The organism is Clostridium oceanicum (genome assembly GCF_039521385.1).
Classification (GTDB): domain Bacteria; phylum Bacillota; class Clostridia; order Clostridiales; family Clostridiaceae; genus Clostridium_F; species Clostridium_F oceanicum.
Genome location: NZ_BAAACG010000003.1, coordinates 57,672 through 173,014, shown reverse-complemented (window position 1 = coordinate 173,014; position 115,343 = coordinate 57,672). Strand labels below are relative to the sequence as shown.

Here is a 115,343-nt window from a genome sequence, read left to right as displayed (position 1 = left end):
GCAAAAGAATGCAAGGTTACTCAAAAAATGTATTGGTCATGGGAAAATGGTAAAAGTTATCCAAGTAATCATAGTCGTAAAGCTATAGCAAAAACTTATCATATGATGGAAGATGATATTTTTGATAAGGAAAATTTTTAGATGTTTTAATGAGTTTGGGTTTAAAAAGAATATAAAATTTATTTGAATTTTAGGGAGGTTTTTGAAGTGCAAGATTATCTATATACGGTTGATGAAGTAGCTAGTATTTTAAAAGTAAATAGAAATGCTGTATATGATTTAATAAGGAGCGGTAACTTAGTAGCTTTAAAATTAGGCAGACTTAAAGTAACTAAACCTATGATTTTAAAGTTTTTAAAAGATTTTAATGGAAAGGATTTAAGTGATTTAGAAAATATAAAAGATTTAACTTTTTAATACATAAAAGAAAGAGGGATACTAATGAGAGGGATAAATTATGATGAACTACCAGTGCTTTTAAAACCTAAAGAATTGGGGGAGGTTTTAAAAATAGATATGAACTTAGTTTATAGAATTATTAAAAGAAGTGATTTCCCAATTTTAAGAATAAGCAAAAGACATGTTAGAATACCAAAGGTTTTATTGATAAAGTGGATAGAGAAGAATAAAGAATATTTAAGAGAACATATAAACTCAAAGGAAATAATCCACAAGAGTGTATAAGTATATCTTCAATTGTTAGTAAATTCTGAAATATTTAGGAGGGATGAAGCTTTGGCTAAATATAGACAACTACATACACAATTTTGGTCAGATGGTTTTGTACTGGATTTAACTCCAGAAGAAAAATATTTTTATTTATATCTTATGAGTAATTCTAAAACTAGCCAATGTGGAGTATATGAGCTTCCTATTAGAATTATAGAAATGGAAACAGGATACAATAGAGAAACAGTAATAAAGCTTTTGAAAAGGTTTGAAGAATATAAAAAAATTAAATACTGTACAGAAACCAAAGAAATTATGATTTTTAATTGGTCTAAATATAATAGTCCTAATAATGCAAATGCTATAAAGTGCGTTAATAAGGAGATTAAAAATATAAAGAATAAGGATTTTATAAAATTGCTTTATATAAAATATTATGATCTTCATTTAGACATAAAAAAAATATTTGAAGGTGTTTTTGTATTTACGGATAAAGCAGAGCCTCTTAAGGGAGGCTCTACTAGTGTTACTGAAAATATAGATATAACAAAGGATGAAGAGGTAACACTTGAGAATGAGAATATAATAAATGATGCAGAATCAGAAGAAATAGTAATAGATAAGAAAATAGAAGATAGTAATACTTGTAAGTTTGAGGATGTAATTACATTTTTTAAAAAGAATATATGTAAGCCTAAACAATATGAGTGCAAAAAGCTGAAAGAATGGAGTGATAATATAGATTATGATGTTATAATCATGGCCATAACAGAAGCTACAAAATATAATGCTAAGAATATAAAGTATATTGAAAATGTTCTTTATAGCTGGGAAGAGAAAGGACTTAAAACTAAAGAGGATGTAGAAGTTTATAAAAAAGGTTGGAAGGGTAATAAGAAATACAATAGTACCGGTAAGGATAGATGGGATATGATAGAGCAGAGGCAGTATGATTTTAAAGAATTGGAGCGGAAACTTTTAGGGTGGGAAGATTAAATTTATAAGATTTAAATAATAGGCTTTAAGTTTAACAGCTTATTATTTTTTTATGAAAATAAGCCCCTTGCAAGGGGTTTATAAGGGACTACTAAGTAAAGAAGTAATAAGTAAGAAGTAAGAAATAATAAGTAAAAAGGAAGAAGTAAGAAAGGTTAGTTTTATAAGATTACTTATTATATATAACATAAATTTAGTATTCATAATAATATGAAAGTTTATAGTCGTATTAAAAAAATTAGATAGAAAGACATAAAAATAGAAGATATTATGTTAAAATAAATACATAAATACAAAAATAAGGAAGTGTTTTACTTGGATATATTTAATTTAGATAAAATGATTTTATTTATAATATTATTTATACCAGGATTTATTTCTGTTAAAGTATGGAAGTTGATGGTGGCATGCGAAAACACTAAATTTAAAGATTATATATTTGAGACAGTAGCTTATAGCTGTATAAATTTTGGAGTAATGTTTTTTTTTATAAGAAAAGCAGCTAACCCTAATTTTCAAAAAAATTATCCAAGTTTATTTTATATTATTGTTTTATTCACATTAGTTATTATGCCTATTATTTGGCCATTAATTTTTAAAAAAATTTTGGGCTTGGAATTTTTTCAAGGGAGAATAATTCAACCTATTCCAAAAGCATGGGACTATTTTTTTAGTAAGGGAGAATGTTGTTATGTATTAATTCATTTGAAAAATTCACAATTAATAGGAGGTTTATATGGAGGAAATTCATTTGTTTCAGCATTTCCATATAAGCAAGATATATATTTAGAAGAAGTGTGGAAAATAGATGAAAATGGTAATTTTTTAAATAAAATAGAATATACAAAAGGGGTGATAATAGATAAAGATTCATTTAATTATATAGAAATTTTTAAACCAGTAAATAATGAGGAGGAATAGAAATGTCAAAGAATCAATCAAATTCGAATGGTGATTATCAAATTATTAAAAAGGGGTATGGTGTTAAATTAGATTCTAATAATCAAAACATAAAACCCCCTAAAGGAGGAACTGGAGAATCTAGTCCTAAGAATAATAATAAATAGTAGTCATTATTTATATCAATTTATTAAAATTTAAGAAGAAATATTATTAGTGTATATTTAAATACAAGATTTATTAAATAACTTTATATCCATAGGCTGTATCTATAATTTTACTATCAAGTGGATATCTAATTAATCCTATAGCCATATATAAATCCCCTATAGATCCTAATAGGTTACATATGAAAACTGTAGAACCTAAAAAACTAGGAAGTAATAGAGAAAGTATAGATATAATTGTAACCGGTGCTAATAGTACAATAGCAAATTGATTTATAGATACCTTTTTATTAGTTACTTCTTCTGTAGCTGCATATACAAATTTAAAACTATATTTAACTTTACCACCAAATAGAGTATAGGATAGACCATGTATTAACTCATGTAGTATTATCATTATGACCATAGAAATAGTAAGAAATATAAAAGATAAGGTGATAGAGTAGTTAAATATGTTTATAGATTCTTTAAAAAAATTAAATAGGATACTATTTAAATAATCATAGAATATTATAGAAAAAACTATAGCTATACCTAATAGTTTTAAATGAATTTTGTTTGTAATTCTAAATTCCATTGAATACACCTCATAATAATTATTATTTTAATTATTCCCAAGAGTTAAACTTATAAACTTGGAGGGTGGGGTGGGAATAGAATCATTTATGGAAAAGCTAAGGAAGGCTTGTCTATAAATACATATTAGAGGACATGTTAGGAATACCATTAAATATGCTTGTTTGTTTTTCTAAACAAATGATTTAGCGAACTCAGACTAGCTCTTTAGAGCTTGTTTTAGTTACGCTAAATCTTCCCTTGTTTAGAGAAGTAGACAAGCATAACTCAAAAGGAATACCAGGATAAAACTTAAGAGGAATACATAAACCTGAAAGGTGGACTTGTCTTGCTGCGAAAGATACATGGACATGGCTTTTTCTTGGAGCTTGTACATGTATCTTAATGCAGGGAGCATGTCCACCTTATTTATATAAGATGGAAAATATATTAATTATATAAATGAAAGTAAATATAAAAAAATAGAAGTGTGTTATCATGTCAACAATGAGAGCAATATTAATAAAAAATATTTACACTAAATTACCTAACAAAATTTCTATAAATTACATTTTGTAATATATTTAAAGTAATAATGATATATGCATGGTAAGAATCTTAAAAAACTGAGAAGGCATTAAATGCCTTTTTTTTAATGGAATAAATTTCTGTAATTTATATATAGTAACTTATAGGTAAAAGTATATGAAAATATTGACACTACTAATTAATATTGAAAAGTAACAAATATCAAGTAGAAACTATATATGTAAATTCAAATAATAAATATATATAAGTTAGTATGTTATGTTAATCATTAAATTTAATTAATAATAAAATTGCATAAAAAATGGTAAAAAAGTATAATGTTCAACGTGGTTAAACAATATATTGCAGGGGAGGAATGTTAAGTGAAACGTATTTTAATAAAAATAAAAAAAAATCTTTTAACTTCCGTAAAAAAAATTTCTATTGCGGACTGGGGAGTCTTAAGAAAATTTTTTTTCAGAGTAAAAGATTTTTTAAAACAGATGATAATTTCATTTTGTTTATTTTGTTTATTATTGTTTGTTTCAAATTATGTTAATATCAATATTAATATGAATATGAATATCAACATTGATACTGGCATACTAATATCATCATTGCTAATAATAGGCAAAAAACGATGATTTACTTAACTATAATTGTTAATCTAATTTTAGTATTAACAATTATAGTCATTATATACATTAGGTATATCAGATTTAATATTAAATTTGATTAATGTAAAACTTAAAACAGCTTTAATTATATATAATATAAAATTAAAATACAAATATATTTTTAGATGATTAAAGTTTTTTTATATAAATTAAAGTTTTATACTTTAATTTAAGGTTTGTTTTTTATGAATTCCTTAGTTTTTATTATAAATTCTATATTATTTAAAATGTATCTACAAGTATATTTGTTTTTTCTATTATAAAAGTTGAAAGGTACTTATATATATGAAGTATAGTTTAAATTAATGAATTTATATAACATTAGATGTATAATATTGGTAATTAAACTTTAAGGCGGTGATACGTTAATGCATGAACTTATCAATAAATATAAGAAGGGCGATAATAAATCTTTAGAAAAAATAATAGATGGATTTGTTCCTCTTATATTAAAAGAAGCTTCAAGGTATAAGATTAAATGTTATAGTTATGAAGATTTAGTTCAGCATGGATATCTATCAGTTATAAAAGCGGCCAATATGTACAAGGGTTCTGGTGAAAGTTTTAAATTTTACTGTATTAAAGCTATAAAACAAAACTATAAAGCTTTATTAAAAGGTGAGATAAAACATCATACAGAAATACCTAATGATAAAGATATATATTCTTATAAATTTACTGTAGAAGATGAAGTTATAGCCTATGAAAAGACAAAGGAAATATATAATGTTTTAGATGAACTAAGCAAAGGGGAAAAGAAGATATTAAAAAGTTTCTATATTGAAGGTAGTACTATTAAAAGTATTGCTAGAGATCATAACAAAAGCTATAACAATATAAGATATAAAAAAGATAAGATAGTAAAGAAACTACAAAATAGATTAAAAAAGCATATATAAAGATAGGTAGAGAAGTATGTATCTCAGATTCATAACTTCATCTGAGTAAGTGCTTCACACCAAATTATAAATTTGGGTTCTCTACTTAAGGTGGTGGGAATATGTATGATGGTTTAATAAAGCTTATCAGTAATTTAGGATTCCCAGTAGCGGTTAGTGTTTATCTTTTAGTTAGAATTGAAAAAAAACTTGATGATTTAATCAAGGCTTTTAACGATTTTAGCAAAAGGTCATAGCTTCTACGGAACACCAAAATGAAGGTCTTAAATTTTAAAATTTAGGACCTTTATTTTTTTACAAATATATAAGTGAATTCATATATATAGGTGAAATACAAAACAAATAAAGAAAGGGGATTTTAAAATGGCAGTAGCAGCACATAAAAATGATTCAGATTTAGTATTAACTTTAGCTGCAGGTTTAGATAAAGATGGAAAAGAGATATTAAGACGTAAAACAATATCAAAAATTAATGTTAATGCTAATGATGAAGATCTATTTACTATAGCAAATGAAGTAGAAAAAGTATTAATGCATGAAGTAAGAGAAATAAACAGAGTAGATAAGAGCGCTTTAGTTCAGGAAGGCTAAGATAAAGTAGATATTAGATAACAATCTTTAATTGAAAAAGAGAGGAGGATTTATAGATGAATAGAACATTAAGCATGAAGTTTATAACAGAGGAAGGTAAGAAAATTTCTTTTTCTATAAGTGATGTTAAAGAAGATTTAACTAAAGAAGATGTATCCGCTTTAATGGATGTTATGGTTGAGAAAAAAGATGCCTTTGCATTTGATTCACCAATCGTTGCAAAAGATTCAGCAGACATTATAGAAAGAACTACAGAAGAAATATATACAGCATAGGCATTTTAAATATAAATAAGCCTCTACTTTTTTTAAAAAGTGGAGGCTTTAATAATATAAAAAATTAAAATAAAGGAGACTTAATTATGTATATTATAAATTCAAATTTAAGATTTAGAGGACTTACCTTTGGCAATAATCCTAGAATGATTATTCTTCATCACGCAGAAAGTTCTAGATGCAGTATAGAAGATGTACATTCATGGCATTTAAATAAAGGATGGAGCGGTTGTGGCTATCATTACTTTGTAAGAAAGAATGGATCTATCTATAAAGGTAGACCGGATAATGCTATAGGTGCACACTGTTTAAGCTATAATAGTGTATCTATTGGAATATGTACAGAAGGTAGATTCAATGTAGAAACTATGGGAGCCTCTCAATATAACTCTTTAAAAGAGTTAATAAGCTATATTAAAAATAAATATAACATTAGTAAAATATACGGCCATAGAGAATTAAATTCAACAGATTGCCCAGGAAAAAACTTTCCGCTAAGTAAAATAAAAAATGAATCCTTAGGTGGAAGTAATTCAGGAAAAAGAAAAAAGATAAGTAGTGCAGGTTATCCAGGATATTTACTTAAATATAATGCTAATAGATTTGATTCCAATGTAAAAACAATTCAAAGAAAACTAAAACAAATAGGATATAGCGTAGGAAGATGTGGAGCAGATGGATACTTTGGAGATGGAACATTACTTGCAGTTAGATGTTTTCAAAGGGATTGTAATCTAATGATAGATGGAATTATAGGTAAGAATACTTGGAAAAGGATTATGAGGGAGTAGAAAATATAATTCTCCATGTATTTTAATTAAAAATCTATATTAAGTATTGATATACAACACTTAATATAGATTTTTAGTGTTTGCGTAAATTGTAGAATATTACGTAAATTAAGTAATATTATGGTATAATAATTACGTTGTTATGCTAAAACATAAATGTATCTTATTCAAACAGTATATTATAAAACTTAAAAAATAGGAGAGATTTAATATGTCGTTATTAATTAAATCTATAAAGTTAGATGGATTTAAAAGTTATGAAAAGGCTACTATTTCATTTAATGAAAAATTCAATGTAATTGTTGGAGAAAATAATATTGGTAAAACTACAATTTTTGAAGCAATGCTACTTTGGAAAAAATGCTATGATTTGAATGTTAAAGCAAATAAAAAAGGGTTTTATAAATCTGGTAATAATTTATATGTAAATTTTGAGGAATTACATTTTATTCGTCTTTCTCAAGATACAGATATTTTTAATGGTACTAAAAAAGAATGCATGATTTATTTACAATTATTTGATGATGAATTACAATCAAATTTTGATTTAGGTTTTACACTAACTAAACCCTACAATATACCAAATGCATATATTAGAATTACGATGATTGATCAAAGTGAATTTAGTGAATTTGAAAAATATTGTAAGTACAAAAATATAAAATTAGATAACATTATGTTTATTCATCAGACTAAACCAGTATCTAATGTATTAAATAAAGAACCGTATATGTACAAAGGGCAAATAATTAAGAAAATTGAAAAAGGTAAATCAAATGAAGTTTTACGAAATAAAATAATTAATAGTATAAATTCTAATAAAGAACGTCTTGAAACTTATATGAAAAAGGTGCTAGGAATAGATTTTTCATTTATAATACCTACCAAAAATAAGAAAGATCAACAAGAATATATAGATTTGAAAGTAAATATAAATAATCAAAAATTAGATATTTTTTTGCAAGGAAGTGGTTTTTTACAAGTAGCTGAAATTTTTTCTACTATTGATACTGTTGATAACGAATTAAACATTTTATTAATAGATGAACCAGATTCTCATATAAGCCCAAGAATTCAAAATAAATTATTACAAGAATTAAAAAAAATTCATAATACACAAATATTTGTTATATCCCATAATGATAATTTTGTTTCAAATTTAGATCCGAACGAAATAATTTTTATAAATTCAGATAATAAATCTAAATCGGATATATATTCTTTAGTACAAAATAGCGATTTGGATGTAATACATCATTCAATGGGTGGGATTATTTCATCATTAACAACACTACAAAATGCTGATAAAATTATTTTTGTAGAAGGAGAAGATGATATAGCGTATATTAAAAAAATTTATAATAGAATGTGTGTGGTTGATATAGCTGATAAAATTTTGAGTGATTCTATTGATTTTGGAGATATTGCTTTTTGGCATATTAGGGGTAAGGATTATTTGAAAATAAAAATTGATAATTATAAGAATATCTTATCACAGTTAGTTGAAAGAAAAAGGTATTCTATTATATTTGATAAAGATTTTTGTACAGTGAAGTTTAATAATATATTTAAAAATGAAATGAAGAATAGATTAGGTAAAAATTCAAAATGTTACACGCATGAAGGTTATTGTTTTGAGTCTGTACTTTTTTCAAATGATGAAATTTTAGCTAATTTTATACATAGACTTTCGAAGGTAGATATAAATATAGTTGAAAAATTTATTGAAGATTACAGAATTTCAATACAAAATGATCTGAAAAATGTATCAACTGATAGATATAACAAAATGAAAAATAAATTTAATGGTCAAAAAAAAGAGTCTAGATTAGAATTAAAGAAAGTTGATTTTGATTGTTTTGCAAAAGAATGTAGTAAAGATTACAAATATGCTATGAATAAATATAATATTACAGAATTTGTGTTGAATTTTGAAAAACGACAAAAGGTTAAATTGTTTGATCGTAACGATGATAATCCTGAAACGTGTGCTTCCTTATTATTAAAATCATATATTGAAACAATTAAATCTATTGATGATGTATATGATAGCTATAAAGAGTTGATTAAATTTATATTTAAAAATGATTAGTTAATTTTATTACATAATAACATACTAAGAAATAATTCATATTTTTATTAAATAAAGTGACATAAATTGAATAAATATATCAATTGTTTATAATCATATACAGAACAATATATAAGCTTATAGCAAAAATAGAGAAACAATGTTTTGGTTTTCTTAATTTATATTAAATTCAATTAATATTTTGAGTCGGTATTAAAATAATCAATAAATACAATAAGAAGAACAAATTCGAATATTTTCAAAATACGTTCTAAAAAAACAAGATTTATTCTATAAATAACCAAATTCGTTCTTTACAATTGATACTATGTATTATAAAATATTATTGAGGTGAAGAATAGTGAAGTATTTTATAGAGATAAGTAAGATAATAGATGGTGCAATTAAATTAGATAAAGTAAAAGTTGAAAATTATATAAGATTATTAATGAAAAAATTAGAAAAAGATGGAGATGATAAAGCTGCAATTAAATTAAAGGGGTTATTAGAAAAAAACAGTAGTAATTCTTTAAATCCCATGGATATCTCTAGTATTTCAAAAACTCCAGTAGATTTTGAATCAAGAATACCAATGGCAGATGTTATTATGCCAGAGTCGAATACAGATACTATTATTTTATCAAATAAAAATGAAATGGAATTAGATGCATTTTTATTAAGTTATAAAAAAAGTGATGAATTATATTCATTAGGTCTAGACTTACCTAATACTCTTATTATGTTCGGCCCACCAGGTTGTGGTAAAACAAAGTGTGCTAGTTATATTGCAAGTAAATTAGAATTGCCTTTGATTGTTGCTAGGCTTGATAGTATGATTTCTTCGTATTTAGGAACAACTGCTAAAAATATTCGAAATTTATTTGAGTATGCTCAAAAAACACCTTGTGTTCTATTCTTAGATGAATTTGATGCTATTGCTAAAGCAAGAGATGACAACAATGAATTAGGTGAATTAAAAAGAGTGGTTAATAGTTTATTACAAAATATTGATTCGTTGGGCAGTAATACTTTACTTGTTGCAGCAACAAATCATGAAGAGTTACTAGATAAGGCTATTTGGAGAAGATTTCATTACAAGATGAATATTGTATTACCAGACTTAGAAGGAAGAAAAAAATTAATAAGACTATTTATTAAAAATATTATTAAAATTACAGATAAAGAGCTTGAAATGGTTGGTTTAGCATGTAAAGGTATGAATGGAGCAGAGATAGAGGAAGTTATAAATAAGGCTATTCAGAAATCAATTATATTTGAGAATGAATTTAATATAAATAGCATATTTAATGAAATATTTACTATTAAAATAAATATAGATAGTAATTTAACTTTAAAACAGATACAAAAATTAAAGATAAAATATTTAAGAGGATTAGATGAAAAGATATTTAGTTATTCTGTTATAAGTAATATATTAAAAATTTCTAAAAGTCAAATTTCAGTTATGTTAAAAGAATAAATAGGCGGGGGTGGTTAAATGGATAAAAAAAATTTACCAGTAAAGATTATATTACAAAGGAAAAATGATTTAGTAGCTAATATCGGAATGGGAAATACTAAATTTTTTTGTGATGTTAATGAAAAATTAAAAAATACTATAATTAAACAGCTGGAAAATACAGTGGATTATTATAAAGATATTTTTAATGTATCGTCAAAGCTTCCACTTATGGGTAAAATAAAAATGAAAAAAGAAGCTATTGCAAAAAGTTATAAACCAGATAGGTTTTGTAAAAATATTCCCATAATTGGTTCTGGAAATCTTGATGAAATTTATTTTAAGTTTACAAAAGATGAAGTTGAAAACACTATAAGTGAAATTCAAAGGTTACCGTCAAAATTATTTAAAGCTAATCTTACTAGTATAGAAAAAATCACTCCTTACTATAGCGATGATAAGATTTCAGATGATTTGAGGAGCAAAGCAAAGTCTAAAAAAGAATTCTTTAAAATAAAGGATAGTATTAAAATAAAGTTATTTGACTTTAAAGACGATTATGATAACGAATTAATCAGACATTATGTTTACAAAAAGCTAAATGATATTGGATTTGATGAAGGTATAAAAAATATAAATTACTATGATAAGGTCAAATATTTGCAAGTTAAAGTTCAAAATTACGATCAAATAATTAAAATATCAAAAATTAATGGTATAAAAACAATTGATTATTTTCATCGATTGTATGCAGTTAATAAAGAAATAGATTATGAGGATAGGAATTTTAAACTTCCAGATAAATTAATAGAAACGGATACTATCATAGGAATAATAGACACAGGAATTAGTGATAGTAATCCTTATTTAAAAAACTATATTTATTCACGAGAACAATATGTTGCTGATGAATATATAAATCCTTCACATGGTACATTTGTTGCTTCTATTATTCAATATGGAGATATATTAAATAATATTAATACGTCAAATAAAAAATTATTTAAATTCCTTGATGTAGTTGCTTTACCTAATAATGATTCTACTCATGGTTTAATAGATGGAATATCTGAAATAGAAATTATGGAAATTATTGATGAAGTTGTAGATAAGTATCATGATAAAGTTAAGATTTGGAATCTATCTTTTGGAAATGACATGAAAACATGTAAAGAAACAATGTCTGATTTAGGGGTTTTTTGCGATGCTATTCAAGAAAAATATAATGTTCAATTTTTTATAGCCAGTGGGAATAAAAGTAGTACTCCCTTACGTCAGTGGCCATCTCAATTGAGTGATGATTCTGATAGGATTATTTCACCAGCGGATTCTGTAAGGGCTATTACTGTTGGTTCAATAGCTCATAGAGAGTCCAATAATTCTTTAGTTAAAATTAATGAACCTTCTCCTTTTAGTAGAAGAGGACCAGGTGCTAACTATATAGTGAAACCAAATGTAGTTGACTATGGAGGTAATTGTACAAAGTCAGGTAATTATAATGAGATAGGTATGTTAGGTTTAGATATTAATGGAAAAATAACAGAAAAAATTGGAACTAGCTTTTCAACTCCTAGAGTTGTAAGAAAATATGCTTCAATTATTGATGAAATGAATGAAACTGATATATTATTATCAAAAGGTATGCTTATTCATTCAGCAAAAATGAATGCTAGAGATTTATTTCATTATAATCAAGACAATATAAAATATTATGGATTTGGAATTCCAGGTGTTGATGTTAATAATATATTGTTATGTAGTGAAAGTGAAGTTACTCTTGTATTTAAACAAAAAATAGTATCAGGTAGTCATCTTGAATTGATGGATTTTCCATATCCAGAATCATTGATTAAAAATGGTAAATATTTTGGACAAATATGTATGACATTAGTTTATAATCCTCCGTTGAATGAAGATTATGGACAAGAATACTGTAGAAGTAATATAGACGTTGGATTTGGACCATATAAAAGAAACTCTGATGGGAAACTTGATTATAAATCTGAAGTACCAATAGAGAAAAGTTGGGAATCAAAATATGAAGCTGATCAAGTGGAACATGGATTTAAATGGAGCCCAATTAAGTCTTATTATAGAGAATTAAAAAGAGGTATAAAAGTTGCTGATGGATGGAAATTAAGAGTTGATACACATAAGAGATATCAAGAAGATCTTATATCTCAAGAATTTGTATTAATACTTACAATAAGAGATAAAAGTGGAACATTAGATATATATAGTGAAGTAATAAATGGATTAAGAACTAATGGTTACATAATGAATGATTTAGAATTAAGAAGCCAAGTAAGGGTAAGAAATTAAATAAAGCATAATTTTTTATTTATTTTAAAATAACATTGATGTTTAAGAGAATTATTTAATTAAGTTATATCTGTGATATTAATTATTTGATGATAAACAATATACATAAGGAGTAGTGAAAGAATTAGAACTTTTAACTACTCCTTATTTGAATTTATTATTATAGATTAGAATTCAAAAACTCTAATTGTTTACAATCTAAAGTATATATATCATCTTTGGGTAATTTATATTTTACTAATAGAAAGTTTTGTATTTCATCCCATAAGATATTTTTAGGGCCTACGGATCTGTTTTTTAGTTTTAGTTGCATATATCTTGATATTTTCACAGAAGAATTTCTGTTTTTTACTAATATATAAACAGCGTGGAAATAATCAGAATCTTGGAGGGTTTTGTTAGAACTATTATTGGGATAATAAATACTAATATTTTCTACACAACCACATTTACAATATTGACCATATATTGACGTTATGAATTTTGTACATGCAGCTATGAATTCAAATACATCTGTTTTTAGATTGGGATTTGGAATGTTGTTTAGGTTATATATGAATTTTTTAGAAATAACACTACAATTAGAAATAGATAAATTATAAAAATCTTTTCTCATATACGGTGTTGAAATTAAAAATTTAGATATAGGAGCACATGTTCCATTTACTGTAATTTGATAATCGTTTTTTATATAATTTGAAACAAGAGTATCTAATATTTGTCCTCTTGAACTAAAGGATCCGCTCGCTAATAGGGAATTACAAAAATTTTTAGTATTTTCACACGTATCAAAACTTAGTTTTATTTTTTTCATAAAAAGACCTCCATAAATTTTATTATACTTAAAATATTATTTAGAGTACTTAAAATAATATTTTAAGTATGTAAATAATATACATCTAAATGAATGTTTTGTCAATAGTGTATCTGAAATATTATTTTGACGGCACACCTGTAAATATTTAGAGTGATTATATCGAAATTTTGTTAAAATAAGTATGTGTTATATGAGGTTAGTTAGTATGTTAAAAATACAAAATAGTGTACTGTACTTAAAGATTGATGGAAATATTATTTAATTATTTAGTAGAAGAACTTCCTACACAAGCAATAAAAAAATAATTAGACTATTACAAAAAGTTGAATTGTAATTTAGGATAAATTTTGATTTTAAATAGAAAATGTACATAGTACTATAGTTGAATATGACATGTATTATATTTAAGTAAAATAATACAAAAACTAGAGTATAATAGAACTGATGGTAAAAAAATTATCTGAAGTTGGTACGACAAGGAAGTATCAAATTAAAATATAAACTCAAAACCAATATTTTATATGTCAAAAATAAAATATTCTTGCGTGAATATTATTATAAGATGTGTAGATAATATGAGATAAATTGGACAAGACTAAAAAGTTACATGTAAAAATTAGTGTGTAACATTTAATCTTGTCCAATTTGTTTTATTACGAACTCAAAAAAGGGTTTAATTAACCCTTTTTTTAAAATAAAAAGTCTTAATTTAGCAACTAGAACTTGAAAATAAACTTAATTGCTATTATAATTATATAAAAGAACGAATGACTAATTAAGGAGAATAGTGTATGGATAAAAAAAAAGAATGGTCGGTTAAAATATTTCTTTTTGATAAGGAATATAATAAATTAGAAAAAATAGCAGATGAGTTAGATTATTCCGTAAAAAAATTAGTGAATAAATCAATTAGATATGCATTAAAAGATTTTGAGAAAAACAAGAAAATAAAAAGATTAGAATATGTGGAATATCATAAAGATGGAGAGTTAAGAATATATAGTTTTAAAATAAAAGAAAAACGTTACATTAGACTTAAAGAGATATCAAAAAATATAGCTATGAGTAAAAAGGAATTAGTTAAATGTATTATCTCATACTATCCTAAGGTAATACAAGAAAAAGAAAATCAAATGTTAGAAAGCACATTTTGATAATTTTATGCAAAGAAAGGAGAGATAAAAATGAAAAGAAATGATATGAAAAAGTTTATATGTGCATTAGAGAGGATAGAAAAAGATTTAATTGATGAAAATGAAGTTACATCAAATATAAAAAAAAGATTAAAAAGAATTATATATGAGGTAGAGTTTTGCATAAGTAATTTTAAAAAAAATAAATACTTTGCAATACAGCAGTTCAGACCATTAATGGACAAAATAGTAAATGTTATCTTATTAAGAGATTATAAAAAAAGGTATTTAAAATATATGGAATGTTTAAAGGAATTTATAGAAATAGAAAGTAAAAGAGAGTATTTGTCAAGATGTAAAATTAAATCAAGATATCTGAAGGATAAAGAGAAATTTATGAAAAGAAAACTTGATAATCTTGAAATATCTATTGAAAATATAAGAAATTATAAATTTGAAAAGTTTCAATATTCAATAGGTTATTTATGCAATGATTCCAGTAGGGTTATACATGATGATAATTCTACATATGATGTTAATTCAGATAATATAAAAAGAACAGTTAAGGAAGTAGAAGAGATAATTTTATTTTTTGTTTCAAATATTTTTATTTCATTATGTGAAAATGAAAAAGATAAAAATTATTTAAGAATTATCCATAAGAATAGTAAAAAAAATTTAAAAAACAATTATTCTATAAAGAAAAAATCATTAAAAAAATTAAAAAAAGAATTAAGAGGAACTTATAATAATTGTGCGTAAAATAACCACTATAAACTATATATAAATCCTATATGTAATACAGTTGGAGTAAATAGGAATTTAAAAGATTATATTTTCAAATTAATAATTTATAATATATTGTTTTGTATAAAAACAGGAATTATTATAATTTAGGAAGAATGACCAATGAAATATAATAGTGATTTAATTTGTGAAAAATGGAGAAAAAAATGCTCAATTAAAGATACAAGGATAGAGTGGTTAAAAGATAAAGAACATAATTGTACAGATATATACATGTGTCATAAACAATGTTCAGAAGGCTATAACTCACCAACAGCAGTGGTAGGAGATATTGACTTGATTTCACCTATAAATAATGAGGATGTAGTTTACAATAAACTAAATAAAATGAAAAAAGTGTATAAGAATTTATCAAATAAAATTGATAAAATTATAGTACGATTATTTAAAACGATATAGTGAAGATACTGTATGTAGAAAATATATAAGTGATACTAGAGTTTTATAGTAAATTATTTATAATAAAGTTTGATAATATTAATATCATAAATATGAAGAGTAGGATAAATTGGACAAGGTTAAAAGTTACCTGTAAAAGTTAGTGTGTAACATTTAATCTTGTCCAATTTTTTATATTTAAATCCCCTTACCCCTTAAAAAGGGGAAGTTTTGGTATTCCTCTTTGGTCTAATAAACCCATGAAGGTAGCTTTGGACAAGCTTATAAATTACTTTTTATTTTGATATTCCTATAGGGTGTAATATATAGCATGTCCAAAGCAAAAATTAAAAAAATAAAAGCTTGTCCAACCTAGTGAATTTTATGCTTAAAAGTAACATTAGTATTGTTAATTTTAACAATAGATTATATATCTTATAGTTTAAATTAATAAAGTATAAGCATGATTATTAGTTTGTATTGTTATTGATAGTGTTACTAGTAGTATAGTCAAAGTAGCATTTTATTTGGGTGCCTTAATCAAGCACCTAAAAAAGCTACATTGTATATATAAGAAAGACTAATTATAGGAGTGTCTGCCATTTCTTTAGCCGCTCCTATAATAAGTCTTTCTAATCAATCCAATTTGTTTTTCAGGTAACCGCTTGGGCACAACTAGGGTAGTGCTTTGGTGGTCTTTTTTTATATGAAATTATATACAAGCCTTACTTGGCTTGCCTATAAAAATTATTCTTCACATCCCACCCACCACCGAATCTATGGTAATTTTAAAGGGTCAAAGAGAGGGTGGACTTGCTCCCTACATAAAGCTATATGCACATGCTCCAAGAAAAAGTCATGTCCATATAGATTTGTAGCAAGACAGTTCCACCCGTTATGTGCATTCCTATTAAGATTCCAACTTAGTTTAATGTGTCTTTAAAGTTTAATCCAACCTTGCAGGTGTACTAGCCCAGGGCTGGTCCATCTTGGACGAGTACTGTCCAAGATTGGGAGAGTATAAAAAATATACTTTATATATTTAAAGTAAGAAAGTATTAACCTATAGTAGTAATGATTTTTTTTAAAAATCATTACTACTATAGGTTGGTTATTTAGTATTATAAAAAAATGGGTGGAAAAATTGAAATTTTCCACCCGTTTTCCACCAATGCATAAATTCAAATAAAATATAGTAAAAAATAATAAGATATAATAAAATATTTGTATTCATATATATAGTTAGTTTTAAAATATAATAAGATATATTAAAATCTGATATAATAGATAAAGATTATTAGTATAAATAAACATCTCATGTAGAAAATGTAGTGCTTTTAACTAAAAAATAGTAAAATTTTAAAATGTGATTAAAAGGATTTTAAGGTAGAAAATCATTTTATTAATATAAAAACACAGTAAAACATAATAATATTATATATAGAGAAGTATATAATAAAAAACTTACGTTATATTTAAAAAAATTTAAAGAGAAATATTAATAATAGCTTTAATTTAAAATACAAAAAAGGTCTTAAAAATAAATATGGTTTGTAAAAAAAGTTTTTATGGTTGGTTACTATAAAAACTTTTTTTATTATAATATCCAATAAAGAAAGATAAATTTTAATAAAAACAATATAAGTATATAACATAATTTGTTTTATAATTTATAAAAGGTTAGGAGTTAGGAAAAATGAGTAATAAATTATTTTCAAAAGAAGAAATTAGAGTTTTATCAAAAAACAAGTATGTGAAAAAAGTTACTAGTAAAGCAATTACTTATACTGACGAATTTAAGCGTATTTTTATAAAACAAAATAAAGAAGGTAAAACATCAAAGGAAATATTTAAAGATAAGGGTTTTGATATTAAAGTTTTAGGAATTCATAGGATTGATTCTTCGGGGAAAAGATGGAGATCAACATATAGAAAAGGTGGTATAAATAATCTAGAAGATGGAAGAAAATATAATGGTGGTAGACAAAAGGTAAATATAAAAAAACAGTATATAAAAGAAAAAGAAATTATGTTGAAGCTTAAATCTATAATTGAAGGTTAATGACAATTTGTTTAAATATCCTTAAATTATTGTATATATAAATTTGATAAAACAATAAAGAAAGTAGATTTCTACTTTCTTTATTGTTTTTTAGGCTTTTTATATAATTAATCTAACTTAAAGGATAGTTACTAACTAAAAAGTGCATTCTATACAGCATAAAATATGAGTGATAATATTGAGACTATAAAATGCTAATAATATAATCAGTTATATTATTTTATAGGAGGTATATATTATGAAAAATATTTTAGTAATTAATGGGCATGAGTATTATCCTTATGCACCAGGAAAATTAAATAAAACATTATTTTCTCAGATTATTGATACATTAAAAGAAAAGTATGAAATTAAGACCACTATAGTACAGCATGGATATGATATAAAAGAGGAACAAGATAAATTTAAGTGGGCAGATGTAGTGATATTTCAAACTCCTATATATTGGATGGGTCTTCCTGCAATATTAAAAAATTATATAGATAAAGTCTTTGAATATAATATATTTTTTAAAGGAGGAGAAAGTTATGGTAAAGGTGGATTGATGACAGATAAAAAATATATGATATCTACTACTTGGAATGCTCCAGAAAGTTCTTTTAATAAAAAGGATGAATTTTTTCAAGGGAAAAGTGTTGATGAAACTTTAGTTCAAATACATAAAACATTAGAGTTTGTTGGTATGAATCCCTTAAAAAGTTTCTCTTGTAATGATGTAGTTATAAATCCTGATATAGATAAGTTTACTAAGGGATTAGATAGTCATTTAAAAGAAGTATTTCATTTATAATATAGAAAATTTAATATTAAAATCCCTTTAGATAATTAGTTTTATTAAGGGATTTTAATTTAAATTTATAAGTCAGAAAAATATTTTTTAGACCATTGTTCTAATAAGTTAAGTGATGTATATAAATCTTTGCCTTTTTCTGTAAGTTCGTATTCTACTCTTGGTGGTACTTCAGGATAGGTAGTTTTAAAAATTATATCGTCTTTTTCTAATTCAGTTAATTTTTCATTTAAAACTTTTTGACTAACTCCTGAGATAATTCTTTGAAGTTTAAGAAATCTTTTAGGACCTCTATAAAGATGACATATTATAACTGCTTTCCATTTTCCTCTTATTAAGTCCATTGCAAGATCTAGATGACATACGTATTTTTTATTGTTGTATTGAAGCATTTGTTCACCTGCTTTTTTATAAATAATCAGAAAAATTATATCATAACTAAAAATTAAAGGCAAAATACCTGGGCATTCAATATAGGAGGTAGGACAAATCTTACTTAAAAGTAAGGTATCTAACAAAAAAGTGCGTACTTGTGTATGAATTTTATATGACTTATACTTTAAAACAAAGTAATTTATATAAAGGGACGAATTTAAATCTTTTATTTAGATTTAAATTCACAATAAAGATAGGGATTAAAATAAAGAAATATAAATAATATATAGGGGTGTTATTATGATAAATATAGTTGCAAAAAACATAGTTAAGGAAGGGAAAATAGAAGAATTTAAAGCATTAGCTTTAAAACTTATAAAAGAGAGTAGAAAAGAAGAAGGATGTATAGAATATAACTTATACGAAGATATAAAAAACTCAAATATCTTAACATTCATAGAAAAATGGAAAGATGAAGAAGCTATAAATCTTCATAATAAATCTGAACATTTTACTAGCATTGTTCCTAAACTAGGAGAATTATTAAAAACTGATAGCGATGTTCATTTATATAAAAGTGTTAGTTAAAATATTTTTTAAAATATAGTTTTGTATAAAATACTTTTTAGATAAATAGAAATATTTTTGAATAAAAATATTATAAATTTAGGAGGAAGATAAAATGAAAGTTGTAGCATTTAATGGAAGTCCACAAAAAGAGGGAAATACATATCACGGAATAAAAGTAGTAACAGATGAACTTGAAAAAGAAGGTATAGAAACTGAAATCATCCATGTAGGAAATAAAGCTATTAGAGGATGTATTGCATGTGGTCAGTGTTTTAAAAACAAAAATGAAAGATGTGTTTTGCCAGATGATGGCGTTAATGAATGGATTCAAAAAATGAAAGAGGCTGATGGAATTATTTTAGGATCACCAGTTCATTATTCAGCTATAGGAGCAACTATGAAATCATTTTTAGATAGAGCTTTTTATGTTAGTGGTGCTAACGGAAATCTTTTTAGACATAAAGTGGGAGCTTCTGTTGTAGCTGTAAGACGTTCAGGTGGAATGCCTACTTTTGAACAATTAAATAACTATATTAATTACTCTGAAATGTTAATGCCAACAGGAAATTATTGGAGTGTTATCCATGGTACTAAACCAGGAGAAGCAATGGAAGATAAAGAAGGAGTTCAATTAATGAGAACTCTTGGAAAAAATATGGCTTGGCTTATGAAGCTTGTGGAAAATGGTAAAGGCGTTATAGAAGAACCAAAAGCAGAAAAGAAAATATATACTAATTTTATTAGATAAAACTAACAATTATTTAATTAATTCTATTTAATATATAGACAAGAAATTTAAAAAATTATAAAAGAGTATTGACAAAAATTTCTTATGGGTATATTATATATAAAAATAATCATTTAAATAAATTCTGTGAAGAGAAAAAGTATGTAATTATTTTGTTCTAAAGAGAGTTGACATTTTGCTGAGAGTCAATGCTCAAAATATTATTGAAAATCATCTCTGAGAAGTAAAACTGAAACTAGTACCAGTAAGTTTTACCGGAGTCTTTCACCGTTAAAAGACAAGCGTATTGTTTGATACGTAACTAAGAGCTGTAAAATACTTATAATATATTTTGCAGAACTAGGGTGGTAACGCGATTTAACTCGTCCCTTATTTTAGGGATGAGTTTTTTATTTTTTTATAGCTATTATTTTACATAAAATAGGTGGCTATAGCTAGAATTTTATTTTTTGTTTATGTAATTATTTTACTTAAATGTAAATTGTTTAAAGAAGTATAGGAGGCGATTATGTGGATATTGAGATTGGTATTATAGATTTTTAAAAAGATAAAATTATACAGTTATTAGGGGGCTTTTAAAATGAATAAAACTAAATTATCAAACAAAGACTTATTACTTGTAGGACTAATGCTTTTCTCATTATTCTTTGGAGCTGGAAATTTAATATTTCCTCCATTTTTAGGACAATCAGCAGGAGCAAAAACATGGGTAGCTATGGGGGCGTTTTTTATAACAGCAGTTGGATTCCCAATACTTGGAGTAGTTGCAGTTGCTAAATCAGGTGGATTAAGCAATTTAGCAAAAAGAGTAAATCCAGTATTTGCAATGGTATTTACTGTTTTAATATATTTATCAATAGGACCTTGTTTAGGAATACCAAGAGCAGGAAGTTTACCTTTTGAAATGGTAGTTGCACCTTATCTACCACAAAGTGTATCAAAAACTTTAGCATTATTTTTATTTACACTTGTATTTTTTACAGTAGCTTATTGGCTTTCATTATCACCAAATAAATTAGTAGATCGTATGGGTAAAGTATTAACACCTACTTTATTACTTTTAATATCTGTTATGTTTGTTGGAGCTTTAGTTAAACCAGTAGGAAACTATGGAGCTGCAACTGGTGAATATATGACTTCTCCTTTTGTTAAAGGATTTTTAGAAGGATATTTAACAATGGATACAATAGCAGCTTTAAATTTTGGAATAGTTATAGCATTAGCAATAAAATCTAAAGGAGTAAAAGAAGAAAAAGCAGTAGTTTCAACAGCTATAAAGGCAGGAATAATTGCAGGAACTTTACTAGTACTTATATATTCAGTTCTTGCACATTTAGGAGCAACTAGTGGAGGAAGATTTGGAGCCACTCAAAATGGAGCTCAAACACTAACAAATGTTACAACTTACATATATGGAAAACCAGGAGCAGTATTATTAGCAGTTATATTTACATTAGCATGTTTAACAACTAGTGTGGGACTTATAACTTCATGTAGTCAATATTTTTCAACATTAAGTCATAAAGTATCTTATAAAAATTGGGTTAGAATATTATGTTTATCTAGTATGACTCTTGCCAATATGGGATTAACAAAAATACTTGCAGTATCAGTTCCAGTATTAAATGCCATATATCCTATAGCATTAATGCTTATAGTTCTTGCAATGTTAGATTCATTATTTAAAGAAAGTAGGGTTATATATGGATTAACAATATTATTTGCAGGTTTTGTAAGTATAGTTGATTCATTAGGACAAGTAGGGATAAAATTAGGATTTGTTACTAATTTGTGCAGTGGATTACCTCTTTATAATCAAGGATTAGGATGGGTAGTTCCAGCCTTTATGGGAATGTTTTTAGGGGTAGTGATAAAAGTTTTAAGAGAAAAATTAATAGCTGACCAAAGATTAAGAAAAGTTAATTAGAATGATTAATAAAATTAGAAAAGAGATCATAGAGTGTTTTAAATTATTAATAAGAAAAATTTCTTTTTTAAAAAACTGATTTAATTAAGGTATTAAAAAAAAGGTCTATCTTAAACTAACAAGATAGACCTTTTTAACATAAATTTTAAGGAGTAGGCAAATCAGATAGTTTGAATAAAGATATAGATGCTGTTGTTGTTAAATTACCAAGTTGAGTAGTTGCAGCTCCATCTACTACTAAATTTTGATTATCTACATTTCTGAGCCTTAGAATATCACCAGGATTTAAATCAACATCAGCCTGACCAACAATTTCACCTGAATTTTTGGTATAAGCAGAAGCTGTTACAGGAGTATCAGTAATGCCATCATCAACAAATAATTGAGGAATTCCTTGACCAGTACCAGATTCTATTATATATATTGCTCTAAATCTTCCACTAACGTTTGAAATTATAGATTCACTATTAGTTCCACCAACATTAAATGACCCAGAAGGAATATCTGTTTCTAAACCGCCATTAAATTCAACTGCACCTCCAGGACTTCCACCAGGAATACTTTGGGGGGTAATGGAGTTCCTATAAGCAAATGCAGAAACAATTGGACCCATTACTCCAGTAGGGCCAGTAAGACCAGTAGGGCCAGTAGGACCAGTAGGGCCAGTAGGACCAGTAAGACCAGTAGGACCAGTAGGGCCAGTAGGACCAGTAGGACCAGTAGGACCAGTAGGACCAGTAGGGCCAGTAAGACCAGTAGGGCCAGTAGGACCAGTAGGACCAGTAGCGCCAGTAGGACCAGTAGGACCAGTAGGACCAGTAGGACCAGTAGGACCAGTAGGACCAGTAGGACCAGTAGGACCAGTAAGACCAGTAGGACCAGTAAGACCGGTTGGGCCAGTAAGACCAGTAGGGCCAGTAGGACCAGTAGGGCCAGTAGCGCCAGTAGGCCCAGGTGGACAAGTGCATTTACCACAACTTGGTATACAAATTATTGTTTTTTTTCGTTTACAATCCAAATTTAATCACCTTCCAGATAACAATTCAAGGTTAATTAGTTATTTTAATAAATATAAACTATGATTTTATATTTAATTCAGTATATGAAAGGTATATGTATAATGATTATAAATTGTTTGAGTTTATAGCCATGTGGTATGAAAATTTAAATTCACAAATTTTCTTTTTTATATGATTTTAAATATATATTACTATAGAAATTTTATTTACACTTGTATTTTTTACAGTAGTTTATTGGCTTTCATTATCGCCAAATAAATTAGTAGATCGTATGGGTAAAGTTTTAACACCTACTTTATTACTTTTAATATCTGTTATGTTTGTTGGAGCTTTAGTTAAACCAGTAGGAAACTATGCAGACGCAACTGGTGAATATATGACTTCTCCTTTTGTTAAAGGATTTTTAGAAGGATATTTAATTAGATTAATTATTAAAAGAAAGTAGGGTTATATATGGACTAATAATATTATTTACAGGTTTTGTAAGTATAGTTGATTCATTAGGACAAGTAGAAATAAAATTAGGATTTGTTACTAATTTGTGTAGTGGATTACCTCTTTATAACCAAGGATTAGGATGGGTAGTTCCAGCCTTTATGGGAATGTTTTTAGGGGTAGTGATAAAAGTTTCAAGAGAAAAATTAATGAGTAAGGAGGTAGAAATAAAGTTAAAATAATTTATTTTTAAACTTAATATATTTCATAGATTTTTACTATTGTTTTTTCAAAACTAATGCAATTTAATAGCATGATTTTTATCAATAAATAAGCTGTAGACTATAATAGTTGTCTACAGCTTATTTATTAAATATAGTGATTAGATATTTTAGCTTAATCTCATAATAGCTATAGAAGCTGCTACATTATTTTCATTTAAGAATGTTGCTGCTCTTTGAACTCTAAAATCATTGTTGGTATCAACATTTCTTAAGGTAATAACTTGACCAGGGTCTATAAGTGTATCTACAATACCTATAACTTCATTATTACCTGGGGCAGTATAAGTTGAACCCGGTACTGGATTACCATCTAAATAAATTTGAAGAGCACCGTTATTAGTACCTTTTTCTGCAGTATATATTATTCTATATAAACCTTCTACATTGACAGTAATCTCAGAACTTGGTGGTGTAAAAGTAAAAGAAGTTGGAGGATTTATTTCACCTGCCATATTAAAAGATACTTCATCATTCAGATCGAGATTTTGATCTGCGTCAATGTTGTAATAAACATATAAAGAATCTATTGCTAAAGTTCCAGTAGCGCCGGTAGCTCCAGTAGCCCCAGTAGCGCCAGTAGCGCCAGTGGCTCCAGTGGCCCCAGTAGCGCCCGTAGCGCCAGTAGCGCCAGTAGCGCCAGTAGCTCCAGTGGCCCCAGTAGCGCCAGTAGCGCCAGTAGCGCCAGTAGCGCCAGTAGCGCCAGTAGCTCCAGTAGCACCCGTAGCGCCAGTGGCCCCAGTAGCGCCAGTAGCGCCCGTAGCGCCAGTAGCACCCGTAGCGCCAGTAGCTCCAGTAGCACCCGTAGCGCCAGTAGCACCCGTAGCGCCAGTAGCCCCAGTAGCGCCCGTAGCGCCAGTAGCTCCAGTAGCACCCGTAGCGCCAGTAGCGCCAGTAGCGCCAGTAGCCCCCGTAGCGCCGGCAGCACCCGTAGCGCCCGTAGCGCCAGTAGCGCCGGTAGCGCCCGTAGCGCCGGTAGCCCCCGTAGCGCCAGTAGTGCCGGTAGCACCAGTAGGTCCTGTTGGGCCAGGTGGACAAGTACACTTACCACAACTTGGTATACAAATTATTGTTTTTTTTCGTTTACAATCCAAATTTAATCACCTTCCATATAATAATCTAATGTTAGTTGGTTTATTTTACAAATATAATCATAGACCTAATGTAGTATATGAAATATTGATAAAATATGTTTTTAAATTAATAATAGTTAACTTAAATATTTAGAATAAACAAATATAAAGATAAGAATTTCTACAAAATGAATATTGAAAAAGAGTAAAAAATATAGTTTTATATTATAGTTAAATTTTATATATTTAAAACTACATTCTTTATTAAGTTACATTCTATGAAATTAGTCTAAGATAGATATTTAAATGATTGATTATTTTTAAAATTTAGATTTGAGATCTAGATTTTCAAAATATTTTTTGTTTTCAAGTAAAATTTTGTTGTTGGGAGAATAATTTAAAGCTTTTTAATTATGTTTAAATGCTAAGCCTTTTTTTACTTTGTTTATCATAACATACACAAAGTTGAATATGAGGGAGCCAAGTCCAATAAGCATCATTATAAAATCCCCAACCATTAACTGTTTTTTAGGGTGGTAGTTAGCTGGTATGAAAATATTGCATTTTCTAAGTTGTTTTTATCATGAAAGTAATTGCCTATTTTAAAAGTAAATTCTGCTCTAGGTTTATGGTAAAGAAAAGATTTAAAACAATATTCAAGTGTTTCTAATGATTCTTTTATAGGTGTGTCATATTCAACAGATTTGTTACAGGCAGAAATTTTATCCTTCTTTTGCATTGAACTCATGTTTCTTATATAATTTTCTTGTATATGTTAAATTTTCTATTAGGGTCATTAACTAAGTGAAATTTATTTTTAATAAAACAAAGATAATGATGAATAGAATTATACTATATTCATCATTATCTTATAAAATTTAAAGTTAAGGTGTTATTTATCTATCCTATTTTTATTATTTGTAAAGATGCTGTATTTTCTCCTGCAACAGATGCTGGTATAGTAGCACCAGTTTGAGTAATATTATTAATAGTTAGGACTTCACCAGCCATAGCTGTAAAAATAGCATGACCTGTTACTTGTGATTTTTGGTTCGTATTAAGTCCCATGTCAATAGTATTACCATAGATTGTATTTACTAACACCCCACTCAGACTTAATAGAGGTTCAAATATAGGTTTAATACCACTCGGGTCATTAGGCGTTGATGTTACTGTGAAAATTAATTCATATTTTCCATCTTGAAGTATCTGAAGCTCTGCAGGTGTTATTTGGTTAAAAAAAGTCATGTCGATATAGTTAATAGAAGTAAAATCTATAGTATCATCAACATTAATAAGAGGTTGAGCAGTAGGATCACTCCTTGAAACATATACAGCTCCTAATGATTGAGGGCCAGTAGGGCCAGTAGGACCAGTAGGGCCAGTAGGACCAGTAGGGCCAGTAGGACCAGTAGGGCCAGTAGGACCAGTAAGACCAGTAGGGCCAGTAGGACCAGTAGGGCCAGTAGGACCAGTAAGACCAGTAGGACCAGTAGGGCCAGTAGGGCCAGTAGGACCAGTAAGACCAGTAGGACCAGTAGGGCCAGTAGGGCCAGTAGGACCAGTAGGACCAGTAAGACCAGTAAGACCAGTAGGACCAGTAGGGCCAGTAGGGCCAGTTGCCCCAGTAGGGCCAGTAGCGCCAGTAGGTCCAGTTGACCCAGTAGCGCCTGTAGCGCCTGTAGCTCCCGTAGCACCAGTAGGTCCTGTTGGGCCAGGTGGACAAGTACACTTACCACAACTTGGTACACATACTATTGTTTTTTTGTGTTTGCAATTCAAGTTAAATCACCTTCCACATAATAATTTAATGTTAGTTACTTTATTTTTTATAAATAGAATTGTAAGCATAATGTAGTATATGAAATATGCATCAAATATGTCTTTAAAATAGTAAAAGGTAATTTAAATATATATGAAATTAACAATTTTTTAGAAATAATTATTGAAAAATAAAGAATGTAGTTTTAGAGTATATTTGATTTATATATATTTAAAACTACATTCCTTATTAACTTATATTTTATAATATTATCTAAAATATATATTTATATACTTAAGTAACTTAAAATAACAATTAGAAAAGTTGGTTTTTAAAACTTAGATTTAAAACCTAGGTTTTCATAATATTTTTTATTCTGAAGTAAGATTTTGTTGTTTGGAGAATAGCTTAGAGCTTTTTCATTATGTTTAAATGCTAAGTCTTTTTTACCTTGTTTATCATAGCATACACAAAGTTGCACATGAGGAAGCCAAGTCCAATAAGCATCATTATAAAATCCCCAACCATTAACTGGTTTTTTTAGGGTGGTAGTTAGTTGGTACCAAAATATTGCAATTTCCAAATTATTTTTATCATGAAAGTAATTGCCTATTTTAAAAGCGAATTCTGCTCTGGGTTTATCGTAAAGAAAAGATCTAAAACAATATTTAAGTGCTTCTAATGGTTTCTTTATAGATGTGTAATATTCAACAAGTTTGTTACAGGCAGAAATTTTATCTTCGTACCAAGCACTATCCATATCTAATAATTTAGTATATTGTGTTATAGCTTTATCAAACATTTTATGATCATATAATTCATTACCATAGTAAAAAACTTCTCTTGCATTGAACTCGTGATTTTCTTCTATCATTTTCTTATATATGTTCAAATTTCTATTGGGTTCATTGACTTTTATTTTTTTATGAGTTATAGCTACATCACTGTTAATAATATTTCCACCTACTAATATATAATCATGAACTCTACCATACCATCTAAAATTATTTAATCGTTTAACAAGTCTATTTCTTCGATAGCTTAGAGCAGGAACACCATCTTCATTAATGCCTAAATTATATAGCATAGTTACTGAATCAGTAGAATTATTTAAAATATTTTTTAAAGTTTTGAATTTTTTTTGACTTTCTTCTGAAATTATATCATCAGCATCTAACCATAATATATATTCTTTAGTAGCCTTACTAAAAGAATAATTTCTTGCTGCTGCAAAGTCTTGTATCCATTCAAAGTAATAAACTTTATCTGTAAATTTTTTAGCTATTTCTACTGTTTTATCTTTAGATCCTGTATCTACTATTATAATTTCATCTACTAAATCTTTTGCACAATTTAAACATCTTTCTAAAGTTAATTCTTCATCTTTTACAATCATACATAAACTTATAGTTATCATTAAATCACTCCATATAAAATATTAAAAAGAAAGTTAATATATATATTTGTAATATATTATTTTTAGGATAGTATTAATGAATTTTATAAATTAGGTATATTAATTTACTAATAACTAATAGGCTAAAAATATACTTTCTAAGATACTGTATGCAAATTAATTAGATTAGTCACAAATTTAATTTAAAATATGTATATAAATGTTTTAAATTATGAAAGTTATTTAATTTAAATTTAATTTTTATAAAAAAAGAAATGATAAATAAAGTTATATTTATCATTTCTTATTAAATTTAAAGTTATGGGACAGTTGGTCTTATTATTATTAGTTGTACAGATGCAGTATAACATCTACAAAAGATCCAGTAGAATCAGCTGAATAAGTACACTTACCACAACTTGCTACACATATTATTGTTTTTTTATTTTTGAAATTTAAATTAAAGCACCTGCTATATAATAATTTAAGGTTAATTGCTTTATTTTTATAAATAAAATTGTAAGCTGTATGAGATATACATCAAATATATCTTTTAAATATTAAAAGTTAATTTAAATATATATGAATTAAGAATTTTTTTTAGAAATAACTATTGAAAAATAAAGAATGTAGTTTTAGAGTACATTTAATTTCCCATATATTTAAAACTACATTCCTTATTAACTTTTCCTTATCTTGTACTTATATCAATTTAAACTTTTGAGTTTATATTAATTTAGAATTAGAAAAATCCTAAAAACTTACGTTACACACTCATCAGTTAACCTTACAATTGATGCTGTTCTATTAACTTCGTTAATATTAGAGTCAGTTGGAGATGTTTCTATTCCAGGACCAGTGGCGCGAGTAGTAATAATACAAATCCTTACAGGTACAACAGGGACACATATAATAACATCACCGTTTATTACTCCACCTTCAACTGGTGTAACTCCACCATTTGTTGAGTTTATTTCGAAAGATTGCACGATGGTTCCATCTACATCTAATCCCAATGCTACAAAAGCTTGACCTGTTGAGATAAACTTAAGATAAAAACGAATTAAATAATTTCCTGGCGCAAGTATTTCAACTTGATCATTTCCTATTGGTGCATATATATTGCTATCTTGGATAGATATACTATCAAATGGAATACAGTTACCAACAACTAAAGGTACTCCTGAACTTGTTGGGTCATCTGATCCAATAGCATAAAATGGACTATTTAGTACTCCTGGGCCAGTAGGACCAGTAGGGCCAGTAGGGCCAGTAGGACCAGTAGGACCAGTAGGGCCAGTAGGGCCAGTAGGACCAGTAGGGCCAGTAGGACCAGTAGGGCCAGTAGGACCAGTAGGGCCAGTAGGACCAGTAGGGCCAGTAGGACCAGTAGGGCCAGTAGGACCAGTAGGACCAGTAGGGCCAGTAGGACCAGTAGGGCCAGTAGGACCAGTAGGGCCAGTAGGGCCAGTAGGACCAGTAGGGCCAGTAGGGCCAGTAGGACCAGTAGGGCCAGTAGGACCAGTAGGGCCAGTAGGGCCAGTAGGACCAGTAGGACCAGTAGGACCAGTAGGGCCAGTAGGACCAGTAATACCTCTAATTCCTGTTACACCAGTAGGGCCACGTTCCCCCTGGTCACCTTGAGGACCAGTAGGACCCGCAGGGCCAGTAGGTCCAGGTGGACAAGTGCATTTACCACAACCTGGTACACATATTATTGTTTTTTTACGTGTACAGTTCAAATTAATCACCTCTATTAAGTTTTATACATAATTTTCATATTAATTAAGTCTATATTCTAGACTTAATATATGTTATGCAAATCTTTAAAAATATGAGAATATCATTTTATGATTATTAGATTGTAATTGTGAAATAGCATTTAACATATACAAATCATATAATATAGTGACATAAAATAGTCTTATTTAAATATATGAAGATGTTTTTTTGAAAGGATGTTGAGATTATATGTTATCTTGTAAAGATAAAAAAATATTGCAGAATAAATTAGAAAATTTCTATTGTAAGCAATGTGATATATGTATATGTAATTTTGTATGTTGTAAAGATGCTGCTACCAATATTTGTGACTGTTGTGTAAAACCCTTGGAAGATATATTACAACAATTAAAAAATATTTTGCCTAGTAATACTCAGCTTGACATAAGGTTTACAAATTCTAGTGGAGTTGAAGTTGTTATAGCTGATATAGTATCAATAAATGATGGGATAATTAATGTAAATAATACTGATTTTATATCTATTTGTAATATTTCAAGAATTGCTTGGTCAGGTGAAGAAGGAATAGATCAGATTAAATTATTACCACCAGTATGTACTTGTGGAGAATGTGATTGTTGTGAAAGACCTTTAAGAGAAATTTTGACTAAAATACCATCCGGTACTGATATATCTATAAAATATATAGGGCAACAAGATTCTGAGATTTCTAGAAAAACAACTTTGATTAAAACTGGATTTGGAATATTATTAGCAGAAGATACAGATAGAAAAGAACCAGAAGTATATTCAATTTGTAAATTATTAAAAGTTGATACTGTAGTGTGATTTATGAGTATTTTAAAATATAAAAATAATAATGTATTTAAAGATATTATAACTTGTGTATAAAAATAAAAACTCTTTGTAATTTAAAGATCAAAGAGTTTTTTATTATTAATTATAATTGATTGTGAATTTAAAACTAAAATATACAATGATATAACATTTAATATGGATAACTCATATAATATAGTGACATAAAACAGCTTTATTTAAATATATAGATGTTTTTTGAAAGGATGCTGAGATTATATGTTATGTTGTAAAGATAAAAAGAAATTACAAAAATGTTTAAATGATTTATACTGTGACAAGTGTGATATAGGTGTATGTGGATGTTGTAAAGATGTTGCTACAAATGTTTGTGATTGCTGTGTAGATCCTATGGAAAATTTAATAAAACAATTGCAAAATATTTTACCGCAACAAGCTACAATATTAATAACTTTTACAAATGGAAGTCAAGATTCTTTTATGGTACAAGATATAGTATCAATAAAAGACAGTATTATAAATTTATTAAATATTCAATTTATATCAATTTGTGATATATCAAGAGTTAGATGGAGAAATACAAGTACAATAGATCAAATTGAGCTGTTACCACCAGTATGTACTTGCGGAGAATGCGATTGTTGTGAAAGACCTTTAAGAGAACAGTTAAGTAAGCAAATAGGAAATAATATAGCATTAGAATTTTTAGGAGAAAAAGATCCTGAAAGTTCTGCAAGTGGAGAAGAAATAACCCTTAGAAAAGTTGGTCTTGGAATAATAGTAGGAGAAAATTTAAATGACGGTGCTCCTGATGCTTATTCAATTTGTAAAATGTTAAGGATAGGTACTTTATTAAGATAGTTTTTATAATAAAAATATAAAAATTTTTAACAGTAGGTTATTTAAAAATTATTTTTAAATAGCCTATTATTATGAAATTTTTATTAGTATGTATAATTACATAACAATTAATATACATAAATCATATAATGTATTGATAAGAAATAATTTGAAATTACACTCTTTATTTTGAAAGGATGTTGAGAATAGATGTTATGTAATAGAGATAAAAGAAAACTACAAAGATGTTTAGAAGATTTGTATTGTAATCAATGTGATGTATGTATATGTGGTTGTGGATGCTGTAAAGATATTGCTACAAATGTTTGCGATTGTTGTGTGGATCCTATGGAAGATTTTTTAAAGAAAGCACTTGATATATTAAGTGATCAAGGAACACTTACTGTATTTTTAACTAGTGGTCAGAGTGCAACAGGTTTAAAACCAGATATAACTACACTAGAAGATGGAATAATAGGAGGTACTGATATAAATGGAGTAGTTAGATCTATTCCAATCTGTCAGATTTCAAGAGTAGTTGCACATGAGCCAGGACAATCATTAAATCCAAATGCTATTACTTTATTACCTGCAGTATGTACTTGTGGAGAATGTGATTGTTGTGAAAGACCTACTAGGGAAAAATTATCAACTTTCCCACAGGGTAAACAAGTACAATTTTTCTATGTAGGTCTTGAGAGTGGAGTTCCACCAACATTGGATATTTTTGAAAAAGTAGGATTAGGAATAGCATTGACAAGCAATCTTGGTGACTTGATAGGATATTCTAATTGTAAGATAACAGCTATTACTGAACCTTAAATGTAAATTTTAATAAATTAGTAAGTTTAACTAAGTAATTTTTTATGTTGATTATATGTATTTTTAAAATATAATATATAAATATTTTTAGATAATAAAAAAACTCCTTGCATAAAATTTAATGCAAGGGGTTTTTTAGGATTATTTATAAGGTTTTCCTAAGATTCTTTCTATGAAACTTTTACTTTTAGAATTTTCAAGTTGCTCTTTTATTAAAGAGTTTTCTGATCTTAATTGTTCTAAGGAACTTTCTAATTGTTTTGTATAATCTGCTATATAGTCAAAACTTTTCTTTTTTTGATCAAGTTGTTTTTTTATACTGGAGGATTCTATATCGTATTTATTTTTTAATTCTAAAAGAATATTATTTTTAGATTCTTCTAGTTTTTGCTCCATATTATTATTTTCTAATTTTAAATCTTCAATGCTTTTTTCGAGATTTTTATTTTTCTCAAGTAAAGTTTTAAACTGGTTTTCTTTTTCTTGTAATTGTTTTTTTATGTTTTCTATTTGAATGTTATATTTATTTTCCAAAGATTTATTTGTTCCATTAGTGTTATTTTTTAGTTCAGTTATTATATCATTCAATTCTTTAGTTTTATTATTAAATTTATTATTTAAAGAATTAATTTCTTCTGATTTTTCATTGAATTTTACCTTTAAGTTATTACTTTCATCTATTTTTTCTTTAAGTCTAATTTTTAATAATTCTATTTTTTCAGATTTTTTATTGATACTTTCTTTAAAATCTTGAGTTTGTATTTTTAGTTTATTATTTAGCTGTAGTGTAGATTTGTATTTATTTTCAATATTAGATTTTTGTATAGATATTTTATTTATATTTTCACTTAAATTGTTAACACGAATATTTTTTTCTCTTAATTTTTCTGTAAGTAGTAAAGATTTGTTTTTGAGATCATAATTAATAGTTTTTTTCTCTGATATTTCTTGAAGTAGTTTTCTTATTGTTCCTTCTGCATCACATTTATTGTTTTTGTTGTTGTAAGTTTTAGTCCTTTGAGGTAAGAAAATATTAATATTATTAGAGATAGATGCAAATACATTTTTCCCTTTTATAGAGTCATCCAATGGACTTTCTTCATATATATATCTATACATATATATATCATTATAAGATTCAGTATTTATAGTTGAAGGAGAAGACCATTTAATGTTATTAAAGGAAGAATACATTAATTGATTGTTTTCTGACCATACACAGTATAGTATATTGTTGAATATATTAAATGTGGCAGTATCTATTGTACCCTTTGTTTTGTAAATGGGTATATTTTTAATATTATTTTTACTATCTACTTTTACATGTTCTAATGTAGATATTTTATTTTCATTTGATAAATTTAAAATATTAAATTCGTTATTTTTTTCTAAAGTAGAAAAACTAATATTGTTACCATTTAGTCTATATAATTTTTTAGGATTAGTCCAAGAATCCTTTGTTGAGTATTTACATGAACTCATAACATTAGAATCTTTTTCTTTTGTTATGTAAAACATGTTAATAGTTTCATCTATTGTTTCTAAATAATAATGTTTTTTTAATCCATCAATAATATTTATAGTTGATACTAGGTTTGTTTTAAACTTATCTCCATTCCATACATAATGAAGAATATTTGCATAAGAGTCTAATTTGTTTTCATAGAACATAAAGAATATATGAAGTTTATTTTTTTTAGAAAATAAAGTTACTTCATCTATACTACTATTATCAGATTTTAATTTATAAAGAGTTTGAGTAGACCATTTTTTATCAAGTTTACAGTATTTAATAAACCCATCAAGAGTTATACATACTATTTCTATTATTCCTAAGTAAGTTACATTTATATTGAATTTTGAAACATTTTCTAGTATTTTTGTTTCCTCAGAAAATTTATTACACATTAAGTCATTATCTTTATTAATGTAGAATTCATACATAGTACCATATATATTTTTAAAAATATATGATTTATTAGATTTCAAAATACTCACCTACCTTTATAAAATTATATTAATGATAAGTTTTATATATTCTTTTTTAATTAAATATATTACTAAAATTTAAGTATATTTAATTAAAATATACATGTATAAAATATAGCTTTACTAATCACACTTATTTTTTTATATGCATACTATATATTGAGATAAAACAATGTTTCTTCTATATGAAAAAGGAGGATATTTTATATGGCTATTAATTCAAAAGATTTTATTCCACGTCCAGGTTTTGTAAATAAACAAGGATGTTTACCAGATCCAGAGGAGATATGTTGCATTCAAGTTCCTAAAGTATTTGACCAATGCTTAAAAAAAGAATGCTTAAAACCATCAGATGATTGTGAGCAGTTATGTAAGCAAATAGAAGGAATCACAGATCCATCAGAGGTTAGATGCGTAGGATGCTGCAAAAATTTAAAAGTAGTTGTTAATTCTGTTACTAAATGTCCCTCTTCAGGATGTAAACCTGGATATAAAAAAGTAACTATTAATTACACAATTACTTTTGACGTAGATGTAGAAATAGAAGTAAAAAAAGTTAAAGAGCCAAGAACATTACACTATTCAGTAAATAAGACTATAACAGTTCCAAAATTGTATTGTCCAGATGCTATAGCTAAAACTATAATAGGTAAAGAATGTCAATCTGCACAAGAAGAAATGGATCAACAATTTATAAAACTTGAAGTAGTAGGTGATTGTTTAAGTACTGATATTTCAAAAATAGATTGTTGTGGTTGTAGCTGTGGTTGCAGTTGCAAAGATGATGGAAAAGATTCAGACAAAAAAGTATTTTTATGTGTTACATTAGGTTTGTTTATAATAATTAAATGTGAAATAATAGTTCAATTATTAATTCCAGCTTATGGATATTGCCCAGTTCCAGAAGAATGTCAATGTTCAGATGATCCTTGTAAAGAATTTATGAAAAGAGAGATTCCAGAATTTTATCCACCACAAAAGATGAAGGACTTATTTGATGATGAAGAAGTTATTGAAGAAGAAAATATAGTAAGTAGCAATTCATCTATAAACTAAAATTAAAATATAAAGATATTTTTAAGGATTTATCTTATTAATTAATCTAAGTATTTTTAATTTTTATACTATATTTTATTATTAAAGTGTTGACAATAATAGTAAGATAACTTATCATAATAATTAAACTAAAATACAAATTAATATTGTAATTCTAAGAAAAGGAATAGTAGAGATGTATGCTTTTTACAGAAAAGGATGTTAGATGAGAAATTCCTGAAAGCTAAGTTTTAAACCAGCCTTTGAGATCTGTACTGAAATTATAGTAGGATACAGCGGGTATATTTTGCCGTTATCAAAAAGAGTGAACATATGTATAAGAGATTTATGTATGTTAACAAGGGTGGTACCGCCGATATCATGACTTCGGTCCCTGTATAGGGATTCGGAGTCTTTTTATATCTAAATTTATAATAATCAAATATTTTAGGAGGAATATATATGGGAAAAGAAAAGAAGTTTGTAAGAGACATTACTCCAATGGATCAAGACTTTGCTCAGTGGTATACAGACATAGTAAAAAAAGCAGAATTAACAGATTATTCTAGTGTTAGAGGATGTATGATAATTCGTCCTTATGGTTATGCAATGTGGGAAAGAATACAAAAGGATTTAGATGAAAAATTTAAAGCTACTGGACATGAAAATGTGTATATGCCATTATTTATACCAGAAAGTTTACTAAATAAAGAAAAAGAACATATAGAAGGATTTGCTCCAGAAGTTGCTTGGGTAACTCATGGTGGAGATGAAGAATTAACAGAAAAGTTATGTGTACGTCCTACATCAGAAACATTATTCTGTGAACATTATGCTAAAATAGTTCAATCTTATAAAGATCTACCTAAACTTTATAACCAATGGTGTTCTGTTGTTAGATGGGAAAAAACAACAAGACCATTTTTAAGAACAACTGAATTTTTATGGCAAGAAGGTCATACAATTCATGCTACAGAAGAAGAAGCAAGAAAAGAAACTAGACAAATGTTAGATATATATGCAGATCATGTAGAAAACATGCTTGCTATTCCAGTTATAAAAGGAAAGAAAACAGAATCAGAAAAATTTGCAGGTGGTGTAGATACATATACTATAGAAAGTTTAATGCATGATGGTAAAGCTCTACAAACAGGAACATCTCACTATTTAGGAACTAACTTTGCCAAAGGATTTGGAATGCAATATTCTGATAGAGAAGGCAAATTACAATATGTTCATCAAACATCTTGGGGTGTTACAACAAGAATGCTTGGTGCAATTATAATGGTTCATGGTGATGACAGTGGACTTGTAGTTCCTCCAAGAATAGCACCAATTCAAGTAGTTATTGTTCCTATAGCTCAGCATAAAGAAGGAGTACTAGAAAAAGCTAATGAATTAAAAGAATTAGTAAGTAAAGTTTCTAGAGTTAAATTAGACGATTCTGACAAAATGCCAGGATGGAAATTTAATGAATATGAAATGAAAGGTGTACCAATTCGTTTAGAAGTTGGACCAAAAGATATAGAAAAAAATCAAGTTGTATTAGTTAGAAGAGATACTAGAGAAAAAACAATAGTTCCAATGGATCAATTAGAAACTGCTATTCCAAAATTATTAGATGACATACATAATTCTATGTATGAAAGAGCTAAAACTAGAATGGAAGAAAAAACTAGTATAGCTAAGAATATGGATGAATTTAAAGATGCTGTTGATAATAAAACAGGTTTTGTAAAAGCTATGTGGTGCGGCGATGAAGAATGTGAAAGTAAAATAAAAGAAGTGACAGGAGCTAGTTCAAGATGTATACCATTTGAAGAAGGTAATGTTTCAGATGAAGATACTTGTGTGTGTTGTGGTAAAAAAGCTAAACATCTTGTTTACTGGGGTAAAGCATATTAATTTATTTTCATATAAATTGTAAAAGCATATAGTTATGTAATAAATAAACCTCTCATTTATTTGAGAGGTTTATTTCTATAAGAAATTATAAATTTTTTATAGAAATATATATTTTTGTTTTGATTGAATAGTATTTTTATTTGAAATTTTCATATACATTCATTGTAAAATATAGATAGATAATACTATAATAGTCATAGGGGTAATAATTATTTTGAAAGAAGGGGACATCATGAAAATAAACAATATTATAGACAGTTTAAAAGATGACATGATAAAATCAACTCAAGAATTAGTAAAGATAAAAAGTGTTGAAGGTGAACCTAAAGAAGGTAAACCTTATGGAGAAGGTCCATACAAAGCATTGGACAAGGCCTTAAATATATGTAAAGACTTGGGATTTAAAACAAAAAATTTAGATGGATATATAGGATATGCAGAGTATGGTGAAGGAGAAGATTATGTAGCAGTATTAGGCCATTTAGATGTAGTTCCAACAGGAGATGGTTGGAAGTATGATCCTTATGCTGGAGAAATACATGATGGAAAAATTCACGGAAGAGGAACTATGGATGATAAAGGACCAACTTTAGCAGCTTTATATGGATTAAAAGCTATAAAAGAAGCTAAAATTCCTTTATCTAAAAGAGTTAGAATAATATTTGGAACAAATGAAGAAACTGGATCAAATGAATTACCACATTATTTAGAAAAAGAAAAGCCACCTATTTATGGATTTACTCCTGATGCAGAATATCCTATAATATTTGCAGAAAAAGGAATACTTCAATGTAATCTTGTTAAAAAATTAGAAGTAAAAGGAAAAAGAGACACAACTATAGAGTATATAAAAGGTGGAGATAGACCTAATATAGTTTGTGATTATTGTGAGGCAGGCATAAAAACTTTTGATTATGATATTATAGAAAGATCTGTAAAGTTTTTTAGAGATAAAACTGGATATGATTTGAGTTTAGAAGAAAAAAACGGATTAATAATAGTTAAATCAAAAGGTAAAGCAGCTCATGGTAGTACTCCAGAATTAGGAGAAAATGCTATAACACATCTTTTTAAATTTTTAGGAGAACTACCAGTAGGTTATTCTGATATATTGAGTTTTATAAGATTTTTTAATAAGAATATAGGAGAAGAAACAAATGGAGAATCATTTGGATTAAAGCTATCTGATAAGGAATCAGGAGATTTAAGTTTCAATGTAGGAAGTATATCTATGGATAAAGATAAAGTTTCTATGGCAATTGATATTAGATTTCCTGTTACATACACTTTAGATTATGTAAGAGAACTTTTAAATAAAAAAATAGAAGATGTAGGGATAGAAATAGAAAACCCAAGTACTGAAAATCCTTTATATTTTAATAAAGACCATAAATTAATAAAATCATTACAAAAGGTATATAGAGAGCAAACAGGCAAAAAAGCAGAATTATTAGCTATAGGTGGAGGTACTTATGCAAAAGGAATGCCGAATATTGTTGCATTTGGACCAATATTTCCAGGAGAACCGGATTTAATTCATAAGCCTAATGAATATATAAAAATAGATGAGTTAGTCCTTAATTCTAAGATATATGCCCATGCTATATGTGAATTGGCAAAATAAAATAGTGTAATTAATAGAAGACTATCTTTTTATTAATAAAAGGTGGTCTTTTATTTAGTTAAATACTTTAACAAATGTTAACATAATATTTTATATTTGTAAAAACTATTGTCATACTTATTTTGTTGAAACTATGATAAAATATAGTATGTGTTTAAAATATGATTATATTATTAATTACTTATAAATTATGTGGAGGAAGGATATATGAAAAACAATAAGTTTAATAAAAATAAGATAAAGTATTTTATTTATTATGCTATTGCCGTTGCTATAATAATTTTTATGGTTAATGATTACATACAAAATGTAAAATCAGAGCATATAAAATATAGTGAATTTATAAAATATCTAAATCAAAATAAAATACAAGAAGTTCAAATAACTAGAGATAAGTTAGTTATACAGCCTAAATTAGCTGAAGGTGAAAAGAAAAAGATCATGTATACAGAACCGCTTCCAGATCAAGATTTAATTAAGAGGTTAAATGATGCAAATGTAAAATATAGTGGTATACCTCAACAGAATTCAATGATAAAGAATTTTATAGTAACTTGGGTTTTCCCACTTATGATATTTATGTTTTTAGGAAAAATATTATTTAGTAAATTAGATAAAAAAATGGGCGGCGGTGTTATGTCCTTTGGCAAAAATACTGCTAAAATATATGCAGAGAATGAAACAGGGGTTACTTTTAAAGATGTAGCAGGGCAAGATGAAGCAAAAGAATCCTTGCTTGAAATAGTAGATTTTTTGCATAAACCTGAAAGATTTACAAAGATAGGTGCAAAACTACCAAAGGGTGCTCTTTTAGTAGGACCTCCAGGAACCGGTAAAACTTTACTTGCAAAAGCAGTAGCAGGAGAAGCTAATGTACCCTTCTTTTCTATATCTGGATCTAGTTTTGTAGAAATGTTTGTAGGTATGGGTGCATCTAGGGTTAGAGATTTATTTGAGCAAGCTCAACAAAAAGCTCCTTGTATAGTGTTTATAGATGAAATAGATGCTATTGGAAAAAGTAGAGATAGTAGTATGGGAAATAACGATGAAAGAGAGCAAACTTTAAATCAACTCTTAGCAGAAATGGATGGATTTGATTCTTCTAAAGGTGTTGTAATGCTTGCAGCTACAAATAGACCAGAAGTTTTAGATAAAGCACTTTTAAGACCAGGAAGATTTGATAGAAGAGTAATTGTAGATAGACCAGATTTAAAAGGAAGAGAAAAAATACTTGAAGTTCATGCTAAAGGAGTTACAATGTCATCTAAAGTAGATTTAAATGCTATTGCAAAAGGGACTCCAGGAGCTGTTGGATCTGATTTAGCTAATATTATAAATGAATCAGCCCTTAGAGCTGTTAAAAATGGAAGAGAAGAAGTTATACAAGAAGATTTAGAAGATGCAGTAGAAGTTGTTATTGCAGGTAAAGAGAAAAAAGATAGAATAATGTCTGCTGATGAGAAAAAGCAGGTTGCATTTCACGAAGTTGGTCATGCACTTGTAGCAGCTCTTTTACCAAATACAGATCCTGTTCACAAAATAACTATAGTTCCAAGAACTATGGGAGCCTTAGGATATACTATGCAGCTTCCTACAGAAGAGAAATATTTAGTTAACAAGAAAGAAATGTTAGATAAAATTACAGTTATGCTAGGTGGACGTTCAGCAGAGGAGATAAAATTTAATTCTATATCTACAGGAGCTTCAAATGATATAGAAAGGGCAACTCAAACTGCAAGAAGTATGGTTACTATTTATGGTATGACTGAAAAATTTGATATGATGGCATTAGAGTCTATTCAAAACAAATATTTAGATGGAAGACCAGTTCAAAATTGTAGCCAGGAAACTTCAACTATGATAGATGAAGAAACACTAAAATTAATTAAAAAGTGTCATGGCAAAGCAATAAGTATTTTAGATGAGAATAAAGATTTACTTAATAAAATAGCAAATAGACTTTTAGAAAAAGAAACACTTATGGGAAATGAATTTATGGCTATGGTAAAAGGTGAAGATATAGAAATTGATGAAGATTGTAGTAAAGAGGAAATTTCTAAAAAAGAAGATATTTGTGAAAAAGATTTTAAGGAAGAAAAAGAATTTGATAATAAAGAAGAAAATAGTATAGGTGAAGCAGAAAATAATGAAGAAAAAAATAATTTAGATAAAAAATAAATATGATAATTATCAATAATACAGCTGTAGATAGTAATTTAAATAAAAAAGTGGTAATAATTTAAATAGCTATTAATAAAAACTTATATTATATGATAGTAAATAATAAAACTTATAATAAATGAAATGGAGAGTTACATTATGGATGTAAATGAGAAAAATGATAATCTTTATAATCAAATAGAATTAGCTATGGAAAAGGAACATTTAGATTTTGTTATAAGTGAAATAAGAAAAGGTGTATTAAATCACGTAGAAAAAAGAAAAGAATTAATAAACTATATATTAGAACATAGAAAAAAGAATATAGAAGAATATAGAGATGATGAAGATGAAGTAGCAGAATATTTTGATCATGATATATATTTAAAAGAGAAATTATATAACTATATAGAAGCTAAATTAAGAGAGCTAACTATACTTGAAAAAGATGGGTACTTTGGGAAAGTTGTTTTTGAAGATGAAAAAGTAGAAGATAATATATACATTGGAAGATTTGGATTTTCAAAAGAAGGAGATTATAAACCTTTAGTAGTTGATTGGAGAGCGCCTATATGTAAGATATTTTATGAAGGCAGATTAGGTAATATTGAATATTCTTCTCCAGATGGTGAAATTGAGCTAAATGTTAAATCTAAGCGTCAATATGTAATAAAAAATGGTAAGTTAGAAGGAATGTTTGACTCAGATTTAGATGTAAAAGATGAACTGCTTAAAGAAGTTTTAAGTAAGAATGCTACAGATAAATTAAAAGATATAGTTATGACCATACAAAAAGAACAGGATGAGATAATTAGGCAACCGAGAGATAAAACTGTTGTAGTAAATGGAGTAGCTGGAAGTGGTAAAACTACAGTGGCTCTTCATAGGGTAGCTTATTTACTTTATAATTATAGAAAAGAAATACAAGATAATATCTTAATATTAGGTCCTAACAATGTTTTTATAGATTATATATCTAATATATTACCTAGTTTAGGAGAAAATGGAGTAAAACAAACAACATTTTTAGATTTTGTATCAAAGCTTGTTAATATACCAGATATTTTAAGCTCTAGTGATTATATGGAGAAGATTGTATCTAATAATATTGAGTTTATAAATAAAGCTATACATAAGCAATCAGAAGAATATATAAGAGAACTTGATAAACTCGTAGAAAGATTAGATTTAAATTATTTTTCTTTAAATGATATAGAGTTTATGGGAGAGATAGTTGTAGACAAAAAAGAATTAAAAGAAATGTTTTATAACTATTTTAAGTATATGCCACTTTTTAGAAGAAGTAAAAAAATAAAGAGAATAATTTTTTCTAAACTAAAAGATGTAAGAGATAAAAAAGTATTTGAAATAGAAAAAAAATATAAAGATAAAATTAATAATATGACAGAAGAAGAAATAAAACTAGAAGGAAATAATCTTGAGTTTTCTAGAAAAAATGATATAAGAGATATAATAAAAAAATTAGTAGAAACTAAAAATAGTTTGAAATGGTTAGATGGAGAAAAAGTAGAGGATATATATATAAAATTTAATAATGATAAATTAACAGTAGATGATATAGCACCGATACTTTATTTAAAAATAAAATTAGAAGGACTAAGACTTAACAAATCTATAAAACATATAGTTATTGATGAAGCTCAAGAGTATTCTTTATTACAATTTATTGTACTTAAAGAAATTACAAATTGTAAGTTCTTTACTGTAGTAGGAGATTCTAATCAAAGAATATTAGAATCAGATAAAAATCCAGCTATGTTAAAAATCGATAAAATATTGGACAAAGTAGATACTAAATATTATTATTTACAAAAAAGTTATAGATCTACTAAACAAATAATGGAATATGCTAATAAATTTTTAAAAACTAATACTATAGTTCCTTTAGTTAGAGAAGGAAATAATGTAGTTATTGAAAATATAAATGATGAAAAAAGTTTAAAAGAAAATATTTTCTATCATATAGATAGATTTAAACAAAAAGGGTATGAAAATATAGCCATTGTTTGTGAAGATTTTAAGGATACTCAGTCTTTAGGAGAGTTATTAAAAAACAGTAGATATATAAATCTAATAGATAAAGAAGATATAATATATTCCGGTGGTAATATAATAATTCCATCTTTTTTGACAAAAGGTTTAGAATTTGATTGCGTTATTGGAGTAAACAATATAGAATATAAAAGTATGCATAATAACTTGAACTATGTAATGGCTACAAGAGCATTACACGAACTTGTTGTTATCAACAAGGGTATAAAATAGTTATCAACAATGTGGATAACTTTAAAGCTATAACTGTTAATAAAAATAAAAACCCGTATAATAGCGGGTTTTTTTATTTGTTTGAAATTTTTGAAATTAAAATAAATTTAGTTATTAGAACAATTAGCATAGCTTAATAACCTTTTTATTAAATTATCAACAACTTTGTCTACCTTAGTAAAATCTATATTTTTTACATAATAGTTTTCTAACTCATCATGAAGGAGTTTTTCCTCATTAAGAATGGACAAAGCTTTATCTATTAATTTATAGAATAATTCCTTATCTTCTTCAATTTTTTCTTTATTAGCAGCTAATCTAGATGTTTCTAATAAATTATCCATATATATTTGTTGTCCTACAAAAGACATTCTGTTAATTTCATTAGAAGTTAATATAGCTAAATCTAAATCAGGTATTAATACATGCTCTATTCTAGAAGGTGTAAGTGGATCATGATATATTTCTACGTAATAGCCTTTTTTATATATTTTATCGGATATATTTTTTAGTATACTTGTTTTACCTGTACCTGGACCTCCATTTAATACGTATATATTATTGTAAGGCTTATATAATGTGTTTATATGAGTTATTATTCCTTGAGGAGTAAATGCAGTAGCAAAAAGGTGTCTTTTATATCCTAATTTACAAGTAGTTTTTACAGGGGAAATAATAGTTTTTTCTAAATCATTTTGTAGATTATTAAATTTTAATAAATCTATAAAACTATTATTTAAAAAGCTCCAATCATCATGTATGCATCTAGCTGACTTAAGGTATTTATAACATCTTTTAAAAGTATTACTAATTTCTTTACTTGTACATAATATTTCTTCTTTATGTTTTAAAAGTTCCTCGTCATCTAGATAAGTTCCAAGATTAATTATTTCATCTATAATACCTGGAAATTTAGGATCAATAATATGAGGTGCAGTACCATCTACTAAGCATACTTTAATTTTAGGTATAACTATAGAATCTAAAGATTCACTATCAGATGAACAATGAAAATATTCTACATCAAAATTTTTATCTTCAAAAATTTTACCTATTTTTTTCATTAATGAAGATTTACCAGTACCAGGTCCACCTTTTAAACATATTATTCTTTGAGCTTTATCAGACTTTATTATATAGTCAAATAAAGAGAAAAAACCTTCAGAAGTGTTACTGCCAGGAAAAGCATGCTTCGAAAGATTTGACAACATAATCATCTCCTTGAATTAAATCACTATATATAATATGCTTAAAAGTTTAAATTTGTACATTAACTCATAAAGTCTTTGTCAATTGTTATAACTGCAGTATATTCAGGATGCTTTTCTTTTAGGTATGAATTTATATCATCTTTTATTTTTTTTGTATTTTCAGCATTATCAACGAAAGTATAATCTACAACGATATCAAATATTAAATTCTTATAGTCTCCTTTTCCAACTACTCTAAAATCGTGCATAGATTTTATCATAGGAAATTTCATTAAGAGCAAAACTATTTCCCTTCTTGCATATTCAACTTCCTCATCATCAGTATTTACAGGATCCATATGAATTACTAGTAAAATATCTAATTTTTCACTTACATATTTTTCAGCGTCATCAATTACTTCATGTATTTTCATTATAGATTCATTAGCAGGAACTTCAGCGTGAATTGAGGCCATCCATTTGTTAGGGCCATAATTATGTATGATTAAATCGTGGACTCCCATAATTAAATCATATTCCATAACTTTATCAATAATTTCATTTACAAGCTTCGGTTCAGGAGCTTCTCCAAGTAATGGATTCAATGTTTCTTTTATTAAACTTATTCCAGAATATATTATAAATAATGAAATTATAACTCCAAAGTATCCATCTATAGGGAAAGATATCCATCTACTTAAGAGTAGAGATAAGGCTACAAAAGAAGATGCTATAACATCACTTAATGCATCAAAAGAAGAAGCTTTTAGTGCATTGGAGTTTATTTTATTTCCTATAGATTTATTAAATGAACTTAACCATAATTTTGTAAGGATAGATAGTATAAGTATAAGAAATGGTATATATTCAAATTTAACTAAAGATGGGTGAATTATTTTATTGAAAGAAGATTTTATAAATTCTACACCAACTAATAAAACCATAAAAGATACTATAAATCCAGATAAATATTCTATTCTTCCGTGTCCAAAAGGATGCTCTTTATCTGCTGGTTTTGAAGCAAGTTTAAATCCTAAAAATGTAATTATAGAAGAAGCTGCATCAGATAAGTTATTAAATGCATCAGCTATGACAGCTATACTATTTGAAATTAGTCCTATAAATAATTTTGCCATAAATAATAATACATTACATAAAATACCTACAACACTTGCTAAATAACCATAAGAATCTCTTACTTTTTTGTTGTTAATTTGATCATGATTTTTAATGAACTTTGATATTAAAAAATTAGTAAACATAAAAACACCTACCAAGCTTATTATAATGAATTCTATTAGAATTTATAATGTATTATAACATATAAATCTTTCCTTATTTTAGATTTTTTATCATTTTAATATTTATATTTAATATTTTACTAACATTATTATTAGATTAATCATAGTATATATATTGGTGAAATATTGTATAGAGAAGTTAGGATGTGGTTTTTTGAAAAAGGTATTATTTATTGCATATCATTATCCACCAATAGGATGGTCAGGAACTCAAAGAAGTTTAAAGTTTACAAAATATTTGCCAGAATTTAATTGGGAACCGATAGTTGTAACTGTAAAAGATACATCATTATATATGAATGATGACAGTTTAAAAGAAGATATACCTGAAAACTTGAAAGTAGTTAGAATGGAAGAAATAAATCAACAAGATTATTTAGCTGATATAGTAAATAAAATGAGTGAAAAATTTAGTCCAGTTTTAGATATGCTAAGTGAAGGGTATAAAAAGCATTTTACTGATTCATTTAAAAATTATGTAATGCGATCAAAGTCGTTGTTACAAGTTCCTGATATGCAAACATTTTGGGCAGTAAATGTTTTAGAAAATATAGAAAAACAAGTTGATTTTAATGACATAGATTTAATATATTCTACATGTGGGCCTTTTTCTTGTCATTTGATAGCAAGGAAGTTAAAGCATAAGTATAATATTCCGTGGGTTGCAGATTTTAGAGATGAATGGACAAATAATCCTTATCAGACTTTTGATAGAAATAATATTATAGTAAGAATACAAGAGGATTTGGAAAAATGTGTTTTAGGTGAAAGTGATAAGATTATTACTATTTCTGATATAGCTAAAAATAATTATATAAATAAATTTGGAATAGATGATTCAAAAATACAAGTTATAACAAATGGATATGATGAGGATGATTTTAAAGGATTAAATAATTTATCCGATGATAAAGAAAAATTTACTATAGTTTATAGTGGAAGTTTATATATGGAAAGGATGCCATATACAGTTTTACAAGCAATGAATGAACTAATAGATGAAGGATTAATAGATAAAGATAAAGTGTGGATTAAATTTATAGGAACATGTGATCAAAATATATATAATAATATATTTAAATATAATAAGCATAATATAATAAAATATTTAGGATATTTGAAGCATGATCAAAGTCTTTCATATGTAGTTAACGCAAATTTATTATTATTATTAGTAGGGGTAAATCCTAAAGTGAAGTCAGTATATACAGGAAAGATATTTGAATATTTAAGAAGTGCGAATCCAATTTTATCTATATCTCCTAAAGAAAGTCTAGTTGAAAAACTTTTAGATGAAACTAGTTGTGGAAAAAATGTTCAATATAGTGATGTTGAAGGAATTAAAAAATTTATATATGAACAATATAAACATTGGGAAAATGGTACAGAGGCTATAATGCCTAACGAAAATGAAATTTATAAGTATGATAGAGAATATTTAACTGAACAGTTAGGTAAGATTTTTGATAAGCTATTAGAATTAAAAGTAGATAGTTAAATTTAATACATTATTAACTCTATTCTTGAATTAATAATAGTAGATACATTGCTAAAACATTATATAAAAAGATACTTTAGAAATTTATTTGTAGTTTAATTCTTATCTTTAAAGAATATAACATGTAGTTGTTAATAAGTCAGGATGTGATTTTTTGAAAAAAGTATTATTTATTGCATATCATTATCCACCAGTAGGAGGGGCTGGAACTCAAAGAAGTTTGAAATTTACTAAATATTTGAAAAAATTTAATTGGGATCCAGTAGTTGTAACGGTTGAACATACATCATCATATATGAATGATATTACTTTAAATGATGATATACCTAAAGATTTAAAAATAATTAGATTTGAAAATACAAAACCAGAATCTTATTTAGAGAATATATCAAATGAAATAAGTAAAGATTTTGATTTAGTTATAGATGCGCTAGAGGAAGAAGGTAAACGATATTTTAAAGATTTATTTAAGAATAGTTTAATAAAAATGAAAGCATCCTTAAATATTCCAGATACACAAACATTTTGGGCAATTAATACTTTGAAAGATATAGAGAAATATATTGATTTTGATAATATAGATCTAATATATTCTACACTTAGTCCATTATCTTCTCACCTAATAGCTAGAAAGTTAAAGAAGAAATATAATATTCCATGGGTTACAGATTTTAGAGACGAGTGGACCAATAATCCATATGACAATGTAAACAAAAATAATATTATATTTAAAATACAAGAGAATTTAGAAAGATGTGTTTTAGACAAAAGTGATAAAATTATTACTATTTCTACTGAAGCTAAAAATAATTATATTAAGAATTTCGGAATAGAAGAATCAAAAATAAAAGTTATCACAAATGGATATGATGAAGATGATTTTAAAAAATTTAATAGTTCACCTAAAAACAAAGAAAAATTTACTATAGTTTATAATGGGACTTTATATTTACAAAGATTACCGTATACAGTTTTAGAAGCAATGAATGAGTTGATAGATAAAGGTTTAATAGATAAAGATAAGGTGTGGATTAAATTTATAGGAACATGTACTCAAGATATATATAATAATATATTTAAATATAATAAACATAAAATAATAAAATATTTAGGTTACTTACATCATAGTAAAAGTGTAGAATATATTGTTAGTTCAAATTTACTATTATTGCTAGTAGGAATAAATCCTAAAGTTAAATCAGTATATACAGGAAAAGTATTTGAATATTTAAGGTGTAAGAGTCCAATTTTATCTATATCTCCTAAGGGAAGTTTAGTTGAAAAACTTTTAGATGAAACTAGCTGTGGAAAAAATTTTGAATATAGTGATGTTGAAGGAATTAAAAAATTTATATATGAACAATATAAAAATTGGGAAAATAGTAAAAATACAATAGTTTACAATGAAAAAGAAATTCGTAAGTATGATAGAAAATATTTAACTCAAGAGCTAAGTAAGACTTTTGATGAATTGTTACAATTAAAAGTAGATAATTAAAAGATTAAATTTGTTAATTACATCAATGGTATTTAAAAATTTTAAAGGAGAAATAATAATGGAAATGAGAAAAAAATTAGTATTTTTTATTATACCTGGTGGAGATGCTTTTATTGATGATATAATTAATAATTTATCTAATGAATATGAGACAAAAAAAGTTATAGTTAAAACTTATGAACAAATTAATAAGTGGATGAAATGGGCAGATATTTGTTGGTTTGAATGGTGTGATTGGATAGTTATACATGGAAGTAAGCAAGAAATTGCTAAAGAGAAAAAAATTATATGTAGAATACATGGATATGAAGTATATACTAACAATATATTAAGAACTAAGTGGGAGAATGTAGACCAATTAATAATAGTAGCTCCTCATGTAAGACGTATATTTGAAGAAAAAACTAAGAATCTATATAAAGGAAATTTAAAAATAGAAACAGTATTTTGTGGAATAAATACTACTTTATATCCTTTTAAAAAAAGAAAAAAAGGTTTTAATATAGGATATCTAGGATTTATGGATTTTAAAAAAAATATTCCATTAACATTAGATATATTTAAAAAATTACATGATATGGATTCAAGATATAAGTTACATTTAGCAGGAAAATTTAAAGATGGTAGAACTTATGAATATTATAAATATTTTATAAAATACAATAAATTAGAAAAAGATGTATTGTTTTATGGTTGGAGGAATTTTCATCAAAAAATAGAATGGTTAAAAAAAATACAATATATTTTAATATCTAGTATAGACGAAGGATTATGTTTTGCAGCAGCGGAATCGATGTGTAGTGGAATAAAGCCAATTATTCACAATTGTGAAGGATTAAAGGATCATTATAATGAGAAATATATATTTGATAATATAGATGAAGCAGTAAAAATGATAACTTCTGATGAATATAATTCTAATGAATATAGAAAGTTTATAGAAGATAACTACTCATCAGCCAGAGAAAAACAAGAAATACTTAAATTACTAAAAAACCTAATAAAAAAACCAGAGAAGCATTCTGAAAAAAATCCATTAGTTACTGTAGGAATAACAAATTATAACTATATAAATTTTTTAGATGAATGTCTAAACTCGGTATTAAATCAAGATTATAATAATATAGAAATATTGATAGTAGATGATTGTTCTACAGATGGTTCTATAGAAAAAATAAAAGAATATGAACAAAAATATAAAAATATTAAAGCAATATATCATTCTAAGAATAGTGGAAATCCTAATTTATCTATGAAAGAAATTATAGAAATAGCAAAAGGGGAATATTTTTTTATTTTGTCAACAGATGATTTTTTATATGACAACAATGTAATAAGTAAACATGTATATAGTTTCCTTAATGATAAGACGTTAGATTGTGTTTATGGAAATACTCAAACAGTAGATTGTAAATCAAATAAAAAAGCAGTGTGGAGAAGTATACAATTTAATAATGATGAGGTGATATGTAAAACATTTCAAAAAATGGGATCTGGAGTAATACCGTTTTGTAGAGCTATGTTTAAGAAGGATTTTTTTATAAAAAATAAATTGAAATTTATTTATGATCCCGATAATGTAGTAGGATTAGATACATTAAATACATTAGTATATGTTAAATATGGATTTAAAAGGAATATTATAAATTGTAATACAACTTGCTATAGATTACATGAAAATAATCTAACTTATAATATTAAGGGAAGAATAAAATCAATAATTTCAGCTATGGAGTATATAGTTAATAATTTTGATGAAAAAATATATATACCTGAAATTCAATGGGATAAATATGATACAAATAAAAGAAAATCTATAAAAATGTATAAAATAGGAAAACATTATTTTAATACAGCTATGGTATATTACAATAAAAATATTAGACTTTTGAACAGGTGTATATGTTTAGAACAAGAACAAATAAAAGAGTATATACAACCTTTAATACTTTTATCACAAAAGTATTTAGATAAAAGTATTACTGAATCTGAAATGTATACTAAAGAAATAAAAATTCTTAAAGCACAAATAGATTCAATGAAAATCTATTAATTATCTATTTTAAAAGAGAAAAAATATATTTATAAGCATATAATTATTCAAAGATTTATCATGTAAGTTTATTTATAAAAATATTAATATAGATTAAAAAATAAATTGTATAGACAAATAAATTCATATTTAAAGGAGTTTATGGAATGAAGGGCATTATTTTAGCTGGAGGATCTGGAACTAGATTATATCCTGTAACAAAGTCAATATCAAAACAGATAGCTCCAATATATGATAAACCTATGATTTATTATCCTATGTCTGTACTTATGCTTGCGGATATAAGAGATATATTAATAATATCCACACAAAGAGATCTTCCTGTATTTAAAAGTTTATTTAAAGATGGATCAAATTTAGGATTAAATATAAAATATGAGGTTCAAGAAAGTCCGAATGGGTTAGCCGAGGCTTTTATTATAGGAGAAAAATTTATAGGTAATGATAATGTTGCTATGATTCTAGGAGATAATATATTTTATGGTCAAAGTTTTAGTAATCACTTAAAAAGAGCAGCTAAATTAGAAAAAGGAGCATGTATATTTGGATATTATGTTCATAATCCAAAAGCTTTTGGAGTAGTTGAATTTGATAATGACGGCAAAGTATTATCTTTGGAGGAAAAACCCCAATTTCCAAAGTCAAAATATGCTGTTCCTGGATTATATTTTTACGATAACTCAGTAATTGAAAAAGCAAAGACTTTGAAACCTTCTAATAGAGGAGAATTAGAAATAATGGATTTAAATAAACTTTATATGAAAGAAGGTACACTAAAAGTTGATGTTTTAGGAAGAGGGATGGCTTGGATTGATACAGGAACCCATGAATCTATGCTTAAAGCTTCAAACTTTATAGAAGCAGTTGAAAGTATGCAAGGCACATATATTGCATGCTTAGAAGAAATTGCTTATAAAAAAGGATGGATAGACTATGAAAAAGTTGTAAAATTGGCGAAACCTTTGTTAAAAACAGGATATGGAAAGTATTTAATGGATATAGTAGAAGAAATTTAAGTAAAATGATATAAAAGTAAGTATTTATAAAGGAAGTATATTATGGGAAAGTTTAATTTTATAAAAACAAAATTAGAAGATGTGTATATAATAGAGTCCAAAATGTTTAAAGATAACAGAGGTTATTTTATGGAAACCTATAATAAAAAAGATTTCTTTGATGAAGGGCTTACTATGAATTTTGTTCAAGATAACGAGTCTAAATCTACAAAAGGTGTACTTAGAGGATTACACTTTCAAACAAAACATACTCAAGGGAAATTGGTAAGAGTTACAAAAGGTAAAGTATTTGATGTTGCTGTAGATCTAAGGAAAGGATCACCCAGTTTTGGAAAATGGCAGGGGGTTTTGTTAACAGAGTGTAATAAAAAACAATTTTATATACCAGAAGGTTTTGCTCATGGTTTTTTAGTGTTATCAGAAAATGCAATTTTCAATTATAAATGCACAGATTTTTATGCTCCTCAGTATGATAGTGGAGTTCTTTGGAATGATGAAGATATTGGTATAAAATGGCCATTAAAAGAAATAAAGAATGTAATTTTATCTGAAAAAGATAAAAAACAAAAGCCTTTAAATAAAGTAAATATCCCTTTTAAATATAAAAAATAGGGGGAAGATATATGGTTATTTTGATCACAGGAGCAAAAGGACAACTAGGAAATGAAATAAAATTAATATTAGAAAATAAAAGAGCTGACATTGGAGAAATATCAAAAGAAATTATAAGTTCTAAATTTATATTTATGGATTCTTCTAGATTAGATATATCTAATTTAGAAAAAGTCAATAAAGTTTTAACACGTATTACTCCAGATGTAGTTATAAATTGTGCAGCTTTTACAAATGTGGATAGATGTGAGGAAAATAAAGAGTTAGCATTTAAAGCTAACTCTTTTGGCCCTAGAAATTTAGCTATTGTGTGTGAAAAAATAAAAGCTAAACTAGTTCAAATTTCTACAGATTATGTTTTTTCATCAAAAGGAAAAGACCCATTAAGAGAATATGATGAAACTAAACCATGTAATACTTATGGAAAAACAAAACTTATGGGTGAAAATTTTGTAAGAGATTTTTGCTCAAGATATTTTATAATAAGAACTTCATGGTTATACGGACATGTGGGCAAAAACTTTGTTTATACAATAATGAAATTAGCTAAAGAAAAAGAAAATTTAAAGGTAGTTAACGACCAAGAAGGCAATCCAACTAATGCTAATGATTTGGCATATCATATTTTAAAAATTATATCTACAGAAAATTATGGAATTTATAATTGTACAGGTAAAGGAGAGGTTACTAGGTATGATTTTGCTAAGGAAATAATAAGACTAAGTAAAATTGATTGTAAAATAACTCCATGTACTTCAGATGAATTTAAGACTAAGGCTAAAAGACCAAATTATTCATGTTTAGATAACATGATGCTAAGCTGTACTATTGGAGATAAAATGAGATTTTGGAAAGAAGCTTTAAATAGTTTTATTAATGATATTAATAAATAAAATTATATAGGGGGAAAAATGAACACATATTTAATTACTGGTGGTGCAGGTTTTATTGGATCTAATTTTATTATATTTATGCTTAAAAAGTATACTAATATAAGAATAATAAATTTAGATAAATTAACGTATGCGGGGAATTTACAAAATTTAAAAGTTATAGAAAATGACAAAAGATATAAATTTATTCAGGGAGATGTATGTGATAAAGAATTAGTTTTAGAGTTATTTAAAAAAAATGATATAAATTATGTAGTGCATTTCGCAGCAGAATCACATGTAGACAGAAGTATAAAAAACCCAGAAATATTTATAAAGACTAACATTATGGGTACAGTAAATTTGCTAAATTGTTCAAAAAATGCATGGCTAAAGGAAAACAAATGGAAAATAGGAGTAAAATATATTCAAATTTCAACAGATGAAGTTTATGGATCTTTAGGTAGAGAAGGTTATTTTACGGAAAAAACGCCATTAAACCCTCATAGTCCATATTCATCAAGTAAGGCAGGAGCGGACCTATTGGTTAAATCTTACTTTGATACGTATAATATGCCAGTTAATATAACAAGGTGTTCTAATAATTATGGTCCTCACCAATTTCTAGAAAAACTGATACCACTTACAATAAATAATTGTTTAAATCATAAATGTATACCTATATATGGAGATGGACTAAATGTAAGAGATTGGCTTTATGTTGAAGATCATTGTAAAGCAATAGATAAAGTTGTAAACAATGGAAAAGAAGGAGAGATATATAATATTGGAGGTCACAATGAAAAATTTAATATAGATATAGTAAAAAAAATTATAAGTTATATAAATGAAAACGTAGATAAGGATGTGACAGAAAAATTAATAAGATATGTAAAAGATAGAAAAGGTCATGATAAAAGGTATGGTATAGATGCTAAAAAAATAAAAAAAGAATTAAGCTGGTATCCTGAAGTCTCTTTTGAAATTGGAATAAAGGAAACAATTAAGTGGTATTTAGATAATAAATAAAAATATGTAGACTTCAAAATAAAGACAAATAATAAATCTATCTAATTTTGTATTAAAAAATATAACAATATATTATTTAATATGAATATATTTAACATGGAGGAAATAAATTATGAAGGAAGAGAGAGCTTTATATTATAATTCAGTGTACACTGCAGGTGGAGCCAATAAATCATATCATAAACATTATTCTAAAAGTCAGTACATTGAAATTTGGAATAAGGCGTTAGAACTTATAAAAGGAATAAAAAACTGTAGTATATTAGATGTTGGATGTGGACCAGGACAGTTTGCTAATTTACTTTTTGATAACAATATAAATAATTATATGGGATTGGATTTTAGTACTGTAGCTATAGATTTAGCCAAAAAGATTAATCCTAGATATAAAGAAAAATTTTTATGTGATGATATATATACTTCTAATGTTTACAAAAAGGGATATAATGTAATAATAATGTTGGAAGTATTGGAACATCTTCAAGAAGATATGAAAGTATTAAAAAATATAGAAAAAGAAAGTAATGTTATATTTTCTGTTCCTAATTTTATATGTAAAGGACATGTTAGATGTTTTAAAAATAAATTTGAAATAGTAAATAGATATAAAGATATAATTGATATAAAACAGATATTTGAATATAAATTAAGTTCAACAGGTAAAATATATTTAGTAGATAGTATTAAAATTTAATTTGTATATAATTAAAAATTTTAATTATAAAAGCAAAGAATTAAAAATTAATTAATATGAATAAAATGACTAAATTTAATATAATATTGTAAATTTAGTTATTTTATTTGTTCTAATACTGTTATTATGTATTAGTATAAGTTTTATAGGATTGATAGTTATAATTTTTTTTGCATCAAATCAAACATTATTTATATAATATGCTGTAATATCATTCATAAATTCAGTTCTTTTGTTATAATTAAATTATAATATTGACAGGTGGTGTTTTTATGAATGATTACTTAAAAGTATCTGATAACCTTATAAACTTTATATATGATAGTCCTTCGCCTTTTCATGTTGTAGAAAATATTAAATATATTCTTGATTCAAATGATTTTGAAGAACTTAAAGAATGTGAAAGATGGGATCTTGTAAAAGGTGGGAAGTACTATGTTACAAAAAACGATTCTGCTATAATAGCTTTTAGTATAGGAGATAAAGATATTGAAAATAGTGGATTTAGAATAGTAGGAGCTCATACAGATTCACCTACATTTAAGATAAAACCAAATCCACATATATTTTCTAAAGGAGATTATGTAAAATTAAATACAGAGGTGTATGGGGGACCAATATTAAATACTTGGATGGATAGACCTTTATCTTTAGCAGGTAGAGTTACAGTTAAAGGCAAAAATCCATTTAATCCTGAAACGAAATTAATTAATGTAAAAAAACCAATAATTATAATACCTAATTTAGCTATTCATATGAACAGAGAGGTAAATAAAGGTTATGAATTAAATAGACAAAAAGATATGTTACCTATACTTGGAATGATAAATGAAAAGTTAGAAAAAAAAGACTATTTAACAAATATATTGTGTAGAGAGTTAAATATAAAAAAATCTGATATATTAGATTTTGAATTATTTTTATATGAGTTTGAAAAAGGCTGTGTAATGGGAATGGATAATGAATTTATATCTTCTCCTAAATTAGATGATTTAACTATGGTTCATGCAGGACTAAAAGCTTTAGTAGAAACAGATATAGAAAATTCAAGTAAAATGCTAGTTTGTTTTGATAATGAAGAAGTAGGAAGTTCTACAAAACAAGGGGCAGATTCTCCTCTTCTTTCAAATGTAATAGAAAGAATAGTTTTAGCTTTAGGAAAAGATAGAGAAGATTATTTTAGAACTCTTTCTAAATCATTTATTATATCTTGTGATTCTGCTCATGCAGTTCATCCAAATAGAGAAGAAAAAGCGGATCCAACTAATAAACCTATAATAAATCAAGGTCCAGTTATAAAAATTAATGCTAATCAAAGTTATACATCAGATTCATATTCTACATCAGTATATGAAGAAATATGCAATGTAGCTAAAGTACCTGTTCAAAAATTTGTTAATAGATCTGACGAAAGAGGTGGGTCTACAATAGGGCCTATATCTTCAACACATGTTAATATTAATTCTGTAGATGTTGGAACTCCTCTTTTAGCTATGCATTCTATTAGAGAACTAGGTGGAGTAAAAGATCAAGTCTATATGATAGAATCATTAAAGAAGTTTTATACTTTAAAATAATAAATTTAACATAAAAATTGTTGATTTATATTAAAATCTATGTTAAACTAATAAAAATTTAAAAAAACGAATAATTATGTTACTTATGGAGAGGCGCCAGAATTATTAGTATCTATTTTGAACCGGCAGGTTATGATAAATAGAGAAAGGAATTGTGGCCGAAGGAAATAAATTTGGCAAAGTTTTTTCCTGGATTTACACATAATATGTGTAAAGCTGTCACGTTTTAGTGGAGAGCTACATAGGTACACTAGGGTTGTATTAATATATTATTATATAGATAGTATAAGTGCAGCAAAGGTGTTCCTTTGTTGCACTTTAATTTTATATTAAAAAAGGGGGATTAACATGTCTATAGTTGTTCAAAAATATGGTGGGAGTTCTGTTGGAACTATTGAAAAAATAAAAAAAGTTGCTGAATCTGTTATCAGCAAAAAAAAGCAAGGGCATGATGTAGTAGTAGTAGTTTCAGCTATGGGCGATACTACAGATAATTTAATATGTTTAGCAAAAGAAGTAACTTGTAATCCAGATAAAAGAGAGCTTGATGCTTTGATATCTACTGGGGAAATGATGTCATCTTCTCTACTTGCCATGACTATAAAAAGTTTAGGATTTGAATCTATAAGTTATACCGCTTATCAAGTAGGAGTAAAGGCTAATGGTATGCATGGAAAATCATTTATAGATGATATAGATGACAGTAAAATTAAAGAAAGTTTAAAAATGGGAAGAATAGTTGTGATAGCTGGTTTTCAGGGGATAAACCAAGAAGGAAATATAACTACTTTAGGAAGAGGTGGATCAGACACTTCAGCAGTAGCTATTGCAGCAAAATTAAAAGGAAGCTGTGAGATATACACAGATGTAGATGGTATATATAGCATAGATCCTAGAGTATATAAAGATGCTAAAAAATTAGATTATATAGAGTATGAAGAAATGTTAGAGTTATCTAGTTTAGGAGCTCAAGTTATGCATTCTAGAGCGGTAGAACTTGGTCAAAAATATGATATACCTATATATGTTGGATTAAGTAACGGAAATGAAAGAGGAACTATTATAAAGGGGATGAATAATATGAATATGGAAATGAAAGCTATAACAGGGCTAGCAACAAGTGATGATGATGTGTCAATAACAATTGAAGATGTATCAAACAATATAAATATAATATCAGATATATTTAATAAAGTAGCTGAAAGACATATAAATATAGATATGATAAGTCAAACTGCACCTATAAATAATACAGTTAATTTATCTTTTACTATACCAAAAGAAGATGTAGAAGAATGTATGGGAATTATAGAAGAATACAGTAGCAGAGATAAGATTCATATAGATGAAAATATAACAAAATTCTCTGTGGTAGGTATAGGAATGAAAACTACTTCAGGGGTTACTGCTAGAATATTTAAATTATTTAGCGAAAATCATATAGAAGTTAAGATGATAACTACTTCTGAAATAAGAATAACATGTGCTATAAAAAGAGAAGACAAATTTAATGCAGTAAATATAGTAGCAAAAGAATTTAATTTATAGGAAATAGATAGAGGTTATTTACCATAGGAGGAAATTTTATGAATTTGTTTGGAAGTATGAATGTTAGAGATAATGCTCTATATATAGGGGAAATAAGTGCTAAAAGTTTAGCAGAAAACTTTGGTACTCCTTTATATGTTATGGATGAAGAGCTTATGAGACAAAGCTGTAAAAGTTACATCGAAAATTTTAAAGTAAAAGAATCAGGAAATAAAGTTGCTTACGCAGGAAAAGCTTTTTTAACTAAAGCTATGTGTAATCTTATAAATGAAGAAGGAATGTGCTTAGATGTAGTATCTGGTGGAGAATTATATACAGCTTATAAGAGCGGTTTTCCTATGAACAAAATCTATTTTCATGGTAATAATAAAACAAAAGATGAGATAGAGATGGGTATAAAACTTGGAGTAGGTAAATTTGTAGCGGATAATTTTTATGAATTAGAACTTATAAGTAGTATAGCTAAAAAGCTTAATAAAACTCAAGAAGTTTTATTAAGAGTAACTCCAGGAATAGAAGCTCATACTCATAGTTATATAAAAACAGGACAATTAGATTCAAAATTTGGTTTTACTGTATTAGATAATATAGTTTTAAAAGCAGTTAAAACTTGTAGCGATTTAGATAATATTGAATTTATGGGCTTCCATTGTCATATAGGCTCACAAATTTTTGAAACAAAGCCTTATGAAGAAGAAGTTGATATATTATTTGAATTAGCAAATAATGTACAGAAGGAACTAGGTATAGAAGTAAAAGAAATAGATTTAGGTGGAGGATTCGGTATATATTATAAAGAAGGTGATGAACCTAAATCTGCTAAAACATTCTGTACTTCTATATTAAATCAAGCTGAAAAAGTTTGTGAAAAGCTTAATATGAAAATGCCTATATTAGTTATAGAACCAGGAAGATCAATTGTAGGAAATGCTGGTACAACTTTATATTCTGTTGGATCTATAAAAGAAATTCCATCTGTAAGAAAATATGTTTCTGTAGATGGAGGAATGACTGATAATATACGACCAGCACTATATAATTCAGAATATGAGTGTATGGTATGTAATAATATAAAAAGTGAAGTCAGTAATGAAGTTAGATTGGTAGGGAAATGCTGTGAATCTGGAGATGTACTTATAAATAATATAAGTATAACAGAGCCTAAAACAGGAGATATATTAGCAGTATTAAATACAGGAGCATATGGATATTCTATGTCTAGTAATTATAATAAAATACCAAGGGCAGCAGTTGTTTTAGTTAATAAAGATAAAGCTAAAGTAATTTGTAAAAGACAAACTTATGATGAATTAATTTCAAATGAATTGGATTTATAAAATATACTAGCATACTGGCTTATTTATTTTTTTAATGTGCCTTAGTTAATTAATAATTAGATAATATAGAGTTATCTAATATTTTATAAAAAGGGAATGTTTAAATAGAAGATGATTTTATTTAAATATTCTCTTTGTTGTTATTAAGGATATAGTGAAAACACACTCTATAGATTACAGCATATTATAAATATTGTAATTAGATGAAAGGAATGAACAATATGTATATGTGTAATCCTTATAGAATGTGTGTATGTCCTTATTGGATGTGTATGCCAAATCCTATGTATAATTTTTATAATAAAGGCCAGATGCCTTATTATTCTCCACAAAAATGCTCAATTAAATTAAAAGATTATGGTCCTAATCCTTTTGTAGTAAATATTGAAGAGGCTACTAAGAAAAATAATACTTATCGCACTGCTCTATGGACAGGAGATCATTTACAACTTACATTAATGAGTATAGGTGTTGGAGAAGATATTGGATTAGAAACTCACCCTAACCTTGATCAATTTATACGTATTGAAGAAGGCGAAGGAATTGTTAAAATGGGAGATAGTAAAGGTAATTTAAATTTTCAAAGAAAAGTTTATGACGATTATGCAATCTTTATACCAGCAGGAAAATGGCATAATTTAATAAATACTGGTGATAAGCCTATAAAATTATATTCTATTTATGCACCACCAGAGCATCCACGTGGTACAGTTCATGAAACAAAAGCTATTGCAGAAGCTGCTGAAGAAAATTATTAGTACTCATATAATCTTTAATTTATTATTTATTTTAATATATTTAAGTAGATATTTTTAAATACAATATATAAATAAAAAGAGAAGTAAAATTAAATATTTTACTTCTTTTTTTTTAGGATAATTATTAGTTAATATACTAATTTTTTTTAAAATGGAAGATTAAAATAGTTTCATTTTATATATTTTAAGGTAAGGATATTTAAAAAATAAATAAATTAAAATAATATTTTGAAAAGTAAATGGCAATAATATTGTAAGTATAACTTTTCATTTAGGAAGGATGGATAAGATGGTTAGATATTTAGCAATAATATTGATTATAACTACAGTTATTTTAATTTATTCATTATATAAAAATTATTTATGCAGTAAGGAAAATTATAGTGATGAAATTATAGATGATATGAATAATATATATTCAAATTTAACTTTAGATAATGAAAAGTTAAAAGAATATGCTAAAGAAATTTCAGAGAATTATTCTACAACTTCAAATAGAAAATGTAGAAGATTTATATTAAAAAATTTAGATAAAAGTTATAAAAAAATAATAAAAAATTATACGAATATAGGTAATTTAAATGAAAATGGAGTCTTGAATGTACCAGCTGGAGAGTGGCTTTTAGATAATGTATACCTTATAGAAAAAGAATATAAAGATATAAAAAGAAATATGCCATCTTCTTATTATATGAAACTTCCTGTTATAGATAAAGGAAATATGAAGTGTTTTCCTAGGATATATAAAATTGCTTTAGAAATAATATCTAAAACAGATGGAAAAATAAATGGAGATATTATAATAGATTTTATAACCTCTTATCAAAAAAATAGTATTTTAAGTAGTGGAGAAATATGGGCACTTCCAATAATGCTTAGAATAGCATTAATACAGAAAATTTCTTTAATATCAGATGAAATAATATATATACAAAATGAAAGAAAAAAAGGAGAAGAATTAGCAGATCATGTTATAGATTATAATGATAGACAAAAATTAGATAAAGTTATAGAAGAACTTAAAGAAAAATCAATAGATTTTACACCATATTTTACTGAAAAATTTGTAAACATTATAAAAGACAATGGAGTAAACAATATAGAGTTATATGATTTAATAAATGAAAATTTACAAAGGCAAGAAACTTATTTAGAAAATATAATAAATTTTGGACATAGAAAGCAATCTAAGCAACAGATGATTATAGGAAATTGTATAACAGCAATGAGAACTATAGAAGCAATAGATTGGAGAAATGTTTTTGAAAGAACTAGTATTGTTGAAAAAATACTATTAAAAGATCCTTCAGGAATATATGGCAAAATGGATTTTCCATCTAAAGATAACTACAGACATACCATAGAAAAAATGTCTAAAAAAATAAAGTTACCAGAAACATATATAGCTCAAAAAGCTATAGAGTGTGCTGAAAATATTAAAGAATCTGAGGACCAGTATAAATCTCATGTTGGCTTTTATATAGTAAAAGAAGAAGGAAGAAATAAGTTAGAAGAAAAAATAAATTATAGAAAAAAAATTAAAGATAAATTTAAAATATTTTTATCAAAACATAAAGTATCTCATTATATAAGCTTTTTAAGCTTAGGTACTATAATTTTTGATTTATTAGTATTATTTTCAATTTATTATACAGAAACTAATTTCAATATATATTCAGTAATTTTTCAATTTTTAATTTTACTAATTCCTTGTAGTGAAATTATATTTTCCATAGTTAATTGGACTTTGAATAATTTAATGGAACCAGATTATATTCCTAAACTAGAATTCAAAAATGGTATACCAGAGGAAAGTTCTACTGTAGTAGTAATTCCTACATTAATAAATAACAAAAAAAGAGTAAATGAGCTTATGGATGAAATGGAAGTATACTATTTAGCAAATAAAGAAAAAAATATTTATTTTGCTCTTCTTTCTGATTTTAAAGATAGTAATAAAAAAGAGAATAAAGAAGATAAAGGAATAATTGATGAAGCACTTAAAAAAGTAAAATTATTAAATGATAAGTATTCAAAAGAGGGAGAAAATATATTTTTCTTTTTCAGTAGATATAGAAAATTTAATAAAAAAGAAAACTTATGGATGGGCTGGGAAAGAAAAAGAGGTAAACTAGTAGAATTTAATAAAATGATAAGAGGAGATAAAAATACTAGTTACGATGTGTTTAGTAGTGATATTTCTCCACTAAAAAAGGTTAAGTATGTAATAACTCTAGATGCGGATACAAAACTACCAAGAGATAGTGCTAAAAAATTAATAGGAGCAATGGAACATATATTAAATAGACCTGTAATAGATAAAAAAAATAAAAGAGTTGTTTTTGGATATGGATTAATGCAACCTAGAATAAGTGTTAGTATAGAAAGTGCAAATAAGACTACTTTTTCTAGTATTTTTTCAGGAGAAGTAGGGATAGATATGTATACTACAGCTATTTCAGATACATATCAGGATTTATTTAATGAAGGAATTTATACAGGAAAAGGAATATATAATTTAGACGTTTTTAACTATATGTTATCTGATGAAATACCTGAAGATACTGTTTTAAGTCATGATTTATTAGAAGGATCTTATGTTAGAGCAGGCCTTGTTACAGATATTGAACTTATAGATGGATACCCAGCATACTATATTTCTAATGCTAAAAGAATACATAGATGGGTTAGAGGAGATTGGCAATTACTTCCTTGGATAAAAAGCAAATCTATTAATAGACTGTCAAAGTGGAAGATTATTGATAATTTAAGAAGAAGTTTATTATCTGTATCTATAGTATTTTTAATAATTTTATCATTAATTTTTCCTTTTGGAACGGAAACTATGATAACTATAGGTTTTATCTCTGTTGTTGCACCTATATTATTTAATGTTTCAGATACTGTTGTATCTCCAATTGTAGGATTAAGTTTATCTGGAAAGATTGATGGAATAAAGAGAATATGTAGTCAATTTTTCTTAATATTTACTTTTATACCTCACAAAGCTTATTTAATGGTGGATGCTATAATAAGAACTCTTTATAGAATTAGTATAAGTAAGAAAAACTTATTACAGTGGCAAACAGCAGAAGATGCAGAAAGATTATCAGGAAAAAATTTAAAAAACTATATATCTAATATGTGGATAGCAAGTTTTCTTTCTATTGTTATAGGGTATTTTGCTTATATAAAGTCTTTAAGTATATTTTTATTTGTTATTCCTACATGTATAATATGGTTTTTTAGTCCCTATATTGCTTACTTTGTAAGTAAAGATAAAAAGAAAAAAATAAGACTTAATGAAGAAGATGAATTTTTACTTAGAAATTTAAGCTTAAGAACTTGGACATATTTTAAAGATTATGTATGTGAAAATACAAATTGGTTAAGTCCAGATAATTATCAAGAAGAGCCATATAAAGGTATTGCTTATAGAACATCACCTACTAATATAGGTATGGGTATAACTTCAAATATAGCTGCCTATGATTTAGGGTTTATAGGAACAACAGAATGTTTACAAAGGATAAAAAATACTTTAGATAACATGGATAAATTAGATAAATATAAAGGACATTTTTATAATTGGTATAACATCAAAACTATGAAACCTTTAAATCCTAGGTATATTTCAGCAGTTGATAGTGGTAATTTAGTAGGATATTTGTGGGTAACTAGTAAGGCTATAGAAGGATTTTTAAATAAGCCTTTAATAAGAGAAGAACAAGTAAAAGGATTAGATTCCTTAGTTCACTTAGCAAATGATGAACTGAAAGATAACGAAGATGAGGAAGATTTTTATAATAAAGAAATATTTTTACTCCAAAATTTAAAATTAAATATTGTATCTTGGAGTAATATATTAAATAAAATAAATACAAGATCTAAAGAATTGATCAATTTAAATATAAATAAAAAAGAATTATATTGGAATTTAAAACTTCAAAAAGCAGTAGATAGTTTACTTATAGAGTTAGAAAATATTTTTCCTTGGAAAAATCAAGAATATAATGATAACAATTTACTAAAAACTTTAGATAAAGATGTGATAAAAGGATATACAGAAGGGTCTATTAAAGACTTAAAAGAATCTTTAGTAAAATCTAAAAAGTATTTACAAGATGATAAAGAAAATGAAAATAATTTTATAGATGCTATAGAAATTGCTATAACTAACATAGAGAATTTAAAAAATAATATTTATGATTTAATAAATAGATTAAATATATTATCAGATGAAACGGATTTTTCAATTTTGTATGATAAAGAGAGAAATTTATTTTCTATAGGATATAATTTTGATTGTGGTAAACTAGAAAAATGTTATTATGATTTGTTAGCTTCAGAAGCTAGGCAAGCCAGCTTTGTAGCTATAGCTAAAGGCGATATTCCAAAAGATAACTGGGTTACTTTAGGAAGATCTTTATCTAAAATGGCAAGGCATAAAGGATTGGCTTCTTGGAGTGGAACTATGTTTGAATATTTTATGCCACTTTTAATAATGAAAAATTATCCTAATACATTATTAGATCAAACATATAAAGCAGTAATTGAAGCGCAAAAAAATTATGGAGAAACAAGAAATATACCTTGGGGTATATCAGAATCTGCATATTATAGTTTTGATCCAGATTTAAACTATCAATATAGAGCTTTTGGTGTTCCAGGTATTGGAATAAAAAGAGGATTAGAAAAAGATTTAGTTGTATCACCTTATTCTACAGTATTAGCATTACAAGGAAATTTGAAAGATAGTATTGAAAATATTAAAAGATTAACTTCATTAAACGCTATTGGAAGACATGGGTTTTATGAGGCCATAGATTATACTAAAGATAGATTAAGTAAAGATAAAGAAAAATTGATTGTAAAATCTTTTATGGTACATCACCAGGGTATGAGTTTAATGGCTTTAGATAATGTTATAAATAATAATATATTTCAAAATAGATTTCACTCTATACCTGAAGTTAAAGCTACGGAACTATTGTTACAAGAAAAAGTATCAAAACGAGTTGTCTTTGAAAGAAAGAAAAATAAGTATGATCAAAATATAGAAAATAAAGAAGTTAATATTTATAGTAGAGTGTATAATACTCATAAAAGCAATATACCAAGAGTTAATATGCTATCTAATGGTAACTATTCTTCTATTATTAGTAATAAAGGTAGTGGATATAGTAAAGCAGGAGATATATCAATATACAGATGGAGAGAAGATGTAACTTTAGATTCTAGTGGAATGTTTTTTTATATAAAAAACATAAACTCTAATGAATTTTGGTCTGCTACCTATGAGCCATGTAAAAATGAAGGAGAGGAACATAAAATTATATTTTTCCCAGATAAAGCTGAGTTTTCAAGAAAAGATGGGAATATAATGACAAAAACAGAAATTATAGTTTCTCAAGAAGAAGATGCAGAAATAAGAAATATATCTATAACCAATACTGGAAATCATAGCAGAATTATTGAAGTAACTAGTTACTTAGAATCAACTTTAGCAAATTTTAATGCAGATTTAGTTCATCCTGCTTTTAGCAATTTATTTATGAAAACAGAATATTTAAATGATCCATTTTGTATAGCTGCAAACAGAAGACGTAGAAGTAAAAAGGATAAGTCTTTATGGCTTATGCAAACAGTAGCAGTTAATGGAGAAAAAATTGGAGATTTTGAATATGAAACTAGTAGAATAAATTTTATAGGAAGAGGAAGAAACTTAGCTTCTCCAAGAGCTTTAGATAGTGATTTTACATTAAAAGGAACTATAGGAGCGGTGTTAGATCCTATAATAAGCATAAGAGTAAGGATAAAAATACCTAAAGGAGAAACTTGTAATGTAGCATATACAACAGCAGTTTCTAATTCTAAAGATAGAATAATTAATATTGCTAAAAAATATAGAGATATAAACAATGTGGTGAGAGCTTTTGATTTGGCTTGGACCCAAAGTAAACTTCAAATGAAGTATTTAGATATAAAGTCATCTCAAGCTAATATATATCAATATTTAGCATCAAATATATTGTTTATAAATGATAATTTAAAACATAGAGAAAAATATATAAAAAATATAAAAGGTAGTCAAAAAGATTTGTGGGCCTATGGAATATCAGGAGATACTCCTATAATGCTTATTACTATAAATAGTGAAAAAAATATAGATAGTATAAGAAGAATACTTACTATGTATAAGTATTGGCAGATCAAGGGACTACAAGTAGATACAGTTATAGTTAATACTAAAGAAAGTTCATATATTACACCGGTAGAAAATTCAATTTTAGATTTAATAAATAGTTTAGGATTAACAGAGAAAAGAAATAAGCCTGGTGGAATATTTGTGTATAGTACTTCTACAATGGATGAAAAAGATTTTAAACTATTAAAAGGTATTTCTAGAATATATATAGACTGCGAAAAAGGAGAATTAATTAAGCAGATAGATGTATGTAATGAATTAAAAGATGATAACTCAAATTTATTAGTTAAAAAAGATATGAATTTTAAGATTAAACCATATAGTTTTGAAATCCCAAAACTTAAATATTTTAATAATATAGGTGGTTTTGATGTAGAAAACAGTGAATATACAATGGTGTTAAAAGATTATAACAATACTCCACTACCTTGGATAAATGTTATATCAAATAAAAATTTTGGATTCCATATATCAGAAAGTGGATCTTCATATAGTTGGTATAAAAATAGTAGAGAAAATAAAATAACAAATTGGTCTAATGATCCAATTATAGATGGAGAAAGCGAAGAAATTTATATAAGAGATAATGAAACTCTAGAAGCTTTTAGTATTTCACCTAAACCTATTAGAGATAAAGGAGAATATATAATAAGCCATGGCTTTGGATATTCAAAATTCAAGCATTATGCTAAGGGTATAATAGGAGAAATGACAACTTATTGTCCTAAAGAAGATACTTGTAAAATTTCTATTATAAAACTTACAAATAATACTAATGTTCAAAGAAAACTTTCTATAATGTATTATGCCGAGATGGTACTTGGAGTTTCTAAGCAGCTTACTTCTCAATATATATCAACTTACTATGATAAAGAGGATAAATTTATTTATTCTAATAATGCTTATAGTAGTGATTTTAAACATTCTTTAGCTTATCTTAAAATTATTGGAGGAAATAATTCTAGTTTTACAGGAGATAGAACTGAGTTTATTGGTGCAGAGGGAAGTATAGAAAAACCTAAAGCATTAGGTAAGATTAACCTAAATAATAAAGTTGGAGCAGGAGTAGATCCTTGTTTGGCAGAAAGTGTAGAGATTAGTATTAAACCTTCAGAAGAAAAATATATTATAGCTATATTAGGTGCAGAAGATAGTAAAAATAAGATAAAAGATACAATAATAAAATATAAAGATATTGATAATTGTTTTAATGAATTAGAAAAAGTAAAAGTATTTTGGAAAGATTTATTAGGAAATATACAAGTTAAAACTCCTGATGAGAGTATGAACATAATGCTTAATGGATGGTTACTATATCAAGTAATAACTTGTAGACTATGGTCTAGAACAGCATTTTATCAATCCGGAGGAGCCTATGGATTTAGAGATCAACTTCAAGATGTAATGTCTGTTTCTTATGTAAAACCAGAAATGACAAGAAAACAGATAATATATAGTGCATCAAGACAATTTAAGGAAGGGGATGTTCAACATTGGTGGCATCCTATTGTAGATAGTGGAATTAGAACTAGATTTTCTGATGATCTTTTATGGTTACCTTATGTTACTATAGATTATATAAAAAATACTGGAGACTATAGTATCTTAGATGAAGAAGTTAATTATTTAGAAGATTCTCCTTTAAGGGAAGGAGAAGATGAAAGATATACTATTTCTTCTAAATCTTCATATAAAGATAGAATATATGATCATTGTATAAAGGCTATAGACAAAGCTTTAAAGTTTGGTGATCATAATATACCTTTAATGGGATCAGGCGATTGGAATGACGGCATGAGTACCATAGGCAATGGAGGAAAAGGAGAAAGTGTATGGCTTGGTTGGTTTTTATATAGTATATTAACTTCTTTCGTAAAATTATGTAAGTATAAAAATGATGATGAACTAGTTTCAAAATATGATAAGTATATAAAATTTATTAAAGAAAATCAAGAAAAGAATGCTTGGGATGGAAGTTGGTATAGAAGAGCTTATTTTGATGATGGTACTCCACTTGGATCTATACAAAATGAAGAATGTAAGATAGATTCTCTATCTCAATCATGGTCTGTTTTATCTGGAGCAGGAAAAAAGAAAAGAGTAGAAGAAGCTATGGAAGCTGTAGAAAAAAATCTTGTAAGAAAAGAAAAAGGCATGATAGCATTACTTACTCCACCTTTTGATAAATCAAAACTAGAACCAGGTTATATAAAAGGATATTTGCCAGGTGTTAGAGAAAATGGAGGACAATATACTCATGCAGCAATATGGACTGTTTTAGCTTTTGCAAAACTTAAAAGAGAAGATAAGGCATGGAAACTGTTTAATATGATTAATCCTATAAACCATTCAAAATCTTACCTAAATTGTAGCATATACAAGGTAGAACCTTATGTTATGACAGCAGATATATATGATAGAGAGCCTCACATAGGTAGAGGAGGATGGAGTTGGTATACTGGAGCGGCTTCATGGATGTATAGAACTGGAATAGAAGGTATACTAGGATTAAAATTTAAAGAGAATAAAGGATTTTATATAGATCCTTGTGTTCCAAAAGAATGGGAAAGCTACGAAATAGACTATAACAGAGGAGAAAGTAGTTACCATATAAATGTAGTGAGAGAAGAAGAAAAAGGAGTATGGGTTAATAATAAACTTATGGAAGATGGTTTAGTTCCTTTTTATGACAAAGGAAAATATAAAGTTAAAGTATCTATATAAACTTAATTATGAGTAAATATAAAATGAAAATATTTATATAGATTTTAATAATTTAATAGACAAAAGAATATAATATAAGGAACATTAAATAAAGTAAAATATAAAAAAATATAATATAAAAAGCAAAAACTAGTGTTAACTATTGACATTTAGTTTATAATATAATATATATAGTATATTATAATTAATAATAGTGAATATAAAAATTTCATTGAAAAGAACAAGTAAGCTTAAATACAGATTTTAAGAGAACTACAGATGGTGAAATTGTAGTAATTATGCTTAAGCCCAATGGATCTTGGAGAAGTTAAAGTGAAAAATTAGTAGCTTTAAACGTTAATCTTTACGTTACAAAGATAGTACTATGAGGAGAAATTTTAAAATTTCTTGAATATAGGTGGTACCGCGTTAATTATACGCCCTATAACTTTTAAGTTATAGGGCGTTTTTTATAATTTCTTACTTAAGAGAGTAGTTTTTTTAAAATATATAGGTAAATTTATATGAAGTTTAAATTATAAAGTTAACATTTTATGGAGGTGTAAATATGGAAGAAAAAAAGAAAGTAATATTTAGTGGAATTCAACCATCTGGTAATTTAACATTAGGAAATTATTTAGGGGCACTAAAAAACTGGGTTAAATTACAAGATGAATATGATTGTTATTATTGTGTAGTAGATTTACATGCTATAACAGTAAAACAAGAACCAAAAGATTTAAGAAGAAGAACATTAGAAGTACTTGCTATATATTTAGCAGCAGGAATAGATCCAGAAAAAAATACTATATTTATTCAATCACATGTTTCTACACACTCAGAAGCTTCATGGCTTTTAAATTGTAATACATACATAGGAGAACTTTTTAGAATGACTCAATATAAAGATAAATCTAAACGTTATGGAGAGTCAGTAAGTGCAGGATTATTAAATTATCCAGTTTTAATGGCAGCAGATATATTATTATATAATGCAGATTTAGTTCCAGTAGGTGGAGACCAAAAGCAGCATTTAGAATTAACTAGAGATATAGCTCAAAGATTTAATAACACATATAGCCCTACTTTTACTATTCCAGAACCTTATATACCAAAATCAGGAGCAAAAATAATGAGTCTTCAAGAACCAACTAAAAAGATGTCTAAGTCTTCTGATAACCCTAATTCATATATTTTAATAATGGATCCACCAAATGTTATAAGAAAGAAAATAAATAGATCTGTAACAGATAGTTTAGGAACAGTTAAATATACTGATGATCAACCAGGTATAAAAAACTTAATGACTATATTAGGAAATATTAAAGGTATGACTATGGAAGAAATAGAGAAAAAATATGAAGGCCAAGGATATGCTAATTTTAAAAAAGATGTAGCTGAAGCTATAGTTGAAGAATTAGAACCAATACAAAATAAAGTTAATGAATATTTAGGAGATAAATCATATTTAGAAGATATATACAAAAAAGGAGCTGAAAAAGCTTATAAAGTATCTTATAAAGTTTTAAGAAAAATGCAAAAGAAAATAGGATTTATTCCTAGATAAAGAATTAAATAATATAAAAAATTAGAGAAAGAGTGTAGAATAAACTTTCTCTAATTTTTTATATAGTATTATATTATTTTATTGAGTTTATACAGAGTATTCCATCTTAATTTTATGTAACTTAAAGATTTTAAAAAATATCATAAAGTATAGAATTTATAATATTTTTCATATATTATAATGTTTTTAATATAAATTTATTTATAACGTGAGCTACTCCGTTTTCTTCATTAGTTTTAGTTGTATAATTTGCTATTTTCTTTAGTTCAGGAAAGGCATTACCCATAGCTACTCCAAGTCCTGCATATTTTACCATATGTATATCGTTTCCTGCATCTCCTATGGAGATTATTTCTTCACTTTTTACTCCAAGTTCTTCTGATAAGTGTTTTAAGCCAGAGCCTTTATTTACCTTATCATTTGAGAATTCTAAGTATATAGGTGCACTTCTCATAATTGTATATTTTTTCTTGAAGTTTTCAGGCATTTTTTCAACAGCAGCATCTATTTTTTCTTTATCTCCAACAAACATAAGCTTAATTATTGATGGGTCATCAGAATTAGCATTAAAATCGAATACTTCTAGTTCTGTATTATTAAGCTTTGCATCTACTTTACTATATTCTGTGATTTTAGGTGTTAAACATTTATTAGATGTAAAAGCAATTAAATCTAAATCAAGTTTTTTACTTAATTCATATAAAGGGCATACATCTTCTTTTAATTTCATGTAGTTTTTAAATATAATTCTTGTACTAGTAGTATTTTGAACCATACCGCCATTAAATGATACTAAGAAATTTTTATCATCAATTAAGTTTAAATCATTAAGATAGTTTTCTACTCCTTTTAAAGATCTACCAGTAGCTAGTACTACGTGGATACCTTTCTTCTTAGCTTCATTTACAGCTTTTATATTTTCTTTAGATATTGTTTTACTATTATTAAGTAGTGTTCCATCCATATCTAAAGCTATCATTTTATACATATAGTAACCTCCAATATTAAAACTTTAAATTCGGTTTTATTATATCATTATGCAATTGTTTTCAGTCAATGAGCAATTATTTACTGTTTAAATGTGTCCTAAGGTTTTAAATAATTTAATTAAAAATGTTAAAAATAAAAAACTATATAGAAAGATTATAAAAGGCCTTAGAAGTATATAATTGAAAATAAGAATAGTAAATGATATAATTTATATGGTTTTGTATAAAATAAATATATAAACAGTTATTATTGATACTTAGAGCTTATAAGAGGATGTACACAATATTTTGCATCCTTTTTTTATTTAAAACTTAACGGTTGACAAGGGAGAGTGAAATATACATATGGCTGATTTAATGAAACAGATAAAGAAAAGAAGAACTTTTGCCATAATATCTCATCCAGATGCAGGTAAGACTACATTAACAGAGAAACTATTGTTATATGGAGGCGCTATCAGGCTAGCAGGTTCAGTAAAATCAAGAAAAACAGCTAGACACGCTACGTCAGATTGGATGGAGATAGAAAAAAAGAGAGGAATATCAGTAACATCATCTGTAATGCAATTTAATTATGATGACCATTGCATTAACATATTAGATACACCAGGACATCAAGATTTTAGTGAAGATACATATAGAACATTAATGGCAGCAGATAGTGCTGTTATGGTTATTGATGGAGCAAAGGGTGTAGAGGCTCAAACAAAGAAATTATTTCACGTTTGTAGCTTAAGAGGCATACCAATATTTACTTTTATAAATAAAATGGATAGAGAAAGTAAAGATCCATTTGAATTATTAGAAGATATAGAAAATGTACTGGGAATAAAATCTTATCCTGTTAATTGGCCAATAGGTTCAGGTAAAGATTTTAAAGGAATATATGACAGAAGTTCAAATTCTATAGAGGTTTTTAATGCTGGAAATCATGGTCAAACAGCAGTAGAATCTAAAAAAGGTAATATAGAAGATGAAACTTTTAAAGAACTTATAGGAGAAGACTTACATTCAAAATTAGAAGAAGACATAGAATTATTGGATGTAGCTGGAGATGAATTTAATTTAGAACAAGTAAAAAAAGGAGAACTTACTCCTGTTTTCTTTGGAAGTGCTTTAACTAATTTTGGAGTGGAACCTTTCTTAAAAGAATTCTTAAATTTAACATCTCCGCCTTTAGCTAGAGAATCAGATAAAGGTGAGATAGATGCCTTTAGTGAAGATTTTTCTGCCTTTGTATTTAAGATACAAGCAAATATGAATCCAGCCCATAGAGATAGAATAGCATTTATGAGAATATGTTCAGGAAAATTTGAAAAAGGTATGGAAGTATACCATATGCAAGGAAATAGTAAAATAAAGCTTGCACAACCACAACAATTTTTAGCTCAAGATAGAGAAATTGTAAATGAAGCTTTTGCAGGAGATATAATAGGTGTATTTGATCCAGGAATATTTAGAATAGGAGATACAATATGTACTCCAAGAAATAAATTTAAATTTGAAGGTATACCTACATTTGCACCAGAACATTTTGCTAAAGTTAGAACTATAGATACTATGAAAAGAAAACAATTTATAAAAGGAATAACACAAATATCACAAGAAGGTGCTATACAAGTCTTTAAAGAAATTAATATAGGAATAGAAGAGCTTATAGTAGGAGTAGTTGGTGTACTTCAATTTGAAATTTTAGAATATAGAATGAAAAATGAATATAATGTTGACATTAAATTAGAAAAAATACCATATAGACATGTACGTTGGATAGAAAATGGTGGAGAAAAGGCTGAACACTTAACACTTACAAGTGATACAAAAATAATTAAAGATTTAAAAGATAGAAACTTATTATTATTCCAAAATGATTGGTCAATAAGTTGGGCACTAGAACATAATGATGGATTAGTATTATCTGATGTAGGTAAAAACTAATAAAGTAATAATATAATATATAAGTCTTTTAACTAATAAGTAAAGTAAGAGCTGTTTTAAAAAACTAAAAGTTTTTAAAACAGCTCTTTTATATATAGATTAAAAATATTTTTTAGTTAATCATATAAACCACTTGTAGAACCAGTTAGTGTATTTTTTAAACAGATGGTTTTTGGGCTACTATAATAACTGTTGTTTAATAGATTCATTAAGAATTTTTTTCCGTACTTTAGTATAAAATCAACTAATTTAACTGTAACAAAAGCTAGAAGCATTCCAGCAAACACATCGATAATCCAATGTATTTCTAGATACATTGTAGAGTATATTACAGAAATACAGAAAAATGACCATATAAATTTGAAAATTTTATCTTTTTCATATAAAACAACTAAAAACATTGCAAATGCTATAGATGTATGCATTGAAGGAAAGCAATTAAGGGTTACCCCAGCTGCTGCATTAGGACTTAAATTCCTAGCTAGTCCATCAGCATGACCGTTAACATACCATACTTCTTGTAGATGAAATGTTAAGTAGAATGGAGTAATTAAAAAAACTTGTACTACATGAGCAGATAAAGCATATCTTATCATTTTTTTAAAGTCTCTTGAAATTGCTGCTCTGTAGATTGGTATTAGAGCAGGAAGAACGAAACCATTGTTATATACTAATCTAAAAAACCAAGTTAGAGTTTCAGTTTTAAATATTCTAGCAAAACCGGCATCATTAAAAGGTATATCCTTAAATAAAGGGTTTAAATCTACAACTATATCTTTACTCATTTGCCAACTTAGCATTTTTCCCCAAAATGAGTAGCCATGTTTATTTATATACATTATAAATAACAAAAAGGGAATAGCTAATATGAGAAAAGGGAGCAATTTTACATCTCTTCTAATTTCTTTATATACTGTTAATGAAGCTATTGCTAATAATATCAAGTAAAATTTTCCGTTTTGAGTCCCAGTTTTTAAAATGGATAATCTTATAAACTCAAATAAAAAACATCCACCAATAATAATGAAATAATAATTTTTTATGAAATTTAATACGTTATCATATAAGGGCTTGTACTTATTTAAATTAGAAAATTTATTCTTATACAAATTAGTAGTCCTCCTTTTTAAGTGACATATAGTGCACAATTTTGTAAAAATAAATACATGATTGTGTCAAAAATATATTTAAAATTAAATTCATTAATAAATTATATAATATAATTATATAAAAGTACATAAAAAAAATATGGATTTAATATATAAGCAATGGAATTTATAGTAGAGATAATATAATAAATTGATGTTATATGTAGAGTTTTAAGATAAAAATGAAGTAATTTGTAATAACTTAGGTATAAATAAAAATATATCTAAGTTATTACAAATTTGTACTTATTGAGAAATTTATATATTTTTAATAAGCTTACTAAATTAAAAATAAATAGACTTAATAAATAAGAAATTTACATAAAACTGTATTAATTAAGATTATAATTTTTCGTGAAATGTGAAAAATTTCTACTAATATACATATTTGTTTTTAAAATTTTATTTTTTTATGATAAGATATAAAATTAAATATAAACATTATAAAAGACACTATTATAAGTGTATTAACAAATAAACCAGTAGATTTAAACGAGGCGAAAATTATTAATACTGTTATAGCTACGCTAATTAAAAACCTTATTATATTCATTATAAAGAATACCTCCATGGATTTAATGATTAAAATTCTATAAATATTTTTTCATATAATATTGGATTTATTTTATTAAACAAATTTAGAGCTTTTTATATAAATTATTTACTAGTTAGATAATTTATATACTATTTATAGATAAATTTTGTTGTTTTTTAGGGTGTAAAAATATTCCTCAATGTTTTATAGGGATTTTCATTGCAAATGTTGTATCGGTACATTTTCAAAAAAAACAATAAAATAATATAATAAAATCAAATAAGATATATTGCTTTAAGGAGGTATTGAGTGACTTGTATGAAAAAAATGTTGGTAATAGTACAAATATATTAAGTATTGCTCAAATAGCTGTAATGTCTGCTATAATATGTGTAGCTACTTTTACAATAAAGATTCCTACTTATACTGGATATGTTCATATAGGTGATAGCATGGTTTTGTTATCTGTTGTATTATTAGGAAGAAAAAAATCAATTGTTGCGTCAGCAATAGGAATGGGTTTAACTGATATATTATCAGGATATATAGCATGGGCTCCATTTACAATAATAATAAAAGCAATAATGGCATATATTGCAGGAAAGATAATATATAGAAAAAATATAAATGAAAATAGAATTAGAGTTAAATTAATAGGATTTATATTAGCAGGAATATGGATGGTTATAGGATATTATTTTGCAGGAATAATTATTAGTAAATTTATTTTATTTGAAAATGTTACTTTAAATCAAGCATTTTTAATATCTTTAAAAGAAATTCCTTCTAATATGGTGCAAGCTATAGTAGGTATAGCTATTGCAATTCCTGTAAGTGAACTTTTAAAAAAATCTAAATTGATAAAGGCCTAAAAAATAAAAGTGTTTATTATGTTTTTAGTAGTAAAAGCGTAGTAAACACTTTTGTTATATTATAAATTTTATTTTTACAATTTAATTGAAATAATGTATTATATAAGTAAAATATGATTATATAAATTATAAATGATTAATATAAAGGAGACATCTTAATATGAAAAAGAAACACATAATAGTAACACTAGGTATAGTAGCATGTATAGCAATAGGTGTCGGTGGAAAATATTATTTAAAAAAAACAGATATGCAATCTAAAGCGATAGGAAGAGAAGAGATTAAATCTAGTTTAAAAGAAGAATTTAATCTTAAAAAAGGATTAGAAAACTTAACTATAACTTTAAATGTAAATAATAGTAAATCTCAACAGGGTTTAGAGGTTGCAATAAAGAACCCTAAGGGTCATATAGTTGATACATTTGAAGTTAACAAAAGTAATAAAAAAAATTATAAGAAAAAATTTGCTGCTAATGAAGGTAAATGGACAGTTGATTTTATAGGAGAAAAAGAAAAGGTTAATTATAATTATAACTTAGATTGGTATGGGGACAATAAGTAAAACTAGAATTAATTATAGAGTGTAGTAAAAAATTATAAATGCACAATTAATATTTAATAATATTTAGAGTACTATAGTAAAAAGCTATAGTATTTTTATTTAGAAATATATAATTTTTTTATTTAAAATAAATTTTTCCTGTATATATTTTTTTGAGAATTATTAATATTAATGCTTAAATTATAATTATTTTTTATATATTTAATAGTAAGGAATATATATGGGATTATTTATACTAAATATAAATAATATATTTAATAATTAATTTAGCTTAATTGATATATAATTAATATAAGGCACATTCAAATAAATAACTAGTTATATACTAGTTATTTATTTTCATAGGCCTAAAGTCTAATTATTATTAGGAGTATAATTATGAATCAAAAAAAATTAGAAAACTTAATAAAAAAAAATGAAGGACCCAAATTAGATTTTAAGCAGATTATAGAATTAGATATGGAAAGCAGTAAAAAAGAACTTGCTAAAGATGTGTGCGCAATTGGAAACTCTAAGGGCGGCAGAGGATATATAATTATAGGAATAGAAGATAAGACTAAAAAAATATTAGGATTAAATAATATAAATTTTACAGAAGAACAAATACAACAAATAATAACTTCAAGAATAGATCCACCAATACCTGTATCTTTAGAGATTTTAAAATATAAACAGAAAAAATTAGCAATTATAAATATATATAATGGAGATCAAAAACCTTACCAGGTTAGAGAAAGAGGAGCTTTTTATATAAGAAGGGGTTCTACTACAGATACTATGAGAAAGCAAGAAATAATATCTTCTCTTCAAGATAACTTTAGCTTAAATGTTGAGTTATGTCCTATAATAAGAAGTAATAAAAGAAATATAAGTAAAGAAATTGTAGACAAATATTTTGAATCTATGGGCGTTTCAATAAATGAAGAAAATAGAATGTTTTTAATGGAAAATGCATCTATTATTCATCACGATAGAGAAAGTAATAAATATAATGCATCTTTAGGAGGACTACTTATATTTTGTAAAAATAATAATATTTTTTTACCTCACAATATTATAAAAATAATAAATAACGTAAATAAAGAATTTCCTAAAGTTATTATAGTAAAAGGTGATTTACTATCTATGGTTTATAAAGTTAAAAGTATACTTTCAAAGATATTTCCATATATATATCCTACAGAAGCAATTTATGAAGCAGTTAATAATGCTGTTATACACAGAGATTATACTATGTTTTATAAAGAAATAGAGGTAATAATAAATTTTAATAATGTAATTGTTGTAAGTCCAGGATGTTTATTAAAAGGTAGCAATGTTAGATCTTTAAATACAGTAAGAAGGAATATGTGGATTTATGAAAAACTAATGGCTCTAGACAAAAATAATATATTTACCAATTCAGGTAATGGTTTTAAGAAAATGAGAAAAAAATTTAAAAGAAAAGGGAAAGTAGTCTTTATAAATTCATTGAAAGAAAATTGTTTTAAGGTAATTTTTCCTGGAATTAATAAATTTAAGGAGTAGTTAATAATATTTACAATATTTAGAATATTATTGAAAAGGTGATTTGAATAGGGTATAATTTAATTAAGGACTTCACCTAAATATTATTGAAGGGGTGGTAAAAATGATACAGGTATTTTGCGACCAGAGAGGTTCAGGAAAAACTAAAGAATTAATAAGAATGGCTAATGATAACTGCAAAAGGAATAAGGGTAATATTGTCTATATTGATGATGACAATAGGGTTATGTTTGAATTAGATAACAAGATTAGATTTATTAATGCGACTGATTTTAAAATTGATAATTATGATAGTTTTTATGGTTTTTTGTGTGGTATTTTATCAGAAGATTATGATATTGAAGAGATCTATATAGATGGACTTTCTAATATTATAAAGCAAAATCTTCAAAATGCTGCACATTTATTTTATTGGTTTGAAATGATTAGTGAAAAGCATGATGTAGATTTTTATATTAATATAAATCGTGATACTGAAGTTCCAGAATTTATACTGAAGTACGTAGCTTAATTTTAATAGGAAAACAATTGAAATTTTATATAAATAATTTAGCTGGCTTGTTTATAAGTCAGCTTTTTATGGTACTATATATAATATATGCCTGATTTAGATTGCTATTTATTGATTAATAATAGTTTTAAATATATACTAAAAAAGGTACAAAAACATTTTAGGAGGTATAATCATTGAGCAATAATGTTTATGATATTTTAAAAGAACGTGGATATATAAAACAAATGACCCATGAAGAAGAAATAAAAGAACTTTTAGGAAAAGAAAAAATAACTTTTTATATAGGATTTGACCCAACAGCAGATAGCTTACATGTTGGTCACTTTATTGCTATGATGTTTATGGCGCATATGCAAAAAGCAGGACATAGACCTATAGCTTTAGTAGGAGGGGGAACAGCTATGGTTGGGGACCCTTCTGGAAAAACAGATATGAGAAAAATGATGTCCAAAGAAACTATTGCACATAATGTTTCATGTATAAAAAAACAATTATCAAGATTAATAGACTTTAGCGATGACAAAGCATTACTTGTAAATAATGCAGATTGGCTTTTAAATCTTAATTACATAGATTTTTTAAGAGACATAGGAACACATTTTTCAGTTAATAGAATGCTTACAGCAGAATGCTTTAAACAAAGACTTGAAAAAGGACTTTCATTTTTAGAATTCAACTATATGCTTATGCAAGGATATGATTTTTATGAATTAAATCAAAAATATGATTGTGTAATGCAGCTTGGTGGAGATGACCAATGGTCTAATATGATAGCTGGAATGGAACTTGTAAGAAGAAAAGAAGGAAAACAAGCATATGCTATGACATGTAATTTACTTACAAATAGTGAAGGAAAGAAAATGGGTAAAACAGTTAATGGTGCCCTATGGCTTGATCCTGAAAAGACAACTCCTTATGAATTCTATCAATATTGGAGAAATGTAAATGATGCTGATGTTTATAAATGTCTTTCACTTTTAACTTTTATACCAATGGATGAAGTAAAAAGACTTTCATCATTAGAAGGATCTAAAATAAATGAAGCTAAATCAGTATTAGCTTATGAAGTAACAAAACTTATACATGGTGAAGAAGAAGCTAAAAAAGCTAAAGAAGCTACAGAAGCATTATTTGGAAATAAACAAAATTTAAATAATGTACCTACTATATCTATAACAAGTGATAAAATAGATACACTTTTAGTAGAAGTTTTAGTAGAAGAGGGAATATTACCATCTAAAAGTGAAGCTAGAAGATTAATAAAACAAGGTGGACTTTCAGTAAATGATGAAAAAGTTAATGATATAAATATAAAAATTACAAAAGAATGTTTTACTGATGGAAGTATGATGGTAAGAAGAGGAAAGAAAAAATTTAATAGAATAGTATTAGAAGATTAGTTATAAATTTAAATAAGGATATAAGTAGCAATATTTATATCCTTATTTTTATAAACACAGGTTTTAACATATTTACTATTTGGTTTTTTATAAAAGACTATTAATTAAAGCTATTAATTAGATTTATTTTTCTAATTAATAGCTTTAACTACTTAAAAATTAAGTTAGTATAAATTTTTATTTATAACTTAAGATTAAATATCTTTTTTCCACATTATTATGGCATCTTCTTTGTTGTCAGCATAGTATCCTTTTCTAATTCCACTATCTTTAAATCCATATTTATGGTATAAGTTTATAGCTACATTATTAGATGCTCTAACTTCTAGTGTCATACTAGTTATATTAAAGTTTTTACATATTTTTATTAATTCATCTAGTAGCATTTTAGATATGCCTATTCCTCTATATTCAGGATGAACTGCTATATTAATTAGATGGCCTTCATCAACTATAAGCCAAAGGGCAGCATATCCTAAAATTTGTCCATTTTTTGTAGCTACTATATATTTAGCAGACTTATTTTGAAGTTCTTTTTTATAATAATCTAAACTTGCTGGTAAAGAAAAGCTTAGTTTATCTATTGCCATTATTCCATCTATATGATCATTTGAAAAAGAAACTATGGATATATTTTCTTTAGTCATTTTTAAGTTTCTCCATTTTCTTTTCATATTCTCTTTCTGCTTGACATTTCCTTATGTAAAGAGGAGAGAAGGTATATATATCATCTTCTATTCCTTCTTTTAATAGAGAAAGTCCAAGTTCTCCTAAAGAAGATGATTTACTTAAATTAAGATGGTTAGGAGCGAATTTTACATTAGATATTTTATCTGAAAGTTCTTCTTTAAATTTATAAACTCCATCACCTATAAATGTTACAGGTTCGTTTTTAGATTTTAATAAAGTTATCAAATCTTCTACAGATATTACAGTGTAGTCAGTTAATTTTTTTAGTTTAGTTCCTTCGAATTTATATAAAGCAGTATAAACATTTCCTCTTAAAGCATCTAATATAGGGCAAATTATATTAGAAGTATAAGCCATATTATAAGCTAAAGAATCTAAAGAAGATACTGAAACAAAAGGTTTAGATGTTCCTTGTGCTAGTCCTTTTATAGTAGCCGCACCAATTCTTAAACCTGTAAAAGATCCAGGGCCTTTAGATACAACAAAGCCATCTATGGAAGAAATAGAAGATTTCATACTTTTAAGTAAAGTGTCTATTTGAGTCATAAGTATTGTTGAATGTTGTTTTTTATAATTAAATGTAATTTCTCCATATACTTTATTTTCATCTAATATAGAACAAGTAGCTGATTCTGTAGATGAATCTAAACTTAATATCTTCATAGCTTTATCTCCTTTATGTATTTATATTTATCATTTTCCAATGGATATTTAATTTCTATTTTTCTATAGTTGTCTCCTTTTTTAGGTAGTTTATTTATTATTATGTCTATATGATCTTTAGGGATTAGTTCTTTTATGTAGTTTGACCATTCAATAATACTAACACCATCTCCGAAGATGTATTCATCAAAACCAATAGCTTCTATTTCATCAGGATCATTTACTCTATATACATCAAAATGATATAGTTTTAAATTTCCATTGTATTCATTGACTATGTTGAAAGTAGGGCTAGTAATATTATCTTTTATGTTAAGACCTTTTGCTATACCTTTAGTAAGGTGAGTTTTACCGGCACCTAAGTCACCATTTAGACAGATTATGTCTCCACTATAGCAATGAGCACCAATTATTTCACCAAGTTTTAAGGTATCATTTATGTTTTCAACAATAAATTCCATTATATTCACCTCTTGATACTTATAACACAAATATAATCAAAAGGCAACTAAAGGGTTGCCTTTACTTACTTACAATTTGTAATAAATTTTTAAGATTTATTTAAATAATTATTAAAGCATAAACTAATTTATTTTATTATAATTTATATAAGGTATATTTTAGATCTTTAACAGATTTACTACATATTAATCCTTCTAAAACCATTTTATCTAATATAGAGAAGGCTTCTTCGTTTTTTAACCCTTTTCTGTAAGGTCTATCTTCTGTTAAAGCTTGGTATATATCACATACTGCTAGTATTCTAGATTCTCTTGATAAATCCTTACCAGTTAATTTTAAAGGATATCCGCTACCATTGAGTTTTTCATGGTGGTTAGAAGCCCAATTACCTATATCTTTTAAATTAGCAATTTTTTTTAATATTACTCCAGTGTAGTAGGCATGAGATTTGATTATTGAAAATTCTGAATCGTTTAGGGGACCATCTTTATCTAATATGCTAGTAGGCACAGCTAATTTTCCTGTATCATGAAGTAGTCCAGCTATTTTCATTTTAGTGCAAGTTTTTTCATCATAGTTTAAAATTTTACATAAGCTATAACTTAATTTAGAGATTTCTATTGAATGATTTGCAGTAAACTTACTTTTACTATCAATTATATTTGAAAAAATATAAGCTATATTAGTAAGACTATTTAAATCAAGTTTATAGTTTCCTACAGGACTTATATCAGCTAATATATAAGACATATAGGTTGTATTTTCAATATTTAGCCAAAAACTATCTTTTGAGGAAGCTTTTAAAAATCCTTTTATTAATTTTGGAGAGAATATTTTATCCTTTTTTTCTAGTATCCATTTAGTTATAAATTCTTTTTGTATATAATAAGGAATATTTTCTTTATAGAGTAGTTCTATTATATCAGCCATCCTTATTATTTGGCTTTCTAAGGGGATGGCAGAATTTTTAATATTTAAAGCACCAGATCCATCCCAGTTTTCGTGGTGATATAATATTATTTTTCCTATATTTTTAAATATAGGAAATGATTTAACTATTTTAGCACCAGTTTCACAGTGACCTTTTATAAATAGTTCATTAGAGCAAGTGTTAGATAAAAAATTAGCAGCACCAATATCATGAAGAAGTGAAGAAACATAAATATATTCTAATCTAGAGCCCTCTATATTCATAGCTTTAGCTAAGGAATAAGCTATATAGCTTGTCCTTTCAGAATGATGGAGGAAAAAATGGCTAGAATAATTTATATTAGTTATATTTTCTATTATATTATTATCTTTATTTATAGAACTCATTTCAGATAAATCTAGAGCAGCTGATATTGATCTTAATATATTATCCATATAAATATCCATTAACTAAGACTCCTTAACAAATTTGTTATATAATAGTTGTATGCATTATATATTATATGTTTATGATGCTAATAAGTATAATAATTCTTTGGAATTTTTAAATTTGCAATATAAAATTTGATTTTGTAAAATATAATTTATATGTGTTATTAATTATTTATGTTTTATATAAAATAGAGGTGAACTTATGAAAAAAATTATTTCATTTTTTTTTGTAATTTTAATAAGTATAAATATTACAGGCTGTAGCAAAAATACTGCTGCAGAATATGGTAGTGAAGAAGGTTTAGCATTAAAAGAAGAAAAATATTTAGACATAATGACAACAGACAAAAATTTATATAATATAGTAAAAAGAATAGTTGGAGATAAACATTATGTAGATTACATGTTTAGTAACAGAAAAGAAACTATAGATTTTAAGTTTTCAAAAGATAGCTTGAATAATATTTCTAAAAAAGATTTATTTCTATATGTAGGAGTTGATTTTGAACCTTGGATAGATAGTTTTTTAAATGGGTTAAACAAAAATAAAGTTGCAGTTGTAAATTCTTCTAGAGGGGTTAGAACAATAGCTTATGATAGAAAAGTAAAATATAATGATAAAGTTTTAAAAAATAACCCTTATTATTTTTTGAATTTAAACAATTACAAAATTGTTTTATCTAATATAAAGAATTCTATACAAGATAAGGATCCAGGAAATAGAGGGTTTTATGAAAAGAATTTTTCTGAGATATTAAAAGATGTTAGTGAATATGATGATAAGTTTAAAAAAATAGGCAGTGATTTAAAAAAATATAATTTTATTATAGATGAAGATAATTTGGATTATTTTTTAGATTATTTAGGTTTAAATGTAACAAAAATTATTAGAGATGACAAAGGTAAAATAACTAATTCTACTGATATAAATAATTTGTTAAACTCTTCTAATAAAAAAACAGTATTTTTATATAGTGAAGATAAACAATACAAAGATAATAAAAAACTTATAGAGGATAATAAGTTAAAAAGTTCTAAGCTTAAAGTATATAATAGTAATATTACCTATAAAGATATAATGAAATATAACTTAGATATTTTGAATAATATTATAAAAAAATAAAGACAAAATAAGATTTATTAGATGCAAAATTACTATATAATAATAAAAATTTGGATAAATTGTGGAATTATAAGCATAAAAGTATTGCAATTTTAAAGAGAGTGTTGTATAATAAATCGTGTCTTAGGGGTATAGCTCAATTGGTAGAGTAGCGGTCTCCAAAACCGTTGGTTCCGGGTTCAAGTCCTCGTGCCCCTGCCAGAGGAAACCAGTAATCATATGATTACTGGTTTTTATTTTGCTTTTATTTAAAAGATTATAAATTTTTCTACTAATATAATCTATAGTTTAAATGATAAATTTATATCTGTATGATAAAATAATATTGTGTTTTAAATAGATAATTGTATATAAATTTATATGCTGTTTGGAAAAGAATTTTAACTTGGAGGGGTTGCAATGAAAAAATATGACATTGTTATAGTTGGAGGAGGTCCAGCAGGTCTTGCAGCAGCTATTTCAGCTAAACAGCAAGGAATAGAGAATATATTAATACTAGAAAGAGAAGAAGAACTAGGCGGAATAATAAATCAATGTATACATACAGGATTTGGTATTCATGTTTTTAAAGAAAATATAACTGGTCCAGAATATGCTCAAAGATTAATAGATAAAGTTTTGAGTATGAATATAGATATTAAATTAAATACTACGGTTTTAGAAGTTAATAATAATAAAGAAATAACATCTATAAATCCAAAAGAAGGTATATTTACTATATACACTAGATCAATAATATTAGCTACAGGTTCAAAGGAAAGACCAAGAGGAACTATAAATATACCAGGAAGTAGGTATGCAGGTATTTATACAGCAGGTACAGTACAAAAATTTATAAATTTTGAAGGGTATATGCCAGGTAAAAATGTTGTAGTTTTAGGAACAGGAGATATAGCTTTAATAATGGCTAGAAGAATGTGTATAGAAGGAGCAAAGGTAAAGGCGGTAGTAGAAACTAGACCTTATTGTTATGGAAAAGAAGAAAATGTTTTAGAGTGTATAGATGAATTTAAGATACCTTTAAAACTTAAACATACAGTTCTTAGTATAAAAGGTAAGGATAGAGTTGAAGGTGTAACGATTGCTAAAGTAGATGAAAATAAGAAGCCTTTAAAGGATACAGAAACATATATTCCTTGTGATAGCTTAATAATATCTGTAGGATTATGCTCAGAAAGTGATTTGATAAAAAAAACAAAAATAAATTTACATGAGGTTACTTTAGCACCAGAAGTTAATGAAAATTTAGAAACTCCAATTGAAGGAATATTTGCTTGTGGTAATATGATTCATATGTATAATACTGCAGATAAAGTTACTATAGAAGGAAGGGAGCTTGGAATAAGAGCTTCTCAGTATATAAAGAAAAAAATAAGTGCTTAAATATAATAAAAACTTATTCTAAAATTAATTTATAAAAATATCTTTAAAAGATTAGTTTAATTTTAGAATAAGTTTTATTTATTTTTTAAAATAGTTTTTTTAAACAATTTTTACAAAGGATTATAGTTTTATTATTAGCAGTGACAGCTTCAGAAGGTTTTAATAGTGTTCCACAAAATTCACATTTTAGTTTATTACATTCTTTAGCTTTACATTTATTGTTAGATAAATATTTAGAAGAAGATTTTTTATTAGGAGGAAGAGAATATTCTATAGGGGTATCTAAAACCTCTTTTTTTACTATATCGTATTTAACTTTATAAGAACTTTCTCCAAATAGTTCTAATTCAAATCTAGGATTTATTTTATCATAGTATTCTTCAACTACTATCCTTCTTATTTGAGCATCATTTATAATTAAGCCACTTTTTTCAATTCCATCAAATATACTTTTGGTTATATTACTGGTATCAGGATGCCTTTTGCTACTTTTATAATATACCTTTAATATAGCTATTAATGATTCAGATAAAACTACTTTAGGATTTTGAAGCCTAGCTTCATAAGCTATTTCTTCTTCATACACAGCATACCTATCATGATATTTTCCAGAATTATAAGGTAGTATAGCTCGTCCTTTAGAATTTGATAGTTTAAAATTTGATTTAGATATTGGAGAACCTTTAACTATAACTTTAGCGTAATTTTTTTGCATTTTGGTATTACTCCCTTAGTATTTTAATAATTTTCATATACAAATTGCTGTTTTTTATCTTTATATGTTTAATACTAATTATATCATATTAATTTTTTATGCTAATGGTTAATAATATAGTATATACAGTATTCTAAAACTTGATGGAGCCTTTAATTTTGTGTATTATAAGGTATGGAAAGTTTAAAATTTATTCACTAAAAGAAAGAGGTAGTTTTATGAATAAAGATATAAAAATACTATCAATAGAAAGTAGTTGTGATGAAACTTCAGCAGCGGTAGTAGTTAATGGTAGAAATGTTTTATCAAATATAATAGCATCACAAATAGATATACATAAAAAGTTTGGTGGAGTAGTTCCAGAAGTTGCGTCAAGAAAACATATAGAGGCTATAAGTGTAGTTGTAAAAGAAGCATTAGAAGAAGCTAATGTTAAATTAAATGATATAGATGCAGTAGGGGTAACCTATGGACCAGGGCTTGTTGGAGCATTATTAGTTGGACTTCAATATGCTAAAGGACTATCTTATGCCATAGATAAACCACTTATAGGAGTTAATCATATAGAAGGACATATAAGTGCTAATTTTATTCAATATAAAGATTTAAAACCTCCTTTTGTGTGTTTGGTAGTATCAGGAGGACATACTTTTATTGTTCATATGAAAGATTATGGAGAATTTGAAGTTATGGGAGAAACTAGAGACGATGCAGCAGGAGAAGCTTTTGATAAAGTTGCAAGAGCTATTGGACTTGGATATCCTGGTGGACCTAAAATAGATAAAATATCTAAAAAAGGTAATGAAGATGCTATAAAATTTCCAAGGGCTAATTTTCATGATGATTCTTTAGATTTTTCATTTAGTGGTGTTAAATCTTCAGTATTAAACTATTTAAATAAAAAGCAAATGAAAAATGAAGAAATAAATAAGGAAGATGTAGCTGCATCTTTTCAAAAAGCTGTAGTTGGAGTTTTAGTTGATAATGTTATAAAAGCTTGTAAAATTAAAGGAGTAGATAAAATAGCTGTTGCTGGAGGTGTAGCTTCTAATTCTTGTCTTAGAGAAACTCTAAAAAAAGAATGCAAAAAAATTGGAGTGGATGTTTTAATACCAGAACCAATTTTATGTACAGATAATGCAGCTATGATAGGTAGTGCAGCTTATTTTGAATATATTAATGGAAGAATAGTTAAAGAAGATATAAATGCTATACCAAATTTAAAATTAGGTGAAAGATAGATAGAGATAACCTGATTTTATAGTATGTTTTATAAAATTTGTTTAATAAAGAATTTAATACTTATTAATTTGGAATACTTATAAATGTTAACATTTATAAGTATTTTTTTTGATATATAATATTTTAACAAATTGAAAAAAATATCATTAAATTTTAAATGCTTTTAAAATAGAACCTAAAGAAGTGTAAATCGTTTACCATTTTTGTCGAACATGATAAAATATTCTCAAATCAAGTTGGAGGTGTTTTAGATGGGTAAAAGAATTGTAGCAGTTACAGCATGTGCTGCTGGAATAGCTCATACTTATATGGCTGCAGAATCTTTAGAAGTGGCAGCAAAAGAAGAAGGCTATGATATTAAAGTAGAAACTCAAGGTTCTATTGGAGCAGAAAATGTTTTAACAGAAGAAGACATAGAAAAGGCTGATGTTGTAATTATAGCAGCAGACATAAATATTGATTTAGTTAGATTTTCAGGTAAAAAGCTTTTAAAAGTAAGATCAGTAGAAGCAATACAAGATTCTAAAAAATTAATAGAAAAAGCTTTTAATGAAGCACAAATATTTGGTAAAAAAGGTACTAAAGTTGGAAACGTTACATTAGGAAAAACAAAAGAAAATAGTTTCTTTAAACACATAATGAGTGGTATTTCATACATGATACCAATGGTAATTGGAGCAGGGTTATTACTTGCTGTAGCAAATATATTTGCATTCCAAAAGGATGATTTAGGAAGAATTGTAAAATGGGGATTTGATACATCAACAGGTGTAGGAATACTTATGCAAAGATTATTTACAGTAGGTCAAGTTGGATTTAAATTAATGATTCCACTCTTTGCTGGATTTGTAGCTAACTCAATAGCAGATAAACCTGCAATAGCACCAGCTATGATAGGAGCTTATATAGCAAATGATGCAGAACTTTTAGGAGCAAAAACTGGAGGCGGATTTATAGCAGCGATTATTGTTGCATTTATAGTAGGATATCTTGTAAAAGCACTTAAAAAGATTAAATGGCCTAAAATTTTACAACCATTAGTTCCAATAATGATAATACCATTAATAAGTATATTCCTTATATCAATGATAGTATTTTATGTTATCGGTGGACCAATAAGCGGAATGATGAACTCATTATATAATTCATTAACTTACTTAAATAATACTTATACTTCAGCACCTATAATTATGGGAGCAATAATAGGAGCTATGATTGGATTCGATTTAGGCGGTCCTATAAATAAAACAGCACTTATATTTGGTACAGCAATTTTTACAGATACAGTAGCAAAATTTGGTATACAAAATGCTAACTTTGTTCCTCAAACAGCATCACAAGCAGCAATATCAGTAGCACCATTAGGAGTATGGCTTGCATCTATATTATTTAAAAATAAATTTACTAAAAATGAAAAAATATCAGCAAATGCAGCTTTTGGTATGGGAATTGTAGGAGTTACAGAAGGAGCAATACCTTTTGCAGCATCAGATCCTGTAAGAATGATAATTGCAAATGTAGCAGGTTCAGCAGTAGCTGGTGGATTAGTTGCAGCATTTGGAGTTAAATTCTATGGAGGTATAGGATCACCATTAGGAGCTATTATAGGATATATTGAACAACCAATACCAATAATTACATGGGTATTCTCAGTTATGGCAGGAGTACTTGTAACTGCATTAATCATAGGTTTTACAAAGAGAAAAGGAGTAGAATAATATGAATAATGAAGTTTTTAAGATTGAAAATATATTAATTGATGAAAATTCTAAAACACAAGAAGAAGCATTTAAAACTATTGCAAAATTAGCTTATACTCAAGGCTATGTTAAATCTGAAGAAGAGTATTTAAAGGGATTATGGGAAAGAGAAAAAGAAGTTACTACTGGATTTAAAGGTGGTATAGCTATTCCCCATAGCAAAAATAAAACAGTAATTACACCAGGAGTATTTTTGATAAAATTCACTAATCCTATAGAATGGAATTCCTTAGATGGAAGTGCAGTAAAAGTAGCATTTGGATTAGCTATTCCAGTTGAAGGAGCAGAGGAGCACTTAAAGATATTAAGTAAGATAGCTAGAAAACTTATAAATAAAGAATTTACAGAGAAATTACTTGATGAAATGAATACTGATGAATTATATAAAATTGTGTGTGAGATCGAACTATAGAAAAAAATATGCTTAGTTTATGGAGGGTAATGTGAAAAATATAGTACATGTAATACCACATACTCATTGGGATTATGAATGGTATTTTACAGTAAATGAATCTTTAATTCAATTAGTTTATCATATGGATGAAGTTTTAGATTCTTTGGAAAATAATATTATAGATAGTTACTTATTAGATGGGCAACTATCTATAATAGAAGATTATTTAAGAGTTTGTCCGGAAAATAAAGATAGAGTAGAAAAATTAATATCTAGTGGAAAACTTTTAGTAGGTCCTTGGTATACTCAAACAGATGAAATGATTATAAGAGGAGAGTCTGTTGTTAGAAATTTAAATTTAGGTATGGATATAGGTGAAAAACTAGGAGAAGTAATGAAAATCGGATATTTGCCAGATTCTTTTGGACAAGGAATAGATATGCCTAAAATTTATAATGGAATGGGAATATACAAATCTGTATTTTGGAGAGGTCTTAGTAAAGATAAATGCTCAGATAGAATATTTAATTGGTCAAGTGAAGATGGTAGTAAAGTTAAAGTAGTTAATATAAAAGATGGATATTTTTCCGGTGTTGAACTAGTTGAAGGAAGCACTATGGAAAATAAAGAATCTGCTTATGAATTTACTAAAATAATAGCTAAAGATAATAACTCAACACATGTTGCATTACCAGTTGGCGGAGATCAAAGATATGTTGATTTAAATTTAAAAGACAGAATACAAAAGGCTAATGAATTATTAGAAGATAAAGGCTATTTATTTAAAGAAAGTAATTACAATAAATACTTTAATGACCTTGAAAATGAAAATTGTGAATTAAAAGAAATAAAAGGAGAACTTCTTTGTAGTGAAGTTTCAAAAATTCATAGATCTATATATTCTTCAAGATACGACCATAAATTATTTAATGATAAGATTGAAAGAAGACTAATTTATGAAATAGAACCACTATTAGTAATGGCAGAACAATTTGGAATGAAATATAAAAAGAATTTAGTAGATGAAGTTTGGAAAATTATTATAAAAAATCATGCTCATGATAGTGCTGGTGGATGTAATAGTGATAAGACAAATAAAATAATATTAGACAGATTTGAGAAAGCTAATGAACTATCATATACAATAATTGATTATGTTACTAGAAAAATAAGTGAATCTATTAAAGGAATTGAAAAAAATGATGTAGTTCTGTTCAATACATTACCTTTTAGTAGAAATAAAGCAGTAGATATTAATATATCCACTAAATCTAAATATTTTAAAATTTTCTGTGATGGTAAAGAATTAGAATACCAAACAAATAGCGTTACAAAAGAATATTTAGGACAAATAAAAAGAACTAAAGAAGAATATGAAAAAGATAAATATTATTATGTTACTAATGTATCTTTTCAAACTAAAATGGATCCTTGTTCCTATAAATTAATAAAGGTTATAGAATCGGAAGATATAGAAACAAATAATAAAGCAAAAGAAGAAAGCTTTATAGAAAATGAAAAATATTTAATAACTTTAGAAAATGGGAAAATATCCATAAAAGATAAAGAAAGTGGAGAAATATATGAAGATTGTATAGCTATTGAAGATGGTGGAGATGAAGGGGATACTTATGATTATTCACCAGCTTACAATAATAAGATATATAATCTAAATTTTAAAGATAGTGTAGCCCTTTGTAATAAAGGAAAATATAAGAGTACATTAACAGTAGAGGGAAGCTATAAATTGCCTTATTCTTTAAAGGAAAGAGAAAAAGGTGAAGCTTTAACAAAACTAAAATATAAGTTGGATTTAGTTTTAAGAAAAGAATCAAAAACAATTGAATTTAATATGGAAGTTCTTAATAATGTTTTAGACCACAGAATGAGATTTATTTTTAATAGCAAAATTAAAAGCAAATATTCTTATTCAGATACACCTTTTGGATATATTAAAAGAGAAACTTTTGATGAAAATATTAATACATGGAAAGAAAAAGGATGGAAAGAAGAACCTACACCTATTTATCCTATGCTTTCTTGGGTAAACCTTCATAATGAAGATAAAAGTGTAACACTATATTCAAAAGGAATTAAGGAATATGAAATAGTTGGAGAAGATTATGACAAAATTGCTATAACATTATTTAGAAGTGTAGGGTATTTAGGAAGACCAGATTTAATAAGAAGACCTGGAGTGGCTTCAGGAAATCAGTTTAAATATATTGAAACTCCAGATAGTCAGTTACTAGGAAAGCTAAGTTTTAATTTTGGAATTGAAATAAGCAGTAATTTTGAAGAAGCTAATATTAATAAAAACTATCAAAAATACGCTACAGCTCTATCTTATTATCAAATTCAAGATTTAAATAAATTTACTAGTACTATAAAATATTTTGTTAGTAATTCTTTATCAAAAGATATATCCTTTGATGGATCAATTATAAGTTTAGATAAGTGCAAGGACATAGTATTTAGTTGTCTTAAAAAATCAAAAGACCACAAAGGATATATATTAAGAGTTTATAATTCAAAAGATTCTTATATAAAGGATTCAGGAGAAGTAATCCTAACTAAAAAATTAGACTCTTTAAAATTAGTTAATTTAAAAGAAGATACAATAAAAGATTTAGATACTAAAGAATTTATTTTAGGAGAATTTAAACCTAAAGAAATAAAAACATTTAAATTTAATTTTAAATAATTATTATTAAATTCTAGTTTTAACATATGCTAAAAATATCAGCTTTTATATCTTATAATAAATATAAGGTGTAAAAGCTGATAGTTATTAATTTTATTTGTGTAAGGAGCTGAAAATGTATAGAGATTTATTTTTAGTAATTAAAAGTTATAGATTTAAATTTACTAATGTTGAAAAACTTATAGCTGATTATTTTTTAAAGAAAAAAGAACCATTAACTATTGATGAGCTAGCTAAAAAATTATTTATTTCACCAGCGTCTATTACAAGATTTTGCAAAAAACTAGGATTTAATAATTATAAAGAATTTATATATTTATATAAGGAAAAACTGAATTCAATAGAAATTGAATCAGCTACTTTTAATAATATACAACAAGGTTATTTAAATATACTAAAAGATGTTGATGAAAACTTTGATAGAGAAGTTTTGATTAATGTTTGTGAAGCAATTCATAAAAAGAAGATAATACATTTGTTTGGACTGGGATCAAGTGGTCTTGCAGCAGATGATTTTAAATTTAGATTTAGTAGAATAGGAAAATTTATTGAAGTTATAAAAGATTATAATTCTGTAAGAATGTTAATGCCTATTTTAAATAAAAGTAGTTTAATATTTATCCTTTCTTTAAGAGGAAAAAGCGAAGATGCTATTTTAGCAGCAAAAAATGCTAAAGCTAAGGGAGCTACAGTTATTTCAATAACATCAAATCATAAGTCAGAGCTTATCAAGTATTCAGACCATACCATATATACAGCTAAATTAGATAAAGTAGATGCTATGGGAAATATATCTGGACAAATTCCTTTAGTAATATCTATAGATTTAATATATTCTCTTTATGTGGATAAATATAAAAATGCAGTTAAAAAATGGTTTAATACAGAAAAAGCAATTAATAAAAGTAAATAAAGGAGTTTTATTATGAAATATAGATTTCCTGATAATTTTTTATGGGGTGCAGCAGCATCAGCACCTCAAACAGAGGGAGCAGCACTTATAGATGGAAAATCAAAAACTATATGGGATTATTGGTACGAAATAGAACCAGAAAGATTTCATAATGGAGTTGGGCCTAAGGATACATCAAATTTTTATTTTAATTATAAAGAAGATATAAAAAACATGAAAAATATAAATTTTAATTCTTTTAGAACATCTATATCTTGGGCAAGACTATTACCAGATGGAATTAATGTAAATGATAAAGCAGTAGAATTTTATAATAATGTTTTAGATGAAATGAATAAGAACAATATAAAACCTATAATGAATCTTTTCCATTTTGACATGCCTCTTATTATGCAAGAAAAAGGAGGATGGGAAAATAGGGAAGTTGTTGAAGGGTTTAAATATTATGCTAAAACAGCCTTTAGATTGTTTAAAGATAAAGTTAGTTTTTGGACTACTTTTAATGAACCTATAGTTCCAGTAGAATGTGGTTATTTAGCAGATTTTCATTATCCTTGTGTTAAAGATATGAAAAGAGCTGTAGAGGTTGCCTATAATACAATGCTTGCATCTAGTAAAGCTATAAAAGAGTTTAAGGATATGAAATGTGAAGGAAAGATTGGAGTAATATTAAATCTTACACCATCTTATCCAAGAAGTAATGATAAAGAAGATGTTAAAGCAGCAAATTTAGCAGATCTTTTGTTTAATAGGAGCTTTTTAGATCCATCAGTTTTAGGTGAGTATCCAAAAGAATTGTTAGATTTTATAAAAGAAAATAAATTAACTCCTTATTTTGAAGAAGAAGATTTAAATATAATAAAAGAAAATACAGTAGACTTTTTAGGAGTTAATTATTATCAACCTAGAAGAATAAAGAAAAAGGAATCAGAGATAAAAGATACTGATATTTTAATGCCAGAGAGTTTCTTTGATTATTATATATGGGCGGATAGAAAAATGAATCCTCATAGGGGATGGGAGATATACGAAAAAGGTATATACGATATTTCTATAAATATAAAAGAAAATTATAATAATATACCATGGTATGTAGCAGAAAATGGTATGGGTGTAGAAAATGAAAAGCGATTTATAGATGATAAAGGTATGGTTATTGATGATTATAGAATAGATTTTATAAAAGAACATTTAAAATGGCTTCACAAAGGAATAGAGGAAGGTTCTAATTGCTTTGGATATCATTTATGGACTTTTATGGATAACTGGTCTTGGCTTAATGCTTATAAAAATAGATATGGATTTTATAGAGTAGACTTAGAAAATAATTTAAATCGCTCTTTAAAGAAAAGTGGAGAATGGTTTAAAGAAGTATCTAAACAAAATGGTTTTAATTAGTTAGGTGGTGTAAGTATGAAAAAATATATGGCTTTTGATATAGGAGGATATAGTGTAAAGTACGCAGTTTTAGATGAAGCAGCAAAGATACTCGAAAAAGGTGATTTTAGAACCCCGAAAAGTTTGTTTGAATTATTAGATAGTATATCAAATGTTACTAAGAAATATGAAAATAGTTATGGGTTTGAAGGAATCGCTATAAGCTCTCCAGGTGCAGTAGATAACAAATTAGGAATTATAAAAGGATCTAGTGCAGTGCCATATATACATGGTCCTAATATAAGAGAGCTAATAGAAGAAAAAACAGGATATAAAGTTGGAATAGAAAATGATGCAAATTGTGCAGCTTTATCAGAAGTATGGAAGGGTGCTGCAAAAAACTATAACGATATAGCCTTTATTGTTTGTGGTACTGGTATTGGTGGAGCAATAATAAAAAATAGAAAACTACATCTAGGTAAAAACTTACATGGTGGAGAATTTGGCTATTTTATAATGGAAAAAGATTTTAAAAAGGGTGAATTCTTAAATTGGAGTGAAGTAGGGTCTATAAATGCTACCACTAAATATGTTGCTACTAAAAAGAATATAGATATAGAAAAAATAAATGGTAAAAAAGTTTTTGAATTAGCTGAAGAGGGAGATAAAGACTCTATAGAAGCTGTTGAGAGATATTATGAAACAATGGCTATAGGTATATTTAATTTGCAATATTTCTATGATCCAGAAGTTATAGTATTAGGTGGAGCAGTAACTCAAAGAGCTGATTTATTAGATAGAATAAATGAAAAGTTAGATATATTAATGGATAATATATCAATAGCTAAAATTCGTCCTATAATTAAGAAATGTGAATTTTTAAATGATTCGAATTTAGTAGGAGCTGTATATAATTTTATAAATACATTTGATGGTATGTAAAAATTAGCTTTATGGAGAAATAAAGCTTTGAAACCTACTATTTATAGTGAAGCTTATAATCCTTATAAAATATGGCAAAGAGGTGGTAGGATTGGAATATATAATAGGTGTAGATGCAGGGGGAACTAAAACAGAAGCAGTAGCATATGATTTTAAGGGAAAAGAATTAGAAACTGCTTATTCAGGTTTTGGTAATATGGTTATAGATAGAGATGTAGCCATAAAAAACATTTTAAAAGCTATAGATATGTGCATTAAAAATTTAAAGGAGCATACTTTAAAAGCTATATATTTAGGCGTGGCAGCAGTGGAAGTAGGAGAAAATAAAGACATTATTTTTAATGCTGTTTATGATAAATTTAAAACAAAGGTAAAAGTATATAATGATGGTGAATTAGCTTTATATTCTTTATTAAAAGGAAAAGAAGGAATTTTAACTATAGCAGGTACTGGATCTATTTGTTTTGGAATACTTGATAGTAAAAAAGTAGTAACCGGTGGCTGGGGACACATTTTAGGAGATGAAGGTAGCGGGTATTATATAGCTATTAAGGCTTTAAAAAAAATAATTGAAGAAGAAGAGAGTAATTTACCTAAAAGTGAATTTAGAAACCGTATATTAAATAAATTTAATATTACTGATATAAATGAATTTAAAGATTTAGTTTATAATTCTAGTAAAGACAAAGTAGCATCTATTATGCCTTTGATTTGTGAAATGGCAGAGGAAAATGAACAATATTCTAATAAAATTTTAAAGGAAGCAGGAAAAGATCTTGGAAGAACTACAGAATTTGCATGGAAAAAACTTGGATCACCTTCTAGTATAAGTATAGGGATAAAAGGTAGTGTAATTACTAAGGCTAGTATAGTAAAAAATGCTTTTAAAGATTACATAAATTCTAAGATAGAAAATGTAAATATTATAGAAGACGAAGTATCTTCCTGTAAAGGGGCGTATTATTTGTCATCAAAGTAATTCATATTTTTTATTTATCACTGTATAGCTTATATTTTAAAGAATTTAATATATATTATTTTAAAATACTTATAAATTTAATTATTTATAAGTATTTATTTTATTTATTTATTAATTTAAAGGCAAAAATATAGTATAATTATACTATGGCATATTAATAAATTATTTATAATATGTAATTTTTGAGCAAATTTTTGAAAGTTGTATTACCATAAAAATTCAATTGAAAAAATTTTGAGAATTATATATAATAATAGAATAAATAATTTAGTAATATATGGTTGAATGATTATGCAATATTTACTGGAAAAGGGGATGAAATTTAGAGATGAAGAAATTCAAAAGAGTCTTAGTTGCTAATAGAGGAGAAATTGCAATAAGAGTATTTAGAGCCTGTAATGAATTAGGTATAAGAACTGTTGCAATATATTCTGAAGAAGACAAATTTTCTCTATTTAGAACTAAAGCAGATGAGGCATATTTAATAGGAAAAAATAAAGGACCTATAGAAGCTTATTTAAACATTGATGAAATAATAAGTCTTGCGGTAAACAAAGGTGTAGATGCTATACATCCAGGCTATGGTTTTTTATCAGAAAACTCTGAGTTTGCAAGAAAATGTGTAGAAGCAGGATTAGAATTTATAGGACCAACTTCAGAAATGATGGATCAATTAGGGGATAAAATTAAATCTAAACTTATAGCTGAGAAAGTAAAAGTTCCTACTATACCAGGAGTACAAAAAGCTATAACTTCAGAAAAAGAAGCTTTAGAAATAGCAAACAAGTGCGGATATCCAGTAATGCTTAAAGCAGCAGCTGGTGGCGGCGGAAGAGGAATGAGAATAGTAAGAGAAGAAAAAGATTTAATATCTTCTTTTAATAGCGCTAAAAATGAAGCTAGAAAAGCTTTTGGAATTGATGATATATTTATAGAAAAATATTTAGAAAATCCAAAACACATAGAAGTTCAAATATTAGGAGATAAACATGGTGATATAGTTCACTTATATGAAAGAGATTGTTCTATACAAAGAAGACATCAAAAGGTAATAGAGTTTACACCATCTTTATATCTTTCAGAAGAAAAAAGAAAAGAAATATGTAAAGATGCTTTAAAGATAGCTAAAGCAGTTGATTATTGTAATGCAGGTACTTTAGAATTCCTTGTAGATACAAAAGGAGATCATTATTTTATAGAAATGAATCCTAGAATTCAAGTTGAGCATACTGTTTCAGAAATGGTTACAGGTATAGATATAGTACAAAGCCAAATTTTAATTGCAGAAGGATATAAATTAAATTCAGATGAAATTGGAATTAAATCTCAAGAAGATATAAAAACAAGAGGATATGCTATACAATGTAGAATAACTACAGAAGATCCATCTAATAATTTTGCACCAGATACAGGTAAGATAGAAGATTATAGAACAGGTTCTGGTTTTGGAATAAGATTAGATGGTGGAAATGGATTTACAGGGTCTGTAATAAGTCCTTATTATGATAGTTTATTAGTTAAAACTACAGCTTGGTCAAGGACTTTTGAAGATGCTATAAGAAAATCAAAAAGATCTATAAAAGAACTTAAAATATCTGGAATAAAAACTAATATAGGATTTTTGATTAATGTGTTAAACCATGAAACATTTGCAGAAGGTAAATGTGATACTAACTTTATAGAAAATAATCCTGAATTGTTTGATATAAAAGCAAGAAAAAATAGAGAATTAAAATTATTAAAATTCATAGGAGAAAAAGTAGTAAATGAAACTCATGGTATAAAAAAACAATTTGATGTTCCTAAAATTCCTATTATAGATGAAAGTATAAGTTTAGATGGTACTAAAAATATATTAGATGAAAAAGGAACAGAAGGATTAATAAAGTGGATTAAATCACAGAAAAAACTACTTTTAACAGATACAAGTATGAGAGATGCTCATCAATCTCTTATGGCAACAAGAATGAGAACTATAGATATGCTTAAAATAGCTAAAGCTCAATCAGCCCTTGGAAAAGACTTGTTTTCTATGGAAATGTGGGGAGGAGCAACATTTGATGTTGCCTATAGATTCTTAAAAGAATCTCCTTGGGATAGATTAAAAGAGCTTAGAAAATTAATTCCTAATGTATTATTCCAAATGCTTATAAGAGGATCTAATGGTGTTGGTTACAAAAACTATCCTGACAATGTTATAAGAAAATTCATAAAAGAATCAGCAGACTCTGGCATAGATGTATTTAGAATATTTGATTCTTTAAACTGGTTAAAAGGTATGGAAGTATCTATAGATGAAGTTTTAAATCAAGGTAAAGTAGCAGAAGCTTGTATGTGTTATACAGGAGATATATTAGATGAGAAAAAAGATAAATATAGCATAAAATATTATGTAGATTTAGCTAAAAATATAGAAAAAACAGGAGCACATATTTTAGGAATAAAAGATATGTCAGGACTTTTAAAACCCTATGCAGCAGAAAAGCTTATAAAAGCATTAAAAAATGAAATATCTATTCCAATACATCTTCATACACATGATACTACAGGTAATGGAGTAGCTACAGTGCTTATGGCAGCACATGCAGGTGTAGATATAGTAGATACTGCTTTTAATGGAATGTCAGGACTTACAAGTCAGCCAGCATTAAATTCAGTAGTTGCAGCTCTTTCTAATACTGAAAGAGACACAAAATTTGATTTAGATGAAATACAAAAACTCTCAAATTATTGGACAGCAGTAAGACCTGTGTATACTCAATTTGAATCAGGATTAAAATCTGGATCTACAGAAATATATAAATATGAAATACCAGGAGGGCAGTATTCAAATCTTAAACCACAAGTTGAAAGTTTTGGATTAGGACACAAATTTGATGAAGTTAAGGAAATGTATAAGAAAGTTAATCAAATGCTAGGAGATATAATAAAAGTTACTCCATCTTCTAAAGTAGTAGGAGATATGGCTATATTTATGGTGCAAAATGAATTAACACCAGAAAATATATATGAAAAAGGAAAGAATATGGCTTTCCCAGATTCAATAGTTTCATATTTTAAAGGAATGATGGGGCAACCTATAGGTGGTTTCCCAGAAAAACTACAAAAACTAGTTTTAAAAGGAGAAAAGCCTATAACTTGTAGACCAGGAGAACTTCTTCCTGAAGAAGATTTTGAAAAGATAAAAGAGCATTTAAAAGAAAAATATAAAATTGATCCTACAGAAAAGGATGCTATAAGTTATGCTTTATACCCAGGAGTATACGAAGGGTACTTAGATTTCTTAAAGGAATATGGAGATTTAAGTAAAATGGGAAGTGATATATTCTTCCATGGTTTATATGAAGGTGAAACTTGTGAAATTGAAATAGAAGAAGGTAAGACATTAATTATTCAATTATCACAAATAGGTAAAGTAGATAGCAAAGGTAATAGAACTATAGTTTTTGAGATAAATGGTAATAGAAGAGAGATTAAAATCAAAGACAAATCAAGTTTAATGGTTAGTAACAATACAGAAGATAATGTTAAGTTAGCAGATAGTTCTAATAAAAAGCATATAGGAGCTAGTATACCAGGAAGTGTTATAAAAGTTCTAGTTAATAAAGGAGACGAGATAAAAGAAGGCGACAGTCTACTAGTTATAGAAGCAATGAAAATGGAAACTAATGTAGTTTCAAGTTTAGATGGAGTTATTAAGAATATACTAGTAAAAGAAGGAGAACAAGTAGAATCCGGTCAACTTCTAATAGAATTAGAATAATAAAATAAAAAGCATATATGAGTGAAAGTTTTTATATCTTTTACTCATTGTATGCTTTTTTTATGTATTTAAATAAGATTTATAAATTTACTAACTTCAAAATAACTAGTTTATAAGTAATAGTTTTATGTTAATTGTATCTTTTTAATTTATGATAAAAAAAATGCACTGTTTACGAAAAAGTAAACGGTGCTTTTCACTATGGGAAGTTTATAATGGATTTTACTAGATTGTCTGTTTATAGGTATATTATATAGCAGTATAAATGATTTGTCAAAACATTAACAAGAAGAAATGTAAAAAAATGATAAAAAATATTAAGTTTTAAGGCTTTTTTCCCTATTAGTCTAAAAAAATTAATATAAATTATTGGTATATTTTCTTTAAATGAGATTTATTTGTTAATTATATAATTATGTTATTATAATTGTTTTTTTATTATATGGTATAATTATTATCACTATATGAAAATAATACATATATATGAAAAAAATTGTGAAAGGGGAAGTTAATATTTATGAAATTAGAGATAGGTAAGATATATAGCGGTTTTAAGCTTTTAAACCAAGAAGAAATCAAAGAAGTAAATTCAGTAGCACAAATATTTATTCACGAAAAAAGTGGAGCTAAGTTGCTATTTTTAGATAATAATGACGATAATAAAGTTTTTTCTATAAGCTTTAAAACTCCTCCAAAAGATAGTACAGGGGTAGCACATATATTAGAACACTCAGTACTTTGTGGTTCAAGAAAATTTCCAGTTAAAGAACCCTTTGTAGAACTTATAAAAGGCTCTTTAAATACTTTTTTAAATGCTATGACTTTTCCAGATAAGACTATGTATCCTATAGCAAGTAAGAATGATAAAGATTTTGTTAATCTTATGGATGTTTATTTGGATGCAGTTTTCTATCCTAATATATATAAATCACCTGAAATAATGATGCAGGAAGGATGGCATTATGAAATTGAGAATAAAGAAGATGATTTACAGTATAAAGGTGTAGTTTATAATGAAATGAAAGGAGCTTTTTCTTCACCAGATTCTATATTGTTTAGAAAAATACAAGAATCCTTGTATCCAGACAATTCTTATGGAGTAGAATCAGGAGGAGACCCAGATTCTATACCAGATCTTACTCAAGAAGCTTTTTTAAATTTTCATAAAAAATATTATCATCCTTCTAATAGTTACATATATTTGTATGGTAACATGGATATTTTAGATAAATTACAATTTATAAATGAAAATTATTTAGATGGATTTAATAAAATAGATGTAGATTCAAAAATAGATTTTCAAGAACCTTTTGACAATATGAAATACTTAGATTATGAATATCCAATATCAAACAGTGAAGAAGAAAAAGACAAAACATATTTAAGTTTAAATTATTCAGTAGGAAAATCTAAAGATACAGAATTATATTTAGCCTTAGAAATATTAGAATATTTATTATTAGAAACTTCTTCTTCTCCTTTAAAGAAAGCATTAATAGATTCTAAAATTGGAAAAGATGTTTTTGGAATGTATGATAATAGTGTTTTACAACCTACATTTAGTGTTATTGCTAAAAATTCTAATGAAGATAAAAAAGAAGAATTTAAAGATATAATATTAAAAACTTTAGAAAGATTAGTAGAAGAGGGAATAGATAAAAAGCTAATAGAATCTGCTATAAATATAAAAGAATTTAATTTAAGAGAAGCAGACTATCAAGGGTATCCAAAGGGTCTTATATATAATATAAAATGCATGGACAGTTGGCTTTATGGTGAGAATCCATATATGCATTTAGAGTATGAACATATATTAAAAAAAATAAAAGAATCTGTAGATAATAGATACTTTGAAAATTTAATAAAAAAATATTTAATCCAAAATAAACATTGTTCTATTGTTACTATAAAACCTAAAAAAGGATTAGAAGGAAAAAGAAAAGAGAAAATAAAAGAAAAATTAGCAAACTATAAAAATAGTTTATCAAATTCTGAGATAGAAAAATTAATAGAAAATACTAAAAAGCTACAAAAAAGACAGACTACAAAAGATTCAGAAGAAGATTTAAACAAAATACCTTTACTTTCTATTGATGATATAGATAAGAATTCAAAAAAATTAGCATTAGAAGAAAAGAGTATAGAAAAGATAAAAACATTACATCATAAGATTTTTACAAATAAAATATCTTATGTAAATTTATATTTTAATACTACCTGTGTACAGCAAGAAGATATACCATATATAGCATTGCTATCATCTATATTAGGAAGAGTTAGTACAGAAAAATACAACTATGATGAGCTTTCTAATGAGATTAATATAAATACTGGTGGAATAAAATATACTACTGAAACTTTTAGTGAAAAGGGTAATGCAGATAGATATAATCCTATGTTAGCTGTTAAAGCTAAATGCTTATCAACAAAATTAAATCATTTAATTGAATTAATAGGTGAAGTAATATGTAATAGTAAATTTACAGAAAAAGATAAGATAAGAGAAGTTATACAGGAATTAAAATCTAGATTAGAAATGGTAATGCTAGATAGAGGTCACAGCGTTGCTGTTAAAAGATTATTCTCATATTTTTCTGATTCAGGAAAATATGAAGAAATGTTATCAGGTATAGGTTTTTACAAATTTATATGCGATATAGATAAAAATTTTGATAGTCAGTTTGAAAATATAAGATATGTATTAGCAGATATATATAATAAAATATTTAACAAAAATAATCTACTTATTAGTATAACTTGTGAAGATAGTGAGTATAGTGGATTTGAAAAAGAAATTAAACCATTAATAGATAGACTAAATGAAGAAAATTTAAAATACAATAAATATAAATTTAAGTTTAATAAAAATGAAGGTTTTACTACATCCTCAAAGGTTCAATATGTAGCTAAAGGATATAATTTTATAAAATTAGGTTATGAATATAGTGGTTCACTACAGGTTCTTAGAAGTTTAATAAATTATGATTATTTATGGAATAAGATTAGAGTACAAGGAGGAGCCTATGGAAGTTTTAGTGGATTTATAAGAAATGGAAATATGTTCTTTGCTTCATATAGAGATCCAAACTTAAAAGAAACATTAGATGCATACGATGGTATTTCTACACATTTAAAAGATGTCAATGTAAATGATAGAGAAATGACTAAGTATATAATAGGAACTATATCTGATGTTGATATGCCTTTAACTCCATCTCAAGAAGGACAAAAGGCAACAGAAAATTATATGAGAAAAGTGTCTTATGAAGATATTCAAAATGAAAGAAGAGCTATTTTAAGTACAAATAAAAATACTTTAAAAGCTTTTACACCAATGCTTAAAGATACTATGAAAGATGGATATATATGTGTACTTGGAAATGAAGATAAAATAGAAGATAACAAAGATCAGTTTGACTATATAGTTAACTTATTTGATTAACATATAGTTATATAAGATAGACTTAAATTAAAGGTATTAGGTGACTTAACAAAGAAATTCACCTAATACCTTATTATTAGTAAAATATAAGTTTTAATTAAATTATTAGTTTACAAATAAGTAATTTTAATGTACAGAAAGTTATCCCTTTTTTTTCTAAACTTCTTCTATAAATTTTTCATACCATATGATGAAAGTAATTAATACCCATAGTTTTCTGCTATAATCAATTTTACCGTTTTTATGTTTATTAAGTAATTCTATTACTTTTTCTTTATTAATATATTCATCTGCTTTACTATTTTTTATTATATTTAAAGCCCAATCATACATTTCTTTTTTTAACCATTTACGTATAGGAACAGGATAACCTAATTTTTTTCTTGATACAGTATCTTCAGGCAATATGTCTTTAAAACTTTCCCTTAAAAGATATTTTGTTGTTTTTTCATTTATTTTTTCATCTAAAGTAAGAGTAGAAGCTACTTTAAATACTTCTTTATCTAAAAAGGGAACTCTAAGTTCTAAGCTATTTGCCATAGACATTCTATCTGATTTAACAAGAATATCACCTTTTAACCATGTATTAATATCTATGTATTGCATTTTTGTTACATCATTATAATTTTTGCATTTATCATATAATGGTTTTGTAACTAAATCATAGGTATAATTTTTATTATAAGATTTTAAATAAGGTTTTTTTTCATGGTCTTTAAATATTTTTGCATTTCCTAAATAACGCTTCTCAATAGGAGTAGTACCTCTTTCTAGAAAACTCTTACCTTTCATTCCTTCAGGAAATATAGTGGATATATATTTTAAAATTTTACATAAAGGTGTAGGAAGGTGTTTAAAAAGTTTTAGGGAATTAGGTTCTCTATAAATATTATATCCTCCAAAGAGCTCGTCAGAACCTTCTCCAGATAACATAACTGTTACATGTTTTCTTGCTTCTTTACAAATATAATATATAGGAATTACAGAAGGATCAGCTACAGGCCCATCTAAATGCCAGATAACTTTTGGAACGGCTTCCATATACTCTTCAGGCGAGATTGTAATATTTATATTTTCTACCCCAAGATTTTCAGCAGTTTTTTTAGCAAGTTCAATTTCGCTATAACCTTCATCTTTAAATCCTATAGTAAATGTTTTTATATTAGGATTTATTTTGGCTGATAGAGCTGTTATTATTGTAGAATCTATACCACCAGATAAGAAACATCCTACAGGAACATCACTTCTCATATGTAATTTAACAGACTCCTCTAAAGCTTTTTTTATGTCTTTAATTTTTTCAGCTTGAGGTTTTAAGATAGGGTCAAATTTACAAGTCCAGTAAGCTTCAAATTTAGTTTTTTGGTTAATTTTTTTTTCTAATATATGTCCCGGTTTTAAAAGTTTTATATTTTCAAACATGGTATTATGTTCTGGAACAAATTGAAATGTTAAATAATCATGTAATGATTTGCTATTTATTTCTTTTTTGTATATTTCTTTATTTTTAGTGAAACTTTTTAATTCTGATCCAAAGTATAGGCCCCTAGAAGATTCTGAGTAGTAAAATGGTTTAATTCCAAAAGGATCTCTTGCTCCAATTATTTTATTATTTATTTTATCCCATATTACAAAAGAAAACATACCTCTTAGCTTTGATACAAAACTTTTACCATAATGTTTGTAATAGGCTAAAATGACTTCTCCTTCTGCATCAGTAGAAAAGGTTATATTTTTATCTTTAATTATTTGTTCTCTAAGTTCTATGTAATTATAAATTTCACCATTAAATATTAGTTTGTAATTATTATTGTCATAACTGAAAGGTTGTTTACCTGAATCTAATGCTATTATGCTAAGTCTTCTAAAGCATAAAATTATATTGTCATCTATATATTCACCACATTCATCAGGACCTCTGTGGTTTATGATAGAGCTCATATTAGTTAAGTTATTTTTATTTTCAGAGTTAATATTAGTATTACTTAAAAATCCTATAAATCCACACAAATTGGAATACCCCCTTAAATTTATATATTTATAGTACGTTACTAACATATAAGAGGTAAGGTAAAGTTGTATTGAAAAAGTAAAAAAAGAACTATATACTAGTTCTTTTTTTACATGTAAAGTTATTTAATTTATAATCTGTATAATTATTGTATTTTTAAGTGATTATATTTTATGCAGCTTTTTGTTCGTTACTTTTAGAACTTATTTTATTTGATTTACTTAAGAAGAATCCAAAAATTATTAAAGCAGCAGCTATACCAATTGGATATCCTATTGATGTACTAAGCTTAAATCCTTCTGGTGCAACTAAAATATAAGTTACTGAAACAGCTGTCATAAATGTAGCTGGTATACTTGCCATTAAGTGTGATTGATGTTTATAGCAAAGATAAACAGCAGCAGTCCATAGTACTATAGTAGCTAAAGATTGATTAGACCAAGCGAAATATCTCCATATTACATCAAAATTAATTTTAGTTAGTACAAATCCTATTAAGAATAAAGGAACGCTTATAGCTAGTCTATTTTTTATAGGTCCTTGCTCATATTTTAAAAGATCTGCAACTATAAGTCTAGAACTTCTAAAGGCAGTATCACCAGATGTTATAGGGCAAGCTACAACTCCAAGTATGGCCATTATTCCTCCTACTTTTCCAAGTAGAGAATTAGAAATTTCATTAACTACCCATGCTTGTCCACCATGAGCTGCCATTTGAGTACCAAGTTCTGCTGTTCCTCCAAAGAAAGTCATTGCAGCAGCAGCCCATATTAATGCTAATATACCTTCAGCTATCATAGCTCCATAGAAAATTTGTCTTCCTTGTTTTTCGTTAGTTATACATCTAGCCATTAAAGGAGATTGAGTTGAGTGAAAACCAGATATAGCACCGCAGGCTATAGTTACAAACATTAATGGCCATATAGGTAATTTTTTAGGATGCAAGTTTGTAAGAGCTACTTCTGGAATATGATAGCCATTAACGATTAAACTTGTACCTACACCTATAGCCATAACAAGTAAACAAATACCAAATAGAGGATAAATTTTACCAATTAGTTTATCTATTGGAAGCATAGTTGCAATTAGATAGTAAGCAAATATTGCGTATATCCATACAACTTTATTTGTTCCAGTTAAAGTGTTTAATAAACCAGCAGGTCCCATTATGAAAACTACACCTGTAAGAATTAAAAGTAGTACAGAAAAGGCTCTCATAAATTGTTTGAATCCGTTTCCAAGATATTTACCAACTACTTCAGGGATACTAGCACCATCGTGTCTTACTGAAAGCATTCCTGAAAAGTAATCGTGTACACCGCCGGCAAATATTGAACCAAATACAATCCATATAAATGCTACAGGTCCCCATAAAGCACCAGCTATAGCACCAAATATAGGGCCTAATCCAGCTATGTTTAAAAATTGAATCATAAATATTTTCCAAGCAGGTAATGCTACAAAATCAACTCCATCTTCTAATCTTACTGCAGGAGTTTCTTTTGTTTCATCTGCTCCGAATACGTTTTCTACTATTTTACCATAAACAAAATAGCCAATTACTAAAGCTATTAATGAAATAAAAAATGATATCATGTTAAAATACCTCCCTAGCAAATTTTGTTAAATCGATTACATGTGCGATAACACATAAATAAAATATTATTAGTTCAGCTTTATAATATTACATATTTATATTTTAATTAATAGAATTCTAATGAAATGTACAAAAATATCATTAATGTGTAAAAAAAATAAGTTGTTTGACAAATAACAGTAGTTAAATGTATTTTTATTGTGTATTTTGTTGTATAATCTATTAATGTAATAAAAGTTATTTATATAAATTATGTTAGGTTAGGGAGAGGTTTATGCTATATATCCAATTATTAGAAAGTATGTCGCTTATAGGCTTATCAGCTTATTTATATAGCCAAACTAAAACATTTAAAAATCTAATAAAATATAAGTTTGATAAAAAAAATAAAATTATAATGATAGTATTTTTTAGTTTATTGTCTATTATTGGTACTTATACAGGAGTAGATGTGCAAAGTTCTGCATTAGCTAATACTAGACCTATAGGAAGTATAGTTGCAGGATATATAGGAGGACCTGTTATAGGAGTAATTGTAGGGGCTATAGCTGGAACTCATAGATATCTTATGGGAGGATATACTGCAGTAGCTTGTGCTGTATCTACTATAGGAGAAGGATTTATAGGTGGTATTTTTGGATTGAAACACAAAAATAATGATTTTAGCATTATTAGAGGTATTATAGCAGGAGTTGTTGCAGAGCTATTTCAAATGATTATAATACTTGGGTTATCTACCCCATATAAAGATGCTTTAAGATTAGAACAAATTATAGCGTTACCTATGATTATTATTAATTCTATTGGAGTAGGTATATTTATAAATATAATAAAAAATACTAAAAAACAATATGAATTAAATGAATTAGCTAAAGAAGCATCAAAAGCTGAAATAAAAGCTTTAAGAGCTCAAATCCACCCTCACTTCTTATTTAACGCATTAAATACTATAGCTTCTTTTTGTAGAATTAATCCATCAAAAGCTAGAGAACTTATATTGAATCTTTCAAATTATTTCAGACAGACATTAAATAGGCAAGAAGATTTTATAGGATTAAAAGATGAAATAGAATTTTTGAAATCATATTTAGCTATAGAAAAGGCAAGATTTGAAGAGAGACTAAGAATACATATAGACATAGAAGATAATATGATGAATATAAAAATGCCTGTTTTTATATTACAACCTTTAATAGAGAATTCTATAAAACATGGAATATTAGAAAAAGAATCTGGTGGAGATGTTTTTATACGTGTGTTAGATAGGAAAGAAAAGGTTTTATTTGAAGTAGAGGACAATGGAGTAGGTATGACTAAAGAAAGATTGATGTTTGTTTTGAAAAATTGGCCAGGAATAGGGTTATCAAATGTTAATAAAAGGCTAAAACTATTATATGGAGAAGAATGTGAATTTCAAATAAGTAGCAGAGTAAATAAAGGTACTATTATAAAATTCACTATACCTAAGGAGGTGTTTTAATGGATAAAATAGGTGTTATTATAGCAGAAGATGAAAAGCCAGCTGTGGAAGAACTTAAATTTATATTGTCTAGATATGATTTCATAAATATAATTGATACAGCAAATAATGGGAAAAAAGCTTATGATATGACAATAGAGTATGATCCACAGGTAGTTTTTTTAGATATAAATATGCCTTTAGAAAATGGATTGGATGTTTCAAGAAAAATAAAAAAATATAATAAAGATATAGAAATAATATTTATAACTGCATATGAAGAATATGCTGTTAATGCTTTTGAAGTAGAAGCTTTAGATTATATTCTTAAGCCCTTTGATGATAAAAGAATAGATATGACTATAAATAGATTAAAAGAAAAAATAGAAAGTAAAAATCAATCTATAGAAAAAGTACCAGAAGTTTTAAATGAAATATTGTATAAATTAGAAAAAGAGAAAGAAGCCTTTAAAAAAATACCCTGTGAACATAATGGAAAAATAATATTAATAGATACAAATGATATATTTTATTGTTATACAATGGGGGATAAAACTTATGTTAAGACTAATTGTGAAGAATATATTACTCATAATACTTTAAAGGAAATAGAAAGTAAGACTGATTTTTTTAGAACTCATAGAAGTTATATAGTTAATATTGATAATATAATGGAATTATATTCATGGTTTAATGGGACTTATAAGATAATAATGAAAAATAATGAAAGATCAGAAATACCTATAAGTAGGAATAATGTAAAAAAGATAAAGAAAGTTCTTCATATATAATTTTGAAGCAATTTAAGGGGAAGAGAAATATTTTAAATTTTAATATTTATGCTACTAATATATATAAGTAGGTAGGTTTACAATTTTTATTATAAAAAAGTAATGTGAATTTAGATTTTGTATAATGAAAATACTATTAATATTATAGAAATTAATAATATTAATAGTATTTTTATATGCTTTAAAAAATAATTTTTTACATATATTCTTCCCATTTTGAATAAGATTCTTCTAATAAATTTTGTTTTTCTAATATTTCTTTATTTATTTTTTCACTTTTATCAGGATTTGAATATACTTCTTCTAAGCAAAGCTGCTGTTGTAAACTTTCTATATCACTTTCTAAATTTTCTATATCACTTTCTAAATTTTTGATTTTTAATTTTTTTTCTTTTTCTTGTTTTTTTAGTTCTCTTTTCTTTTTCTTTTCATGCTGAATTTGAGTTTTAGTTTTTCTACAAGAAGAGTCATCTTCTATTGTTTCACATTCAAATCTATTAGGATTATTTTTTTTATGAATGTAGTAATCGTAATTACCTAAAAATTGATTTATACCATCTATATTTAATTCATATATTTTATTTATAACTTTATTTAAAAAATATCTATCATGAGATATTACAAGTACTGTACCGTTATAGTTTAATATAGCAGATTCAAGAGCTTCACGAGACATAATATCTAAATGATTAGTAGGTTCATCTAATAATAGAAAATTAGATTTTGATAACATAAGTTTTAGTAGATTTATTTTACATTTTTCTCCACCGCTTAAAGAGTGTATTTTTTTAAATACATCATCTCCAGTGAAAAGAAAAGCTGCTAGAGCATTTCTGATTTCTGTTGTAGTCATTTTAGGGAAAGAATCCCATACTTCGTCTATAATAGTTTTATTTTCATCTAAGTCAGATTGTTCTTGGTCATAATACCCTATAAATACATTTTTACCAACAACTTTTATTCCAGAGTCTTTAGGTAAATTATCCATAATTATCTTAAAAAGAGTTGTTTTACCTCTACCGTTTTCACCGATTAAAGCGATTTTTTCACTTCTTTTAATATCAATATCTATATTTTCAAATAATAATTTTTCTCCATATCTTTTAGAAAGATTTTCTATATGCAGTACATCATTTCCGCTTCTAATTTGAGTTTCGAATTTAAGATTTACAGAGTCTGGTTCTTTATCTGGAGAATCTAGTTTTTCCATTTTATCTAAACTCTTTTGTCTGCTTTCAGCAGCTTTTACACTTTTTTCTCTATTAAAAGATTTATATTTTTCAATTATTTTTTCTTGTCTTTTAATTTCTGCTTGTTGAATATTATAAGCTTTTAATTCAGCTTCATATTCTTTTTTTCTAAGTTCTATGAATTTAGAATAGTTTCCATTATAAGTATGCAAATGCTTATTTATAATCTCAAAAGTTGTATTTGTAGTTTTATCAAGGAAATATCTATCGTGAGATATTACTAATACAGTTCCTCTATAGGCAGTTATATATTCTTCAAGCCAACTTATAGCATCTAAGTCTAGATGATTGGTAGGTTCATCTAAAAGTAGCACATCAGGATTTCTTAATAGTAGTTTACATAAAGCAACTCTAGTTTTTTGACCACCACTTAGTATACTTATTTTTTTATCAAAATCTTTTTCTGAAAAGCCAAGACCTGTTAAAACACGATTTATTTCTCCTTTATAAGTATAACCACCTCTATTTACATATAAATCTGTATATGTTGTATAATCTTTTATTATTTTTTCATGATAATCTTTTTTAGATTCATCATAAGGTTCATTCATTAAATTTTCTAGTTCAGATATTTTATTTTCAAGCTTAATTAATTTATTAAATACTGTTAAAGTTTCTTCATATATAGAATTATTAGAGTCTAAAGATAAATGCTGAGCTAGATATCCTACAGTTTTACTTTTGTCTAGAAAAATTTCACCACTATCTTGAGTCATATTATTTGTTAATATTTTAAATAGAGTGGATTTACCAGCTCCATTTGGACCTATAAGACCAACTTTATCTCCTTCATTTATATTAAAACTTATTTTATCTAAAATTAAATCAATACCAAACATTTTAGTTAAATTTTTACAGCTTAATATTATCATCAGTTTCACCTTCCTTAACAAATATTATTTTACTATGGAATAGAAGTATTGTGTAGTATTAAACTTTTATATTTGATTTTTTTGATATAAATAATATAATATATAAGTAAGGTATTTTGAAGTATTAATGTATAATTATAAAATATATGGTACAATATATATAAGAGAAACTGTAAAGGATGATATTAAGGGGTGTAGTAATGGAAAAGAAAAAGAATATTTCAATGGCAGTTATCAGAAGGTTACCTAAATATCATAGATATTTACAAGAGCTTTTAAACAATGATGTGGATAGAATATCATCAAAAGAGCTTAGTGAAAAAATTGGTTTTACAGCATCACAAATAAGACAAGATTTAAATTGCTTTGGCGATTTTGGCCAACAAGGATACGGATATAATGTTAGCGAATTATATCGTCAAATAAGTAATATATTAGGATTGTCAGATTCATATAATATTGTGATAATTGGAGCAGGTAACATAGGACAGGCGTTAGCTAACTATACTAGATTTGAAAAGTTAGGATTTAATTTAAAGGCTTTATTTGATGCAAATCCTAAACTTACAGGACTTAAGATAAGAGAAATAGAGATACATGATATTGATTATTTATCAGAATACCTACAAGAAAATTCTATAGACATAGGAATAATAAGTGTTCCTAGTACAAATGCACAAAAAGTATGTGACATTTTTGTTAAAAATGGAGTAAAAGGTATTTGGAACTTTGCACCAGTTGATTTATCGGTACCGGATAACGTTGTAGTGGAAAACGTACACTTAAGCGATAGTTTATTAACATTAACTTGTTTAATAAATAAAAACTAAAAAGTATATCTTAGTTCTTTATCGTTATAGTATTAACAATTGAAAAAACTTAAAAAAACTCTCTTTAATAATTTAAAGGGAGTTTTTTGCATATTACTATGGAATATTTTAAAATATTATGAAATATATCTAGAAAATACAAAATATAAATAATTTTTAAAAAATTTTTCGTATTTTGTGTTATAATTTAATTGTTATAAAATTATTTTATTCACGGGGGAATAAGGGTATGTACAAAATTTTAGAAAAACAAGAAGTCGCTCCTAACATATATCTTATGAAGATAGAAGCTGTTAGAGTAGCAAAAGCTGCAAAACCAGGACAATTTATAATTGTAAAAATGGATGAAAAAGGAGAAAGAATACCGCTAACTATTTGTGACTATGACAAAGAAGAAGGATCAGTTACTATAGTATTCCAAACATTAGGTGCATCTACAAATAAGATGGCTACATATAATGTTGGAGATTATTTTGCGGATTTTGTTGGACCACTAGGACAACCTTCTGAATTTGTTCATGAAGATCTTGAAGAATTAAAGAAGAAAAAAATTATTTTCATCGCAGGAGGAGTTGGTACTGCACCAGTTTATCCTCAAGTAAAATGGTTAGATGAGCATGGTATAAAAGCCGATGTAATTATAGGATGTAAGTCTAAAGAAAACTTAATATTAGAAGATGAAATGAAAAAAGTATCCGGTAATGTATATGTTGCAACTGATGATGGATCATATGGATACAAAGGTTTAGTAACAAATTTATTAGAAGATTTAATACAAAAAGAAAATAAGAAATATGATGAAGTTATCTCTATAGGACCTATGATCATGATGAAATTTGTAACTAAGCTTACAAAAAAATATGATATAAAAACAGTAGTTAGTTTAAATACATTAATGGTAGATGGTACAGGAATGTGTGGAGCATGCAGAGTTACTGTTGGTGGAGAAACTAAATTTGCTTGTGTTGATGGCCCAGAATTTGATGGACATTTAGTAGACTTTGATGAAGCTATGAGAAGACAAACAATGTATAAGACAGAAGAAGGTAAAAAAGCTTTAGAAGAGCAAGAAAGAAAAGAAGGACATGTATGTCATATTGGATTGGATGGTGATCATTAATGGATAGAATGAAAAGAATACCAATATCAGAACAAGCTCCTGATGTAAGAAATAAAAACTTTAAAGAAGTTTGTTTAGGTTATACAGAAGAAGAGGCTGTTAAAGAAGCTAGCAGATGTTTAAATTGTAAAAATCCTATGTGTGTAAGTAAATGTCCAGTATCTATAAACATACCTGGATTCATAAAACACGTAAAGGATGGAGAATTTGAAAAAGCAGCTCAAGTTATAGCAGAAGATAGTGCTCTTCCAGCTGTATGTGGTAGAGTATGTCCTCAAGAAAGCCAATGTGAAGGTAAATGTGTTCTTGGAATAAAAGGTGAGCCAGTAGCTATAGGAAAATTAGAAAGATTTGTAGCTGATTGGTCTAGAGAACATGATATAGATTTATCAAAAACTGAACCAAAGAAAAATAAAAAAGTAGCTGTAATCGGTAGTGGTCCTGCTGGACTTACTTGTGCTGGTGATTTAGCTAAAAAAGGATACGATGTAACTATCTTTGAAGCTTTACATGAGCCTGGTGGAGTTTTAGTTTATGGTATACCAGAATTTAGATTACCAAAAGATACAGTTGTAAAACATGAAATAGAAAATGTTAAAAAATTAGGCGTAAAGATAGAAACTAATGTAATTATAGGTAGAACAGTAACATTACAAGAATTAGTAGATGAAGAAAACTTTGAAGCTATTTTTGTAGGTTCAGGAGCTGGATTACCTAAATTTATGGGTATAGATGGAGAAAATTTAAATGGAGTTTTCTCAGCAAATGAATTTTTAACTAGAACAAACTTAATGAAAGCATTTAGAAGTGACTATGATACACCTATAAAAGTAGGAAAAAAAGTAGCTGTAGTAGGTGGAGGA

General features: G+C 26.4%; 89 protein-coding genes, 1 tRNA gene, 3 pseudogenes, 1 riboswitch and 3 other annotated features (2 of these 97 cut by a window edge). Of the genes and pseudogenes, 70 read left to right on the top strand and 23 right to left on the bottom strand.

Annotated elements, in window-relative coordinates:
- From ABDZ71_RS02495 to ABDZ71_RS02470, 6 genes are all read left to right on the top strand, one after another.
- On the top strand, positions 1-141 hold the 3' portion of the coding sequence (locus ABDZ71_RS02495) for a helix-turn-helix transcriptional regulator (RefSeq protein WP_343758516.1). It extends 90 nt beyond the left edge of the window; the window shows 141 of its 231 coding nt (coding positions 91-231); the start codon falls outside the window, past its left edge; the stop codon is at positions 139-141.
- 66 nt (positions 142-207) lie between these two features.
- The gene (locus ABDZ71_RS02490; RefSeq protein ID WP_343758514.1) at positions 208-417 is read left to right on the top strand and encodes a helix-turn-helix domain-containing protein; all 210 of its coding nucleotides are present in this window, start codon (positions 208-210) and stop codon (positions 415-417) included.
- A gap of 24 nt (positions 418-441) precedes the next feature.
- Positions 442-684, top strand: a complete 243-nt coding sequence (locus ABDZ71_RS02485) for a helix-turn-helix domain-containing protein (RefSeq protein WP_343758512.1) — start codon at positions 442-444, stop codon at positions 682-684.
- Positions 685-735: 51 nt separating this feature from the next.
- Positions 736-1,665 (top strand): DnaD domain-containing protein, encoded by a 930-nt coding sequence (locus tag ABDZ71_RS02480; protein WP_343758510.1) that lies wholly within the window; start codon positions 736-738, stop codon positions 1,663-1,665.
- A 315-nt stretch (positions 1,666-1,980) separates the two neighbouring features.
- Positions 1,981-2,586 (top strand): DUF6338 family protein, encoded by a 606-nt coding sequence (locus ABDZ71_RS02475; protein WP_343758508.1) that lies wholly within the window; start codon positions 1,981-1,983, stop codon positions 2,584-2,586.
- A 2-nt stretch (positions 2,587-2,588) separates the two neighbouring features.
- Positions 2,589-2,732, top strand: coding sequence for a hypothetical protein (locus ABDZ71_RS02470; protein WP_343758504.1), 144 nt, complete (start codon positions 2,589-2,591; stop codon positions 2,730-2,732).
- Between the two features lie 73 nt (positions 2,733-2,805).
- Here the strand turns inward: ABDZ71_RS02470 and ABDZ71_RS02465 are convergent, their stop codons facing one another.
- On the bottom strand, positions 2,806-3,309 hold the full coding sequence (locus ABDZ71_RS02465; RefSeq protein WP_343758503.1) for a DUF3267 domain-containing protein: 504 nt from the start codon (positions 3,307-3,309) through the stop codon (positions 2,806-2,808).
- A 1,551-nt stretch (positions 3,310-4,860) separates the two neighbouring features.
- Here ABDZ71_RS02465 and ABDZ71_RS02460 point away from each other — a divergent pair.
- The 8 genes from ABDZ71_RS02460 to ABDZ71_RS02425 all read left to right on the top strand — a co-directional run bounded on the left by ABDZ71_RS02460 (position 4,861) and on the right by ABDZ71_RS02425 (position 12,900).
- Entirely contained in the window at positions 4,861-5,391 is a 531-nt protein-coding gene (locus ABDZ71_RS02460; RefSeq protein ID WP_343758501.1) for a sigma-70 family RNA polymerase sigma factor, read from the top strand.
- Between the two features lie 101 nt (positions 5,392-5,492).
- Entirely contained in the window at positions 5,493-5,627 is a 135-nt protein-coding gene (locus ABDZ71_RS02455) for a YvrJ family protein (protein WP_425544682.1), read from the top strand.
- A gap of 127 nt (positions 5,628-5,754) precedes the next feature.
- Entirely contained in the window at positions 5,755-5,982 is a 228-nt protein-coding gene (locus ABDZ71_RS02450) for a DUF1659 domain-containing protein (protein ID WP_343758500.1), read from the top strand.
- A 56-nt stretch (positions 5,983-6,038) separates the two neighbouring features.
- The gene (locus ABDZ71_RS02445) at positions 6,039-6,257 is read left to right on the top strand and encodes a DUF2922 domain-containing protein (protein ID WP_343758499.1); all 219 of its coding nucleotides are present in this window, start codon (positions 6,039-6,041) and stop codon (positions 6,255-6,257) included.
- An 86-nt stretch (positions 6,258-6,343) separates the two neighbouring features.
- The gene (locus tag ABDZ71_RS02440) at positions 6,344-7,048 is read left to right on the top strand and encodes a peptidoglycan recognition protein family protein (RefSeq protein ID WP_343758498.1); all 705 of its coding nucleotides are present in this window, start codon (positions 6,344-6,346) and stop codon (positions 7,046-7,048) included.
- A 211-nt stretch (positions 7,049-7,259) separates the two neighbouring features.
- Positions 7,260-9,140: an ATP-dependent nuclease gene (locus ABDZ71_RS02435; protein ID WP_343758496.1), complete on the top strand. Its 1,881-nt coding sequence runs from the start codon at positions 7,260-7,262 to the stop codon at positions 9,138-9,140.
- A 340-nt stretch (positions 9,141-9,480) separates the two neighbouring features.
- The gene (locus ABDZ71_RS02430; RefSeq protein WP_343758494.1) at positions 9,481-10,599 is read left to right on the top strand and encodes an AAA family ATPase; all 1,119 of its coding nucleotides are present in this window, start codon (positions 9,481-9,483) and stop codon (positions 10,597-10,599) included.
- 18 nt (positions 10,600-10,617) lie between these two features.
- A complete protein-coding gene (locus ABDZ71_RS02425) occupies positions 10,618-12,900 on the top strand; it encodes a S8 family peptidase (RefSeq protein WP_343758492.1) in 2,283 nt (760 codons plus the stop codon).
- A 160-nt stretch (positions 12,901-13,060) separates the two neighbouring features.
- Here ABDZ71_RS02425 and ABDZ71_RS02420 read toward each other — a convergent pair whose 3' ends face one another.
- Positions 13,061-13,714 (bottom strand): hypothetical protein, encoded by a 654-nt coding sequence (locus ABDZ71_RS02420; protein WP_343758490.1) that lies wholly within the window; start codon positions 13,712-13,714, stop codon positions 13,061-13,063.
- 794 nt (positions 13,715-14,508) lie between these two features.
- On the opposite strand from ABDZ71_RS02420, the gene ABDZ71_RS02415 reads away from it, so the two are divergent.
- The 5 genes from ABDZ71_RS02415 (at position 14,509) to ABDZ71_RS02395 (ending at position 18,887) form a co-directional block, all read left to right on the top strand.
- On the top strand, positions 14,509-14,871 hold the full coding sequence (locus ABDZ71_RS02415) for a hypothetical protein (RefSeq protein WP_343758488.1): 363 nt from the start codon (positions 14,509-14,511) through the stop codon (positions 14,869-14,871).
- 30 nt (positions 14,872-14,901) lie between these two features.
- The gene (locus ABDZ71_RS02410; protein WP_343758486.1) at positions 14,902-15,612 is read left to right on the top strand and encodes a hypothetical protein; all 711 of its coding nucleotides are present in this window, start codon (positions 14,902-14,904) and stop codon (positions 15,610-15,612) included.
- Between the two features lie 147 nt (positions 15,613-15,759).
- Entirely contained in the window at positions 15,760-16,056 is a 297-nt protein-coding gene (locus ABDZ71_RS02405) for a hypothetical protein (protein WP_343758484.1), read from the top strand.
- Between the two features lie 1,675 nt (positions 16,057-17,731).
- Entirely contained in the window at positions 17,732-18,097 is a 366-nt protein-coding gene (locus ABDZ71_RS02400) for an HTH domain-containing protein (protein WP_343758482.1), read from the top strand.
- A gap of 238 nt (positions 18,098-18,335) precedes the next feature.
- Positions 18,336-18,887, top strand: coding sequence for an NAD(P)H-dependent oxidoreductase (locus tag ABDZ71_RS02395; RefSeq protein WP_343758480.1), 552 nt, complete (start codon positions 18,336-18,338; stop codon positions 18,885-18,887).
- Positions 18,888-18,952: 65 nt separating this feature from the next.
- Here the strand turns inward: ABDZ71_RS02395 and ABDZ71_RS02390 are convergent, their stop codons facing one another.
- A complete protein-coding gene (locus tag ABDZ71_RS02390) occupies positions 18,953-19,279 on the bottom strand; it encodes a winged helix-turn-helix transcriptional regulator (RefSeq protein ID WP_343758478.1) in 327 nt (108 codons plus the stop codon).
- A gap of 283 nt (positions 19,280-19,562) precedes the next feature.
- Between ABDZ71_RS02390 and ABDZ71_RS02385 the strand changes: the two genes are divergently transcribed.
- From ABDZ71_RS02385 to brnQ, 3 genes are all read left to right on the top strand, one after another.
- Positions 19,563-19,850, top strand: a complete 288-nt coding sequence (locus tag ABDZ71_RS02385) for a putative quinol monooxygenase (protein ID WP_343758476.1) — start codon at positions 19,563-19,565, stop codon at positions 19,848-19,850.
- 94 nt (positions 19,851-19,944) lie between these two features.
- Positions 19,945-20,580 carry a flavodoxin family protein gene (locus tag ABDZ71_RS02380; protein ID WP_343758475.1) on the top strand — a complete coding sequence of 212 codons (636 nt, stop codon included), beginning with the start codon at positions 19,945-19,947 and terminating at the stop codon, positions 20,578-20,580.
- 117 nt (positions 20,581-20,697) lie between these two features.
- Positions 20,698-20,953, top strand: a binding site (T-box leader).
- Between the two features lie 207 nt (positions 20,954-21,160).
- Positions 21,161-22,507, top strand: coding sequence for a branched-chain amino acid transport system II carrier protein (gene brnQ / locus ABDZ71_RS02375; protein ID WP_343758474.1), 1,347 nt, complete (start codon positions 21,161-21,163; stop codon positions 22,505-22,507).
- Between the two features lie 145 nt (positions 22,508-22,652).
- Here the strand turns inward: brnQ and ABDZ71_RS02370 are convergent, their stop codons facing one another.
- Positions 22,653-23,525: a hypothetical protein gene (locus ABDZ71_RS02370; protein ID WP_343758473.1), complete on the bottom strand. Its 873-nt coding sequence runs from the start codon at positions 23,523-23,525 to the stop codon at positions 22,653-22,655.
- A 203-nt stretch (positions 23,526-23,728) separates the two neighbouring features.
- On the opposite strand from ABDZ71_RS02370, the pseudogene ABDZ71_RS02365 reads away from it, so the two are divergent.
- Together ABDZ71_RS02365 and ABDZ71_RS02360 are read left to right on the top strand one after the other, a co-directional pair.
- Positions 23,729-23,944: pseudogene (locus ABDZ71_RS02365) on the top strand (branched-chain amino acid transport system II carrier protein); the annotation flags it as partial.
- Positions 23,945-23,975: 31 nt separating this feature from the next.
- Complete coding sequence (locus ABDZ71_RS02360) at positions 23,976-24,203, top strand: branched-chain amino acid transport system II carrier protein (RefSeq protein ID WP_343758803.1); 228 nt, start codon at positions 23,976-23,978, stop codon at positions 24,201-24,203.
- 149 nt (positions 24,204-24,352) lie between these two features.
- On the opposite strand, the gene ABDZ71_RS02355 is transcribed toward ABDZ71_RS02360, so the two are convergent.
- From ABDZ71_RS02355 to ABDZ71_RS19895, 6 genes and pseudogenes are all read right to left on the bottom strand, one after another.
- Positions 24,353-24,697 carry a hypothetical protein gene (locus ABDZ71_RS02355; RefSeq protein ID WP_343758471.1) on the bottom strand — a complete coding sequence of 115 codons (345 nt, stop codon included), beginning with the start codon at positions 24,695-24,697 and terminating at the stop codon, positions 24,353-24,355.
- 77 nt (positions 24,698-24,774) lie between these two features.
- Positions 24,775-25,251 (bottom strand): hypothetical protein, encoded by a 477-nt coding sequence (locus ABDZ71_RS02350; RefSeq protein ID WP_343758469.1) that lies wholly within the window; start codon positions 25,249-25,251, stop codon positions 24,775-24,777.
- 581 nt (positions 25,252-25,832) lie between these two features.
- Complete coding sequence (locus tag ABDZ71_RS02345) at positions 25,833-26,054, bottom strand: hypothetical protein (RefSeq protein WP_343758466.1); 222 nt, start codon at positions 26,052-26,054, stop codon at positions 25,833-25,835.
- Positions 26,055-26,215: 161 nt separating this feature from the next.
- Complete coding sequence (locus tag ABDZ71_RS02340; RefSeq protein WP_343758464.1) at positions 26,216-27,097, bottom strand: collagen-like protein; 882 nt, start codon at positions 27,095-27,097, stop codon at positions 26,216-26,218.
- A 311-nt stretch (positions 27,098-27,408) separates the two neighbouring features.
- Positions 27,409-28,494: a glycosyltransferase gene (locus tag ABDZ71_RS02335; protein WP_343758463.1), complete on the bottom strand. Its 1,086-nt coding sequence runs from the start codon at positions 28,492-28,494 to the stop codon at positions 27,409-27,411.
- A gap of 1,261 nt (positions 28,495-29,755) precedes the next feature.
- Positions 29,756-30,074: pseudogene (locus tag ABDZ71_RS19895) on the bottom strand (hypothetical protein); the annotation flags it as partial.
- Positions 30,075-30,444: 370 nt separating this feature from the next.
- On the opposite strand from ABDZ71_RS19895, the gene ABDZ71_RS02325 reads away from it, so the two are divergent.
- The 3 genes from ABDZ71_RS02325 to ABDZ71_RS02315 all read left to right on the top strand — a co-directional run bounded on the left by ABDZ71_RS02325 (position 30,445) and on the right by ABDZ71_RS02315 (position 32,694).
- Positions 30,445-31,044, top strand: a complete 600-nt coding sequence (locus ABDZ71_RS02325; protein WP_343758460.1) for a hypothetical protein — start codon at positions 30,445-30,447, stop codon at positions 31,042-31,044.
- Between the two features lie 246 nt (positions 31,045-31,290).
- Positions 31,291-31,893 (top strand): hypothetical protein, encoded by a 603-nt coding sequence (locus tag ABDZ71_RS02320; protein ID WP_343758458.1) that lies wholly within the window; start codon positions 31,291-31,293, stop codon positions 31,891-31,893.
- 189 nt (positions 31,894-32,082) lie between these two features.
- On the top strand, positions 32,083-32,694 hold the full coding sequence (locus tag ABDZ71_RS02315; RefSeq protein WP_343758456.1) for a hypothetical protein: 612 nt from the start codon (positions 32,083-32,085) through the stop codon (positions 32,692-32,694).
- 141 nt (positions 32,695-32,835) lie between these two features.
- Here ABDZ71_RS02315 and ABDZ71_RS02310 read toward each other — a convergent pair whose 3' ends face one another.
- Positions 32,836-34,683, bottom strand: coding sequence for a coiled-coil domain-containing protein (locus ABDZ71_RS02310; protein WP_343758454.1), 1,848 nt, complete (start codon positions 34,681-34,683; stop codon positions 32,836-32,838).
- Between the two features lie 207 nt (positions 34,684-34,890).
- On the opposite strand from ABDZ71_RS02310, the gene ABDZ71_RS02305 reads away from it, so the two are divergent.
- The 5 genes from ABDZ71_RS02305 to ABDZ71_RS02285 all read left to right on the top strand — a co-directional run bounded on the left by ABDZ71_RS02305 (position 34,891) and on the right by ABDZ71_RS02285 (position 43,693).
- Positions 34,891-35,739, top strand: coding sequence for a hypothetical protein (locus tag ABDZ71_RS02305; RefSeq protein ID WP_343758452.1), 849 nt, complete (start codon positions 34,891-34,893; stop codon positions 35,737-35,739).
- A gap of 147 nt (positions 35,740-35,886) precedes the next feature.
- Positions 35,887-36,117 (top strand) — a binding site (T-box leader).
- A 63-nt stretch (positions 36,118-36,180) separates the two neighbouring features.
- Positions 36,181-37,623, top strand: coding sequence for a proline--tRNA ligase (proS, locus tag ABDZ71_RS02300; RefSeq protein ID WP_343758450.1), 1,443 nt, complete (start codon positions 36,181-36,183; stop codon positions 37,621-37,623).
- A gap of 232 nt (positions 37,624-37,855) precedes the next feature.
- Positions 37,856-39,247: a dipeptidase PepV gene (gene pepV / locus ABDZ71_RS02295; RefSeq protein WP_343758448.1), complete on the top strand. Its 1,392-nt coding sequence runs from the start codon at positions 37,856-37,858 to the stop codon at positions 39,245-39,247.
- A 207-nt stretch (positions 39,248-39,454) separates the two neighbouring features.
- Positions 39,455-41,425: an ATP-dependent zinc metalloprotease FtsH gene (gene ftsH, locus ABDZ71_RS02290; RefSeq protein WP_343758446.1), complete on the top strand. Its 1,971-nt coding sequence runs from the start codon at positions 39,455-39,457 to the stop codon at positions 41,423-41,425.
- 141 nt (positions 41,426-41,566) lie between these two features.
- A complete protein-coding gene (locus ABDZ71_RS02285; protein WP_343758444.1) occupies positions 41,567-43,693 on the top strand; it encodes a HelD family protein in 2,127 nt (708 codons plus the stop codon).
- Between the two features lie 107 nt (positions 43,694-43,800).
- Here ABDZ71_RS02285 and ABDZ71_RS02280 read toward each other — a convergent pair whose 3' ends face one another.
- Positions 43,801-44,904, bottom strand: coding sequence for a PRK06851 family protein (locus tag ABDZ71_RS02280; RefSeq protein WP_343758442.1), 1,104 nt, complete (start codon positions 44,902-44,904; stop codon positions 43,801-43,803).
- 59 nt (positions 44,905-44,963) lie between these two features.
- Positions 44,964-46,145: a cation diffusion facilitator family transporter gene (locus ABDZ71_RS02275; protein WP_343758440.1), complete on the bottom strand. Its 1,182-nt coding sequence runs from the start codon at positions 46,143-46,145 to the stop codon at positions 44,964-44,966.
- A gap of 193 nt (positions 46,146-46,338) precedes the next feature.
- Between ABDZ71_RS02275 and ABDZ71_RS02270 the strand changes: the two genes are divergently transcribed.
- The 14 genes from ABDZ71_RS02270 (at position 46,339) to trpS (ending at position 71,154) form a co-directional block, all read left to right on the top strand.
- Entirely contained in the window at positions 46,339-47,682 is a 1,344-nt protein-coding gene (locus tag ABDZ71_RS02270; protein ID WP_343758438.1) for a glycosyltransferase, read from the top strand.
- Between the two features lie 154 nt (positions 47,683-47,836).
- Entirely contained in the window at positions 47,837-49,180 is a 1,344-nt protein-coding gene (locus ABDZ71_RS02265) for a glycosyltransferase (RefSeq protein WP_343758437.1), read from the top strand.
- A gap of 58 nt (positions 49,181-49,238) precedes the next feature.
- Positions 49,239-51,233, top strand: coding sequence for a glycosyltransferase (locus ABDZ71_RS02260; RefSeq protein ID WP_343758435.1), 1,995 nt, complete (start codon positions 49,239-49,241; stop codon positions 51,231-51,233).
- A gap of 146 nt (positions 51,234-51,379) precedes the next feature.
- Entirely contained in the window at positions 51,380-52,249 is an 870-nt protein-coding gene (gene rfbA / locus ABDZ71_RS02255; protein WP_343758433.1) for a glucose-1-phosphate thymidylyltransferase RfbA, read from the top strand.
- 42 nt (positions 52,250-52,291) lie between these two features.
- The gene (gene rfbC, locus ABDZ71_RS02250) at positions 52,292-52,861 is read left to right on the top strand and encodes a dTDP-4-dehydrorhamnose 3,5-epimerase (protein ID WP_343758432.1); all 570 of its coding nucleotides are present in this window, start codon (positions 52,292-52,294) and stop codon (positions 52,859-52,861) included.
- Positions 52,862-52,872: 11 nt separating this feature from the next.
- Positions 52,873-53,754 (top strand): dTDP-4-dehydrorhamnose reductase, encoded by an 882-nt coding sequence (gene rfbD, locus ABDZ71_RS02245; protein WP_343758430.1) that lies wholly within the window; start codon positions 52,873-52,875, stop codon positions 53,752-53,754.
- Positions 53,755-53,772: 18 nt separating this feature from the next.
- The gene (gene rfbB, locus ABDZ71_RS02240) at positions 53,773-54,762 is read left to right on the top strand and encodes a dTDP-glucose 4,6-dehydratase (RefSeq protein ID WP_343758429.1); all 990 of its coding nucleotides are present in this window, start codon (positions 53,773-53,775) and stop codon (positions 54,760-54,762) included.
- A gap of 112 nt (positions 54,763-54,874) precedes the next feature.
- Entirely contained in the window at positions 54,875-55,456 is a 582-nt protein-coding gene (locus ABDZ71_RS02235) for a class I SAM-dependent methyltransferase (protein WP_343758427.1), read from the top strand.
- A gap of 272 nt (positions 55,457-55,728) precedes the next feature.
- The gene (locus tag ABDZ71_RS02230; RefSeq protein ID WP_343758425.1) at positions 55,729-57,033 is read left to right on the top strand and encodes a M18 family aminopeptidase; all 1,305 of its coding nucleotides are present in this window, start codon (positions 55,729-55,731) and stop codon (positions 57,031-57,033) included.
- A gap of 80 nt (positions 57,034-57,113) precedes the next feature.
- Positions 57,114-57,281: riboswitch (Lysine riboswitch) on the top strand.
- A 100-nt stretch (positions 57,282-57,381) separates the two neighbouring features.
- Positions 57,382-58,581: an aspartate kinase gene (locus tag ABDZ71_RS02225; RefSeq protein WP_343758423.1), complete on the top strand. Its 1,200-nt coding sequence runs from the start codon at positions 57,382-57,384 to the stop codon at positions 58,579-58,581.
- Positions 58,582-58,619: 38 nt separating this feature from the next.
- Positions 58,620-59,918 carry a diaminopimelate decarboxylase gene (gene lysA, locus ABDZ71_RS02220; protein ID WP_343758420.1) on the top strand — a complete coding sequence of 433 codons (1,299 nt, stop codon included), beginning with the start codon at positions 58,620-58,622 and terminating at the stop codon, positions 59,916-59,918.
- 227 nt (positions 59,919-60,145) lie between these two features.
- Entirely contained in the window at positions 60,146-60,676 is a 531-nt protein-coding gene (locus tag ABDZ71_RS02215) for a cupin domain-containing protein (protein ID WP_425544686.1), read from the top strand.
- 289 nt (positions 60,677-60,965) lie between these two features.
- Positions 60,966-69,608 carry a glycoside hydrolase family 94 protein gene (locus ABDZ71_RS02210; protein WP_343758418.1) on the top strand — a complete coding sequence of 2,881 codons (8,643 nt, stop codon included), beginning with the start codon at positions 60,966-60,968 and terminating at the stop codon, positions 69,606-69,608.
- 202 nt (positions 69,609-69,810) lie between these two features.
- Positions 69,811-70,035 (top strand) — a binding site (T-box leader).
- A gap of 120 nt (positions 70,036-70,155) precedes the next feature.
- Entirely contained in the window at positions 70,156-71,154 is a 999-nt protein-coding gene (gene trpS / locus ABDZ71_RS02205) for a tryptophan--tRNA ligase (protein WP_343758416.1), read from the top strand.
- A gap of 175 nt (positions 71,155-71,329) precedes the next feature.
- Here trpS and ABDZ71_RS02200 read toward each other — a convergent pair whose 3' ends face one another.
- A complete protein-coding gene (locus ABDZ71_RS02200) occupies positions 71,330-72,142 on the bottom strand; it encodes a Cof-type HAD-IIB family hydrolase (protein ID WP_343758414.1) in 813 nt (270 codons plus the stop codon).
- A gap of 346 nt (positions 72,143-72,488) precedes the next feature.
- Between ABDZ71_RS02200 and ABDZ71_RS02195 the strand changes: the two genes are divergently transcribed.
- Positions 72,489-74,078: a peptide chain release factor 3 gene (locus ABDZ71_RS02195; RefSeq protein ID WP_343758412.1), complete on the top strand. Its 1,590-nt coding sequence runs from the start codon at positions 72,489-72,491 to the stop codon at positions 74,076-74,078.
- Positions 74,079-74,194: 116 nt separating this feature from the next.
- On the opposite strand, the gene ABDZ71_RS02190 is transcribed toward ABDZ71_RS02195, so the two are convergent.
- The gene (locus ABDZ71_RS02190) at positions 74,195-75,121 is read right to left on the bottom strand and encodes a phosphatase PAP2 family protein (protein WP_425544685.1); all 927 of its coding nucleotides are present in this window, start codon (positions 75,119-75,121) and stop codon (positions 74,195-74,197) included.
- A 954-nt stretch (positions 75,122-76,075) separates the two neighbouring features.
- Between ABDZ71_RS02190 and ABDZ71_RS02185 the strand changes: the two genes are divergently transcribed.
- The 5 genes from ABDZ71_RS02185 (at position 76,076) to tyrS (ending at position 80,636) form a co-directional block, all read left to right on the top strand.
- Entirely contained in the window at positions 76,076-76,633 is a 558-nt protein-coding gene (locus tag ABDZ71_RS02185; protein ID WP_343758408.1) for an ECF transporter S component, read from the top strand.
- A 160-nt stretch (positions 76,634-76,793) separates the two neighbouring features.
- The gene (locus ABDZ71_RS02180) at positions 76,794-77,195 is read left to right on the top strand and encodes a hypothetical protein (RefSeq protein ID WP_343758406.1); all 402 of its coding nucleotides are present in this window, start codon (positions 76,794-76,796) and stop codon (positions 77,193-77,195) included.
- 378 nt (positions 77,196-77,573) lie between these two features.
- Positions 77,574-78,722: an AlbA family DNA-binding domain-containing protein gene (locus tag ABDZ71_RS02175; RefSeq protein ID WP_343758404.1), complete on the top strand. Its 1,149-nt coding sequence runs from the start codon at positions 77,574-77,576 to the stop codon at positions 78,720-78,722.
- Between the two features lie 103 nt (positions 78,723-78,825).
- Positions 78,826-79,233 (top strand): hypothetical protein, encoded by a 408-nt coding sequence (locus tag ABDZ71_RS02170; RefSeq protein WP_343758402.1) that lies wholly within the window; start codon positions 78,826-78,828, stop codon positions 79,231-79,233.
- 176 nt (positions 79,234-79,409) lie between these two features.
- Positions 79,410-80,636: a tyrosine--tRNA ligase gene (gene tyrS, locus ABDZ71_RS02165; protein WP_343758400.1), complete on the top strand. Its 1,227-nt coding sequence runs from the start codon at positions 79,410-79,412 to the stop codon at positions 80,634-80,636.
- A 194-nt stretch (positions 80,637-80,830) separates the two neighbouring features.
- Here the strand turns inward: tyrS and rimI are convergent, their stop codons facing one another.
- From rimI to ABDZ71_RS02145, 4 genes are all read right to left on the bottom strand, one after another.
- Positions 80,831-81,283 carry a ribosomal protein S18-alanine N-acetyltransferase gene (gene rimI, locus ABDZ71_RS02160; RefSeq protein WP_343758799.1) on the bottom strand — a complete coding sequence of 151 codons (453 nt, stop codon included), beginning with the start codon at positions 81,281-81,283 and terminating at the stop codon, positions 80,831-80,833.
- Positions 81,276-81,989, bottom strand: a complete 714-nt coding sequence (tsaB, locus tag ABDZ71_RS02155) for a tRNA (adenosine(37)-N6)-threonylcarbamoyltransferase complex dimerization subunit type 1 TsaB (protein ID WP_343758398.1) — start codon at positions 81,987-81,989, stop codon at positions 81,276-81,278. The genes rimI and tsaB overlap by 8 nt, the downstream gene beginning before the upstream one ends.
- The gene (gene tsaE, locus ABDZ71_RS02150) at positions 81,986-82,450 is read right to left on the bottom strand and encodes a tRNA (adenosine(37)-N6)-threonylcarbamoyltransferase complex ATPase subunit type 1 TsaE (protein ID WP_343758396.1); all 465 of its coding nucleotides are present in this window, start codon (positions 82,448-82,450) and stop codon (positions 81,986-81,988) included. Before tsaE ends, tsaB begins: the two co-directional genes overlap by 4 nt.
- A gap of 136 nt (positions 82,451-82,586) precedes the next feature.
- Positions 82,587-83,828: an HD-GYP domain-containing protein gene (locus tag ABDZ71_RS02145; RefSeq protein WP_343758393.1), complete on the bottom strand. Its 1,242-nt coding sequence runs from the start codon at positions 83,826-83,828 to the stop codon at positions 82,587-82,589.
- A 187-nt stretch (positions 83,829-84,015) separates the two neighbouring features.
- Between ABDZ71_RS02145 and ABDZ71_RS02140 the strand changes: the two genes are divergently transcribed.
- The 3 genes and pseudogenes from ABDZ71_RS02140 to ABDZ71_RS02130 form a co-directional block, all read left to right on the top strand.
- Positions 84,016-84,936, top strand: coding sequence for a metal ABC transporter substrate-binding protein (locus ABDZ71_RS02140; RefSeq protein ID WP_343758391.1), 921 nt, complete (start codon positions 84,016-84,018; stop codon positions 84,934-84,936).
- A 125-nt stretch (positions 84,937-85,061) separates the two neighbouring features.
- Positions 85,062-85,137 (top strand) — tRNA-Trp (locus ABDZ71_RS02135).
- Between the two features lie 198 nt (positions 85,138-85,335).
- Positions 85,336-86,307, top strand: a pseudogene (locus tag ABDZ71_RS02130) (NAD(P)/FAD-dependent oxidoreductase); the annotation flags it as partial.
- A gap of 97 nt (positions 86,308-86,404) precedes the next feature.
- On the opposite strand, the gene ABDZ71_RS02125 reads toward ABDZ71_RS02130, so the two are convergent.
- Entirely contained in the window at positions 86,405-87,034 is a 630-nt protein-coding gene (locus ABDZ71_RS02125; protein WP_343758389.1) for a RusA family crossover junction endodeoxyribonuclease, read from the bottom strand.
- Positions 87,035-87,252: 218 nt separating this feature from the next.
- Here ABDZ71_RS02125 and tsaD point away from each other — a divergent pair, with 218 nt between their 5' ends.
- The 10 genes from tsaD to ABDZ71_RS02075 all read left to right on the top strand — a co-directional run bounded on the left by tsaD (position 87,253) and on the right by ABDZ71_RS02075 (position 104,550).
- Complete coding sequence (gene tsaD / locus ABDZ71_RS02120) at positions 87,253-88,275, top strand: tRNA (adenosine(37)-N6)-threonylcarbamoyltransferase complex transferase subunit TsaD (RefSeq protein WP_343758387.1); 1,023 nt, start codon at positions 87,253-87,255, stop codon at positions 88,273-88,275.
- Between the two features lie 252 nt (positions 88,276-88,527).
- The gene (locus ABDZ71_RS02115; RefSeq protein ID WP_343758384.1) at positions 88,528-89,994 is read left to right on the top strand and encodes a PTS fructose transporter subunit IIC; all 1,467 of its coding nucleotides are present in this window, start codon (positions 88,528-88,530) and stop codon (positions 89,992-89,994) included.
- Between the two features lies 1 nt (position 89,995).
- Positions 89,996-90,448, top strand: a complete 453-nt coding sequence (locus ABDZ71_RS02110) for a PTS sugar transporter subunit IIA (RefSeq protein ID WP_343758382.1) — start codon at positions 89,996-89,998, stop codon at positions 90,446-90,448.
- A gap of 31 nt (positions 90,449-90,479) precedes the next feature.
- On the top strand, positions 90,480-93,134 hold the full coding sequence (locus ABDZ71_RS02105; RefSeq protein ID WP_343758380.1) for a glycoside hydrolase family 38 N-terminal domain-containing protein: 2,655 nt from the start codon (positions 90,480-90,482) through the stop codon (positions 93,132-93,134).
- Positions 93,135-93,249: 115 nt separating this feature from the next.
- On the top strand, positions 93,250-94,047 hold the full coding sequence (locus tag ABDZ71_RS02100) for a MurR/RpiR family transcriptional regulator (RefSeq protein ID WP_343758378.1): 798 nt from the start codon (positions 93,250-93,252) through the stop codon (positions 94,045-94,047).
- 12 nt (positions 94,048-94,059) lie between these two features.
- Positions 94,060-95,445 carry a glycoside hydrolase family 1 protein gene (locus tag ABDZ71_RS02095; RefSeq protein WP_343758376.1) on the top strand — a complete coding sequence of 462 codons (1,386 nt, stop codon included), beginning with the start codon at positions 94,060-94,062 and terminating at the stop codon, positions 95,443-95,445.
- Positions 95,446-95,460: 15 nt separating this feature from the next.
- Positions 95,461-96,366, top strand: a complete 906-nt coding sequence (locus ABDZ71_RS02090) for an ROK family protein (protein ID WP_343758374.1) — start codon at positions 95,461-95,463, stop codon at positions 96,364-96,366.
- A gap of 82 nt (positions 96,367-96,448) precedes the next feature.
- Complete coding sequence (locus tag ABDZ71_RS02085; RefSeq protein ID WP_425544681.1) at positions 96,449-97,345, top strand: BadF/BadG/BcrA/BcrD ATPase family protein; 897 nt, start codon at positions 96,449-96,451, stop codon at positions 97,343-97,345.
- Between the two features lie 328 nt (positions 97,346-97,673).
- Entirely contained in the window at positions 97,674-101,108 is a 3,435-nt protein-coding gene (locus ABDZ71_RS02080; protein WP_343758370.1) for a pyruvate carboxylase, read from the top strand.
- 517 nt (positions 101,109-101,625) lie between these two features.
- Positions 101,626-104,550: an insulinase family protein gene (locus ABDZ71_RS02075; protein ID WP_343758368.1), complete on the top strand. Its 2,925-nt coding sequence runs from the start codon at positions 101,626-101,628 to the stop codon at positions 104,548-104,550.
- 156 nt (positions 104,551-104,706) lie between these two features.
- Here the strand turns inward: ABDZ71_RS02075 and asnB are convergent, their stop codons facing one another.
- Both asnB and ABDZ71_RS02065 read right to left on the bottom strand, forming a co-directional pair.
- A complete protein-coding gene (asnB, locus tag ABDZ71_RS02070; RefSeq protein WP_343758365.1) occupies positions 104,707-106,560 on the bottom strand; it encodes an asparagine synthase (glutamine-hydrolyzing) in 1,854 nt (617 codons plus the stop codon).
- Between the two features lie 172 nt (positions 106,561-106,732).
- A complete protein-coding gene (locus ABDZ71_RS02065; RefSeq protein WP_343758362.1) occupies positions 106,733-108,157 on the bottom strand; it encodes a carbon starvation CstA family protein in 1,425 nt (474 codons plus the stop codon).
- A 302-nt stretch (positions 108,158-108,459) separates the two neighbouring features.
- Between ABDZ71_RS02065 and ABDZ71_RS02060 the strand changes: the two genes are divergently transcribed.
- Both ABDZ71_RS02060 and ABDZ71_RS02055 read left to right on the top strand, forming a co-directional pair.
- Positions 108,460-109,638 (top strand): LytS/YhcK type 5TM receptor domain-containing protein, encoded by a 1,179-nt coding sequence (locus tag ABDZ71_RS02060; RefSeq protein ID WP_425544684.1) that lies wholly within the window; start codon positions 108,460-108,462, stop codon positions 109,636-109,638.
- Complete coding sequence (locus ABDZ71_RS02055; RefSeq protein ID WP_343758358.1) at positions 109,638-110,408, top strand: LytR/AlgR family response regulator transcription factor; 771 nt, start codon at positions 109,638-109,640, stop codon at positions 110,406-110,408. Before ABDZ71_RS02060 ends, ABDZ71_RS02055 begins: the two co-directional genes overlap by 1 nt.
- Before the next feature lie 196 nt (positions 110,409-110,604).
- On the opposite strand, the gene abc-f is transcribed toward ABDZ71_RS02055, so the two are convergent.
- Positions 110,605-112,530: a ribosomal protection-like ABC-F family protein gene (gene abc-f, locus ABDZ71_RS02050; protein WP_343758356.1), complete on the bottom strand. Its 1,926-nt coding sequence runs from the start codon at positions 112,528-112,530 to the stop codon at positions 110,605-110,607.
- A gap of 200 nt (positions 112,531-112,730) precedes the next feature.
- Between abc-f and ABDZ71_RS02045 the strand changes: the two genes are divergently transcribed.
- The 3 genes from ABDZ71_RS02045 to gltA form a co-directional block, all read left to right on the top strand.
- The gene (locus tag ABDZ71_RS02045) at positions 112,731-113,360 is read left to right on the top strand and encodes a redox-sensing transcriptional repressor Rex (protein ID WP_343758354.1); all 630 of its coding nucleotides are present in this window, start codon (positions 112,731-112,733) and stop codon (positions 113,358-113,360) included.
- A 229-nt stretch (positions 113,361-113,589) separates the two neighbouring features.
- Positions 113,590-114,480 carry a sulfide/dihydroorotate dehydrogenase-like FAD/NAD-binding protein gene (locus ABDZ71_RS02040; protein WP_343758352.1) on the top strand — a complete coding sequence of 297 codons (891 nt, stop codon included), beginning with the start codon at positions 113,590-113,592 and terminating at the stop codon, positions 114,478-114,480.
- On the top strand, positions 114,480-115,343 hold the 5' portion of the coding sequence (gene gltA, locus ABDZ71_RS02035; protein WP_343758350.1) for an NADPH-dependent glutamate synthase. 522 nt of this gene lie beyond the right edge of the window; only the first 864 of its 1,386 coding nucleotides appear in the window; it begins with the start codon at positions 114,480-114,482; the stop codon falls past the right edge of the window. The genes ABDZ71_RS02040 and gltA overlap by 1 nt, the downstream gene beginning before the upstream one ends.

What these genes read in the sequence shown, in the direction of transcription:
- ABDZ71_RS02485 (WP_343758512.1), top strand. Translation starts at nt 442, where the DNA reads ATGAGAGGGATAAATTATGATGAACTACCAGTGCTTTTAAAACCTAAA.
- ABDZ71_RS02470 (WP_343758504.1), top strand. Translation starts at nt 2,589, where the DNA reads ATGTCAAAGAATCAATCAAATTCGAATGGTGATTATCAAATTATTAAA.
- ABDZ71_RS02465 (WP_343758503.1), bottom strand. Translation starts at nt 3,309, where the DNA reads ATGGAATTTAGAATTACAAACAAAATTCATTTAAAACTATTAGGTATA.
- ABDZ71_RS02460 (WP_343758501.1), top strand. Translation starts at nt 4,861, where the DNA reads ATGCATGAACTTATCAATAAATATAAGAAGGGCGATAATAAATCTTTA.
- ABDZ71_RS02455 (WP_425544682.1), top strand. Translation starts at nt 5,493, where the DNA reads ATGTATGATGGTTTAATAAAGCTTATCAGTAATTTAGGATTCCCAGTA.
- ABDZ71_RS02450 (WP_343758500.1), top strand. Translation starts at nt 5,755, where the DNA reads ATGGCAGTAGCAGCACATAAAAATGATTCAGATTTAGTATTAACTTTA.
- ABDZ71_RS02445 (WP_343758499.1), top strand. Translation starts at nt 6,039, where the DNA reads ATGAATAGAACATTAAGCATGAAGTTTATAACAGAGGAAGGTAAGAAA.
- ABDZ71_RS02440 (WP_343758498.1), top strand. Translation starts at nt 6,344, where the DNA reads ATGTATATTATAAATTCAAATTTAAGATTTAGAGGACTTACCTTTGGC.
- ABDZ71_RS02435 (WP_343758496.1), top strand. Translation starts at nt 7,260, where the DNA reads ATGTCGTTATTAATTAAATCTATAAAGTTAGATGGATTTAAAAGTTAT.
- ABDZ71_RS02425 (WP_343758492.1), top strand. Translation starts at nt 10,618, where the DNA reads ATGGATAAAAAAAATTTACCAGTAAAGATTATATTACAAAGGAAAAAT.
- ABDZ71_RS02420 (WP_343758490.1), bottom strand. Translation starts at nt 13,714, where the DNA reads ATGAAAAAAATAAAACTAAGTTTTGATACGTGTGAAAATACTAAAAAT.
- ABDZ71_RS02415 (WP_343758488.1), top strand. Translation starts at nt 14,509, where the DNA reads ATGGATAAAAAAAAAGAATGGTCGGTTAAAATATTTCTTTTTGATAAG.
- ABDZ71_RS02410 (WP_343758486.1), top strand. Translation starts at nt 14,902, where the DNA reads ATGAAAAGAAATGATATGAAAAAGTTTATATGTGCATTAGAGAGGATA.
- ABDZ71_RS02405 (WP_343758484.1), top strand. Translation starts at nt 15,760, where the DNA reads ATGAAATATAATAGTGATTTAATTTGTGAAAAATGGAGAAAAAAATGC.
- ABDZ71_RS02400 (WP_343758482.1), top strand. Translation starts at nt 17,732, where the DNA reads ATGAGTAATAAATTATTTTCAAAAGAAGAAATTAGAGTTTTATCAAAA.
- ABDZ71_RS02395 (WP_343758480.1), top strand. Translation starts at nt 18,336, where the DNA reads ATGAAAAATATTTTAGTAATTAATGGGCATGAGTATTATCCTTATGCA.
- ABDZ71_RS02390 (WP_343758478.1), bottom strand. Translation starts at nt 19,279, where the DNA reads ATGCTTCAATACAACAATAAAAAATACGTATGTCATCTAGATCTTGCA.
- ABDZ71_RS02385 (WP_343758476.1), top strand. Translation starts at nt 19,563, where the DNA reads ATGATAAATATAGTTGCAAAAAACATAGTTAAGGAAGGGAAAATAGAA.
- ABDZ71_RS02380 (WP_343758475.1), top strand. Translation starts at nt 19,945, where the DNA reads ATGAAAGTTGTAGCATTTAATGGAAGTCCACAAAAAGAGGGAAATACA.
- brnQ (WP_343758474.1), top strand. Translation starts at nt 21,161, where the DNA reads ATGAATAAAACTAAATTATCAAACAAAGACTTATTACTTGTAGGACTA.
- ABDZ71_RS02355 (WP_343758471.1), bottom strand. Translation starts at nt 24,697, where the DNA reads ATGGCAGGTGAAATAAATCCTCCAACTTCTTTTACTTTTACACCACCA.
- ABDZ71_RS02345 (WP_343758466.1), bottom strand. Translation starts at nt 26,054, where the DNA reads ATGCAAAAGAAGGATAAAATTTCTGCCTGTAACAAATCTGTTGAATAT.
- ABDZ71_RS02335 (WP_343758463.1), bottom strand. Translation starts at nt 28,494, where the DNA reads ATGATAACTATAAGTTTATGTATGATTGTAAAAGATGAAGAATTAACT.
- ABDZ71_RS02325 (WP_343758460.1), top strand. Translation starts at nt 30,445, where the DNA reads ATGTTATCTTGTAAAGATAAAAAAATATTGCAGAATAAATTAGAAAAT.
- ABDZ71_RS02320 (WP_343758458.1), top strand. Translation starts at nt 31,291, where the DNA reads ATGTTATGTTGTAAAGATAAAAAGAAATTACAAAAATGTTTAAATGAT.
- ABDZ71_RS02315 (WP_343758456.1), top strand. Translation starts at nt 32,083, where the DNA reads ATGTTATGTAATAGAGATAAAAGAAAACTACAAAGATGTTTAGAAGAT.
- ABDZ71_RS02305 (WP_343758452.1), top strand. Translation starts at nt 34,891, where the DNA reads ATGGCTATTAATTCAAAAGATTTTATTCCACGTCCAGGTTTTGTAAAT.
- proS (WP_343758450.1), top strand. Translation starts at nt 36,181, where the DNA reads ATGGGAAAAGAAAAGAAGTTTGTAAGAGACATTACTCCAATGGATCAA.
- pepV (WP_343758448.1), top strand. Translation starts at nt 37,856, where the DNA reads ATGAAAATAAACAATATTATAGACAGTTTAAAAGATGACATGATAAAA.
- ftsH (WP_343758446.1), top strand. Translation starts at nt 39,455, where the DNA reads ATGAAAAACAATAAGTTTAATAAAAATAAGATAAAGTATTTTATTTAT.
- ABDZ71_RS02285 (WP_343758444.1), top strand. Translation starts at nt 41,567, where the DNA reads ATGGATGTAAATGAGAAAAATGATAATCTTTATAATCAAATAGAATTA.
- ABDZ71_RS02280 (WP_343758442.1), bottom strand. Translation starts at nt 44,904, where the DNA reads ATGTTGTCAAATCTTTCGAAGCATGCTTTTCCTGGCAGTAACACTTCT.
- ABDZ71_RS02275 (WP_343758440.1), bottom strand. Translation starts at nt 46,145, where the DNA reads ATGTTTACTAATTTTTTAATATCAAAGTTCATTAAAAATCATGATCAA.
- ABDZ71_RS02260 (WP_343758435.1), top strand. Translation starts at nt 49,239, where the DNA reads ATGGAAATGAGAAAAAAATTAGTATTTTTTATTATACCTGGTGGAGAT.
- rfbA (WP_343758433.1), top strand. Translation starts at nt 51,380, where the DNA reads ATGAAGGGCATTATTTTAGCTGGAGGATCTGGAACTAGATTATATCCT.
- rfbC (WP_343758432.1), top strand. Translation starts at nt 52,292, where the DNA reads ATGGGAAAGTTTAATTTTATAAAAACAAAATTAGAAGATGTGTATATA.
- rfbD (WP_343758430.1), top strand. Translation starts at nt 52,873, where the DNA reads ATGGTTATTTTGATCACAGGAGCAAAAGGACAACTAGGAAATGAAATA.
- rfbB (WP_343758429.1), top strand. Translation starts at nt 53,773, where the DNA reads ATGAACACATATTTAATTACTGGTGGTGCAGGTTTTATTGGATCTAAT.
- ABDZ71_RS02235 (WP_343758427.1), top strand. Translation starts at nt 54,875, where the DNA reads ATGAAGGAAGAGAGAGCTTTATATTATAATTCAGTGTACACTGCAGGT.
- ABDZ71_RS02230 (WP_343758425.1), top strand. Translation starts at nt 55,729, where the DNA reads ATGAATGATTACTTAAAAGTATCTGATAACCTTATAAACTTTATATAT.
- ABDZ71_RS02225 (WP_343758423.1), top strand. Translation starts at nt 57,382, where the DNA reads ATGTCTATAGTTGTTCAAAAATATGGTGGGAGTTCTGTTGGAACTATT.
- lysA (WP_343758420.1), top strand. Translation starts at nt 58,620, where the DNA reads ATGAATTTGTTTGGAAGTATGAATGTTAGAGATAATGCTCTATATATA.
- ABDZ71_RS02215 (WP_425544686.1), top strand. Translation starts at nt 60,146, where the DNA reads ATGTGTAATCCTTATAGAATGTGTGTATGTCCTTATTGGATGTGTATG.
- ABDZ71_RS02210 (WP_343758418.1), top strand. Translation starts at nt 60,966, where the DNA reads ATGGTTAGATATTTAGCAATAATATTGATTATAACTACAGTTATTTTA.
- trpS (WP_343758416.1), top strand. Translation starts at nt 70,156, where the DNA reads ATGGAAGAAAAAAAGAAAGTAATATTTAGTGGAATTCAACCATCTGGT.
- ABDZ71_RS02200 (WP_343758414.1), bottom strand. Translation starts at nt 72,142, where the DNA reads ATGTATAAAATGATAGCTTTAGATATGGATGGAACACTACTTAATAAT.
- ABDZ71_RS02195 (WP_343758412.1), top strand. Translation starts at nt 72,489, where the DNA reads ATGGCTGATTTAATGAAACAGATAAAGAAAAGAAGAACTTTTGCCATA.
- ABDZ71_RS02180 (WP_343758406.1), top strand. Translation starts at nt 76,794, where the DNA reads ATGAAAAAGAAACACATAATAGTAACACTAGGTATAGTAGCATGTATA.
- ABDZ71_RS02175 (WP_343758404.1), top strand. Translation starts at nt 77,574, where the DNA reads ATGAATCAAAAAAAATTAGAAAACTTAATAAAAAAAAATGAAGGACCC.
- ABDZ71_RS02170 (WP_343758402.1), top strand. Translation starts at nt 78,826, where the DNA reads ATGATACAGGTATTTTGCGACCAGAGAGGTTCAGGAAAAACTAAAGAA.
- rimI (WP_343758799.1), bottom strand. Translation starts at nt 81,283, where the DNA reads ATGACTAAAGAAAATATATCCATAGTTTCTTTTTCAAATGATCATATA.
- tsaB (WP_343758398.1), bottom strand. Translation starts at nt 81,989, where the DNA reads ATGAAGATATTAAGTTTAGATTCATCTACAGAATCAGCTACTTGTTCT.
- tsaE (WP_343758396.1), bottom strand. Translation starts at nt 82,450, where the DNA reads ATGGAATTTATTGTTGAAAACATAAATGATACCTTAAAACTTGGTGAA.
- ABDZ71_RS02145 (WP_343758393.1), bottom strand. Translation starts at nt 83,828, where the DNA reads ATGGATATTTATATGGATAATATATTAAGATCAATATCAGCTGCTCTA.
- ABDZ71_RS02140 (WP_343758391.1), top strand. Translation starts at nt 84,016, where the DNA reads ATGAAAAAAATTATTTCATTTTTTTTTGTAATTTTAATAAGTATAAAT.
- ABDZ71_RS02125 (WP_343758389.1), bottom strand. Translation starts at nt 87,034, where the DNA reads ATGCAAAAAAATTACGCTAAAGTTATAGTTAAAGGTTCTCCAATATCT.
- tsaD (WP_343758387.1), top strand. Translation starts at nt 87,253, where the DNA reads ATGAATAAAGATATAAAAATACTATCAATAGAAAGTAGTTGTGATGAA.
- ABDZ71_RS02115 (WP_343758384.1), top strand. Translation starts at nt 88,528, where the DNA reads ATGGGTAAAAGAATTGTAGCAGTTACAGCATGTGCTGCTGGAATAGCT.
- ABDZ71_RS02110 (WP_343758382.1), top strand. Translation starts at nt 89,996, where the DNA reads ATGAATAATGAAGTTTTTAAGATTGAAAATATATTAATTGATGAAAAT.
- ABDZ71_RS02100 (WP_343758378.1), top strand. Translation starts at nt 93,250, where the DNA reads ATGTATAGAGATTTATTTTTAGTAATTAAAAGTTATAGATTTAAATTT.
- ABDZ71_RS02095 (WP_343758376.1), top strand. Translation starts at nt 94,060, where the DNA reads ATGAAATATAGATTTCCTGATAATTTTTTATGGGGTGCAGCAGCATCA.
- ABDZ71_RS02090 (WP_343758374.1), top strand. Translation starts at nt 95,461, where the DNA reads ATGAAAAAATATATGGCTTTTGATATAGGAGGATATAGTGTAAAGTAC.
- ABDZ71_RS02080 (WP_343758370.1), top strand. Translation starts at nt 97,674, where the DNA reads ATGAAGAAATTCAAAAGAGTCTTAGTTGCTAATAGAGGAGAAATTGCA.
- ABDZ71_RS02075 (WP_343758368.1), top strand. Translation starts at nt 101,626, where the DNA reads ATGAAATTAGAGATAGGTAAGATATATAGCGGTTTTAAGCTTTTAAAC.
- ABDZ71_RS02065 (WP_343758362.1), bottom strand. Translation starts at nt 108,157, where the DNA reads ATGATATCATTTTTTATTTCATTAATAGCTTTAGTAATTGGCTATTTT.
- ABDZ71_RS02060 (WP_425544684.1), top strand. Translation starts at nt 108,460, where the DNA reads ATGTCGCTTATAGGCTTATCAGCTTATTTATATAGCCAAACTAAAACA.
- ABDZ71_RS02055 (WP_343758358.1), top strand. Translation starts at nt 109,638, where the DNA reads ATGGATAAAATAGGTGTTATTATAGCAGAAGATGAAAAGCCAGCTGTG.
- abc-f (WP_343758356.1), bottom strand. Translation starts at nt 112,530, where the DNA reads ATGATAATATTAAGCTGTAAAAATTTAACTAAAATGTTTGGTATTGAT.
- ABDZ71_RS02045 (WP_343758354.1), top strand. Translation starts at nt 112,731, where the DNA reads ATGGAAAAGAAAAAGAATATTTCAATGGCAGTTATCAGAAGGTTACCT.
- ABDZ71_RS02040 (WP_343758352.1), top strand. Translation starts at nt 113,590, where the DNA reads ATGTACAAAATTTTAGAAAAACAAGAAGTCGCTCCTAACATATATCTT.